A 102,723-nucleotide genomic window follows, 5' to 3' on the forward strand; every position below is an offset into this window, starting at 1 on the left:
ATTGGCATAATACCCGAAGATTTTTCGTCACGAATGCTTCTCTGCGACAAAATCTACCGCTTGCGGATGGATCACACTCGAATGACTCCTCATTTCGTTGCCCTGATGCTCAGGACGCATCAAGCTCGCGAAAAGATTAAGCTTGGAATCTCAGGAGCGGACGGCATGGCGAACAACCTGCCAACTGCCACGGTTGTCAAATTGCCACTACCTGATGTGCCACTGTCCCAACAGTCTCATATCGTCGACGATCTCAGTGTTGTCCAGAATGCTGTGCGAAATTCCAAGAACACACTTGCACTGCAGCTTGAGCTCCTTGCCGAACGTCGCCAAGCCCTGATTACTGCTGCTGTTACTGGACAAATTGATGTCACTGCCGCGCGGAGCCTGTCTACGTCAGAAGGTGTCGCTGTATGAGCCCTGGAGCACACTCCGAGTATGCCTTCGAGGCTCATGTTGAGTCCGAGCTGCTCGCATACGGCTGGGAGCGCTCGGAAGGCACGTTCCGCCCCGAGCTCGGCTTTGACACCGGCGCGATGTATCAGTTCATCGGTGCGACGCAGATAAAGAGCTGGGATCGGCTCACCGATCTTTACGGTGGCGACCAGTCGACCGCGCAACGCCAGTTCGCCCAACGAGTGGCCGCCGAGATCGACGCGCGTGGAGTGTTAGACGTGCTGCGCCAAGGTGTTCGAGACCGGGGCGTGCACATCGACCTGGCCTACTTCCGCCCAGGCCACACCCTTGCCATTGACGCGCTCGACGGATATCGGGCCAATGTGCTGACGGTTTCCCGGCAGTTGCATTACAGCGCGCGTGATCCGTTGCTATCGGTCGACATGGCAATGTTCGTCAACGGCCTTCCCGTGGCGACCGTTGAACTGAAGAACCCGAACACCGGCCAGAACGTCGACAATGCCATCGCTCAATACCGTCGTCGCGATCCGAACGAACTCTTCTTCGCCAAGCGCACGCTTGTCCACTTCGCTGTCGACCCGGACCGCGCGTTCATCGCCACGCGCCTGCGGGGCAGCGACACACAGTTCCTGCCTTTCAACACCGGCTCGAACGGTCCAGGAGTGTCCGGAGGCGCCGGCAATCAGCCTGCGCGCCCCGGCTCCTACAGTGCGGCGTATCTGTGGGAGCAGATCTGGCGGCGGGACAACTGGCTGGAGCTCCTTCAGCGGTTCATCCACGTGACCGCGCCGGACAAGAAGGGCGTGAAGCTCAACCAGCACACCGCGCCGCGCATCTTCCCGCGCTACCACCAGTGGGACGCGGTGCAGAAGATGATCGCTCACGCGCGGGCCAACGGCGCCGGGCACAACTACCTGATCCAGCACTCCGCTGGCTCGGGCAAGTCGAATACGATCTCGTGGTTGTCACATCGACTGTCGAACCTGTTCGATGCGAACAATCAGCCAGTGTTCCACAAGACCATTGTGATCACCGACCGGGTGGTGCTCGACCGGCAGCTGCAGAAGACGATCTTCCAGTTCGACCACACGCCCGGCGTGGTGAAGAAGATCGACGAGGACTCCGCGCAGCTGGCCAAGGCGCTCGACGACGAGACGTCGAAGATCGTAATCAGCACGTTACAGATGTATCCGTTCGTGCTGAAGAAGATCGCTGAAATGGGGCTGGCGGGCAAGCGCTATGCGGTGATCATCGACGAGGCGCACTCGTCACAGGGCGGTGACTCGGCGATTCGGCTCAAGCAGGCTCTTGGTTCGAATGCGACGCGGCTGGAGGATGAAGACGATGTCGAGTACATGACGCGGGTGCGAGGCAAACAGCCGAACCTGTCGTACTTCGCGTTCACCGCGACCCCAAAGTCCGCGACGTTGAAGCTCTTCGGCACCTTCGACCCCGAGCGGGTGAACCCGCGCACCGGGGAGCAGGGCATGCACGTGCCCTTCCACATCTACTCGATGCGGCAGGCGATCGAGGAGGGCTACATCCTCGACGTGCTGGCCAACTACATCACCTACGACACCAAGTGGCGACTGCGGGAAGCCGCGGTCGAGCAAGCTGAATCCCGTATCTCGAACCCCGAGGTCGACGCAGGCAAGGCGCGGGCCAAACTGGTCCGCTTCGCCGAGCAGCACCCGAAGTCGTTGGAGCAAAAGGCGCGGTTGATCGTCGACGACTTCCGCGAGAATATCTCCGGCCGTCTCGGTGGCCGAGCCAAGGCAATGGTCGTGACCGGTGGACGACAGCACGCTCTCGACTTATATCAGGCGATCCGGAACTACGTCGATCTTCGCGGGTTCACCGACTGCGGCACGCTCGTCGCGTTCTCCGGACAGTTGAAGGACGACAAGACGCAGTTGGACTTCACGGAGGCTCAGCTCAACGGGTTCCCGGAGGGGCAACTGCCCGACCGATTCGGCTACACCAAGGCCGACGATCCTCAAGCAGTTGCGCGTAACCAGGACGAGTACAGGCTGCTGGTCGTTGCCGAGAAGTACCAGACCGGGTTCGATCAGCCGTTGCTGTGCGCGATGTACGTCGACAAGCCGTTGACCGGTGTCGCGGCGGTGCAGACTCTGTCCCGGCTCAACCGGACCCACCCTCTGAAGTCGCAGGAGGATGTACACATCCTCGACTTCGTCAACACAGCTGCCGACATTCAGGAGGCGTTCGAGGACTGGTTCGAGACCACGATCACCGAGCCCACTGATCCGAACCTGCTCTACTCCAAGCAGCGGGAAGTGATGGACTTTGCGTTGCTCGTGGCGTCGGAGATGGAGGCGTTCGTCCGTGTCCTTGCCGCGGCAGGACCGGGCCGGATGCCGGATGCCGCGGAGCGCAAGCTACACGCCGAGCTGCACGAGTACTTGAAGCCCGCGTTGGATCGTTTCGAGGCGATGGAGTCGGACGACGAACGGGAAGGCTTTCGTAGCGCGCTGCAGGACTACGTGCGCGCCTACAGCCTCATCGCGCAGATCGTCGACTGGGGCGACCGCGACCTGGAGCGCCTTTACCAGTATGGCCGGGTGCTGCTGATCCGCCTGCCGGGTAGACCGTCGACATCGGTCGACATCGGCGATGCGGACCTCAGCCACTTCCGTCTGGAGTTCACCGGACGGCATAACGTGTCGCTGTCGGCCATCGGCGACCGTGACGTGCGCGGTCATGCCGCCGACGGCGGTGGCTACCGCGAGCCTGACGTCAAGCCGTTGTCTGAGGTCATCGAAGAGCTGAACGAGCGGTTCGGGCTGGATCTCGGCACGTCCGACGAGATCCTCGTCTATCAACAGGTCGTCAACCTTGTCGAGGACACGGGGATGCAGCAGATCGCCCTGATGAACGACGAGGCCCGGTTCGGGCAGGTCGCTGACGACCGGCTGGATGACATCGTCGCCGAGAACGCCGAGCGCAACACGGACTTCATGAAGCTCTACTTCGACAACAACGAGTTCCGCAAGGCGATCAAGGAGGCAGCGCGCAAGCGTGCCTATCGGATCATCACCGAGCCAGCCAGGGATGAGGCGCTGGAGCGGTTGCGCGCCGAGATGCGCAAGGAGACTGGTGGGCACACGATCGTGTAACGAGAACGGCCGACGACGAGACTGATCTTTGGAGGGAGGGGGTGGGTGTGGTCGAAGGCACGGAGCAACCGGCGGAAAGGCGGCTCCTAGCCGGACGGTATCGAGTGGACGCCTCACTCGGCCGTGGCGGCATGAGCGAGGTCTTTCTCGGCTATGACGAGCGCCTGGATCGGCGAGTCGCGATCAAGCGCTTGCGCCCGCCCTCCTCGGTTCCGGCTGCTCCAGACAGCCCGGAGGCGGTCGAGATCCTCGATGCGCTGGAGCGCGACCGGAAGCGGTTCCTGCGTGAGATCCGCACCACCGCCCAACTCGAACACCCCGGTACCCCGGCCGTGTACGACACAGGCGTTGAGGCCGGGCCTGACGGCAGTACTCAGTTGTGGCTGGTCATGCAGCTGCTGCGAGGTTCGACATTGGAAGCGATCCTCGATCACACCGACTACTCCACCGAACCGCCGAACGTCGCATGGGCGGCAGCCATCACCACGCAGATCGCAGCAGTGCTGGCCGACGTGCACCGAGTGGACATCGTCCACCGTGACATCAAGCCCGCCAATGTCATGCTGGTCGACGAAGGCCTCGTCAAGGTGCTCGACTTCGGCATCGCGATCCTGCGCGGCGCGGGCGCGCTGCCCCGCCTGACGCAGGTCGACCGAACTGTCGGCACACCGGCGTACATGTCGCCGGAGCAGGGGCTCGGGCAGGCGGTGACCTCCGCGTCCGACATCTACTCGCTCGGCTGCCTGTTCTTCGAGTTGCTCACCGGCGACGTACCGTTCCAAGCGACCACGGATACGCCTCTGCGAGCTCACCACTTGCATTCACCTGCGCCATCCGTGCGTTCATGGCGCCCTGACATCCCGGCCGAGATCGACGCCCTGGTGGCGTCGATGCTGGCGAAGGAACCTCAGGACCGTCCGTCAGCAACGGCTGTGTACAGCGCCCTCGTTGCGCTGGCGTCTGCGCAACACGGGGCCGCCGAGGTTGACGAGCCGCGAGATCCGACGCGCCCGTTCCGCAGACCGCTGCTCGCCCCCGCGAGCCGTCCACGGCAAACCGGCACCCGCGATCCGCTCACCGATGAGGAATTCGCCGTTCTCAAGGCCAACGTCCAGGCTTTGCTGGACAACGACCAGCCATCCAGAGCGATCAGCCTCATCGAGGACGGCATCGAGCGCTCTGACCACGACCCCGCGTTGAAGCTTCGGCTACGTCACCTTCAGGCGGCAGCCTGCTTCTACGCCGGCGAATACACGCGCGCCGCGACGATCTTCGAGGCTGTCGGCCGGGACTATCGCCGGCACCTGCCGCCGACCGATCCAGTCGTCCTCGACACCGCGTACCACGCGGGTCACGCGTATGCGGAAATTGGCAAGCCGCATAAAGCGTTACCTCAACTGCGCTTCTACGTACAAAACGCTGCTGCTTCGTCTCAGGGCGACACCGCAGAGAGGGTCCTCGAATCTCGGTACGTCGTCGCCCAGATGCTTGCAACCGATGGGCAGGAGGATGATGCGGTGACGGAACTGGAGAGCATTCGCCCGCTCCTATGCGACGCGTTCGGTGTTGACTCGACACAAGTCCGCAATCTGGACAAGCAAATTTCCCGGTTCCGCTCAGCGATGCAGTAAACCCTAAAACCGACGTCTGTAGCACGTCGGGAGCAGAGCAAAGGTACTGTTCTCGCTTGCCGATGGTGCGGTCGGGCAGTCCATTCTTTGTGACTGTTGGCTGCTCGCAGGAAGCCCTGCTTCGTGCTCAGCAAGCGCCTGGGCCACCTCTATCCAGAGTCCGATCGGCGGCTGACCGGCAACATCACGTCCCGTTCACCCAATGAAGCGACTTCAGCCGTTCATCGAACGACTGGAGTCGCAGTCACAGCGCAACTTTGTTCGACTCGCCGCCATGAACAACGCAGCCGCATCCCTGCCCACCCCTATCGGCAGTCCACTCTTCGACGGATCGCGTCCAGACAGCAAGGCAGTGCTCTATCTCCGGGTGTCATCGACGCGGCAGGTAGGGCGGGACTACGACCCCGAAGGCATCTCAATCCCGGCCCAGCGCGCGGCGTGTCACCGCAGGGCTGAGCAGCTCGGTCTGACGGTCGTCGACGAATACGTGGAGCCGGGGCGCTCGGCCACCGAGATGATCAAACGCATCGAGTTCCAACGAATGCTGGCGCGGATCCGCCATGCTGGCGACATCGACCACGTGATCGTCTACAAGCTGTCCCGAATGGCCCGCAACCGGGTCGATGACGCGCTCGTCGTGGCCGACCTACGACAGCGCGGCGTTAGCCTGGTCTCGGCCACCGAGTCCGTCGACGACACACCGGTCGGCCAACTCATGCACGGCATCCTCGCCACCTTCAACGAGTACCAGTCCCGTGAGTCCGGCGCTGACATCGCCTACAAGATGGGCCAGAAGGCCCGCAACGGCGGCACCATCGGCCGCGCCCGGCTCGGCTACCTCAATCACATCGATCGCACTGATGGCCGCGACATCCGCACCATCATCGTCGACGCAGAGCGCGCAGCGTTGGTTCAACTCGGTTTTGAACTCTTCGCCATCGGCAACCTCACCCTCGACCAGCTGTCCCAGCGGCTCTACCAGCGGGGGCTACGCACCCGCCCCACCGCCCGGTACCCCGCACAGCGGGTGTCGATCAGCAAGCTCGCCCGGATGCTCTGCGACCGCTACTACCTCGGATACGTCACCTACCGCGGCGAAGAACTCCCTGGGCGCCACGAACCACTCATCGGTCAGCCTCTGTTCGACCGCGTCCAAGCCGTCCTCGACGCCCGCACCACCTCCGGAGAGCGCCGGCGGACGCATCATCACTACCTCAAAGGCACCCTGTACTGCGGACGCTGCCGCCAGGCCGGCACCAGCGGGCGGATGATCATCCAGCACACCGTCACCCGCCGCGGCGACGAATACACCTACTTCTTCTGCCGCAACCGCCAGCAGGGCAACTGCCCAGCCCCATACGTCAACGTCGCTATCGCTGAACACGCCGTCGAGCGCTATTACTCCACCATCAGCCAACAGCAGATCGCCGACGCCGTTGCCCGGCTCGCTACGGGCAACATCGCGGACGACGAGCTCGGCCAGGCCCTCGCCCCGGTCCAGATCTATCGAATCTGCGACGACGATCAGCGCCGGCAACTCAACCATGCGATCTTCCACCGGCTATACCTCACCGACGGCCGCATCACCAACCATGAGCCACGGTCAGCGGCACCCTGACCTAAACAACACCAGCCACAACAAGCCCGACACCTTACGGGGATAGAACACAAAAACAGGGCCCTGGCCAGCAAAAACCCTCTCGCTCACACTTCGAGCGAGAGGGTTACTCTACGAACAGATCCGCAGGTCAGAACATAAAATCGAACTTCTGGTGGAGCTGAGGGGAATCGAACCCCTGACCTTCTCGATGCGAACGAGACGCGCTACCAACTGCGCTACAGCCCCTGGTGAAGCTTGCCCCTCGTTTGGAGCTCCATGAGCCTATCAGTGGCTCATGGAGCCCCGAAAACGGGGGGTCACTCTCCGGCGGCCCGGCGGAACGGCCTGGTCCCGGGCTCGTCGAGCTCGTGGAAGGCCGGGTCCTCGTCGTCGAGGTCGACGACGACGGCTTGGCGCCGGATGCGGGACATCGGGGACGGTTTGCGTTCCACGACGTCCGGGCGTTCGGCGGCGACGACCTCGACGTCCTCGTGGGACTCGTGGGTTTCGTCGTCGGTGATCGCCGGGCGGCGCGGGGCGCGGGTGTTGTTGTAGCGGGCGAGCCGGCGTTGCCGGATCTCGTTCTCGATGCGCACCTGGCGGCGCAGGTAGGCGAGGTAGCCGATGAGGACGGCGTCGACGACACCGTTGGCCCACCAGACCATCGGCGTCAGGAAGCCGGCGACGACCGCGGTGGTGACCACGAGTACCAGCAGGGCGATGACGACCCGTTGCCGGAACGCGTACTTGGCGCGTGCGGCGATGTCGGCCGCCTCGGGGTCGAACCCGCCCCTGCCGGGCCGGTAGCCCGCGCTTTGGCGTTCTCTTTCGGCGCGGGGGCCGCGCGAGGGCTGGGGAAGCGGTTCGGCTTCCGGCTCCTCGTCTTCGAGGTCGGCATCGAGTTCCGCCTCGAGTTCGGCCAGGTCGTCTTCTACCGATGGTTCCGTGTTCTCCGCCATGGCGAACTCCTCCGGTCCCTCGTGGCGTGTGCTCCCGCTCCGCACGACTCGCGCCGCGAGGGCCGAGTCCGCCGTCCGCGCGACCTGCTGGCGCTTGCGGGCGACCATGGGCACGAGAACGACGAGCCATGCCGCTGCGAGCGCGACGATGATCACCGAACTGGGCATCTCCCGTCACCTCCCCCGATCCACTGCTGTAGTCACGCTAGCCACAACAGTCACACACGCCGCGCAGACTCGCCGGTTTCGATCACGGAAAATGCATCACCAAATTAGGTGAATCTCACAGTTTGTGGTAACGCGGTCACCGGAACGACCCGGTGATGGGGTCAAATCCGCTCCGCGAGGCCCTTCGCGACGAGCCGGGAAACCAGTCCGTCACCGGTTTCTTCCTTGGTGACGGCGTAGCAGAAGTGGTCCCGCCAGCCGCCCGCGACGTCGAGATAGCGCTCGAAAAGGCCCTCTTGCCGGTACCCGGCTTTGGTGAGAACCCGCAGGCTGGGGGTGTTTTCGGGACGGACGGTCGCCTCGAGCCGGTGCAGTCCGCCGAAGTCGAAGGCGTGGTCGGTGACGAGGGCGACGGCGCCGGTCGCGACGCCGCCGCGGACGAAGTCCGATGACACCCAGTAACCGATCCAGGCGGACCGGAGCGAGGCCCGGATGACGTTACCCACAGTGATCTGTCCGGCGAAGCGTCCATCTATCGTGATGGTGAACGGGAGGCACTGCCCGCGCCGGGCGAGGCCGCGCAGGGCCAGCCACTGCGACGGCCATGACCAGAACGCGTTGCGCTCCGGCCACGGCCCGACGCCGGTCGGTTCCCATCTCTCGAGATGCTCGCGGTCCCGCAGCCGGACACGGCTCCACTCGCCGGCGTCCCGCAGCCGGACCGGCCGGACGGCGAGGATCCCGGCCGGTACCCGGAGCGGCCCGAGTTTCGCCGGCCAGCCGGGATGCCTGCTCTCGATCGGATAGGCGACGCCGGAAATCGGTGCGCCCATTACGCTCTCTGGGCCAGGAAGGTCACCTTGACCTGCTCGCCCGCCGCGACCTCGGTGAGATCCTCGTCGATGTTGATCAGGCAGTTCGCCTCGGCAAGCGACGCGAGCAGGTGTGCGCCGGAAGTGCCGAGCGGCTGCACCAGGTATTCGCCGTTGCCCTCGTCCCTCAGCAGTTGCCCGCGCAGGAAACCCTTGCGCCCCTTGGTCGAGGTGATCGGGGAGAGCAGCCGCGCGCCGACGATCCGGCGATGCGGGTTGCGGGTGCCGCGTGCGGCGCGGATCAGTGGACGGACCAGGACCTCGAACACGACCAGCGCGCTCATCGGGTTGCCGGGGATCAGGAATGTCGGCACCGAGTCGGGGCCGAGCCTGCCGAAACCCTGTACCGAGCCGGGGTGCATGGCGACGCGGGTCATGTCGATGTTGCCGAGGTCGGACAGCGCCGCGTGCACTTCGTCGCCCGCGCTCCCGCCGGCACCGCCCGCGACGACGACGATCTCCGACATCAGCAGGCGGCCTTCGACGATCTCGCGCAGCCGCTTCGGATCACCGGGGACGATGCCGACGCGGCTCACCTCGGCGCCCGCGTCCCGCGCGGCCGCGGACAGCGCGTAGGAGTTGACGTCGTAGACCTGCCCGACCGACGGGGTGCGGTCGATGTCGACCAGTTCGTCGCCGACGGACACGATGGAAACCCGCGGTCGCGGATAGACCAGCACCTTCGCGCGGCCGACAGCGGCGAGGAGGCCGACCTGGGCCGAGCCGATGGTGTCGCCCTTGCGCACGGCGACGTCCCCGATCTGCACGTCCTCGCCGGTCCGGCGCACGTAACCGGCGGACGGCACCGACTTGTGCACGGTGACCTTGGCCTGGTGACCGTCGGTGTAGGCGGTCGGGACGACGGCGTCGGCGAGCGTGGGCAACGGCGCGCCGGTGTCGACGCGTACGGCCTGGCCGGGTTGCAGCCGCCGCGGCTGGCGTGAACCGGCCGCGATCTCGCCGACCACCGGAAGCTGCACCGGCTCCTGGCCGGCGGTCCGGACGTCGACGCTTCGCACGGCGTAACCGTCGACGGCGGCCTGGTCGAAACCGGGCAGCGCGTGTTCGGCGACGACCTCTTCGGCACACAGGAGGCCTTGGGCCTCGGAGATGGCGACCCGGACCGGTCGCGGGCGTACCGCGGAGTCCAGGGTCAGCGCGATCTGATCCTCGACGGAACGGAACTGTCCCGCGTCTTCGGTCTCCGCCACTTCGGCGATGGGCTCCGTCATGACTGGGGGATCTCGATCCGTTCGTTCGACCAGGCACGCGATGTGGGCCCGTCGGTGAACTGAAGTTCACCACCGTTACCAGGAGTGATGCGGTCCGAAGCCGTGGAAATCGCCCGATCGGGCAAGCTCCTCGTGGTCCGTGCCGCCGGGGTGGTCGCTGCGCCTGTCATAGGCGTGAAGCCTAACCTGACCACGTGGGCAAGCCCGGCAATGAACACCTGAGCAAGGCGGAGTGGCGTTCCCGGATAACCGCCGAACGGCGTTCGTTGGTGCCGGAAGACCGGGCAAGGGAGGCGGTTTCGCTGGCCGCCGCGGCTGTCCTGCTGCCGGGGGCGGTCGTGTGCGCGTACGTCCCGTTCGGGACCGAACCGGGTTCGGCGTCGCTCCTTGATCAACTTCGCGACCAGGGCAAACGTGTACTGCTGCCGATCGTCCCCGGCGAACCGGGGCCGCTCGGATGGGCCGACTACGAAGGCCCGTCGAGTCTCGGGCCGGGCAGGCTACGGGGGCTGCTCGAACCGACCGGCCGCCGGCTCGGTCCCGACACGCTGGGCACGGCCGATGTGGTCCTGATCCCCGCGCTCGCCGTCGACGACGAAGGCGTCCGGCTCGGCCGGGGCGCCGGGTACTACGACCGGTCGCTCTCCTTCGCCGCGCCGGACGCCGAGCTGATCGCCGTCGTCCGGGACGCCGAACTCGTACGCGCACTGCCCGCGGAACCGCACGACGTCCGGATGACCGGAGTGCTGACCCCGGGCCAAGGGGTGGCCCCGCGGCCGGTGCGTTAGCCCGGAAGCACCCCGGCCATCGAGACCTTCGTCAAGGTCGCCGCGAACCCCTCGGTGAGCAGTGCGCCCATGGCGCTCGCGGCGGTGTCCTCGGGGAAGACTCCGAAGACACAGCCACCTTTCCCGGTTCCAGTGATCTTCGCGCCCAGCGCGCCGTGTCTCCTCAATGCTTCTATGCAGCCGTCGGTCACGTCGTCACTGACACCCATGTCGTCCCGAAGCGTGCTCTGCGCCGCGTCGAGCGCTTCGCCTATCGAGACCGGATCCGGCGTGTCGTCTCCGAGGAGCGCGCACAGCGCCTCGACGGCTTCCTTGGTCCGGCGGACATAGGCCGCGATCGCCGGGTCCCCGGCCTGGCTTCGCGCCCGCTTCCACCGGATGACCTCGCTGGTGTCCCTGGTGCGCCGGGTGTCCACCACGACGATCGCCAGGTCGCTCGGCCACGCCAGATGTTCCACCGATTCGATCCGCCCTTCGTGGCAGAAGACCTGTACGACACCACCCGCCGCGCAGGGCACGTAGTCCATCGGGCCGACGTCCCGGCCCGCCAGTTCTCGTTCCACGACCAGGCCGGCCTCGATCGACCCGCCGGCGACGGCCCGGCCCGCGGAGATCGCCAGCGTCGCCACGCACAGGGCCGCGCTGCTCGCCAGCCCCGCCCCTGGCGGAATCGCCGAGACGATCGCCAGCCCGCTCGGCCACCGGTCGTCGTCGCGGTCATGGTGGAAGCTCACGGCGAGCCGGGCCAGTTCGGCCCAGGCCGCGTCGGCCGGTGTCCAGACGTCGGCGGACACCGCCCGGCCGGTGAGCGTGCCCGAGGCGAGGATCTCGAAGGAGGTGGGACGAGGGGCCAGGGTGAGCGCGCACCGGATCCGGAGATCGATCGCGGCCTGGAGAGACGATCCGCCGAGCCAGTCCAGATCTTCGCCGGCGAGACAGATCCGGGCAGGCGCCGATCTCGGTGATTCGGGCTCAGTCGAGCTGTTTGTCATTTCTGAAGATCTCCCGCTTGTCCACGCCGTCCAGTACCAGCTTGAAGACGATGAACCGCACCGGATCGCCGGAGTTGTTCTCCCAGGTGTGCGGCGCGGTACCCAGTCGCGCGACATCGCCGGCGCCGAGTTCTTCCGTGTACTCGCGGCCGTCCTCCCGCCAGCGCAACAGCATGCGGCCGGCGACGACGTAGACCGTCTCCTCGATCGTGTCGTGGTGGTGCCATTGCTGGGTGACGCCGTCGGGGAGTTCGTTCCAATGGATCTCGTATTCGGGGAACAGGTGGTAGCGGACCGCGGTGCCGTCCGGTTTGACGGTCTCCTTCCCGTCGGCCGCGCGGGAGATCAGCGGGGTCGTCGTACGCACAATCGCAACTCCGTCACAGGAAGGGGTCGTAATCGGGGACCGGTTCGACGGTCTCGTCGCGCAACCGGAACAGGGCGAGGTTCGAGCGATGGCGGATGCAGTGGAAGCGGCAGTGCTCGTCGGGCCGGACACCCTCGCGCACCCGGCGGCGGCGTTCACCGTTCCACATCCCGGCGAACGACTCGGTCGCGGGATCCCCGTACCGCGCCGCGGGATTGCCGCGGTGATAGGGGCAGAAGTAGGCGCCGGAGGTGGTGATCAGCGTGCGAAGATCGGCGACCGGGCAGGCGGTGTAGTCCTTCACCTCGACGGCGGTCCCGCCCCCGACCGCGCCGAGCGTGGACGTGCTCAGCACCTTGAAGCCGTCGTGGTCCAGTTCCCGGACGCGGGTGAGCTGTTCGGAAAGGACTTCCAGCAGGCTCCGGTCCTGGCCGAGAATGAAATGCTCCAGATCGTATTCGGGTTTCACCTCGAAGTAGTCGCAGCCGATCCGTTCGGCGAGTTCGGCGGCTTCGGCTATCTCGTGCGCGTTGGTTTCCCGCAAAGATCCGTCTTCGGCTTTCCGTCCCATGACGAGGAACGAATATCCGAGTTTCCCGCTTTTCCGGGAAGCGAGCATTTCCATATTCCGCACGACTTCGGCGAACCGGTTCCGGCCGCCGCGCCCAGGTCGGAACCGGCCGTAGGTTTCCGGGGTCGCCGCGTCGACCGAAACCCTCGTCCAGTTCGCTCGCTCGGCCAGTACGTCGATATGCCGGTGAATGGTGGTGCCGTTGGTGGTGATGCCGACACTTATCCCGCCGTCGTGCAGGATGGTGAGTACCTTCCCGATCGCCGAATGCAGCAGCGGTTCGCCGCCGCCGATGAGGATCACCGCCCGGACGCCCGCTTCGACGAGTTCGGCGGCGAGCCCGGTCAGCCGCTCGCTGGAGAATCTGCCGTTGTTCAGAAGCTGTCCGCTGATGCATTCGGGGCAGGCGAGATCGCAGAACGAGGTGGGGTCCAGCTCCACCACCAGCGGTGCGGCGGGTTGCACGCCGTTCGCCGCTTGGGAAACTTGCCGGTGCGCGAATTCCTGGTAAAGCTTCGAGGTGAGATCGAGTGGTCCGCCAAGAGGATCTGCCGACATCCTTGCCGCCTCTGCCTCAGTCGCGGTCCTCACCGCGGTGGGCCGGGCGTGCGCCGCGACCCTATCGGATACACTAACGTCTTGAGCAGTGTTGCAGAAAGGTCGCGTGAGCATGCCTGATCGTTTCACCAAAACGCTGTCGAAAATGCGTTCCTCGGGAGCGCACGCCATGGAGCTGGCGGCACTGCGACGGCGCCTGGAACAACTGGCCGAAGACGGCGCCGGTGAAATGCCGGGTTCGGAACTCCAGCCGCTCGAGGACATCAGCAGGCTGGTGGATCTGCCTGAGCCGGATGCCGATGCCGCGCGATACGCACTGGACCGGACAGCGGTACTCAAGCTGAACGGCGGCCTCGGCACCAGTATGGGGCTCACCGGCCCGAAATCGCTGCTCGAAATCAAACCGGGGAAAACGTTCCTCGACGTCATCGCGATGCAGGTGCTTTCGACGCGTAAGACCTACAACGCCCGGCTACCGCTGGTCCTGATGAACTCGGCAGGCACCCGCGAGCCCTCGCTCGAGCTGTTGAAAAAATACCCCGACCTGGCCGACGACGTCATCCCGGCCGACTTCCTGCAGGGTCGCGAGCCGAAGATCGCCGCGGCGGACCTGCAGCCGGTCGACTGGCCTGCCAACCCGGAACTCGAGTGGTGCCCGCCGGGCCACGGCGACATCTACATCGCGCTGGCCGTGAGCGGCATGCGCGACCTGCTGCTGGCCGAGGGCATCAAGTGGTGCTTCGTCTCCAACGCGGACAACCTCGGCGCGGTGCCGGACGCCAGGATCGCGGCTTGGCTCGCCGAGCAGGGCATCCCCTTCGCGATGGAGACCGTTCTCGGTACCCCGGCCGACCGCAAGGGCGGGCACCTGGCCCGGCGTGACGGACGGATCGTGCTGCGCGAATCCGCTCAGGTGCCCGAGGGTGACGATTCGTTCGGCGACGTGGCCAAATGGCGCTACTTCAACACGAACAACATCTGGTTCGACCTGGAACGGCTGAAGGAGTTGCAGGACGCGGACCCGGCCGCGCCGGAACTTCCGCTCATCGTGAACCGCAAGACCGTCGACCCGACCGATGCCGGCAGCACGCCGGTCATCCAGCTCGAAACGGCGATGGGCGCGGCGGTGGCCTCGGTCGAGGGCGCACGGGCCATCGAGATCCCGCGGACCCGGTTCGCGCCGGTCAAGACCACCGACGACCTGCTCGTCGTCCGCTCGGACGCCTACGTACTGGCCCCCAGCGGCGAGATGGTCCCGGAATTCACCGCGAGTCCGCCCGTGGTGTCGCTGGGCAAGGAGCATTTCAAGCTGCTGCGGGACTTCGACGCCCGGATCCCGCAAGCGCCGTCGCTGAAGGAGTGCACGAGCCTCGTCGTGGAAGGGGACGTCACGTTCGGGAAGGACGTGGTGCTCCGGGGCGAGGTCAAGATCGTCGGCCCCAAAACCATCCCGGACGGCGAAATCCTCTGAATCAGGGGAGCCCGCCGGGCTCCCTGGCGTGGGATTGGACGGCGGCGAGGATCGTCTCGGTCTCGGTCTTCGTCCAGGTCGAGATGTGTACTTCCCACGCGTCGTCTTCACGCAGTTCCTGCCGCAGGGCGCGCCACATCCACTCGAAGCAGATAGCGGGATCCAGGCCGCCCAGCCCGGCGCCGAACAGCGGGAGCAGCACCGACCGCAGCCGCAGGCCTTCGTCGTCGCGCTCGTGCCGGGCGAGTTCGAAGACATTGTGCACGGCCTGCGCGACGGAGAGAGGGTTCACCTCGAAGCGGTCGGTGCCGAGGACGGGGATCCCGATCGCGGCGTGGTAGATCCGCTGGACGCCACGGCGGATCAGGGCGCCCGACGACGTGGCGGCCACCGTCCCCGGTTCGACGGGCAGGCCGAATCGGCCGTTCTTCCGCATCCAGTCGTCGAGTTCGGCCGCGGCGGTGTCTTCGAGAATCTCACCGGCTGGCCCCCGTTTCGCGGCCGCGCGGCGCAATCTGCCCGAAACCGACGGTTTGAAGGTCATCGCCATCTGCATGTAGATGTTCTCGGAGGTGCACACGATGTCCACACCTGCGATCTGGTCCACCGGACCGGACCGGACGGCGATGGGGACGGGCTTCCCCGAGCCGCCTTCGATGTCGACCATGACCGGCCCGTGCAGCGTCATTTCGGAGTGGTAGTCGTCGCTTTCCGACGAGGCCATGCCGCTGTGCTGTTTCCGGGGCGACGGCATCGGCTCCGTGAGCGCGGTGATCAGTGCGTCGCGCAGTACCAGGAACGACGGGTGGGACGGGCCGTCCGGTTGGATGATCGTGGAGTGATCTCCTTGCAGCACACCGACTTCCGGGAACACGCTTTTCGCGGACGATGCCCAGACGATGTTGTCCGTGTCGCCGGCGTAGCAGACGACCGGGATCGGGCATCGGCGGTCGTCGAGATACGGCGCGTAGACGACGTCGGCGAGCACCCTCCGTTGTGTCTCGACCACGGATTCGGCGAGCGGGCGCAGTTCCCGCTCCTGGGTGTGCCAACCGAGCAGTGAGCGCCGCAGCGTCAGCATGAACTCGGATCCGTTGTTGGGACAGGCGAACAGCACGATCCGCCGGATCCGGGCGAGCCGACGGCCCTTGCCTTCGGCCAGCTGCCGCATCAGGAACCGGAGCACGATCAGCCCGCCCTGGCTGTGCGCGACCAGGACGACGCGTTCGTACTTCCCGTGCTTGCTCTCGAGAACACCGGCGAGGCGATCCGCGAGAACCGTGAAGTCCGGAATCCGGCGAGCCGGGTTCACCCGCAGTTTCGGTGAGGAATAGCCGAAGGTGTCGAAGTCGTAGTCCTTCACCAACTCGGTGTCGGCGGAGACAAGCCCCCGCATCGCGTTCCAAGCCGCCTCGGTGGAAAAGAGTCCGTGAACGAACAGCGCAAGGGACTTCGCCACGATCAACTCCTCAGGCCGTGGGCTCACACGATACCCGGGAGACGGGCGAATCAGGCCGTTCGCTGAGCGATGAACACGTATTCGCGTCCTGGACGATCCGGGGCGTCCCGGACGTCCAGGACGCGGAAGCCGTGTTCGCTCAGCAACGCCTCCAGGTCTTCGCGCTCGCGGAACCACAGTGTCGAATCCGAGGTGACGACCTCGCCGTCGGAGAACCGGTAGCTGTACCGGAACGAGACGAACGGGAGGTTTACTTCGGTGACCTCGCGCCACTGCTCGACTTCACCGACGCCGGGGACGTCGATGATTTCGTGCGCGGTGTCGGCGCTCCAGTCCTCCCACGCCCGGCGGTCAGGGCGCCGGATCTCGAACACCAGGTAGCCGCCCGGCGTCAGCGCGGTGTGGATACCTTCGAGAGCCCGGTCCCATTCGGCGTCGGTCAGGAAGACCTGAGCCACGTTCCCGGTCATCACGGCGAGATCGGCGCCCGCCTCACCAGCGGCTTTCGCGTCTCCGTGGATCCAGGTGATCCTCCCTTCCGGGTCTTTGGCCTTCGCGATCTCGAGTGACGCTTCGGCCGGATCGACCCCTACGACCTCGATCCCGCGTCCGGCCAGGAGAACGGCAAGGCAGCCGGTGCCGCAGCCGACGTCGAGCACTCTCTTCGCCCCGAGTTCGCCGATGATGGCGAGGTAGTGGTCGAGGTCGTCGCGAGCGCCGTCGAAGGCGTCGTAGATCGGTGCGAGCCGGGCGTGGGCGAAGAGCGCGTCAGGCATTCGGCGACGATAGTTCCGGTACGCGTTCGGGAGCCACGGATTTACGGCCGGGCCGCCAAACCCGGTCTCCCAGCAGCGCGAGGAACGCGGGCAGCAGCACCCCGCGGACCAGGGTGGCGTCGATCAGAATGGCGACCGCCATCCCGACGCCCATCATCTTGTACTCGATCGCGCTCAGCGTGATGAAGACGCTGAACACCCCGACCATGATCACCGCCGCTCCGCTGACCACCCCCGCGCTGCTGCCGGTACCGCGGACGATCGCGGCGACGGCGCCGCCCGCCCGGTGTTCACGGATCCGGCTGAGGATGAAGATGTGGTAGTCCATGCTCAACCCGAGCAGCAAGACGAACATGAACATCGGTAACCACCCGACGACCCCGCCGTACGGGGTGAAACCCAGCAGGGACGCGAAATGCCCGTCCTGGAAGATCCAGGTGAGCACGCCGTAGGCCGCGCCGATCGACAGCAGGTTGAGCACGAGCGACACGAGTGACACCGCTACGGAACGGAAAGCCAGCAGCAGCAACACGAACGCCGCCGGCAACACGAATCCGAAGACCATCGGCATCCGCTCGATGACCCGGTCGGCGAAGTCACGGGCGTTCGCCGTCCGGCCGGATACGGCGAACTCGACACCGTCCACCTTGCCGATCGTCGCGGGAAGCAACTCGGTGCGCAGCTTCGCCAGCGCGGCATCGGACGTCGCGTCCCGTCCCGCTCCGGACAGTGGCACCCGGACGACCACCGCGTCGCCCGCGCCGCCGACCGCGAGCGGTTTGTTCAGCACCCCACCGGTTTCGCCGATCCGCCGGTCGAGTTCCGTGATCGCCGACCGCAGCGCCGGACTGTCCACCGGACCGCCGTTCTCGGCCGTCAGCACCACCGTCGCGGGATAGACCACCCCCGGAAAGGCTTCCTGGGTACGGATGGCGGCGTCGATGGTCGCCGTCGATCGCGGAAGGCTCTCCGCCGGTGTCGGGTCCTGCAGACGCATGCCGAGCGCGGGCAGCGTGAGCAGGATCAGCAACGCGGCCGCGAGCCCGCCCCACAACGCCGGCCGCCGGGTGACCGCGCGTGCCGTCGCGGACCAGAACCGCGAGCTTTCCGCGGCCGTGCGCCGCTTGCCCAGCCACGGAATCCGGCCGCGATCGACCTTGTCGCCCAGCAGGGAAAGCAGCGCGGGCAGGACGGTGACCGCGCCGAGTACGGCCAAACCGACCACGAACGCCGTACTGATCGCGAGGCCGGTGAAGTTGTCGAGGCCGGTGAACACCAGCCCGCTCACGCACAGGACGACCGTGACGCCGGAGACGACCACGACGTGGCCGGACGTTCTCGCCGAGATCCGGATCGCGTCGTCGACGGAGTGGCCCCGCACGCGTTCTTCTCGTTGCCGCCTGAGGAAGAACAGCGAGTAGTCGACACCGACCGCCATCCCGATGAGGAGGGTGATCACCGTCGTCGCGCTGTTGATCGGGGTGAAATCGTCGACGACGGAAAGGAACCCGAACGTCGCCGCGACACTCGTCCCCGCCAGCAGCAACGGGACCGACGCGGCGACCAGCGCGCCGAACACGATCAGCAGGATCACCAGCGTCATCGGCAGGGAAAGGAATTCCGACCGCTTGACGTCTTCCCGGATACCCTTGTCGACCACGGACGAGAGACTGAGATCGCCGGAAAGGCTCAGGCGGACCGAGGGATGCCGGGCCGCGACCTGGTCGACCCGCGCCGTCGCGGTCTCGAAGTTCGGGCGGATGTCGTTCTCCTCACCCGCGATCGAAAAGCCGACGAGACCGGACCTGCCATCACCCGAGATCCGTTCCGCGCCATCGGTGGCCAGCGGGGACCGGACGCCGGTGACGGCGCCGGACCGGGTGAGGGTGGTGACCAGGTCTTCGGTCGCCTTCCGGAGGTCCTCGTTCTCGGCGAAGGGTGGAGAACCGGGGCCCTTCGACTCGACGAGAACGTTCTCGCGTAAGGGATCGAAGGTGCTTTGGGCGTTCAATGCGGTCTGTGCGCGGCCGGATTCGCCGGGATCGGTGCTGCGACGGCTTTCACCGTCCAGCAGTGTTCCCGACAGCAGGGCGATCAGCACCAGCGCGACCCAGCCGACGAGGGTGAGCGCGCGGTGCCGGAGGGACCAGGCGGCGACCCGTTCGGTCATCGGTGCGCGCGAGGGGCTTTCGGGCAGCATGAACTACAGTCCTTTGCGTGAAGGAGTGAGATGCCTCGGGCGAGGTTTTTGCTTCTTCTTTCCTGGGTCGTCGAGTTGCCGCTCGGCGGCCCAGGCTCTTTCAAGCCGGGATACGGGTGGTCAGTCGACCTCCTTGAGGATCCGCTCGACCGAGCCCACGCTCTTCTGGAGATCGGCGAGGCGTCCGTCGAGTTCGGTGAGTTTGCGTTCGGTCTCTTCCTGCGCCTGGACGGCTTTTTCGGCGAGCCTGCGGTATTCATGTTCACGCGCGAGCGCGCCCCTGGCCCGGATGGTCGCGCCGAACTGCCAGACGACCACCGTGATCACCACGGTGAGGAACACGAAGATGCCGACAAGTCCGGCGACCTCCTGCCACTGATGCCACTTCACGGTCGTTCCCCCTGGTCGCCCTCGTCCGTTGTCGATGTGTCCGGTGCCGATGTCCCCGATGTCGATGTGCTCAGCGTCGGCGCCGCGGCGGCGATGGTGTCCGGGCTCAGCTCGACCAGGAACGGTTTCACCTCGTAGAACTTCATCGCCTTCCCGTCCTCCGACAGCTCGAGAGTGGCCGACACGAGCCCGGCCGCCTCCAGTTTGCGCAGGTGGAGCTGCATGAGCGCCCGGCTGATGCCGAGCTCTCGCGCCAGCTGACTCACGTATGCGCGCTCCGCGCGGAGCGCCGCGACGATCCGCAGCCGATGCGGATTCGCCAGGGTGCCCAGCAGTCGCAGCAGCTCGTCGCCGGTCGGTCCGGTGGCGTTCATACCGCGCTCCTGCACATGCCAAAGAAATCTAGCAGGTGCTTGATTCGACTACCAGGTGCTCCAGCCAGACGTTCGGCTCCACGTAGACGCCGAGGTCCAGCGCCGAGGAGGCGAGTACCGGCGCGATCCCGCCCGGCACCGTCGTGAGACCGTCCCGGAGCTCGACGCCGGTCCACGCCTTCCACTGCGCGAAGGTGCCTGTCACCGTCATCGCGAACGGCGCCACCTTCACGAACCGGGCGCCGAGCCGCTCGTGCGTGCGAAGCCATGGATCCTCGGGCAGCCCGTCGGGGCGACGGCGGGCGACATAGTCCTCAAAGGACAGTCCTGGTTCGTTCTCCTTCCCGGCCGGACGGACCGGCACGACGAGCTTGCGCATCCCCGTCGCCGAGGCGCGTTCTTTCAACGCTTCCAACGCTTTCGTGGCCAGGCCGCCACCGCGGCGGCCTGGCTCGACCATCACTTCGAGTGCGATCAGCGTATTCGTCTCACGGGCGCTCATCAGGTCTTCCGCGGCCCAGATCAGGGCGGCGTCCCAGCCGTGGTCCGGCAGTTCCGGGCGTTCGGCCGTCGGGAATCCGACCGGGACGGCGGCCGCTCTCGCCACCGGGACGTCGTCTTCCAGCAGGACGAGGAAATACTCCGGCCAGCGCGCGGCCAGATGGGACGACTTCGCCAGCAAGCCTGTCTGGTCGTGCTGGAGGAATTCACCGCCGACACCGCCGAGACGGAGCGCGGGCTCGCGCAACTCGGGCCGGGTGGCCAGGTCTTCGATCACGATCATGTCCTCAGTAGACCCGAGGACATGTACTTCTCACGAGGTGGTTTTCAGGTACGGCTTTCGTTCGTGCCGTGGCTGTTTCACGAGTGGGGAGCTTGAGTGCGGTGCGGGCTAGCGTACCGGCAGCGCGCGGCGGCGTCCGGTGATGCCGGTGGTGTTGAGGTTGGCGCGCTCGCCGGCGGAATGCCCGTCGAGGTAGCCGCTGCCGGACAGCCGCCTCGGCGGTGCCGAGCGCAGATCGCCGTATCGCTCGTCGTATGCCTGTTTGACCATCGTCGTCCGATCCTGGATCACCAGTTCGGCGGAGCGATGGCCCGCGGTGGTGGTGTGGGTGCGCGCCGCGGTGTCCTCGCTGTTGCGGAGCCGTTCGTAGACCGCGCCGGAGAACCCGTGCAGCCAGGTGCGCCGGTACGCGGCCAGCGATTCGCCCGCGAACACGCGGTTCTCCGGGCGGACCCTGGTCAGCTGGGTGGTCGCCTGCAGCAACAGGCTCGTGTACAGCAGTTCGACCCGCTCCAGATCCGAGCGGAAACCGAAGACGGTCACGCCGGTGACGGATTGGCCGAGCCGGTGCAGCAGGGCCCGGCAGCGCAGCGGATGGGCGATGTTCGTGAGCAGTCCCGCCTTGTCCCGGCTGTACGGGTTGTCGATCGGGATCAAGACCTGGGTGATCTCGTCGGCCGTCGCTCCGGAAGCGGCCAGCAGCGCCTGATCGATGCCGTAGCGGGCGATCAGTTCGGCGGCCTTGGTGTTGTACGACTCTGCTTCGGCTTCGGTGACCGCTGGGTCCTCCGCCTTGGCGAGAAGTTTCCGGACGCGTGCGAGCAGCGTGTCATGGTCGGGCATGGCCCCCCTTCCTGATTGGGTTGGAGTGGATCAATCTAGGAGAGGGGTCCGACAATATTCGACCAGATGTTCGGATCCCGGCAAGGGGGTGGCATGTCGGTGGCGGTTTCAGCCGAGGTAGGCATCGAGGGTGACTGCCAGCGCGATCTCCGGTGACGGCGCGAAACTGGCGCCCGCAAGGCCGCCCCAGAGCCACAACTGGGCGAGACCGTGCAGTGACGCCCACAGCGAGGACGCGAGCAATCGCGGATCGGTTGCCGGATGCCAGTCGTCATGCTGGACCTCGGCGACCAACGCGGCGAAGAAGTCGAACACCGCGCTGCTCACTCGCGTGAGTTCGGGATCGGCGGGGTCGATGAGGTCGCGGCGGAACATCAGCTCGAACATCGCCGGATTGGCCAGCGCGAAGTCGAGATAACCGTGGCAGGCCGCGATGAGCCGTTCTCGCGGCGTCGTGTCCGGCAGTCCGGTGCCGCGGTCGAGCAGCTCGGTGTAGCCGCGGGTGGCGACGGCCGAGAGCAGGGCGGCGCGGCCGGTGAAATGACGCAACGGCGCCCCGTGCGAGACGCCGGCCGCCTTCGCGATCCCGCGCAGCGTCACGGCTCCGACACCTTCTTCGGCCAGCAGGTTCGCCGCGGTGTCGATCAGGCGGGTTCGGGCGCCCACGGCACGCTCTCCTCGAGGACGGGAAGGAGATCGGGGCGTTTCGGCAGGAAACCGTCGCCCGGCTGGCGGCCGATGAGCCGGTTGCGGAACCGGCTGAACGCGACCGGGAGCACCTCCCTGGTCACCCAGCGCAGGTCCGCCCGCAAGCCGGGGCGCCCGGCCGGACCGGGGAGCGGGTCGAGCCATGACGGGTCGTGCGCGACGCCGAGTTTGCCGAGCACATGGCCCGCCAGACGCCGGTGGCCCTGTTCGGACAGGTGCAGCCGATCCGGACCGAAGTAGCGGGAATCGTGCGCGGCGCGATCCGGCCAGAGGTCGACGAGCGTCGCGCCGTAGCTGACGGACGCCTCGCGGACGGCGTCGTTCAACGCGGTGAGACGCGGGCGCATGCGATGGCCCATCGGCATGCGGTGGGAGATGTCGCTGAGGGTGAAGGTGACGACAGTGGGCGCGATCTCGGTGCAGGCACGAATGGCCGTGTCGACGCGGCGGGCGACCGTCCGCGCGTCCCAGCCGCGGCTCATCACGTCGTTCCCGCCGCCGAACAGCGCGATCAGATCCGGCTGAAGCCTGCTCGCCGCCGGGGTCTGTTCGGCATGGATCTGGTCGAGCCTGCGGCCGCGGACCGCGAGGTTGGCGTAGCGGAATCCGGGCTCGTCCTCGGCGAGGCGTCCCGCGACGAAGTCGGCCCAGCCGCGGTAGTACCCGCCTGCCGGATGGGGATCGGCCAGCCCTTCGGCGCAGCTGTCGCCGAGCGCGACGAAACGTTGGTAGCCCATCCAGATCTCCGTAACCGCGAGTTCACCTTGTAGACACTGTCTATCAAACTCGTGTAGACGCTGTCTACTTGGTGTGCGGCAGACTTGTCCTGTTCGGTCGAACTTCGCGGTGTTCAGGTGGTCCGCGGCTGGCTCAGGGGGAGTGGATCATGGAAATGAGGCTGACCACTGCGGAGGTCGGGTTCTTCGAGGACTATGAGGACGATGAGACCTTGGAGGTGGGGATCGCCGGGGTCGACGGCGACGGCGTGCGGAGGTCGTTCTCGATCCAGCGGTCCACTTACGAGCCTGACGAGCAGGAAGTCCGGTCGGGGATGGACTCCTACTGCGTCTCGACCGAACGAGGTTTCACGGTGTACGGCTGCCTGCGCGGCGTCCGGTTGACCGGTGCGCTGCTCACCCTGGAGTTCACGGCCGAGGACGCGGAGATCCTGGACTGGGGTGCTCCCGGGAAGCGACCGAGGTTGATCGGGCTGAGCCTCCCCTCCGGTGAGTGAGGTTCCCGGGTTTGTCCATGATCGGCGTCCCGATTCCTTCATGGACGCGGGCATCGGCCACTGGGCACTTCGCCTTACCTCTCAATAGTGGTGCCGCGGAAGGCCCAAGGGTCAAATCAACGAGGAGACTGGCGTCATGCTCGATGAAGCCGCGAAAGAGTACTTGCACAGCGATCTGCGAGAGGTCCGCGAGGTAATGCTGTGGAAGCTCGAGGGGCTGGGGGAGTACGAGATCCGCCGCCCCCTGACCCGGACCGGGACCAACCTTCTCGGGTTGGTCAAGCACCTGTCGCTCTGGGAGTCCCGGTACTTCGGGGAGGTCTTCGACCGGCCGTTTCCCGAACCCCTGCCCCGATGGGACGACGTCGGGCAACGAGGTGCCGACATGTGGGCCACCGAGCACGAGACGCGCGAGGAGATCGTCGGCCGCTACCGACGGGTCTGGGAGCACTCCGACGCGACGATCGCGGCCCTGGCCCTTGACTCGCCTGGTCACGTGCCTTGGTGGCCGCGTCCTCAGGTGACGCTGTTCGCCATCCTGGTCCACAACCTCACCGAGACGAGTCGGCACGCCGGGCACGCCGACATCCTGCGCGAATACTTGGACGGCTCGACCGGGACGGGTACCGACTACTCCACCCAGCGGCACGACGACGCCTTCTGGGAAACCCGGCATGACCAGATCGAAAAAGCCGCCAAAGCCGCCGACCAGCCTGATCGCCGCCGCCGGTCCTAGCGGTCAGAGGACGCCCGGTGAAGTCCCCTTGTCCGAGGGCGTCGACGGAAGCGAACGGCCGAGCAACGCGATGAGCCGGTCGCCGGTGCTTGCGCCCGGCGGTGCCTCGACAGCGTGGTCGAAGGCGGCGCCGGGCCCGCGCACCGGCGTACCGTCGGGGAAGCGGCTCGCGACGGCCAGCGCCGCCGTCGCGAGTTCGTCGTCCCAGCGGTGTTCGCGGCCGAGCGCGGTGTTGAGGTCCCAGTCGTGGACGAGCGTGTCGGCGAAGAGCACGGCGAGGACGTTCTTGCCGGGCAGTGGGCCGAATTTGCCGAAGTCGAAGGTCTTCTTCAGGGCCTGGTCGTCGAAGGCGGCGAGGAACTCGGCGGAGCTTTCTTCGTAGGCCGTGGCGAGGTCGCCGACTGTCGTCGAGCGGGTCGTGCGGGGACGATCCGCCGCCCGCGCGGCGGCCCGCTCGTTGTTGTCGATCAGGTGTTCCACGATGTCGCGGACGGTCCATTCGGCGCAGGGGGTCGAGCGGTCCCAGTCGTCGGCGCCGATTCCGGCGATCGTGGTTCGGGTGGCGTGATGTGCCCGGGTCGTCAGTGCCAGAAAGTCCATGGACCCAAACTATACGAACGATCGTGCTATCTTCTAGAGGGTGAGCACTCTCGAAGTGAACGAGGTCTTCGTAGGACGGCCGTCCGTGCTGGGGATGAAGCGCGACATCCCGGTGTACAGCGCCATCGCGAAATCGCGCGTGGAGACGCCCTCGTTGAAACTCGGCGAGATCAATTTGGCCGGCGACGATCAGGCGGATCGCACCGTGCACGGCGGCGTCGACAAGGCGGTTTACGTCTATCCGGCCACGCACTACGAGGCGTGGTCCGAGCAGGGCTTCCCGGTGGTGGCGGGTGACTTCGGGGAGAACGCGTCGGTGACGGGCGCCGACGAGTACGACGTCCGCGTCGGTGATGTCTGGGCCTGGGGAGACGCGCTGGTCCAGGTCTCGCAGCCGCGGACACCGTGTTTCAAACTCGCGATGAAGACCGGGCGCAAGGACGTCATCCCGGCGATGATCGATTCCGGCCGCAGCGGCTGGTACCTGCGCGTTCTCCGGACGGGCGAAGTCCCGACTTCGGGGCGCATGACGCTCGAAGAACGCGATCCGGTGAACCCGACGATCGCCGAGGTCTACGTCGCGTCGTTCACCAACGTCGCCCAGCTGGACGACGATCGCCGGGCCGCGTACTGGACGCTGCTGGATCGAGTCCTCGCGGCACCGGCGCTCTCCCGGCAGTACCGTGACGGCCTGGAATCGGCGAAACGACGGCGGGAGGATCGGGATGCCGGTTGACGGCCGGGTGGCCCGTGGCGACGCGACGAGGCGGATCGTCCTGCGGCGCGCCGTCGACATCGCGTCGGTCGAAGGACTCGAGGGGTTGTCGCTCGGCAGGCTCGCCACCGAGCTGGAACTGAGCAAATCCGGGGTGTTCGCGTTGTTCGGTTCCAAGGAGGAACTGCAGCTCGCGGCGATCGAGACGGCGAGCGCGATCTTCGCGGAGAACGTCGTCGACCCGACACTGGAGGTCGAGCAGGGGATCGCGCGGCTGCGCGCGCTGTGCGCGAACTGGCTGGACTACTCGGAACGCCGGGTGTTCCCCGGCGGCTGCTTCTTCTTCAACACCGGCGCCGAGTTCGACGCGCGGACCGGGCGGGTCCACGACGCGGTCGCGAACGCGAGCCGCGCCTTCGCCAAGTTCATCCGGTCCACCGTCGTCGAAGCACGGAAGGCCGGGGATCTTCGCGAATCCGTCGACGTGGACAGGCTGGCCTTCGAGCTGAACGCCCTCGGCCGGGCCGCGAACGCGGACTCGGTCATGTTCGGCGGCAAGGAGCCGTACGCGCTGGCGCGGGCCGCCATCACCGCCCGCCTCGACGCCGCGGTCGCGCCATGAAAGGTCCTTTCCTGGCAAATTTTGCAAGGAAAGGACCTTTCATGGCATCCGCGAGGCGCTACTTCCAGTCGACCTGAGTGGACCGGTAGAAGTCGATCCCCTGCTGAACCCACCGCGGGCTCTGCTTCGCCAGCCGGAGCCGGTACGCGTCCCAGGTCCGGGAAGCCTTCGGCGACCAGCCGATCTCGGCGTAACCCGGCAGCCTCGGGAACGCCATGAACTCGATGTCGTCACTGGTGACGAGCGTTTCCGACCACAGCGGCGCCTCGACCCCGGCGACGTTCTGCTCCGTCACGCCCTTCAGGTACGTGGCCGGATCCCAGTCGTAGCCCGTCTTGACCTCGATCAACCCGGCCCAGTCCAGGCCGAGCCGCGTCTGCGGGTTGTACTTCATGTCCAGGTACGCCTTGTTGGCCGGCGACATCAGGATCTTGTTGCCCCGCTGCACGGCCGCCGCGACATTGGCGTCCGTGTCGGTCGTGCCCCAGTACTGCGGGATGGCCGAAACCGGCGGGGTCGTCTTGGCGATGTCGTGCCAGCCGGTGATCTGCTTGCCGTACTTCGCGACGATCGGCTGAACCTTCTTGGCGAAGGTCTGGTAATCCGCCGGAGTGGTCGCGTGCGCCTCGTCGCCCCCGATGTTGAGGTACTTCCCCGGGGTGATCGCGGACAGTTCGCGAAGGACGTCGTCGACGAACTTGTAGGTGATGTCCTTGTTGATGCACAGCGAGCTGTAGCCGACCTCGGTGTCCGTGCGCGGCGGCACCGCGACGCCGTCGCAGTTCAGCTCGGCGTAGGAGTGCTGAGCCGCGTTGGTGTGCCCCGGCATGTCGATCTCGGGAACGATCGTGATGTGCCGCGAAGCCGCGTAGCGCACCAGGTCCTTGTACTGCTCCTGGGTGTAGTACCCGCCGGGAGCGCCGCCGACGGCGGTCTGCCCGCCAACGGTCGCCAGCTTCGGCCAGCTCTTGATCTCGATCCGCCAGCCCTGGTCGTCGCTCAGGTGCAGGTGAAGGGTGTTGATCTTGTACTGCGCGATCTGGTCGATGTAGAGCTTGACCTGCGCCGGGGTGAAGAAGTGCCGGGCGACGTCGAGCATCGCGCCGCGGTAACCGAAACGCGGGTAGTCGAGCACGGTGCCGCCCGAAATCACCCAGGATCGGTGCTGGACGGTCTTCGCGTCGATCGCCGACGGAAGCAGCTGGCGCAACGTCTGCACACCGAGGAAGAGGCCCTTGTCGGTGTTCGCCTTCAGCGTCACACCACCAGGGGAGACCTTGAGCTGATAGCCCTCGGTGCCGACCCTGCCGCCCGCGTGGCCGGTTTCGAGCGAGATGGCGGGACCGTCGCCGCGGTGACCGCTGACGACGGGCAGCCGGTAGCCGGTGGCCGGCCGGAGCAGCCCGGCCAGATAGCCGGCGACCTGTTCGCCGTCGCGGTCGGTGCGGATGACGGTCGCGGGGCTGAGCCGGAAGTCGGCGCGGGGGTCGGCTTTCGCTTCGACCGGCGCGGGGACGACGTCGGCGACGGTCCGTTCGGCCTTCGCGCGCTGTGCCGTCGCGGGGTCCGCGCCCGCCGTCGCGGGCAGCCCGAAGGTCACGAGACTCAGGACGGCCACGCCGAGCACGGTTCTGGACAGGCGTTTACTCATGGAGCACCTCCGGTCGGGAACTGGAGACTCTCTTCTCCTGGAGGTATAGACCAATAGGGGAAACGCGACAACACCCGATCGGACTACGACGGCGTACCGGTCACCGGTTCACTCACCGCGTAGCACCGCTTTCAGCGCGTCGAGAACGCTCGCGTCTTCGATCGTCGAAGGCACCGGTTCGTCGCGGCCGTCGGCGATGCCCCGCATGGTCTTCCGCAGGATCTTGCCGGATCGCGTCTTCGGTAGCGCGTCCACAATGGACACGTCACGGAACGCGGCGACCGGGCCGATGTCGCGTCGCACCAGCGCGACCAATTCGGACTTGAGCGTTTCGGCGTCGGCGTCGACACCCGACTTCAGCACCACGAAGCCGCGTGGCAGCTGCCCCTTGAGCTGGTCACGGACGCCGATCACCGCGCATTCGGCCACGGCGGGATGCGAAGCGAGCACGGCCTCCATCGAACCGGTCGAAAGGCGGTGACCCGCGACGTTGATGACGTCGTCGGTGCGGCCCATGACGAACAGGTAGCCGTCTTCGTCGACGTACCCGGAGTCACCTGTCAGGTAGTAGCCGTCATACCGCGAAAGATACGCCTCTCGATACCGCTGGTCGTCCTCCCAGAGCGTCGGCAGCGAACCTGGCGGCAGGGGCAGCTTGATGGCGATCGCGCCTTCTTTCCCCGCCGGGAGCGGCTCGCCCGACTGGTCCAAGATCCGCACGTCCCAGCCCGGCACCGGTTTCGTCGCGGAACCGGGTTTGAGCGGCATCGGCTCCAGCCCGCGCGGATTCGCCGCGATCGGCCAGCCGGTCTCGGTCTGCCACCAGTGGTCGATCACCGGAACGCCGAGCTTCTCGTGCGCCCAGTGGTAGGTCTCCGGATCGAGTCGTTCACCAGCCATGAACAACGTCTCGAACCCGCCGAGCTGGTATTTCTTCATTTCGCTCGCGTCCGGGTCGACCTTCTTGATCGCGCGCAACACCGTCGGCGCGGTGAACAGCGCCTTCACGCCGTGATCGGCGATGACCCGCCAGAACGCGCCCGCGTCGGGGGTTCCGACCGGTTTGCCCTCGTACATCAGCGACGTGGCCCCGATGAGCAGTGGCGCGTACACGATGTAGGAATGGCCGACCACCCAGCCGACGTCGGACGCCGTCCACCACACGTCGCCGGGATGGACGTCGTAGATCGCGCCCATCGACCAGGCCAGCGCGACCGCGTGGCCGCCGTTGTCACGCACGACGCCCTTCGGCTTCCCGGTGGTGCCCGAGGTGTACAGGATGTACAGCGGATCGGTCGCGGCGACCGGCACCGGATCGGCGGGTACCGCCTTCGCGACCAGTTCGTGCCAATCGATGTCGCGTTCGCCGAGTTCGGCGCGTGCCCGTTCCCGCTGCAGCACGACGACCTTGTCCGGCTGGTGCGCGGTTCCCGCGAGCGCCTCGTCGATGATCGGCTTGTACTCGACGATCCGCGTCGGTTCGATCCCGCACGAAGCCGCCACGATGACCTTGGGTTTCGCGTCCTCGATCCGCGCCGCCAGTTCCTTGGGCGCGAAGCCGCCGAACACCACCGAGTGCACCGCGCCGAGCCTGGCGCAGGCGAGCATCGCGATCGCGGCTTCGGGCACCATCGGCAGGTAGATGATGACGCGATCACCCTTGCCGACGCCCAGCGAGGCGAGCGCGCCGGCGAACCGGGCGACGTCGGCGAGCAATTCCGCGTAGGTGAACCGGCGAACCGAATCGGTGACCGGGGAATCCCAGATCAGCGCGGTCCGCTCGCCGTGGCCGTCCCGCACGTGCCGGTCGAGCGCGTTGAACGCCGTGTTCAGCTCCCCGTCCGGGAACCAGCGGTAAAAAGGCGCTTTCGACGCGTCGAGGGCCCGTGTCGGCGGGCGGGTCCAGTCGATCGCCCGTGCGGCTTCGAGCCAGAAACCCTCCGGGTCTTCGAGGCTCCGCTGGTACGACTCGGCGTACATCGAATGCTCCTTCGCGCTCGGGTACCGAACCCATCATGGACTTTCGGCCGCGCCGATGCCTGGTGGTAACGGCGTGGAGACGCCCGCGACAACCCGGCAACCCTGTAAGTGCGTCGAGCGTCCTAAGCTGAACTAGGGAAAAACCGGCCGGAAACGGCCTTGACTGGCGAGGGGAGCAGGGTCCATGGGACTAGCGAGCGCGCTGCTCTCGTTCGCGCACGGCCTGTTCGGACCGGGCATCTGGCCTGGGGACTGGGTGTGGGCGACGAGCACCGCGGGAGCGCTGGTCGCGCTGCTGCCCGCACTGGGGGCGATGATCGTCGCGATCATCCGCAAAGGCACCGGCAACCGCTACGACGTGGTGACCCTGTCCATCTTCGGCGGGATCGGCGTGGTCGCCGTCTTCCTGCTGCCCTGGCTGCTGGCGACCGGTGTTTCGCAGACCTATCAGGAGGCGGCCTCGACGAAGTCGGGCGGTCAATCCGGTTTCTCCGCCAGTGATCTGTCGACGTTCAACACCGACTACAGCCCGCTGATCGGCAAGCAGAGCGAGTACCTCGGCCGCGGCCAGAACGTCTACGAGGTCCTGTTCTATCCGAACGGGATGCAGCTGGGTTACGTCTTCTACCTGATCCTGCTGGTCGGGTTGCCCGCGCTGGCTCTGCTGTTCGTGATGCTGCAGGCACGTACCGCGTTCCGTCGCGGCCCGAAGTGGCCTTCGCGGTTCTTCTGGATCCCGTTCGTGCTGATGGTGCTGGCGAGTGTCGGCATGGGCGCGAACACCGCCGTTCACTTCTGGCTCGGGTTCCTCCCGTTCAGCGTGCTGGGCCTGATCCCGGTCGCGCTGGTCGGCCCGCCGGCCTGGTCGGTGATCAACCGGCCGGAGCCGCAGCCCCGGCCCCAGGTCGAGCCGTACCGCCCGGAGCCGCCCGCCCCGAAACCGCAGCAGCAGTTACCGCCCCCGCCGCCTGCCAAGCAGTACCCGGCGACGGCACTGGCGCAGGCGCCCGAACCACCGGCGCTGGCCGCGATGCCGGGGCCGGTCCCGGCACCTCCTGGATCCCGTAACTCCGGCGGCAGCCGCTACAAGCGTGTCCGGCGACTCGGCCACGGTGGCTTCGGCACCGTCTGGGAAGCGATCGACACGCAGCTCAACCGCACTGTCGCGCTGAAGATCGCGCACGCGCCGGACCGTGACACCGAGGAGCGGATGCAGCGCGAGGCCCGTGCGCTGGCCGTGGTGAACCACCCCAACTGCGTCCGCGTGTACGACCTCGTCGAAGAGCCCGACGGGCTCGCGCTGGTGATGGAATACCTCGAAGGCAGGTCGCTGGCCGAGATCGTCGACTCGCAGGGCCCGCTCGACGACATCGCGGCCGGACGGCTCTGGTCGACCATGGCGGGCGCGCTCGCCGCGGCGCACGAGAAGGGTGTGCTGCACCGCGACCTCAAGCCGTCGAACATCATCCTCGACCGCAACGGCCTCGCCCATCTCATCGACTTCGGTATCGCCCGCAGCCAGGGCGACTCGAAGATGACCGCGACCGGGATGATGATCGGTACGCCCGACTTCGTCGCCCCCGAGCAGGCGATGGGTTCCCCGGCGAGCCCGGCGTCGGACGCCTGGCAGCTCGCGGCGACCGTCAGCTACGCGCTGTCCGGCCAGCCGCCACGCGGCACGCGCGAGACCCCGATGGCCGCGCTGATGGCCGCCGCTCGCGCCGAGCCGGTGTCGAAGCTGCCGAACCGCAGCGCGCACGCCCGGATCCTCATCGCGTCGCTGGACCAGGAGCCGCGCCGCCGCCCGACGCTCGCCGCCGTGCGGCGCGAAGTCGAAGGCTGGCTGGCCAGGGCAGGCAAGTCGCCGGACGGCCCGGTGACGCAGATCGTTCCCCGCCGCCCGCAACAGCCCCAGCCCCAGCGGCAGCCGCAGCCCCAGCGCCACCCGCGCTGACCTGCGAAAAGAGAGCAAGGGACCTTTGCTGTCGTCAGTTAGTGCACTAACGAACGACAGCAAAGGTCCCTTGCTCTCTCACTTGATGATGACCCAGGTCCCCCCGCGCCAGCCCATGGTGAAGATCTTGGGGTCACCGTCCATGATCGTCGCCTTCGGTGCGATCGCCTCGGGCGGGACGAGCACCTGGTCGGGCCCCTGGCTCTTCACCTTCGACCGGTCGACCCGGGTGACTTTCAGGTTCTTCAGATCCTCAGGCGTGAACATCTCGAACTGAATCGGCGTGAGGCTGCGGCATTCCTTCATCCCGCCGTCGAACGCCGGCGCGGTGATGCGGCAAACGGTGTCGAGGTCCTTGTCGCCCAACGCGTGGTGATACTCCTCCATCACGGTCGCGGCCCCTTCCGGGGTGTGCGCCACCGCGCCGCCGGTGGCGGGTTTGCTCGGCGCGGAGACGGTGGCCGCGCTCGCCGAAGGCCTCGAAGCGCTGGGCCGCGTCGCGCTGGTGGCCGGTGCTTCCGAGGTGCTCGGAATGGTCGAAGCCTGCGGTGCCGCGGTGCCCGGTGTCTGCTCTTCACAGCCCGCGATCAAGAACAGCGCCGCGGCCGCGCAGGTCACTCCGAGCGGTCGGATCGTCATGGTGCCCCCTGTCGAACTGCTACTGACCAGGGGAGAGTAACAACTATCGTCCAAGTGTCACACCCGAACCGGGAAATCAGCCGTCACCGTTGATCAGGGCGAGCATCGACACCGACAAGATGAGCTGGGCGGAGACGCAGGTCCGGCTCATCGCTTCCTTCTTCTTGCCGATGAAGTCGACCTGCACCACCTGACCGTTGGTGAGCTGAACGCTCACGGCACAGGTCTCCTCGGTCTGCTCGTACCTGGCCTTCAACGTGCCGAACTTCCCGTTCCGCACGTCCGCGCCCGGTTTCGGCGGCACGGCTTCGAGGCCGCCGGTGCCGGTGGTGTACATCCCCACGGCCTTCGCGTAGGCGACTTCGTGAGTGCAAGTCGGCCCAAGCGGGCTCTCGCCCTTCTGCGCGCCTTCGCGGCCGGCGTTGATCCCGGCATAGTTCGTATGAGTGAACTTGACGACCTCGCAGATGTCGGCGTCCTTCAGCGCCTCCGCCGACGGCTCCTGAACGGTGCTCGGCGCCGGTTTGCCGCCCGCGAGCGGAACGAACTTCTTCAAGACCACTTCGGCGACCTTCTTCGCCAGTTCACAGTGTTCGGCGCGGACCCCCGCTTCGTCGCTGTTGACGTCATAGGCGTCGACGGCGATCGAGGCGTAGGCGCGGACGTCCATGTTGACCGAGCAGAAGGTCGCCGGTTCCGGGTCGAAGGCATAGGTCCGGCCCTTGATCCCGGCGATCTCCACCGGTTCCATCACCGGGGCGTCCTGCGTGATCCAGCTGTACGGGCTGTAGGCGTGCACCTGCGCGCCCTTGTTGTCCGGGAACACGAACTGGCAGCCGCTGAGCACGCCCTTGGTGCTGATCAGGCCGAGCGGCTGCAGGTCGGGTTTGATCGAATCCAGCCAATCGCACCCTTCCTCACCCTGTTTGGAAGGCAGGGCGAGCGGCTGATCGAGCACCTGATCGCTGAAGCCCGATCCGTCGGCGGGCGGCTGGTACTTCGGATACTTCGATTCGCTCGCACCCGGTGCCGAACCTTCGCGGAAGGCCTTGCCGTCGACGGCGCTGGAGCATCCGGTGAGCAGAAGGGCGATGGCCACGAAATACGGCCAACGAGACATGATGACCCCCAGTAGTCCTCAATTCGGACGGGAGTCTAAGTCGCTTTCAGCGGGTTCGCTGGGTCTTGGGTCAACCGATGGTGGTCATTTCCAGGACGGAAGCCACAGCTCGGCGTTCCAGTGCTCGTTCGTGATCGCGTTGCCGTTGAGGATCGGCCAGAGCCAGGCGAAGTTGGCCACGACGAGACCCACGTAGAGCGCGACGACGAGCAGGCCGGTGCCCCGCCGTTCGAACCCGCGGTTCGCGCTGCCGAGGATCTGGCCGAGGATCAACGTCAACCCGAGCACCAGGAACGGCGCCAGCGGAGTCGCGTAGAAGTAGTACATCTGGCGGTCGAGGTTGGTGAACCAGGGCAGGAACCCGGCGAAGTAGCCGACGAGCACGGCGGCGTAGCGCCAATCCGCGCGGAAGACCGAACGCCACAGGCTCCAGCCCAGCATCGGCAGCGCGAGCCACCACATCGCCGGCGTCCCGATCAGCATCGTCGCCCGCACGCAGGTCGACTCGCCACAGCCGGTCGCCTCGGTGCCGCCCTCGTACGCGTAGAGCATCGGCCGCAGGCCCATCGGCCAGGTCCACGGCTTCGATTCCCACGGATGCGGTTTGTCCTTGGGCGTGACCAGGTTCGCGTGGAAGTCGAGGACGTTCATCGAGTAGTCGCCGAGCGACCGCAGGGCAGGCGGCATCCAGGCCCAGAAGCCGGGGTCGATGTCCTTGATCGCCACGTAGTTGCGGTCGGTCGCGGTCTCGCTCGCGAACCAGGCCCAGTAGCAGGCGAGGTACACCAGGATCGGGATGACGACGATCGCCCACAGCGCGGGCAGCACGTCGCGGCGCAGCGTGCCGACCCAAGGCCGCTGCACCCCCGCGGCGCGGCGCGCGGCGACGTCGAAGAAAACGGTGAGCAGCCCGAACGCGGCGATGTAGTACAGCGCCGACCACTTCACGCCGAAGGTCAGCCCGATCATCAGGCCGCCGGCGAACCGCCACCACCGGAAACCCAGCTTCGGGCCGAACCGTGATTCATCGATCCAGCCTTCGCGGACGGCCACGGCCAGCCGCTGCCGCACCTGGTCGCGGTCGCAGAGCACGCAGGCGAACGCGGCGAGCACGAACAGGGCGATGAAGATGTCGAGCATGCCCATCCGCGACTGCAGGTGCAGCACGCCGTCACTGATGATCAGGATCCCGGCGACCGCGCCGAGCAACGTCGAACGGGTGAGCCGCCGGGCGACCCGGATGGTGAGGAAGACGATCAGCGTGCCCGCCAGCGCGGGCATGATCCGCCAGCCCCAGGCGTTGTAGCCGAACAGCCACTCGCCGATCGCGATGAGGTGCTTGGCCAACGGCGGGTGCACGATGAGTTCGTAGCCGTAGTTGTCTTCGTAACCGCCGTTGCGCAGCATCTGCCACGCCTGCGGGACGTAGTGCTTCTCGTCGAAGACGGGGGTGCCCTTGTCCGTGGGCGTTCCCAGGTTCTGGATCCGGACGATGCCGCCGATGAGCGTCAGCACCAGCGTGACGAGCCAGCCGCGGAGGCGATCGGTCGGCATACCGCGGCCGAGGAGGGTGGCCTCCCGGTCGCTCGGTGGCCGGAGCGCGTCGACCGGATCAGGCCGCATGCTCTCGTCGTCACGGGTCAGCAGCGCGGTCACGGGGCATGATCCTACGGGCGGAAGAGTGAACTCGGTGTCCGGATCCGTGAACCGGTTAACCTTCGGGAATGACCGAAGGACGCCTCGTGCTGGCAGCCACCCCGCTCGGAGACGTCCGCGACGCTTCGCCACGCCTTTCCGAGGCCCTCGCGACGGCCGACGTGATCGCCGCGGAGGACACCCGGCGTCTGCGCACCCTCACCGCCGCTCTCGACGTTTCGCCGGTCGGACGCGTGGTCAGCTTCTACGAGGACGTCGAGACCGCCCGCCTGCCGAAACTGCTCGAATCGCTCCGGTCGGGCGAAACGGTGGTGCTGGTGACCGACGCCGGGATGCCGAGCGTCTCGGATCCCGGGTTCCGCCTGGTCGCCGCTTGTGTCGAGGCGGAAGTGCCGGTGACCTGTCTTCCCGGCCCGTCCGCGGTGACCACGGCGCTCGCGCTGTCCGGCCTGCCGTGCGACCGCTTCTGTTTCGAAGGATTCGCCCCGCGTAAACCCGGCGAACGCGCCAAATGGCTCGGTTCGCTGAAGGACGAGCCTCGCACGGCCGTGTTCTTCGAGTCTCCGCATCGACTGGCGAGCACGCTCTCCGACGCCGCCGGGGTCCTGGGCCCCGAGCGCCGCGCCGCTGTCTGCCGTGAACTGACCAAAACCTATGAAGAGGTCAAACGAGGCACCTTGCCGGAACTGGCCGCGTGGGCCGCCGACGGGGTCAAGGGCGAGATCACCGTCGTTCTCGCGGGTGCGCCGCCGCGTTCGGTGAGCGTCGCGGATCTGGTTTCGGAAGTCTCGTCGCGGGTCGCGGCGGGCGAGCGTCTCAAATCGGCCGCCGCCGAGGTCGCCGAAGCCACGGGAGTGTCGAAGAAGGAGCTTTACGACGCTGTCCTCGCGTCGCGGAAGTAAGGGGTCAGGTCAGCAAGGCCGCCGCGGCCGCATACGCCTTCGTGGCATCGGGCTCGGCGCCGGTGATGACGTCGGTGTAGATGAAGGACTCACTGATCCGCACGAGCAGGTAGGCGAGGTCCTCCACCGGCAGCGGCGGGGTGAGCCGCCCGGCCGCGACCTCTTCGTCGAGGAACTCGAGCATTTTCGCGATCGCCCGGCTCTGCACCACGCTGGCCTTCGTCGTCAGGATCCGCAGCGCCCGCTCGGGCTCGTTGCGCAGGAACTCCCGGAACGGCTTCGAGTCGTTCACGGTGCGGACGAACGTGCCGATGAGCTCCGCGATCCCCTCGGCACCGCGTCCGAGCTTGCCCGAAGCCCGCGCTTCGAAGACCTCCACGGTCATCGACCACAGGATCTCACCGAGCAGCTGATCCCGGCCGCCGACCCAGCGATGCAGGGTGGCCCGGCTGATGCCCAGCTCGCCCGCGAGGTCACCCATGTCGACGCGGCGGCCCTCCAGGAACCAGGCGCGCGCGATCGTGAACGCGCGCACGGCGTCCGGGCGCGGCGAAGTCAGCTGGCGTTCGAGTGTGGTTCCGATCAGTGAAACATATCACGCGACGTCTCAGGCATGAGACATATGCAAGAATGTCTCATCTCGACGAGGAGGATACGGATGCGTGCAGTACAGGTGACCGAATTCGGCGGACCCGAGGTGCTCAACCTCGTCGACCTGCCCGATCCCGTTCCCGGCCCAGGTCAGCTGGTCATCGAGGTCGACCGGATCGGCGTCAACTACGCCGATACGCACCAAGCCGAGAACTCCTATCTCGCGCCGAGCAAGCTCCCGCTCGTGCCCGGCGGCGAGGTCGTCGGCCGCACCGCCGACGGCAAGCGTGTCGTCGCGCTGCTCAACGGCGGTGGCGGCTACGCCGAGCGCGCGGTGGCGGACGAGGCCACCACCTTCGGCGTACCCGACGGCGTCGACGACCTGACCGCGCTGTCCTTCATCGTCCAGGGCACCACCGCCGCGATCCTGCTGCGCAAGAACACCCACCTCGAGCCCGGCGAATCCGTCGTCGTGCACGCGGCGGCGGGCGGCGTCGGCTCCATCGCCGTCCAGCTCGCGAAGGCGTGGGGAGCGAGCCGCGTCATCGCGACCGCGAGCAGTGACGAGAAGCGCGCCCTCGCGCTCGACCTCGGCGCTGATGTCGCCATCGACTCGCGCGCCGAAAACATGACCGATGCGCTTCGCGAGGCGAACGGCGGCAAACGCGTCGACGTCGTTCTCGACATGACCGGTGGCACTGTCACCGACCAGAGCATCGCGGCGCTCGCACCGTTCGGCCGCCTCGCGTTCTACGGAATGGCCAGCCGTCAGCAGCCGAAGCCGATCGAGGCCCGCAAACTCCTCGGGCACAGCACCACCGTGTCCGGGATGTGGCTTCCGCACGTCTTCAAACTTCCCGGAAACGTTTTCGGCAGCGCGCTCGACGACCTCTTCTCGCTGGCGCTCGCCGGTCAGATCCGCGCTGTCGCCGGCGGCGAGTACGCGCTGTCGGACGCGCGTGCCGCCCATGAGGCCCTGCGCTCGCGCGGCACCTCCGGCAAGCTCCTGCTGGACCCGAGCAAATAGGTCAGCCGAGCAACCGCTCCAGCGGAGCGGACTTGTGCAGGCATTCCTGCCATTCCGCTTCGCTGTCGGAGTCGGCGGTGATCCCGCCGCCGACTCCCAGCGCGATCGTGCCGTCGTGGATTTCGAAGGTTCTGATCGCGACGTTCAGCTCCAGGCCGGCGATCGGTGAAGCGAGCCCGATCGCGCCCGTGTAGACACCGCGCGCCGCGGGTTCCAGTTCGGCGATCAGATCCAGCGCCCGGATCTTCGGCGCGCCGGTCACCGAACCCGGCGGGAACGTGGCCGCGAGCAGATCCGCGTCGTCGACCCCGTCGGCGAGCAATCCCTCCACAGTGGACTCGAGATGCCAGACCCCCGGAGCGGGGCGGACCTTCAGCAGTTCCGGGACGCGGACGCTGCCGGTGGCGCACACGCGGCCGAGGTCGTTGCGGACGAGGTCGGTGATCATCACGTTCTCGGCGACGTCCTTGGTGGATTCCCGCAGCAGCCGGGCGAAGTGCTCGTCTGCCGCGTCCCGCCGCGGGAGGGTCCCCTTGATCGGCGTCGACCGGACGCGCTGCCCATGCCTGGCAAGGAAAAGCTCAGGGGAGAACGAGACGATCGAGCCCCAGCCGCCGACGAGGAACGCCGACCGCCGGGCTCGCAAACGGCGCACGCCTTCGGCGAACAACGCGATCGGATCGCCCGTGAATTCTCCGGTGAAACGAGCGCAGATGTTCGCCTGGAACAGCTCGCCCGCCTCGATCGCGTGCACACACGCCTTGACCGCGTCGTAGTGCTCCGAGGGAAGCGGACGCGACAGGGGACCGGACTTCCAGGTCGTCTCTTCGAACTGTCCTGCCAGCGACGATTCCATCGCGGATACCTCGTGGGCCGGGTCCGGTTCGCCGTCGGGAAGCAGCGCTTCGAACCACCACGAACCGTGCTCGTCCAGGCGCAGCACCCGGTCGACCCAGCCCCAGGCGGACGGCGGAAGGCTGCCTGAACGCCCGGAAGGATCAGTCAGGTCGTAACCCAGGTAACCGAACCAGCCACCGCCGACAGCGCCGGGCACCGCGTCACTGATCTGGGGCAGCCGGGTGGGAATCTCGAACGCCTCGGCCACATCCCGGACAGGAGACAGGGAAACGCTCGGCGCGATGACCGCGCGTGAAGAGAACCAGTCTCCGCAAAGCGCCGCCGGCGGCGCGATTCCGAACGCCTTGGCCCGTACGCCGAGAGCCGCCAGCGCCCGTTCGGGCGTGACGTCCGTCCGCAGCTTCCGGCACATCAACCGCACGCGACATTGTCGCTGTCCGAGCGGGCGAAAAGGCAACCCGCGTCCGTCGGAAAGTGACGTCCGCGACCACGAGTGCCGCCACCGGTCACTGTTCGCGCACCCACGGTCACCGGCGGATCGCTACAGGAGGATGTCCCCGAGCGTGAAGGGATAGACGACCGCGTCTTGGGCGATCGGCCCGGTCACCCCGGGCAAACCGGTGCCGAAGCCGTGCTGATGCAGGCCCAGCCGGGAGTGGAACCATCCCGGCCGCCCCGGGATCTCGTTGTGCCTGACCAGCCACAACACCACTTCGCTGTCCGCCCACTTGTCCGGATGCAGACGGTTCGTCCAGCAGTCGAGCCCGGCGTACACGAGGACTCGTTCGACGCGTGCCGCATGCCTGACGTGTTTGATCCACGCCTTGATGAAGCGGTCGTCGACGCTGGGTGCCTCGACTTCGAGCGCCGGCGCGAGCGAACCGGGTGCGAAGGCGCCGAGCGCGCTCGCCGTCCGCACGAAATGGTCGGCCTGATCGTGGACGGCACCGGGACGCGCGTAGTGCCGTGCGCCGGTGTGGATACCGGCGTGCTGCGCACCGGCCAGATTGCGTTCGGCGGCGACGTCCCGCCAGTTGGTGTTCTCGCTGACGGTGACCGAGGCGAACCGGATGTCGGCGCCACGCACCGCCGCCCAGTCCGTCACCGTCTCACGGTGGGACAGGGTGACGCCGTGCTCACCTTCCGGATCGATCAAAGTCACCTGCCTCGAATTTCGCCCCAGTACGCCGGAAAGGTCACCTTACGTCCGAGGAGCGGACATAAGGTGACCTTTCGCTACAGCGTGTCTCAGGCGTTTTCGCGTTGGAACGTTCGTGAGCCCCACCAGATGGCCAGCACCGCCATCACCAGCACCACGACACCGCCGGTGAACAGCGCGTCCATCGAGAAGTCACCGCGGAAACTGTTCCGCTCGACATCCACCACATGCCGGAACGGATTGATGCGGGAAATCGTGTACAGCCAATCCGGCGCCGATCCCGCGGTGATCGGGATCAGGATTCCGGAAAGCAGCAGCAACGGCATGAGAACCGCGTTGAGCAAGGCAGGGAAAGCGTCCTCGCTCTTGAGGGTCAGCGCCAGCGCGTAGGAGCACGACGCCAGCGTGACCGACAGGAGGAAGACGATCACCAGGCTGAGCACGACGCCGCCGAACGGCGCGTTCAGGTCGAAGACCAGATACGCCAGCGCGATGATGAGCAAAGCCTGGACGACGGTCTGCAGCGCGTTGGCGAGCACTTTGCCCAGCAACAGCGCCACCCGGCTCACCGGGGTGACCCGCATCCGCTCGACCACGCCCGAGCGGTATTCCGCGAGGAGGCCGAACCCGACGAAAGAACTGCCGAACAGTGCGAGCTGCGCGATGATCGCCGGGGTGAAGATCATCCAGCCGTCCACATCGGACAATCCTTGCGCGTTGAGCGCCTTCACCAGAAGCGGCCCGAAGAAGAACAAATAGAGCAGGGGCTGCATGATCCCGATCACGAGCCACGTCGGGTTACGCAACGCCGCGAGCATGTCCCGGCGGAAGATCAACCAAGTGTCATGCAACATTCGTGGCCTCCTCTGCCGGAGCGTCCTCGACCGGCGCGCCTTCCTCGGCGTCACGCAGGCTCCGGCCCGTGAGGGTCAGGAAGACGTCGTCGAGCGTCGGCCGGTGTACCTGCATGGACGTCATCGTGATGGCACGCGCGTCCAACGCACGCAGCAACTCGGGCATCGCGGTGTCCCCGCGTGGCACCCGGAACCGCACCGTGCCGTCGGTGACGGTCATTTCGTGGGCTCCTTCGAGCCTGCCCGCGATCTCCGCGGTCTCCGCCGCCGATTCCGGTGAAACCCCGATGACGACACTGTCGCCGGAGACCCTGGCCTTCAGCGAATCCGGCGAGCCTTCGGCGACGATCCTCCCGTCGTCGATCACGATCAGCCGGTCGGAGAGCGCGTCGGCCTCATCGAGGTAGTGGGTGGTCAGGAAGACCGTGACGCCCTGCTCGTCGCGCAGCCTGCGGATGTGGTCCCACAGGTTCGCGCGGCTCTGCGGGTCTAGGCCAGTCGACGGCTCGTCGAGGAAGACGAGACCGGGCGAGTGGATCAGTCCGAGCGCGATGTCGAGGCGACGCCGCTGCCCGCCCGACAGGGTCGCGGTCGTCCGCTGGTCGAGCCCGGCCAGGTCAAGCTGTTCGGCGAGGACGGCCCCGCGCGCGAGCGCGTCCGCCTTGCTCATCCGGTACAGCCTGCCCTGGAACTCGATCTCCTCGACGACCTTGCTCGCCGGCGCGGTGCCGCCGCCCTGCGCGACGTAACCGATTCGGCGGCGCACCCCCAGCGGGTCGGTGAGCAGGTCGCAACCGCCGACGGTCGCTTCGCCCGCCGTGGGCTTGAGCAGCGTGGTCAGCATGCGCAGGGTCGTGGTCTTGCCCGCGCCGTTCGGTCCGAGGAAGCCGACCAGCTCTCCGGCCGACACGTCGAGATCGACGCCCTTGACGGCGTGGACCTCGCCCCCATTGCGGCCCTTACGGCGGAACCGCCGCTCAAGGCCGCGTGCCTTGATCATGAGTACTCCTTTCCGGATCCAACTAGTCAAACTTGACTAGTTGGCAGACGCACTGTGCCCCATCAGTCGCTTCGTAGTCAAACTTGATTACTTGGGTGCTGTGCCGAACACGGCTTCGTCGTCGCCTTCGCCCAGCATCACGTACTCGCCCGCCTCAAGACGGCCGATCAGGTCTTTCATCCACGTCACGTTCGCCTCGGCATGGACGCTCCAGAGGCGGTACAGCTCGCTGACGTGGGGCGGTTTCCCCAGGTCGGTCGCGTGCTCACGGGCGTAATGGGTCGACTTGGCGTGCGCTTCCATATTCGCCAGCTGATGTTTCAACAGGGCCAGCACCTGCGCTCGCGGCAGACTCGGCATGAATACGACCGCCGCCGACAGCGAGTACCCCGTCGCGTCATCGCTCGACAACGCCCTGCCGAGTTGGACGAGAAACTCGGTCTCGCCGTCATCGGTCAGCCGGTACGCGGTCCGGTCGGGACCGCCACCCGCTTCGATGTCCTCGACCTGTTCCAGGAGGCCTTCGGCGGTCATCTTCTTCAGCGCGTGATAAATCGAACCCGGCTGGACATTGCCCCACTTGTCGGCCGCCCACGAGAGAAGCTCGCGCCGGACCTGGTAGCCGTGTGCCTTCCCGTACATGCGCACGACACCCAGCACCAGCAGACGCGTGGCGGACACCGAGGCCTCCGATCCTCTCCCGGACAACAATGCCTTGGACGACGTCCGTAGGCTAAACAAGCATGAGCACCCCAGTGTTGACTGCGGTGGCCTGGCCCTACGCCAACGGCCCCCGCCACATCGGCCACGTGTCCGGATTCGGCGTCCCGTCCGACGTCTTCTCCCGTTACCAGCGAATGGCCGGCAACCGGGTGCTCATGGTGTCCGGTACCGACGAACACGGCACCCCGATCACCGTCCAGGCAGACAAGGAAGGCCTGACCTCCCAGCAGACGGCGGACAAGTACACCCGTCAGATCGGCCAGGACCTGCAGGGGCTCGGCCTCACCTACGACCTGTTCACCCGCACCACCACCGGTAACCACGCCGAGGTCACGCAGCAGATCTTCCTCGCGCTGCACCGCAACGGCTACGTGGTCCCCAAGACCGCCCGCGGCGCGATCAGCCCCTCGACCGGCCGCACTCTGCCCGACCGGTACATCGAGGGCACGTGCCCGATCTGCGGTTACGACGGCGCGCGCGGTGACCAGTGCGACAACTGCGGCAATCAGCTCGACGCCGCCGAGCTGATCAACCCGAAGTCCCGCATCAACGGTGAAACGCCGAAGTTCGTCGAGACCGAGCACTACTTCCTCGACCTGACTGCGTTCGTCGACACCTTGGGCAAGTGGCTGTCCAGCAAGACCGATTGGCGCCCGAACGTCCTCAACTTCACCAAGAACCTGATCGACGACATGCGGCCGCGGCCGATCACCCGCGATCTCGACTGGGGCGTGAAGATCCCGCTGGAAGGCTGGCGCGACCAGCCGCTCAAGCGGTTCTACGTCTGGTTCGACGCGGTCATCGGCTACTTCTCGGCGAGCGTCGAGTGGGCGCGCCGATCCGGCAACCCAGATGCCTGGCAGGAGTGGTGGAGCAACCCGGAGGCCCGCTCCTACTACTTCATGGGCAAGGACAACATCACCTTCCACGCCCAGATCTGGCCGGCGCTGCTGTTCGGTCACAACGGCGAGGGCGACCGAGGCGGAGAGCCCGGTAAGTACGGCAAGCTGCACCTGCCGGACGAGATCGTGTCCAGCGAGTTCCTCACCATGAGCGGCTCGAAGTTCTCGACCTCGCGCGGCACGGTCATCTACGTCCACGACTTCCTGCGCGACTTCGGTCCGGACACCCTGCGCTACTTCATCTCGGTCGCGGGCCCCGAGACACAGGACACCGACTTCACCTGGGACGAATTCGTCCGCCGGACCAACTTCGAGCTGGCCAACGAATGGGGCAACCTCGTCAACCGGTCCATCTCGATGGCGCACAAGAACGTCGGCGCCATTCCGCGTCCGGACGCGCCGATGGCCGCGGACGAGGAACTCAAGGCGCTCTCCCGCAAGGCGTTCGACACCGCCGGTGCCCACCTCCAGCGGTCCAGGTTCAAAGCGGCGGCTAGTGAGGCCATGCGTGTCGTCACCGCCGCGAACCGTTACCTCTCGGACCAGGAGCCCTGGAAGCTCAAGGACGACCCGGCTCGCCGCGACAGCGTCCTGCACACCGCTCTGCAGGTCGTTTCGGACGCCAACACGCTGCTGACCCCGTTCCTGCCCCACTCGGCTCAGAAGGTGCACGAAGCACTCGGTGGTTCCGGTGTCTGGGCGGCTCAGCCCGAACTGCAGGACGTCGAGGACCTCGACATCCCCGGCCGGATCAACCCCATCCTGACCGGGGACTACAAGGCCGAGCAGGCGCGCTGGAAGTCCGTGCCGATCGAGGTCGGCAAGCCGCTCGAAAAGCCGACCCCGTTGTTCGCCAAGCTGGACCCGGAGCTGGGCGAGACCGGTCCCGAATGGGCTCCGATCTCGAAGTGATCAGCTGATGGGCGCAGAGAAGAAGGAACTGCCACCGATCCCGGACAGGCTGCCGGTTTCGGTGGTGGACGCGCACACCCATCTCGACGCGTGCGGCGCGGTCACCGCGGCGGATGTCACCGCCATGGTCGATCGCGCCGAACGCGCCGGTGTCTCGCGGGTGATCACCGTCGCGGACGATCTCGCGGCCGCTCGTTGGGCGGCGCGGGCGTCCACTTGGGACCCTCGGGTCTGGGCCGCCGTCGCGATCCATCCCACGCGCACCAAGGATTTCGGCGAAGCCGAGAAATCCGAAGTGGAGAGTCTCGCGAAGGAGTCCAGAGTGGTCGCGGTCGGCGAGACCGGCCTCGACTACTACTGGGACTACTCGCCCCACGATGCGCAGCAGGATGCCTTCCGATGGCACATCGACCTCGCGAAGCGGATCGGCAAGCCGCTGATGATCCACGATCGAGACGCTCACGACGACGTCCTCCGGATCCTCGAGGAAGAGGGGGCGCCCGAGCAGGTCGTCTTCCACTGCTTCTCAGGGGACGAACACGTCGCCCGCCGCTGCATCGACGCGGGATACGTGCTCTCGTTCGCCGGCACGGTCAGCTTTCGCAACGCCCGCGGGCTCCACGAAGCGGCACGGATCGTTCCGGCGGGCCAGTACCTCGTCGAGACGGACGCGCCGTTTCTGACCCCCCATCCGTTCCGTGGGCGACCGAACGAGCCCTACTGCGCCGCCTATACCGTTCGGCACCTCGCCTCGTTCAGGGGCGAAGCCGTGCACGAGGTGGCCGAATCGGTGCGAGTTACCGCTGAACGGGTCTTCCGTTTGCCGACAGTCACCCCCAGTTGAACGGATTGCGACATTAGTGATCACCGATGGGCCACTCTGATGAGTGACCAACGTCACGACACTCCGGGCGGTGTTTGCGCAACCCGGCGAGGTTCGTTACTGTCCCGTGATCGTGCCGGTCGGTGCCCGCTCATGCGGTCTCCGGCTGTTACGCCCACAGTCACGTCAGTGCACGTCGGGGAAGCGGAACCAGGAGAGGTACGGCCTGGAACCGTGACGATGGCGCTGGCTGCGGGTGTCGGACTTCTATGAGGTGTGCCGAAGCGCGCATCGAGACGAAGGACGTTGTGGAGCGGTTGTCGAGTTCCTTGACGTCTTGGGAAAGGGAACGACCCAGTGACTGGTAGCAGTAGGCAGGATGCCTCGCGCCTCGGCGCAGAGACGAACACCTTCGCTTCCGCCGGTTCGGTTGCCGTGCTCGACCGCGATACCCACTACGGCGAGCTGGACTACTCCGACGATCCGCGCATCACGCACCAGGACGTCCTGGCCGCGCTCGGCCCCGACGCCGATGCCCTGATGGCCGAGATCGACGTCGATGTCGACGAGCTGATTCGCCTTATCAGCGCCGAGACCACCATGCTCCCGCCGATCGTCATTCCGGACGAGCTGGCCGAGGACCGCACCGCGGGCGCGCCGATGAGGGCCGCGACCAAGGACGAGGTCATCTCGAACTCGACCCGCGTGTGGAAGAAGCGTTTCCTCAAGGGAACCGTCATGGCGGTGCTGCTCACCCTCGGCGGTGGTGGCGCGGCCGCGATGGCGATGAACAAGAGCGTCACGCTCGACATCGACGGCCAGCAGCGCACCGTCCACAGCTTTGGCGACACGGTCGGCGAGGTCCTCGAAGACGCCGGTCTTTCGGTCGGCGCGCACGACTCGCTCTCGCCCTCACCGCAGGCCGAGGTCGGCGACGGCGGCGTCATCAAGCTGGAGCGCGGCCGCAAGCTGAACCTGGTCGTCGACGGCGTAGCGCAGGAATCCTGGGTTCGCGCGACCAACCTCGGCGAGGCCCTGAACCAGCTCGGCCGTGCCGATCTCGCGAAGTCCGGCACCTGGACCTCGATGCCGCAGAACGGCGAGCTCCCGCTCGAGGGCGCCACTGTCGAGGTCAAGACCCTCAAGAACGTCACCCTCTACGACGGTGCGAACGAACCGCGCAAGGTCCAGACCAACTCGGTCACCACCAAGGAATTCCTTGGTGAGCTGCGGATGACCCTCGGCCCTGACGACGAGGCCGTCGGCGGTCTCGACGTCAAGCTGGTCGACGGCGCCGAGGTCCACGTCAGCCGGACCGGCGTCACCATGGTCAAGCAGAACGAGGAAATCGCACCGCCCGAGCAGAAGGTCGACGACCCGGAGCTCGAAAAGGGCAAGACCAAGGTCGAAGACCCGGGTACTCCTGGCCAGAAGACCGTGACCTACAAGGTCACCCAGCGCAACGGCAAAGAGGTCGGCCGCGAGAAGGTCTCCGAAGAGGTCATCACCGAGGCCAAGCCCAAGATCATCAAGGTCGGTTCGAAGAAGCCCGCGGACCCGGTCATCGGTGACGCCGGTGCCTGGGACCGCATCGCGCAGTGCGAGTCGACCGGGAACTGGGCCGCCAACACCGGTAACGGCTACTACGGTGGCCTGCAGTTCAACAAGAGCACTTGGGATGCCTACGGCGGCTCGCAGTACGCCGCGTACCCCCACCAGGCCAGCAAGGCCCAGCAGATCGCTGTCGCTGAGAAGGTCCGCGACGCCCGTGGCGGTTACAGCGCTTGGCCGCACTGCGGCAAGAAAGCCTGACGCCAGATCATTCTCCTTTCCTGAAGGCCATCGTGTGGGCTCCTCCCCGCAGGGTGGCCTTCAGGCCGTTTTTCGCCGCTGAGAGTGCGTAGCGTCTTCGTCGGAGATCTGTACGACGGATCGGTCGACCGCCGTCGATGGGGTTTCGGCGCCGGGTCGTGATCTCGACAGCCGGAACCACCAACGCGGCGGTCGGATGTGGGCCACCTCGCGAGTCTTTTCCGACCGCACGCTGCCGCTGTGCCGGCTTTGGTTGCCCTGTTCCGGTGGCTGGGCGGTACCGGAGTCGTTCGCCGGGTTCTCGACCGGCTCCGCGGGCTCAGGCTGTTCTGCGACCGGCTCTGATGCCTGCCGGGGCATAGGGACGTCCGGACTGCTCTCCGCAAGATCGACGATCTCCGCGAAAGCGTCGCCGCGTCTTTCGGCCGGCGTGCGGCTGTCGGCTTTCCCGTCCGGGGCCGGTTGTGCCAACGGCACGAGAAGCGCGTTCAGGCGGGCGCCTGTCTCAGGGTCGAGGTTGCCGCGCATATCCCAACGACCGGTGCGTTTCTGACGCAACCAGAACTCGCTTCGCGGAGTTCTCGGGCTTGGGTCGTCGGTGCCGTTGCCGTCCGGGTCGAGACGCGCGAGCAGATCCGTTCCGGCGATCGTGACGTCACGCGGCCTTGCGACGCTGGCAAGATCGACCAGCACTTTCTCGGCGTCGAGCCGTGCGCTTGCGGCGACATGCTCTGGCAGCCTCCTCATGACCTTGACGATTCGGTCGATGCCGGCCTCGGCCAGTACGCCGGTGGCGGCCGCGGCTCCGGTCATAGGCGCGACGGGTGGAGTCGTGGTCCCGTCGCGCGTGCGTCTCGAGTTGAGGGCCAGCGCTCGGCCGGTCACCTTTCTCGCCTCGGCTCGGGAGACCCGGGCCACGTGCTCGTAGAAGACGGCGATCGAGTTGTACCCGTAGAGGTCTCGGACACCGCGGGATTCGATCTCGGCCAGGATCTGGCCGACCTCGGCGAAAAGGCGTCGCCCTTCGCGCAGTCGTGTCTGCAACTCGTGGAGAAGCAGCTCGGGGTCACCTTCCGGCAGGTTCAGCGGGAAGGTCTTGGGGGTGTTTGTACTGGTCATCCCTCGATTGTCGAGCCAGAGTCGAACTAGTGCACGGTATCGATCGGGTGAATGATCATTACGCTCTGGCAGCCCGAACTTGCACGCATCACTCCGTCGTAGGACTAGGTCGCGTCGGAGACGTCCGAAGGATGATGCGGTCGAGTTCCGGGGGAACGGGGCCTGGTGCCATGCATGTGCTCCCACTCCTCGCGGAGGACGCCGTAGACAACGGCATCGTGCACACCGCCAGACCAGCGCCGAGCGCGCCGGAACCGGCCTTCCTCGACGAACCCCAGCCGTCGTCCGACGGCGATCATTCCCGGGTTGCCCGAGAACGTGGCGAAGTCCAGGCGGAGTGCGTCGGTGCGGGAGAACAGGTATGTCGTCCAAAGTCGCAAGGCCTCGGAACCGAACCCGCCGTTCCAATAGCGCTCGTCGTAGATGACCAGTCCCAGCCGTCGCCAGTCGGTTTCCCTGCTCTCCCAGTACCAGCTGACCTGACCGATCAACCGGCCGTCGCTCAGGTCGGTCACCGCGAGGCTGCTGCGAGGATCGGGTGGCTCCGACTGGGCCGTGGTGAGCTTGAGCGCCGTGGATTCGGTATCCGCGGCTGTCGGAAGGCCGAAGTACGGGCCGTTCGTCTTATGCCATGGCCGCGCGGGATCGAGTAGCTCGCGGAGCGATCGGATATCCGACGGCCGCCAGTCGCGCAGCCGGACTTTCTCACCTTCGAGTGCGACGTTGTCCACCGGCCAATCGTGGCCCATCGGGGCTGGCTACGATCGTCAGGTGACTGAACTGCTCGGGCCTGCGGAGATCAGGGCGTTGGCGGCCGAGCTGGACGTACGTCCGACCAAGAAGCTCGGCCAGAATTTCGTGCACGACCCGAACACCGTGCGCCGTATCGTCGATCTTTCAGGAGTCGGTGAAGACGACGTCGTACTGGAAGTCGGACCGGGGCTCGGCTCGTTGACCCTCGGTCTGCTCGCCACCGGTGCCAAGGTTGTCGCGGTCGAGATCGATCCCGTCCTGGCCGGACGGTTGCCGGACACGGTGGCCGAGCGAGGTGGGGCCGAAAGGCTGACGGTCGTCGGGGCGGACGCTCTGCGGATCAAGGCGGAGGACCTGCCTGAACGGCCGACGGCGCTTGTCGCGAACCTGCCGTACAACGTCGCCGTTCCCGTTGTGCTTCACCTGCTCGCCGAGCTGCCGTCGCTGACCAGCGGTCTCGTGATGGTCCAGACCGAGGTCGCGGACCGGATGGCCGCCGGGCCAGGGAGCCGGACTTACGGTGTGCCCAGCGTCAAGCTGGCGTGGTACGGGAAGGCACGCAAAGTCGCCGCGGTGCCGCGATCGGTGTTCTGGCCTGTTCCGAATGTGGATTCCGCATTGGTCGCCTTCGAACGTGGCGACTTGGTGTGGTCTGTGGACCGGCAGCGCCTGTTCGCGGTCGTCGACGCCGCTTTTTCGCAGCGGCGAAAGACTTTGCGCGCGGCGCTGGCGTCATGGGCCGGTTCCGCCGAACGGGCGGGAGAGTTGCTCGAGAAGGCGGGTGTCGACCCCAAGGCTCGCGGCGAGCAGTTGGACGTGCATCAATTCGCTCGTATCGCCGCCGCGGCCGAGTGATCAGGGGCGGGCGTGAGGGTGTGTCGCCCGCCAAATGCCGGCTGAGGTCAGCACGACGGCATAAACCCTCTCCTCGATCTGCGCTGGTCTAGCCTGTCTTAGCAGGCAGGCACCGTGACGTGTATCTGTGAGCACTGCTGTTGTCTCATAATATGGACAGCAGATCCTGTAGAATGGACGCGACCAGACGTGTGATCTGCGCCTACGCGCTTGCTTTCATCCAGTGGGATCGGTTTTACTCAATGAGCCATCCCGAGCGACTGAGAGACCTGGCTCGCCGAAGTCGCAGCAACCACCCCCCACGGGGCAGGTGCTACCGCCAGGACCGATGGAGGCTGTGCCTAATGAACAGGGTCACCCACCCGCTCCTGCTGACCAGGCGACGTGTCGTCGATGAAGGTCGCCGCACGGTAAGTGCGTGTCGACGCTCCACCGTTACTGCCTGAGTCTTTTCCCTTACCTCTGAAATCCGTCCGCTCTGGACGGTTAATCGGTGACGGTTGGCGCGCTCGAAAGAAGCGGCGCCCCATTCGCATGGAGCCTTTCGTGATCACTGTCGAAAACTTGTCGAAGTCCTTCCCCCTCAACGGAAATCCCGTCGTTGCCCTGCGCGACGTCAGCGTGGACATCCAAGCAGGCTCGCTGTTCGGAGTCGTCGGTCCGGCGGGCTCCGGCAAGTCGACCCTCGCGCGTTGCATCGGGCTTCAGGAGCGTCCTGACCGGGGCGTCGTCCGGCTCGACGGCCTCAACACCGGGACACTGGACGGACGCCGCCTGCGCGAGATCCGCCGCCAGGTCGGTGTCGTGAGCACCAAGCCGGAGCTGCTCGGGGAGCGCACCATCGCCGGCAACATCGCTTCACCGCTCGAACAGCTCGGCCTCGACGGACCGCAGCGCCGGAACCGGGTGGGCAACCTGCTCGACCTGGTCGGACTCACGCCGCGGGCAAATCAGCGGCCGGGTGAACTGTCCGAGGGGCAGCTGCGCCGAGTGGCGATCGCCAAGGCCTTGGCCGCCGGGCCGTCCGTGCTCCTGGCCGACGACCCGACCGCGGGTGTACGGCCAGAGGAGTCCGGCGCGGTTTTGACCGTGCTCGACCGTGCGCGCGCCGAGCTGGGCGTGACCGTGCTGCTCACCACACCTGACGCCGGCGTGGTTCGCCGTGTCTGCGATGACGTGGCGGTTCTCGAAGCCGGTGCGATCATCGAACGTGGGACCGTGCTCGACCTGGTCTCCGACCCGAACAGCCGGACGGCGCAGGCGCTGCTTCCCGCGATCGAGACCAGCCGGGCTCAGGCCTCGAAATACGACCGCGCGGTAGACGTCGTGCTTGTCGGCTTCGCTTCGGTCGGCGCCCTGCTGCCCGAGGCCGCCGGCCGCTTCGACGTCGAACTCGCCACCATCGGGGGCGGTCTGACCCGCATCGGCGACACGCCGGTCGGCAGGTTCCGCCTCGGCGTGCGCGGTGAGCACGCGGACGCCGCGCTCGCCTGGATCGCCGAACGCGGCGGCCACGTGACGCACCCGGTTCGCGGACCGCAGGGCGTCGCCGCCTGATTTCTCCATGAACGGGCCGCCCTGGACGAAATCCGTCCAGGGCGGCCCGTTCATGTCTGACTCGTCCTGTTCTCTTTCTCCTGGAGGCAGCACAAGTGGGGCGGCCACGTAGGCTTGAGTCGTGCTCGCCGTCGTACCGCCTCCAGTCACCGTCAGGGTTCCCGCCAAGGTCAACCTGCACCTGTCGGTCGGTGACGTACGTCCGGACGGCTACCACGAGCTGGTGACCGTGTTCCAGGCGCTTTCCCTGACCGACGAGGTGACCGTGGCGGTCACCGAAGACCCGGGTGTCGAGGTCTACGGCGAGGGGGAAGGTTCCGTACCGACCGGGGCCAACAACCTGGCATGGAAGGCCGCGCAGGCGCTGGCGGCTCATGTGGGCAAGGCGGACGGCGAATCCAAGATTCGCGTGGTGCTCCGCAAAGGCATCCCGGTCGCCGGAGGGATGGCCGGGGGCAGCGCTGACGCGGCCGCGACCTTGGTCGGGCTCGCGTCACTCTGGAAGCTCGACATCTCCCGCGACGAACTGGCCGGTATCGCCGCCAAGCTCGGCAGCGACGTTCCCTTCGCGCTTTACGGTGGGACCGCACTGGGGACAGGGCGAGGTGAGCAACTGGTGCCGGTTCTGTCGCGGCATACCTTCCACTGGGTACTGGCGTTCGACCAGCGTGGTCTTTCGACCCCGCGTGTGTTCGGCGAACTGGACAGGTTGCGCGAAGAGGGCAACCCGCCGCGGATCGGTTCCCATACTCCGGTGGTCGAAGCGCTGGCGTCGGGTGACCCTCGGCAGCTGGCCCTGCTTCTTGGGAACGACCTGCAGGCGGCCGCCGTCTCGTTGCGTCCTGGACTGCGGCGCACCTTGAGGGCGGGGGTCAACGCGGGGGCACTCGCGGGCACCGTCTCCGGGTCCGGACCGACCTGCGCGTTCCTCTGCGCGGACGCCCAGTCGGCGGTCGAGGTCGCCGCGGAGTTGTCCGGTGCGGGAGTGTGCCGGACGGTTCGCGTCGCGCACGGGCCGGTTCCCGGCGCCCGGCTGGTCGGCGGGGACGACGCGCCGCGACCGGCGCCGCCTCGAGTACACGCGTGACGATGTCCGCACGAACATGTCTTAATTTTCCTTGTGGTGCAAGCTTTTTGGAAAGGATCGGCTGAGGAATGGCCAACTTGGTCAACCTGGAGTCGGTGAGCAAGTCCTACGGGGTGCGCCCGCTGCTCGACGGTGTTTCGCTTGGTGTCGCGGAGGGACAGCGCGTCGGCGTCGTCGGTCTCAACGGAGGCGGGAAGACGACATTGCTGGAAGTCCTCGCGGGGCTCAGTGAACCGGACGCGGGGCGGGTGAGTCATGTCCGTGGCCTGCGGATGGCCGTCGTCACTCAGCGGACCGACCTTCCCGGCGGCAGCACCATCGGCGACGTCGTGCTTGAGCGCTACGGGGCGGAGCACGAATGGGCCGCCGACGCGCGAGTCAGGTCCATTATGGACGGTCTGGGGATCACCGCTCTCGGTGTCGAGACCCCGACGGCGAACCTGTCCGGCGGTGAACGGCGCCGAGTCGCGCTGGCCGCGGCCCTCACCGGCGAGCTTGACCTCGTGGTCCTCGACGAGCCGACGAACCACTTGGACGTCGAAGGTGTGCGCTGGCTGGCGGATCACCTGCTCAACCGCAAGATCGCGGTCGTGGTCGTCACCCACGACCGGTGGTTCCTCGACACGGTCGCGAGTGTGACCTGGGAGGTCGCCAATGGTCGCGTCGAACAGTACGAAGGTGGTTACGCCGACTGGATCTTCGCGCGGGCGGAACGGGCGAGGTTGGCGGCGACTGCCGAGGAGAAGCGGCAGAACCTGGCGCGTAAGGAACTCGCGTGGCTGCGGCGCGGCCCGCAGGCCAGGACTTCGAAGCCGCGTTACCGGGTCGAGGCGGCAGAGGCGCTGATCTCCGACGTCCCGGAGCCGCGTGACTCGGTCGAACTGCAGGCGTTCGCGCGGCGACGGCTGGGAAAGACCGTGCTGGAAATCGAGGACGCCACCCTGACCGCCGGCGACCGCACCCTGCTCGACCATGTCACGTGGCGGATCGGGCCCGGCGACCGGATCGGGCTGGTCGGCGTCAACGGCTCGGGCAAGACGACGTTGCTCAAGCTGCTCGGTGGTGACAAGGAGCCCGAGACGGGGCGTCGCATCGAGGGGAAGACAGTCAGCCTCGCTCACCTTCGGCAGGAACTCGACGACCTGCCGGGTGACCTGCGTGTCCTGCAGGCGATCGAAGAGGTCTCCGGACGCGTCGTGTTCGGCAAGCAGGAGCTTTCCGCTTCGCAGCTGGCCGAAAAGCTCGGCTTCCCCGCGGCGAGGCAGTGGACCCCGGTCGAAGACCTCTCCGGTGGTGAACGCCGCCGTCTGCAGCTGTGCCGGCTCCTGATGGCCGAACCCAACGTGCTGCTGCTCGACGAACCGACGAACGACCTGGACATCGACACTTTGCAGCAGTTGGAAGATCTGCTCGATTCGTGGCCGGGCAGCCTCGTCGTCGTTTCGCACGACCGGTACCTGGTGGAACGTGTTTGCGACACCATCGTCGCCCTGTTCGGCGACGGGCATGTGACCCATCTGCCGGGCGGTATCGAGGAGTACCTCGAGCGGCGGGTCAAGAGCCTGGCGAAGGCCAGTGCCGACAGGAAGTCGGGCAGCGGACAGGCGTCGGAGCCCAAGAAGAGCGCCGCGGAACAGCGGGCGGCGCAGAAGGAACTGTCCCGCCTCGAGCGCAAGCTCGACCAGTTGCACGCCAAGGAAGAGAAGCTGCACGCTGCGCTGCTCGCCGCGGCGACCGACCCGGCGAAGCTCATCGAGCTCAACACTGAGCTGAAAGCCGTCGAAACGGAGAAGGAGGAGGTCGAGGCCCAATGGCTCGAGACCTCCGAAGCGATCGAGTGAGTTCACTCGACGGCGAGCGGGTGTTCCAGGGCGGACAGTAATGTGACGCGCATGAGTCGGTTCGTGGACACGCTCGTCGCCACCGCGGCGGGGCGAGGTCAGCAGCGGGGAATGGTCACGGGTGAGCCCAAGGAGCCGGTTCGGCGTACCTGGGCCGAGATTCACGAGCAGGCCAAGCGGGTGGCCGGTGGCCTGGTCGCCGGCGGGCTGGAGCCAGGCAAGGCGGTCGCGGTCCTGGCGGCGGCGCCATCGTTGATCGCACCGACGGTGCAGGCCGTATGGCTCGCCGGTGGCAGCGTGACGATGCTGCACCAGCCCACCCAGCGGACCGACCTCGCCGAATGGGCCGAGGACACCGTTCGCGTGCTGCGGATGATCGGATCCGGTCTGGTTCTGCTCGGTGAGCCCTTCGATCAGCTGGCGCCGGTGCTCACCGAGCATGGCATCGCCTACCAGGTGATCACCGAACTACTCGAGGCCGAACCGCTGGCGGAGGCCGTTCCGACGGCCGAATCCGACACCGCGCTCCTGCAGCTGACCAGTGGGTCGACGGCCGATCCGAAAGCCGTGCGGATCACCTACGGGAACCTGTACTCGAACGTCAAGGCGATGGTCGACCGCGCCGAGTTCGATTTCGACGTCGATGTGATGGTTTCCTGGCTGCCCACCTTCCACGACATGGGGATGGTCGGCTTCCTGACCGTTCCGATGACCTTCGGCGTCGAACTGGTCAAGATCACGCCGCTCGAGTTCCTGTCGGGGCCGCTGATCTGGCCGCAGCTGATCAGCAAGTACAACGGGACGACCACGGCCGCGCCGAACTTCGCTTACGCGATCGTGGGAAGGCGGATGGCGCGTGTCGAGGACGACGACGCCTACGACCTCTCGAAGCTTCGGATCGCACTGAACGGTGCCGAGCCGATCGATGAAACGGCTGTGCAGACGTTCGTGGACGCCGGGGCACGGTTCAAGATGCCCGCCGAATGCGTTTTTCCCGCTTACGGCATGGCGGAAGCGACTCTCGCGGTTTCGTTCGCGCCCTTGTTCACCGGGCTGACCCTGGACGTCGTCGAAGCCGATGCTCTTGAAACGGACAACCGCGCGGTGCCGGTGCCCGAGGGCGACCCGCGGCGCGGGACCGACGCCGTCCGCTCGTTCGCGATCCTCGGGCCGCCGCTCGACGGGCTCGAGGCCGAGATCGTCGACGACAAGGGCACCGTTCTCGGGGAGCGCCAGGTCGGGGAGATCCGCTTGCGCGGCGAGGCCGTGACGCCGGGGTACCTGACGATGGAAGGTCCGCTCGCGACACAGGACGAAAACGGCTGGCTGCTCACCGGCGACCTCGGCTACCTGGTCGACGGCATGATCGTGATCTGCGGTCGCCGCAAGGACGTCATCATCATGGGCGGCCGGAACCTGTATCCGACCGATATCGAACGCGCGGCCACGTCGGTCGAAGGGGTTCGAGCGGGGAACGCGGTGGCCGTGCGGATCGACGCGGGCAGCCGCCGGGAGCGGTTCGCCGTCGTCGTCGAGTCGAAGCTCGCCGGGGATCCCGACACCGAGAAGGCGCTGGCGAAGGAGGTCGCGGCCAAGGTGCGCGACGCGGTCGACATGCGGCCGTTCGCGGTCGTCGTGCTTCCGGCCGGGAGCCTGCCCAAGACGCCGTCGGGCAAGGTGAAGCGGGCCGCGACGGCCACCCAGTTCGCGGACAAGATCGCCAAGAACGCGGCGACCACCTGACACGAAAGGGCCGGGCCGGTGAGTGTCACCGGCCCGGCCCTTTCGCGGCACCTCCCGTGGGTCAGCGGCGTCGCCAGAGTGGCTTGCGGGTGTGGGTGTGTTCCAAAGCGGGCGCTATGTAGTAGTCGGCGGACTGGGAGAGTCCGGCAAGCGTGCCTTCGACATCACGGAGGAACGCGTCGACGGCCGCCGGGTCATAGCCTCGTTTCGAAAGCGGCGCTCTGGCGAACGCCACGTTGTGAACGTCCGAAACCGACAGGTCGTCGTCGCCGTCGAGGGTGGCCGCGACGCGTTCAAGGAAAGCGTCGACCGCGGGTTCGTGATATCCCCGTGCGCCGATGGGAGCCCGGTCGAACTGCCGGGTTCTCGCCTCGAACGCGGTGACGGGCACTAGCGCTCCTGGACGAACTCGACGGGACCGCGGTCCGGAACGGCTCGTTCGGCGGTCGCCTGGTCCTCTTCACGTGCGCCGGGCACGCCGAGCGCCTGCTGACCGGTCCGGTGAGCGAGTTGCTCTTCGACCTTGTCGAGGAAGTCGTCGACTTCGCGTTCGTCGTAGCCGCGCTTCCCGATCAGGGGCCGCGAGAACATGACGTGGTGGACTTCGGCGGCCGTCAGGTCGTCCCGGTCCGAGATCGTGTCCGCGATCCGCTCCAGGAACGCGTCGACCTCGTGTTTGGCGTATCCGCGCCGCCCGATCGGGGCGTTCGGAAAAGTGGCGCCGGTGATGTCTTCGGCCGTAAACGACATGAAACTCTCTCCGGTTTCGGTGGGGAATGCGATCTCCGCATTCCGTCCTAACGGGTTTGAGAGTTCCCCGGAAGAGCTCGCGCTATTCCACGACTCGATCAGGGGCGTGGTGAAACGCCTTCGAGTGATGAGATGTAACGCACCGCCATGTGAGCGGATTCACCCAGCGTGGAAGGTGTTCTGGGCCGCCGCGAGCCCGGTGCTGATAAGCGCTTCAACTGCGTCGGCGCAACGATCTATCTCGAAAGCGAGCTCTTTGCGTTCGACCGTCGAGAAGTCTTTCAGCACGAAATCCGCCGGATCCTGCCGTCCCGGAGGACGTCCGACACCGAAACGGACACGGTAGTAGTCCTTCGTGCCGAGAGATTTCGTGATCGAGCGGAGACCGTTGTGGCCGTTGTCGCCGCCCCCCAGCTTCATCTTGAGCGCGCCGAAATCGACGTCGAGCTCGTCGTGGACGACCACGACACCCGCCGGAGGGATCTTGTAGAACCGGGCAACGCCGACCACAGGGCCGCCCGAGAGGTTCATGTACGAGCGCGGCTTGGCCAGGACCACTCGCTGTCCGGCGAGTCTGCCCTCGAGGACTTCAGCGCCGCTCTTGTGGGCCTTGAACTTGCCGCCGACGCGGGTGGCGAGCTCGTCGAGCACCATGAAGCCGACGTTGTGCCGGTTGCCTGCGTACTGGGGCCCGGGATTGCCGAGGCCGGCGAGCAGAATCTGCTCGCCGGCCCCGGGAAGTACTGCTTCGGTCACACGAGTGACTTTATTCGGCGGCCTCGGCGGGGGTCTCCTCAGCCTCGGCCTCTTCGCCCTCGAGCGCGGACTCGGACGGCGACTCGTTCACGGCGACGACCAGCGCGTCGGGGTCGGTGACCAGGGTCGCGCCCTTCGGCAGGGGGACGTCCGAAGCGTTGATCTGGGTGCCGGCGACGACGCCCTCGACCGAGACCTCGACCTGCTCGGGGATGTGCAGCGCCTCGACCTCGATCTGGATGGCGTCGAGGTCGGTGGTGACCAGGGTGCCGGGGCCGGGGGTGCCGGTGACGACCACCGGGATGTCGACGGTGACCTTCTCGCCGCGGATGACGACCAGCAGGTCGACGTGCTCGATGTAGTTCTTCAGCGGGTGGACGACGATGGTCTTCGTCAGCGCCAGCTCGCTCTTGCCCTCGAGGTCGAGGGTGATGACGGCGTTGCTGCCGTTCTCACGCACGACGCGGGCGAACTCGATGGCGGGCAGGGCGTAGTGACGGGGCTCCGAGCCGTGCCCGTACAGCACCGCGGGGATCTTGCCGGCGCGACGCGTGCGGCGCGCGGCACCCTTGCCGAATTCGGTGCGGGGCTCGACGGACAGGCGTACCTCGGACACGGTGTAGCACTCCTTCAATTCACCAACATGTTCAGCGAAATCATGCTGAGGTGGGGATGGTTCGGGGCGGTTCTGGTGTTCGGCGGCGAATTCCACAGGCGTGCTCGACCGCGTGTGGCCACTCAAGCCGCCGCGTCGATCACGTCGGGCACCAGGTGCTCACGGAACCCGCCTCGCCGAGACCGGGAAAGTGTAGACCAACCGGTCGCATAGGGGTCCCGCCGGGTGGCTCGTTCAGGTGACAAGTCGGTGACAGCTGCTCCCAGGACCCGCGGATGTGGTGGTGCGCGACCCCTTTTCTAAGGTGTGATCTCTTCGCACGCGAGACACAGGGGGCGGTATGCCGGCACGACGGTTGAGGATCGGCGCTGTCGCCGTCTTGTGCTGCCTCGTGGCCGGCTGCGACGTCGCGATCGACGGGGCGGCGGGAATCTCACCGGCCGAGCAGCAGCGGGCGGATCGGCGTGCGGAGCAGCGCGGCGCTGTCGAGAGCGCGTTGAAGGTGCTCGAGCAGGCGCCAGCTGTTGTCTACAAGTCGACAATCAAGGATGCTGCGGGTAACCCCGCCGAATTGCTGTTCCGGATCACCCGCGGTGGAAGCGCGCTCGGCGCGCTGCCGGTCGACGGCCAGGCCATCCAGGTGATCTCGGCCGACAAACAGCTGTACCTCTCGGCGACGCCGGAGTACTGGAAAGCGCACGGGCTCGGCAACAGCGACCAGTACGGCACCAGCTGGGTCCGCACCGACAGCACCGACCTGCCGGTGAACGCCGTCGAGGTGCTCAACCCGCGCAAGGCCGCGTCGACGCTCCGGACAGCGGTGTCCGCGATGAACCGGCTGACCGATCCGGTCCGTTCGAAGTTGCCCGACGGGACCGAGGTCTACGACGTCGGGAGCGGGATCGGGATGCTGCGGGTGACCACCGCGGCGCCGCACCGCGTGATCAGTTTCGCGCCTTCCCTCATCGACGCGGCGGGCGGCAAGACGCTCGGCGCCGAGATGCGGGTCGAGCCGCTCGCCGGGGACGCGCTCAAAAAACTCCAGACGGATCTGGACGGCGCGATCGGCGGGATCGGACAGCCGTTCGACGCGCTCACCCAGGTGAGCGTCAGCGTCGTCAACGACAAACTGGACTGCACGGACTTCGTCGGGACCTGCCGCGCGACCATCGATGTCGCCAACACCGTCATCGGCGACGCGGGCGGGACACCTGTGCATCTGACGCTGAGCGTCGAGTTCACGGCCCAAACGCTCGGTGCCCAGACCTGTACGACGGACGCCAACGCGGCGCCGGACACCACGACGCCCATGAGCTGCGAGGTCAAGTTCAGGCTGCCGAATCGGAACGCCAGCTATCAGGTGCAGGCCAAGCCCTCGGCCCGTGGCGAGGTCCGTGCGCCGGTCGACGTCAACGGCGTACGCGAGAAGCTCAAGGCCGAGTTCGCCACGCTGGGCGGCTGACCTGCACACTCACCCCGGGGTGCGTTGCATACGTTGAAGTAGCCGATCTTGCGTTCTTAGCATCGGTGTCATCACCGACGTAGAAGGAGAACGTGATGGCGAAGCTGGTCGTGTTCGGAGGAACCGGGTACGCGGGCGGGAAGATCACCGCCGAAGCGCGCGGCCGTGGGCATGAGGTCCTGGCGGTGTCGAGGACCGCCGAAGGTGAGGGAACCCGGGCGGGGTCGCTGTACGACGAGGCCTTCCTGGCCGAGGTCGCCAAGGGTGCGGACGTCCTGGTCATCGCGGTGCACGGGCAGGGCGGCCTGCTGGACGCGGTGCCCTCGATCGCTCAGGTCGCGAAGGACAACGGCGCTCGGATCGGCGTGGTCGGCGGTGCCGGGAGCCTGCACGTGGCCGAGGGCGGGCCGCGGCTCATCGACACCCCCGAGTTCCCGGACGAGTACAAGGGCGAAGCCGGGACGCACGCGAAGGTGCTGGAAGCGTTCCGGGCGCTTCCCGAGGACATCGACTGGTTCTACCTCAGCCCGGCCGCCGAGTTCGGCGCGTGGGCCGAGGGCGAGCGGACCGGTGACTTCCGGCTCGGGAGCGACGTGCTCCTGACCGACGAGAACGGCGGGTCGAAGATCAGCGGCGCCGACTACGCGATCGCGTTCGTCGACGAGATCGAAAAGCCGCAGCACCGCCGTCAGCGGTTCTGTGTCGCCTACTGACCGGACAGCTCCTTCACGACCGGCGCGAACGTTTCCAGCATCGGTTCGAACACCGTGATGTAGGAGAAGCCGTACCGTTCGCGACGCTCCTGGAGCTGCCGGACGATCTCGTCGACGGTCCCGAACAGCAATTGTGGCGTTTCGAGCAGCCTGTCCACGTCGAGGCCGTCCTCGTCGTCTTCATGCCAGGTCCCGGCGGCCGCGCGCCGGTCGTCCGTGACGACGACGCGCTGGACGAGCATGTTCAGTTCGGGATCCCGGCCGTTCGCGTGGGAGCGGAAGAAGGCGACGCGTTCGTCCATGCGCTCGGCGTCGTCGAGACGGAAGGTGCCCGGCGGCTTTCCTGGTGCTTGGCGAAGACCCGCGAAGCCGGCTATGTCGGCTTCGCGGGCGGCGAGGGACAGGACGCCGTCGCTGTTGCCCGCGAGGAGCAGCGGCGGGGGCGTGATCCCCTCGTCCGCGAAGTGTTCGCGCAGGTGGCCGAGGCTCTCGGCGAGATACTCGATGCGTTCTTTGGCGGGAATCCACGGCAGACCGGCTTGGTCGAATTCCGATTTCATGTGGCCGGAACCGAGGCCGAGGTCCAGCCGGTCGCCGGTCATCTTCACCGTCGTCGTGACTTCGCGGGCGAAGAGCGCGAAGTTGTAGAAGGGGACGTTGCAGACGAGGGTGCCAACGCGCGGGCGCTGGGTCACCGCGGCGGCCATGGTCAAGGCCGGGAAAGGCGCGTTCCGCCCTGGGCCGAGATGATCGGGCACGGAAATGACGTCGTAGCCGAGGGCCTCGACGCGGCGGCACTTCTTGACCCAGTCTTCGTGGTTCTCGGCGCCCCACAGGTTCACGCCGAACTTGAATTTCCCCATGAACGGCAACCTAGCCACGCGGGGACCGTGGGCGCGCCCCGTTTCGCGAGGGGCCGAAAACGAAGCAAGGGACCTTTGCTGTCACTCTCCGGAAGAGAGCGATAGCAAAGGTCCCTTGCTTCGCTGAGATCAGGCGTTGCCGTCGAAGAGGGACGTGACCGACCCGTCCTCGAAGACCTGCTGGATCGCCTGCGCCAGCAGCGGCGCGATGGACAGCACGGTCAGGCCCGGGAACCGCTTCTCCTCGGGGATCGGCAGCGTGTTGGTGACGATCACCTCGCGGGCCTTGCAGTTCGACAGCCGCTCGGTGGCGGGGTCGGACAGGATGCCGTGGGTAGAGGCGATGACGACGTCGGCCGCGCCTTCGTCGAGCAGGGCCTCGGTGGCCTTCACGATTGTGCCACCGGTGTCGATCATGTCGTCGATCAGCACGCACAGCTGACCGCGGACCTTGCCGACGACGCGGTTCGCGACGGCCTGGTTCGGCTTGTCCGGGTCGCGGGTCTTGTGGATGAACGCGATCGGCCGGTCACCCAGCTGCGCGGCCCACTTCTCGGCGAGCCGCACGCGGCCCGAGTCCGGGGAGACGACGGTGATGTTCTCGCCGTGGTAGGTCTTGTTGATGTGCGCGGCCAGCACGTTCTGCGCGAGCAGGTGGTCGACAGGGCCGTCGAAGAAGCCCTGGATCTGCGCGGTGTGCAGATCGACCGTCATGATCCGGTCGGCGCCCGCGGTCTTGAACAGGTCCGCGATCAGGCGCGCGGAGATCGGCTCGCGGCCCTTGTGCTTCTTGTCCTGCCGCGCGTACGGGTAGAACGGCATGATCACGGTGATCCGCTTGGCGCTCGCCCGCTTGAGGGCGTCCACCATGATCAGCTGCTCCATCACCCATTCGTTGATGGGCGCGGGGTGGCTCTGGATCACGAACGCGTCGGTCCCGCGCACCGATTCGTTGAACCGGACGAAGATCTCCCCGTTGGCGAAGTTGTGCGCGGTCTGCGGGACCACCGCCACGTTGAGGTGCTTGGCCACCTCCTCCGCGAGTTCCGGGTGCGCGCGCCCGGAAAAGAGCATCAGGTTCTTCTTCGGTGTGCCGGACTTCGAACTCATGCTGGCGACTCCCCGTCGTTTCCCTTATTTGAATCGGACACGGCGGTGGTGTCCTGCTTCGCGGCGGAAGCTGCTTCCGCCGCGGGTGTACCCGGCCTGCGCCGGGACACCCAGTCTTCGATGTTGCGCTGCGGCCCGGTCGACACGGCGAGCGCGCCCGGGGGCACGTCCTGCCTGATCACGGTGCCTGCCCCACTGTAAGCGCCATCGCCGATGGTCACCGGGGCGACGAACGTGTTGTCCGCGCCGAGCCGCACATGGGAGCCGATCGTGGTGTGGTGCTTGTTCACACCGTCGTAGTTGACGAAGACGCTGGAACAGCCGATGTTGCTGTTCTCGCCGATGGTCGCGTCGCCGACGTAGGTCAGGTGCGGAACCTTCGTCCCGGCCCCGATGTCCGCGTTCTTCGTCTCGACGAAAGCGCCGAGCTTGCCCTTGGTCCCCAGTTTCGTGCCGGGCCGAAGGTAGGTGAACGGGCCGACCTTCACGCCGTCGCCCAGTTCCGAGTCGGAACCGTGCGTCCGCACCACCGACGCGCCCGCGCCGACGGAGACGTTCTCCAGGGTGCTGTCCGGGCCGATCTGAGCGCCTTTGCCGACCGAGGTCGAACCCTTCAGCTGCACGCCGGGTTCGATGACGACGTCGCGCGAGAGGGTCACGCCGGCGTCGATCCAGGTGCTCGACGGGTCGACGACGGTGACGCCCCCCCGCTGCCAGCCGCGGACGATCCGGCGGTTCAGTTCGGCGCCGAGGACAGAGAGCTGTACGCGGTCGTTGACGCCTTCGGTCACCCACGGGTCGTCGATGACCAGCGCCCCGACACCCTTGCCGTCGCCGCGGGCGATGCCGAGGACGTCGGTGAGGTAGAGCTCGCCTTGCGCGTTGTCGGTCGACAGCTTCGAGAGGCCGTCGACCAGTACCGAAGCGTCGAAGGCGTAGACGCCGGAGTTGATTTCGGCGATTTCGTGCTGTTCGGGGGTGGCGTCCTTCTGCTCGACGATCGAGGTGACGACGCCGTTCGCGTCACGGACGATCCGGCCGTAACCGGTCGGGTCCGCGACGACCGCGGTCAGCACGGTGACCGCGTTACCCGTCGAGGTGTGCTCGGCGACCAGGGAACCGAGCGTTTCGGTGTCGAGCAGCGGCACGTCGCCGTAGCTGACGACGACGGTGCCGGTCAGCCCGCCCGGCAGCGCCGAGAGCGCGCACGAGACGGCGTGCCCGGTGCCCTTCTGCTCCTCCTGGACGGCGGTGACGACCTCGCGGCCGAGTGCTTCGCCGACCTTCGCCAGCTTCGCGCCGACCGAGTCGCGACCGTGGCCGATGACCACGACCAGGTGTTCCGGGTTCAGCCCCGCGGCGGCCCGCACCGCGTGCTCGACCAGAGGACGGCCGGCGATGGGGTGCAGCACCTTCGGGGTGGACGAACGCATGCGGGTGCCCTCACCCGCGGCGAGGATCAACGTGCTCAGCGGGCCGGTCACGGCGCTCCCAACATTTCACCAACGGTGGTTGTCGGGCATTGATCCTACGTGGGGTGCTCGGAGTCCCACGCGGGGTCGGTCGGAGCATCCTCGCCGGGCCATCCGGTCACCGGATCGACGGCCATCGAGTTCACCGACGAAACCTGGTTCCCGCCGCCGCGTTTCGCCTGGTACATGGCCGCATCGGCGCGCGCCAAGACCTGTTCGGCCCGTTCTTGCGGGCGGAGTGAAACAAGGCCGACGGAGAGGGTGACGCCGTGCGAAAGGTGGTGCGGCAGAGATGCGACGGCATTCACAGAACGCCCCAGCGCCTGTTTCGCCGCCGAGGCCGGAGCCCCAGGTAGAAGCACGATGAACTCGTCGCCGCCGTATCGGGCGACGACGTCGTCGCCGCGCAGGGCGTCGCGCAGCGTGCTCGCGATGACACGGAGCACGTTGTCGCCCTCGGCGTGCGACTGCTTGTCGTTGACGTCCTTGAAACCGTCGAGGTCGACCAGCGCGACCGCGAGCGGCTGGGCGTCCGCGGACGAGGCCAGCGAGCGCAGCTTTTCGTCGAGTGCGCGCCGGTTCGGCAGCCCGGTGAGCGGATCCTGCAAAGCCTGCTGGGTGATCGCGCCGTGCTCGGCGGACAGGCGTTCGTGTTCGCGGCGCGCGTTGAGCGTGGCGATCTGCGATTCCCGCAGCGACCACATCTCCGATTCCAGGATGGTCGCGTAGTCGATCAGCGACTGGCTCGCGCCGGACGCGTAGTCGGGGGTGGTGTCGAGCCTGGCCAGCTCGCGGGCGAGGTTCAGCCGCATCGAAGGCAGTGAGCCGTCCTCGTTGTCCTCGCGGACCTCTTTGAGCACCTGCAGCGCGTCCTCGCGGCGGCCGGTGTTGTCCAGGCAGCGGGCCAGCGCGATGGCGATGATCTCGCGTTCGTGCGGGAACATCAGCTCCGGATGCAGGAGCGAGTTCAATCGTTCGATATGCGACGAATCGGGCGACGCCAGCGCGGCGGCCGCGGCGAGGACACCGACCTGGTCGATCGCGGGCACCCCGGCCTTGCGCGGGAACAGCGACTCGGTGAACGGGCCTTCCGCGGCCTGCGCCATCGAGGCCGCGGTGCGGAACTTGTCCGCTCCCTCGTCGTACCGCTCGATGCGTTCGAGCCGCAGCCCCCAGCCCAGCAGCATCTTGACCCGGTTGATCAGCTGGAGCGCGATCTCGTGCGGGCTCGCGCTGTCGCGGATCGCCTGCGCGGCGCGGGCGATGGCCTCCTCGGCCGCCTCGTAGACGCCGAGCTGGTTCAGCACGAGCCAGCAGTCCACCAGGGTCGAGGACAGCATCCGGTCCCAGTTGCGCCTGCCGACCTGGCGGTCCGGGACCGCGGAGTCGTCGAGGATGGCCAGCGCCCTGGCGATCTCGGTGAGGGCGGCGTCCTCCTGTTTGGCGATCACCAGCCGGCGTCCGCGCAGGGCGTGCGCGTCGGCCCGCATCAGCGCGAGACCGTGCCGCCTGGTGTGCGCGAGCATCTCGTCGAGCCTGGGTTCGGCTTCGGCGGCGAGGCCGCGGGTGACCAGCCTCGCCACCGCGGAGTAGCGCAGCAGCTGCGCGACCAGCAGCGGTTCGCCACGGCGCTGTGTTTCGTCGAGGAGTTCGTCGAGGCTGGTCACGATGTCGAGCTGCTCGGCGAAGGCGACGCGCTGGATGGCCGCACCGAGTTCGCGCGCGCGACCGTAGAGCCAGGCGTCGGACATCTCCGCAAGCGCCGGCCGCCTGCTACTGGTCGTCGGGTCGATCGCGTCCTCGGTCAGCCGCACACACCCCCACCGTTGAAAACGCCGCTGGTCATCTGTTCGTCTGCTCCGCCGCCAGGATTCGAACCTGAACTGTCAGAACCAAAATCTGAAGTGCTGCCGATTACACTACGGCGGATCGATCCTGGTCAGGATAGCCATGCCGGAGACGCCCGCGCGCGCCCGGGGGTTACCTCACGGCCGCGGCCTCTCCCCAGCGGGCGAAACCTCCTGTACCGTAACTTACGGCATCGTAGGTAAGGACACCCTTAGGGTCACCCTCAAGGGCTGCACGGAGAAAAGAAGTGACTGCATGACGGCTACCCTCGACCGTTCCCAGACGCCCGCGAAGGGCCCCAAGCCGGTTCTGGAAGGACACCGATCGAGCGGCGTGCAGCTCTCGGTCTACCTCGGGGTCATCTTCCCGCTCGCCGCGTTACTCGCGGCTGTCCCGTTCGCTTGGGGCTGGGGACTGACGTGGGTCGACGTCGGCCTGTTCGTGGTCTTCTACGCGATCAGCGGACTCGGTATCACCGTCTCGTACCACCGGTACTTCACGCACGGTTCGTTCAAGGCCAAGCCGTGGCTGCGCGTCGCGATGGCGATCGCCGGCAGCATGGCCGTACAGGGCCCCGTGATCACCTGGGTCGCCGACCACCGGCGTCACCACGCCTTCTCCGACCGTGACGGCGACCCGCATTCGCCGTGGCTGTTCGGGACGACACCGGTCGCCATCGCCAAGGGTTTCTGGCACGCGCACATGGGCTGGCTGTTCGACCGCGACCAGACCAACGCCGAGCGTTTCGCGCCGGACCTGGTGAAGGATCCGGCCATCAAGAAGGTCGACGACCTGTTCTGGCTGTGGAGCCTGCTCACCCTGGTGCTGCCCGGAATCCTCGGCGGCCTGATCACCTGGTCGTTCTGGGGCGCGTTGACCGCCTTCTTCTGGGCCGGGCTCGTCCGTGTCTGCGTGCTGCACCACGTGACCTGGTCGGTCAACTCGGTCTGCCACATGATCGGTGAGCGCCCGTTCGCCGCCCGTGACAAGTCGGCCAACTTCTGGCCGCTGGCGATCTTCTCCTTCGGCGAGTCGTGGCACAACCTGCACCACGCCGACCCGACCTCGGCCCGGCACGGCGTGCAGCGCGGCCAGATCGACATTTCGGCGCGGCTCATTTGGATCTTCGAGAAGTTCGGCTGGGCCCATGACGTGCGCTGGCCGACTCCGCAGCGCCTCGCGCGCATCGCCGCCGAAAGCAAATAGCGAGGTCGCGTTAGTCTTCTCGAATGGCGGGGAGACGGCGAAGCAAACGTGAAGCGGTCACCGGGGCGCGTCCAGTCGCCCCGGTGGCCCGGGTGCGCATGACGGGGACCGAGCGCAGGCAGCAACTGCTCAACGTCGCCAGAGCCCTTTTCGCGGAGAAGGGTTTCGAAGGCACTTCCATCGAGGAGATCGCGCATCGCGCGAACGTCTCCAAACCGGTGGTTTACGAGCACTTCGGTGGCAAGGAAGGCATTTACGCCGTCGTCGTCGACCGCGAAACGCAGCTGCTGCTCGACCGGATGGTCTCCACCCTCCACGGTGGGCATCCGAGGGTGATGCTGGAGCAGGCGGCGATCGCGTTGCTCTCCTACGTCGAGGATTCGCATGACGGTTTCCGCATTCTGGTGCGGGATTCACCGGTCGCGAGTTCGACGGGCACCTTCTCCACGGTGCTGAACGACATCGCCAGCCAGGTCGAGCACATCCTCGCGCAACAGTTCGCCGCGCGCGGCTACGACGAGAAGCTGGCCGCGTTGTACGCGCAGGCGCTCGTCGGGATGGTCGCGCTGACCGGGCAATGGTGGCTCGACGCGCGGAAACCGAAGCGGGACGAAGTCGCCGCGCATCTGGTGAACCTCGCCTGGAACGGGCTGTCCAATTTGGAGCACAAGCCCAAGCTGCGGGTGTACTGAGATCTGCGTCGCGTGGTCGTAACGTTTCCCGGTCCTTGAGCGCTAGGTCCCCCATAGAGATCATCTAGCTGGGGGAACCACCGTGGAAAACTTTCCCGCGCCCGCCGTGGAACAGATGTCGCCGAAGAAGAGAACTTGGCTCAAACCGGTCATCCGGCTGGGCATCTTCGGTGTCGTCGCCTTGATCGCGTTCTTCGTCGCGAATCCGTTCACGGCGTCGAGCACCGAGGTCGGTGCTTGCCTCAAGGGCGATATCAACGACGCGAGCAGCGTCAAGGGCGCCGATTGCGGGACGTCCGACGCGAACTTCAAGGTCGTGGGGAAACAGGACGGCAAGTCGGAAGTCGGACTTCGCATCTCAGGCGGCTTGGAATGCGACGAATACCCCAATGCGGACGCTTATCTCTTCCAAGGGAAGAAGGCGGCCACCGAAGGCGTGCTGCTTTGCCTGGAAGATCTCAAGAACCCTGGTCAGCGGCCGCCGGTCGTCGGTGACTGCCTTCCCGGCGACGCGGAAGAAGCGAAGAAGCTCGCGAAGGTCGACTGTGCCACGGCTGGTTACAAAGTGCTCGCCGTCGAGAAGAAGCCCGCGGTCGCTTTCGAGGACAACACCTGCGCGCAGGTTCCGTCCACCGACGCGAAGCTCTCCTGGCAACGATCCGGTGGCGCGTTGCCGCAGGAGCGGGTGCTTTGCCTGGACAAGCTCGAGCGCTAGCGGTCAGCGCAAAAGGCCGGTCTCCAGCAGGTGGTCGAAGATGATCTTGTCCACCGCGGAGACCCGGTCCCTGTCCGGGTAACCGAGCCACGCGACCTCGTCGATCTCGCTGCTGGCCGAGAGCGTTCCGGCGAAATCGGCGGTGTAGCAGGTCATCCGCACCACGACACCCGCCGTGTGCCCGTCGGCCTGCGCCTCGAAGACCCCGGCGGGTTCGATGCTCGCCGGGACGATCTCGACGGTCAGTTCCTCGCGGATCTCCCGGGTGAGCGTCTCGGCATCGCTTTCGCCGGCTTCGCGTTTGCCGCCGGGCAGGTAGAACACGGACTTACCGCGTGAGCGCGTGCTCAGGATCCGGCCGTCCCGCAGGTGCAGCCACGCGATCTTGTCGATCATGGTTCAGCCCAGCGCAGCGGCGGTCTCGGCGGTCGTGAGCACTTCGCCCAGCCGCGGGAACACCTTCGTGACCGCCGATTCGTGGGAGATCGCGGCGATACCCGCCATCGCGTCCGAAACGGCGATGGTCTCGTAGCCGTGGTCGATCGCGGTGCGCAAAGTCGATTCGACGCCGTACTCCGTGGCGATCCCGCCGAACACCAGGGTCTTCACGCCGAGTCCGCGCAGGAGTTCGTCGAGTCCGGTGCGGTAGAACGCGCCGATCGTGTGCTTCGTGATCAGGTGTTCGCCTTCGCGGGGTGCCAGTTCGGCGACCAGTTCACTGCCGGGCGGCTGTTCGTCGACGTCCGGCCGATGCGCCCGCACATGGACGATCGGTGCGCCTGCCGCGCTGAAGGCGTCGCGCAGCAGGACGGCGTTCGACACGACTTCGGTGCCTTCGATCGGGACGGTTTCGAGCGCGACGATCCGCGTCTGGAGGTCGATCAGGACGAGCGCGGTCGTCGCGGGGTCGATCTTCGTCATGCGGGAAAGCCTAGTGTCCCTATCCTGGAGATATGGGGAAGCACAGGGAAGTCGTGGTCACCGGCGGTGGAACGGGAATCGGGTACGCGGTCGCGGCGGCGTTCGCCGCGCAGGGTGACCGCGTCACGATCACCGGCCGCCGCGAACAGGTCCTCACCGAAGCCGCCACCTTGCTCGGCGCGAACCCGGTCCCGTTCGACGCGGCCGACCCGGACGCGGTGGAACGGGTGCTGGGGGAGCTGCCGGGACACGTCGACGTCCTCGTCAACAACGCCGGTGGCAACACCGATTTCCAGAACGGATCGGCCGAAGACCTGAAAGCGTTCGCCGCGAACTGGCAGGCCAATCTGGACGCGAACGTGTTCAGTGCCGTCCTGGTCACCCGCGCTCTGCGGGACAGGCTCGCTGACGGAGCGCGGATCGTCACCATCGGTTCCATCGCCGCCCGCACCGGAGCCGGTTCCTACGGTGCGGCCAAGGCCGCGCTGGAGGCCTGGAACGTCGACGTGGCAAGGGAATTCGGGCCGCGCGGGATCACCGCGAACATCGTCGCACCCGGTCTGGTCGGGGACACCGAGTTCTTCCACGGCAAGCTCTCCGACGAACGCCGCGCGATGCTGATCGGCAACACGCTGACCAAACGCGCCGGTGAACCCGCCGACGTCGCCGAAGTGGTGACGTTCCTGGCGAGCCCGGCCGCGCGGCATGTCACCGGCCAGATCGTCCACGTCAACGGCGGCGCGTACCTCGGCCGCTAGGCGTCGTGTACTTGTCCGGCCCTCGGTGGGGAGTTTTCTTGCCTGCCGCCAGCCACCGCGAGAGGGTCGCGAGCGCCACGCTTGAGACGCTGAGCGTCCCAGGCGAGGCGCATGAGGCATCCGCGCTCCTCATCTACGAGTCCCTCAAGGGTCCCTTCAGGACGACGCCCACGCTGCGACGATGATGGACTGGGGACTTTGAGTGACGAAACCTCGCGCATTATCCCAACGGGCGCTGGGGGCCTCGGCTCACCTGACCGGCGACTTTGCCGGGACCCTGGCAGGGAAGGAGACCTTCACGGACCAGGATGCACGACGGCAAAATGGCGGTTAAGCGGCCTGACATCGACCTTGACGGGCTAGACACCCGGGGTGACGCGCAGCAGTTTGTCGTCTTCGCCTTCCGAGGTCGTGATGTAGAGGGAGCCGTCCGGGGCGCTGCGGACGGCGCGCAGCCTGCCGAACTTGTCGTCGAACTCCGGCGGCAGCGTCACTTCGGTGACCTTGCCGGTGTCGTCGAGGCGGAACAGCAGCAGTTTCTGCCCCTTCAGCGCGGTCACGGCGAGGGAACCTTCGAGCGCGCCCCACTGCGATCCGGTGAGGAACTCGGCGCCGCAGATCGCCTCGGTGATCTCACCGGTCGTCCACAAAGGACGGACAGCGTCCGGGAACCGTTGCGTGTCGGTCATCGGCACGCTTTCGTCGTAGCTGGTCTCGGTGCCGCCTTTGGACGGATCCCAGCCGTAGTTCGCGCCCGCCCGTTCCAGGTTGACCTCGTCGTCGATGGTCGGACCGTGCTCGGCGGTGAACACCTGACCGGAGCCCGGCCGGACCGTCACGCCCTGGACGTTGCGGTGTCCGTAGGTGAACACGCGTTGTTCGTTCGGGTTCGCCGAGGTGATGAACGGGTTGTCCGGCAACGGGTTCCCGGTCTTCGCGTCGACACGCAGCACCTTGCCGCCGAGACTCGTGCGGTCTTGCGGATGCCGCGGGCGGGCGGTGTCGCCGGTGCCGACCAGCAGTGCTCCGTCCGCGCCGAACGTAGGACGGCAACCCGAATGCCTGCCGCTGGGGTTCACCGGCAACCCGGTCAGCAGGTCCTTGACCTTCGTGGCGTTCGCGCCGTCCTCGGAAAGGCGCCAGGTGACCAGCCGGATGTCGACGGCGTTGTCGCCTTCCTTGTGGGTCTGGCAGGTGATGAACTCGCGCGACGTCGCGAAGTCCTTGCTGATCACCATCCCCATCAGGCCGCCCTCGCCGCGCACGTGGACGTCGGAGAAGTCCGCGGTGACGTCGCGTTTCGTGCCGCCGTCGACCAGGGCCAGCTTTCCGGGGCGCTGGGTGACGAGGATCTTGCCGTCCGGCAGGAAGCCGACGTCCCAGCCGTGTTCGAGGCCGGCCGTCACCTGCTCGACCTTAAGTTTCGACACGGCGGGTTTCGAGGTGACCGGCGGCGCGCTCTGCACCGTCTCGCTCGACGCCCCCGAACACGCCGTGACCAGCAAGGACAGGGAAGCGAACGCGACGACAGCGGTAGTGCGCATGACATCAGCATGCCATCGCGCTCAACCCCCGGCGCGGACCAAACCGCTTTCGTAGGCGAACACCACGGCGTGGACCCGATCGCGCAGCGACAGTTTCGCGAGGATCCGGCCGACGTGGGTCTTCACGGTCGTCTCGCCGATGTAGAGCTTTGCGGCGATCTCGGCGTTCGCCAGGCCGCGCGCGATGAGTGAGAGAACGTCCCTCTCGCGTTCGGTCAGCGTCTCGAGCCGCGTGCTCGCGGTGGAATCCCGTACTTCTCCCAGGTAGCGGTCGAGCAGCCGTTTCGTCACCGAGGGGGAGACCATCGAGTCACCGCGAAGGACACCTCGGATCGCCACGAGGATCTCTTCGGCGGGCGCGTCCTTGACGAGGAAGCCGCTGGCGCCGGCACGCAACGCGGCATACGCGTATTCGTCGAGGTCGAACGTGGTGATCATCAGGACCCGGGTGCCGGGAAGCGACTTGCAGATCCGTTCGGTCGCCGCGACGCCGTCGAGTACGGGCATCCGGACGTCCATCAGGACCAGATCGGGGCGTAGTTCCTCAGCGGCTTCGACAGCCTCGGCGCCGTTGGTCGCCTCGCCGGCGACGGTCAGGTCGTCCTGGCTCGTGACGATCATCCCCATCCCGACCCGGACCAGCTCCTGGTCGTCGCAGATCAATACCTTCGTGGTCATCCCGCCTCCACCACCAGGCTCGCGGCGACCCGGTAGCCGCCGTCGCGGGTCGGTCCGGTGTCGAGGGTGCCGTGGAACATCTCGACGCGCTGGGTCATCCCGGCGATTCCCCGGCCGGACGACGGGAGCCGCGGCGCGACGGGTTCGGTCCCGCCCGTGTTCGTCACCTCGATCCGGACGTTCCGGCGGTGACCTTCGTGGCCGAAATCGATCTCGACCTGGCCGCTCGCGTCGCCCGGCGCGTGTTTGAGCATGTTGGTCAGCGACTCCTGGACGATGCGGTACGTCTGCAGCGCGGCGCTCGGCGGCAGCCCCTCGGCGTCGCCGGTGACCTGGAGATCCACGTCCCGTCCGCTCGCGCTGACCTGCGCGACCAGGTCGCGAAGCTCCGCGACGGTCGGCTGCGGGCTTCGGGCGGCCTCACCGGCATGGAGGACTTCCAGCAGGCGGCGCAGCTCGGCGAGGGCGTCGCGGCCCGCCTTGCCGATCGTGTCGAGTGTCCGGTCGACGACGTCGGGATCCTTGTCGCGCATGAGTTTCGCGCCCTCGGCGTTGACCACGATGACGCTCACGCTGTGCGCGAGGACGTCGTGCAGTTCGCGGGCGATGCGGGTGCGTTCCTCGGCGACGGCGGCACGGGCGCGGGCTTCCTGTTCGGATGCGGCCAGTTCCGCCTTCGTCTCCTCTTCCGCCGAAAGCCGTTGCCGCGCACAGAAGAACTCACCGAGCGCCCACGCCGCGACATGCAGCGGGAGCGTCACGACGATGGCGAGACCGGCTCCCTGGTCGGTGGTCACTCCCCAGCCGAGACCCCACGCGATGTCCAGCGCGACGATCCAGACGGCGATCAGCGCGGCGAACCGGCGGTTTCCCGCCCGGACCAGCGTGTAAAGCGCGACGGCCATCGCCAGCTCGCCCCGGCCGCGGTCGTAGGCCCAGATCTCCGTGGCGTACTGCGCGGTCACCCCGGCGACGATCAGCACGGCGACGATCTCGGGGTGACGCCGCCGCCAGAGCAACGGGACGAGGAAGAGATACGGCACCAGCAGGACGGCCTTGGGCACCGGTGACGACCCGGTCGGCGCGAGGAAGACGAACCACGCGTACAGGGGAAGGTCGGTCACCCACGGGTGGGCGCGGAACCGGTCGAGAAGCCATCGCACCGTTCGAACGTAACTTCGGCCGGTACGAACGCGCGTCGTCCTGGAGTACCGCCGGGGTCCTCCCACGGGAGTACGGACCCGGCCGACGTGGCCGACGCGGGGCCACGAGCACCGTTCCTAGCGTCGGGACCATGTCGATCACCAGGGAATTCTTCCGCCACCCCATCCTGACCGGAGCCGTCGCGGCCAGTTCACCGAAACTCGCCGAGGCCATGACCGCGGGCCTCGGACTGGAAAGCGCCGGGCTCGTCGTCGAGCTGGGCCCCGGAACGGGCGTGTTCACCGACGCCGTCGTCCGCCGCCTGCCACCGGGCGCGCGGCTGATCGCGGTCGAGATCAATCCGCGGCTGGCGCGGGAACTCCGGTCCCGGCATCGAGACGTCGAGGTCGTCGAGGGCTCCGCCGAAAACCTGTGTTCGTATGTGGACGAGGCCGCCGACGTCGTGGTGTCCGGGCTGCCGTGGACGGTCATGCCCGGCGAACGGCAGCTGCGGATCCTCGACCAGGTCACGGAAATCCTCGCCCCGCACGGACGGTTCACGACGTTCGCCTATGCGCACGCCGCCTGGACGTCGCCTGCCCGCCGGTTCGCCGCGGCGTTGCGGGACCGGTTCGCGGTGACCGGCCGGACCCCGTTGGTCTGGCCGAACCTGCCGCCCGCCTTCGTGCACCGCGCGGCCTTGCCGCAGAGGACGGGGAGGCGTAGTGGACAACCTGTTACGGCCGCTTCTTGAGGCGCCGCCGTGACGGTCGCCATCGACGCCGCGGTCGCCGGGGACCAGATCGCGTTCCAAGACCGGTGGGACCGCGTGGAGCGGGCCGTCGCCCGTTACGGCGTCCCTGTCGGCGCCGCCTTGGGTTAGCGGGTCAGGATCTCGGCGGTTTCGGCGTCGGCGGGCAGGAACGTCTCCAGTTTCAGTTCCGACACCGTGACGTCGGCGGCGGTCGCGAACGTCGTGATGGCCGTGATCAGCCGCAGTTCACCGGCCGAAGTGGACAGGCGCATCGGGACGGCGAACCCGAGATGATCCGGCCCTGGCGGACCGGGCTCCGGAACGTAACCTTCGAGTTCGGCCAGCAGCGCCGTGAGCCGTTCGTCGGGGGCGTGCGCGATCTCCTGCGTCAACCGCTCCAGGATGTGCCGGGCCCAGTCCGCGAGGTTCAGCACCCGCGGCGCCATCCCCTTCGGATGCAGCGCGAGCCGCAGGGTGTTGACCGGTTCTTCGAGCAATTCCGGCGCCACGTCCTCGAAGAGCAGGTCGAGCGCGTCGTTGCGGGCGACGAGGACGCCGTAGCGGTCGACCACGATGGCCGGGTACGGCCGGTGCCCGTCGAGCAGCCGACGCATGCCGTCGAGGACCGGCTTCACCGCGGGATCGTCCAGTTTCGTTTCGGGGAAGCCCGGCGCGAATCCGGCGGCGAGCAGCAGGCCGTTGCGTTCCCGCAGCGGGAGTTCGAGCGATTCGGCGACGCGCAGCACCAGGCCGCGGCCGGGGATCGACCGGCCGCCCTCCAGGAAACTCACGTGCCGCTGGGTGGTCCCGGCCCGCAGCGCCAGTTCCAGCTGGGACAGCCGCCGCCGCTCGCGCCAACCCCGGAGCGCGGGGCCGAATCCGGAAACCATGGTCGTCATCTTGGCCGAGTCGCGCGTGCCGCCGCCATTCCCTCGAAGGAATTGAGACGATTCCCTGCCGTGGAGATGCTTCCGGTATGAAATTCGGTCTGGTCATCCCCACCTATCGGTCCATCCTCGACGCCGGGCGCACCGCGCCGGAAATGGTCGCCATCGCGGTCGAAGCCGAACGCCTCGGTTTCGATTCGGTCTGGGTCGGCGACACCCTCGCGAAGGCGCCCATCGATCCACTGACGTTGCTCGGCGCGTTCGCAGCCAGAACCGAACGGGTCACACTCGGTACCGCCGCGCTGCTTCCGGCGCTGCGGGATCCGCTCCTGTCCGCGAACGCGATCCTTTCCCTCGATCTGCTCAGCCAGGGCCGGATCACGCTGGGGGTCGGCGCGGGGTTCGCGGGCCGCAGCGAACCCGAGTTCGCCTTCACCCGCGTGCCGTGGGAACGCCGCCGCGCCCGGCTCGACGACATCGTCGCCTTGTGGCGGCACGTCTGGAGTGGGAAGAGCGGTCCGTTCCACGGCGAAGTCCTGCGTTACGACACCCTTCCGGAGTACCCGGCGCCGTACCGTCCCGGTGGTCCGCCGGTGTGGCTGGCCGCGTTCACCCCGGGGGCGCTGGAGCGCGCGGGCCGGCTCTACGACGGCTGGCTGCCGTACCCGCCCGACGTCGCGGACTACACCGACGGGCTCGCGAAGATCCGCGAAGCAGCCGTACGGCCGGTGACGCCGGCGTTGTTCGCGACGGTGCTCATCGAGGATGACCCGATCAGGGCACGCGAGCGGCTGGAGGACTACGCGCAGCGGAACTACGGCGTCCCGCTGGACTTCGTGGAGAAGATCCAGGTGCAGATCGCGGGCAGCCGGGAACAGGTCGCCGCGAGGCTTCGCGAATACACCGACGCGGGTGCCGAACACGTGCTGATCCGCATCGCGACGCAGGAACCGGCCGAATTCGACGAGCAGCTTCCGAAGGTGGCCGAGACACTGGCCAGGTAATCGCGCGGCGGACTGTCGGTGGCCCCACGTAGGCTGGGACGGTGACAAACGCTCCATTGTCCGGACTCCTTCACTCCATCCTTCCCGATCCGGCCCTTCGCGGGGTCGTCGAGCGGGCCGGCGCCCCCTTGCTCGAACTACAGGGCGCGATCGCGACCCGGCAGCTGGTCGCGGCCGCCCTCGCCGCGGACGAGGGCGCCGGCCGCCCCGTGCTCGCGGTGACGGCCACCGGCCGCGAGGCCGACGAACTGACCGCTTCGCTGACGTCGTTCCTCGGCGAAGGCGCCGTCGCCGACTTCCCGTCCTGGGAGACGCTGCCGCACGAGCGGCTGTCCCCGCGGGCGGACACCGTCGGACGACGGCTGGAGGTGCTGCACCGGCTCAAGACCGGTGACGACGACCTGCGCGTCGTCGTCGCGACCGTGCGCAGCCTGATCCAGCCGATGGCGCCCGGACTGGGGTCACTCGCGCCGATCGACCTGGTCGTCGGCGAGGAGCAGAGTTTCGAAGGTCTGCTGGACAGGCTGGTCGAGCTGGCCTACACGCGGGTGGACATGGTCGAGAAGCGCGGCGAGTTCGCCGTGCGCGGCGGCATCCTCGACCTGTTCGGGCCGACGGCGCAGCATCCGGTGCGCGTCGAGTTCTGGGGCGACGAGGTCAGCGAGATCCGCGCGTTCGCGGTCTCCGACCAGCGGTCGCTGCCGGGGGAGATCCGGCACGTCAGCGCGCCGCCGTGCCGTGAGCTGCTGCTCACCGAGCCGGTACGCGCGAAGGCGGCCGAGCTGGCGACGGCCTACGAAGCGGACGCCCAGCTCACCGAGATGCTCACCAAACTGTCCGGCGGGATCCCCGTCGAGGGGATGGAAGCGCTCATCCCCGTGCTGTGCGAAGACGATCTGGAGCTGCTCACCGACGCGATGCCCCAGGGCACGCACGTGCTGCTGGCCGATCCGGAGAAGATCCGCGCCCGCGCGGCCGACCTGGTCCGCACCGGGCAGGAGTTCCTCGAAGCGTCCTGGACCACGGCCGCCGCGGGCGGTCAGGCGCCGATCGACCTCGGCGCCTCCGCGTACCGGGGCCTCGCGGAGGTCGCGAAGCACGCTCAGGAGACGAAGCGCCCTTGGTGGACGCTGACGCAGCTGGCCAGCGACGATCCCGACGTCTACCGCGTCTCGATCGAGGCCGCGCCGAACTACCGCGGTGAGGTCGAGCGCGCGACGACCGACCTGCGCGCGTATACGGCCGCGGGCGGGACGGCGGTGCTCGTCGTCGCCGGGCACGGCACCGCGGCACGCGCGGTCGAGCAGCTGTCGGCCGGTGACGTGCCGGCGACGCTGGCGGAGGGGCTCACCGGCCCGCCGTCCGCCGGTGTGGTGACGGTGACCTGCGGCGGTCTGTCGGACGGCTTCGTGTCGCCGGAGCGCGCGCTGGTCGTGCTGTCCGAGTCGGATCTGACCGGACGCGGCTCCGGCGCCGGAACGTCCACAAAGGACTTCAGCACCAAGATGCCGTCGCGGCGCCGCAACGCCGTCGACCCGCTCGCCCTCAAGGCGGGCGATTACGTCGTGCACGATCAGCACGGCATCGGGCGGTTCGTCGAGATGGTGCAGCGCACCGTCGCCGGCGCCACCCGCGAATACCTGTTGCTGGAGTACGCCTCTTCCAAACGCGGACACCCTGGCGACAGGCTGTTCGTGCCGACCGACCAGCTCGACGAGGTCTCCCGCTACGTCGGCGGTGAGCTGCCGACGCTGAACAAGCTCGGCGGCTCCGACTGGAAGAACACCAAGGCCAGGGCGAAGAAGGCGGTCAAGGAGATCGCCGCCGAACTGGTGCAGCTCTACGCCGCGCGGCAGGCCGCGCCCGGGCACGCGTTCGGACCGGACACCCCGTGGCAGAACGAACTCGAGGACGCGTTTCCGTTCACCGAGACCAACGATCAGCTCGCCGCGATCGACGAGGTCAAGGCGGATATGGAACGCGGCGTCCCGATGGACCGGGTCATCTGCGGCGACGTCGGCTACGGCAAGACCGAGATCGCGGTGCGCGCGGCGTTCAAGGCGGTGCAGGACGGCAAGCAGGTCGCGGTCCTGGTGCCCACGACGCTGCTCGCGCAGCAGCACCTCAACACCTTCACCGAACGGATGAGCTCGTTCCCGGTGAAGATCAGGGGCCTTTCGCGGTTCACCAACAAGACCGAGTCCGACGCGATCCTGGAGCAGCTGGCGTCCGGCGACGTCGACATCGTGATCGGCACGCATCGCCTGCTGCAGACCGGGATCCGGTACAAGGACCTCGGCCTGGTGATCGTCGACGAGGAGCAGCGGTTCGGTGTCGAGCACAAGGAGCACATCAAGGCGCTGCGGACGCACGTCGACGTCCTGACGATGTCGGCGACCCCGATCCCGCGGACGCTGGAGATGTCGCTCGCCGGGATCCGTGAGATGTCCACGATCCTGACCCCGCCCGAGGACAGGCACCCGATCCTGACCTACGTCGGCGCGTACGACGACAAGCAGGTCGGTGCGGCGATCCGGCGTGAACTGCTGCGCGACGGCCAGGTCTTCTACGTCCACAACAGGGTTTCCTCGATCGAGAAGGCCGCGAAACGCCTTCGCGAGCTGGTGCCGGAGGCGCGCGTCGTCACCGCGCACGGGCAGATGAACGAGGACAAACTCGAGAAGATCATCGAGGGTTTCTGGGAGAACGAGTACGACGTGCTCGTCTGCACCACGATCGTCGAGACCGGGCTGGACATCTCGAACGCCAACACGCTGCTGGTGGAACGTGGTGACCTGCTGGGCCTCGCGCAGCTGCACCAGCTGCGCGGCCGGGTCGGGCGAGGCCGCGAGCGGGGGTACGCGTACTTCCTGTACCCGCCGGAGGCGCCGCTCACCGAGACGGCGCACGACCGGCTGGCGACCATCGCGCAGAACACCGAACTCGGCGCGGGTATGGCCGTCGCGATGAAGGACCTCGAAATCCGCGGCGCGGGCAACATCCTCGGCGCGGAGCAGTCCGGGCATATCGCGGGTGTCGGTTTCGATCTGTACGTGCGGCTCGTCGGCGAGGCCGTCGACGCGTTCCGGCGGCACGCGGGCGCGGACACGCCGGAGGAGGAAGAACTCGCCGACGTCCGGGTCGACCTCCCGGTGGACGCGCATATCCCGCACGACTACGTCCCGGGGGAGCGGCTGCGGCTGGAGGCGTACCGCAAGATCGCGGCCGCGCCCGACCAGGCCGGGCTCGACGCGGTGCGCGAGGAACTGATCGACCGCTACGGCCAGCCGCCCGCGCCGGTGCGGCGGCTGCTCGCCGTCGCCGCGTTCCGGCACCACTGCCGGGCGGCTGGCGTCACCGAGGTCGCCGTACAGGGCACGTCGATCCGGTTCGCGCCGCTGCCGCTGGCCGATTCACAGCTGGTGCGGCTGAAGCGCTTGTATCCCAAGGCTCTCTTCAAGGCCGTGACGAACACGGTTTCCGTGCCGAAGCCGACCGAGGGCGCGGCCGGTGGCCGCATCGGCGCGCCGGCGCTGCGGGACGAGGAGCTACTGGACTGGTGCGCGAAACTGCTGACGAATCTGATGAAGTCACCGGCGCCCGTCGCGTGACCGACCGAAATCCCGAGCTACAACCTGGTTCTCTCACCGAGGCCGGTATGAGAGGGTATGCGCTGTGATGCGGATCATGGGGCGCCGTCGCGCGCTGGTCGGGGTTCTTGCCGGTTCTCTCCTCCTCGCCGGATGCAATGCCGGACCGGGGCAGGTCGGCGCGGCGGTGATCATCGACGGCGCGTCCGTCTCGGTGGATCGCGTGCAGCAGATGATCGACAAGGCCGTCCGTGAACATCCGTACGGGGCGCAGCTCGCCAAGGAGCACAAGCTCGATCTCGTCGGCCGGGAGATCGTGCGGCAGGAGATCCTCCACGAGCTCACCGAGCGCGCCGCCCAGCGCGAGGGGATCCGGGTCGACGAGTCCCTCGTCGTGGCCGCGCTGCAGAAGGATCCGCTGGCGGTGCCGATGGAGGCCAAGCAGCAGGACGCCCCGGAGACCAGCGTCGAGCAGCTCGTCGCCCGCGTGCGGGATCATCGCGAAGCCCTGATCGACGCCGCGCTGCAGAGCCAGCTCGGGCTGAAGTACCTGGACAAGCTTTCCGTCACGTTCGATTTCAGCTCGGTCTCGTCGACCGACGCCACCGGTGGTGACGCGGACAAGCTGCGTGACCAGGCGATCGAGAAGGCGCGGCGCTTCGCCGCCTCGCCGAACGCCGCCGCCGAGCTGATCGCGCAGGACCAGCAGACGGCCGACACGCAGGCCGGCGCCGGCCAGAAGCTGCCGGCGATGCAGTCGCCCGCGACCGCGGCCACCGTCCTGTTCGGTATCCAGCCCAACACCGTCGCGGCGTTCCAGCCGTCACCGCAGCAGCCGCTGTGGGTCGTCGTCGTGATGCGTGAGCGGTCCGCCGACAAACCCGTCGCGTCGGATCAGGCCACCCAGCCCAGTGCTCAGCAGCTGGCCAAGGTCGGTGTCCGGCTCCTCCAGCCGTACCTCGACCAGGTCGACCTCAAGGTGAACCCGCGTTACGGCGTATGGGATGTTGTGGAGATGAACCTCGCGGCCAACGAAGCTTCGAAGAAGGGCATCGTGCTGCCTGTGCACGGTGTCACCCCGCAACAGCGGTGAGCACTGCCGTAGTCGTGGTCGCCCGCGGGGCGACTCTGCCCGCCGCGGCACTCCCGATCTTGCGAAGCAGCGATGCCGTGTACGCGGCGTCCGACGTCGATCCCGCCGTTTTCGGCGTGCCCCCGCTCGGTGACGCACAGGTGCGCGACCTCGTGCTCATCGCCGGTTCGCGAAGGGAACCGAAAGCGGCGGCGCTGATCAGGTCCGGCGCGCGGGTGCTCGAAGCGCCCATTGCCCCGCTCGTCGAGGCCGCCGAGGTGATGGACCGCCTTCGTTCGCCGGGTGGCTGTCCGTGGGACGCCGTGCAGACGCACGAGTCGCTGCGCCAGTACCTGGTGGAGGAGACCTACGAGCTGCTCGACGCCATCGAAGAAGGCGATCGGGCCGCGCTGCGCGAGGAACTCGGCGACGTCCTGCTGCAGGTGCTGTTCCACGCGCGGGTGGCCGCCGAGGACGCGGGAGATCCGTTCGGGATCGACGAGGTCGCGGCCGACCTGGTCGCGAAACTCGTCGGACGTCACCCGCACATATTCACCGACGCCCCGCCGGTCGAGAGCGTCGATCACCAGAACCTCAAATGGGAAGAACTGAAACAGGCCGAAAAGGGCAGGCAATCCATTGTGGATGGCGTCGCGCTCGGTCAGCCCGCCGTGGCACTGGCCGGGAAGCTCGGACAACGCAGTGGCCGCGCCGGGATCCCGCTCGACCTGTTCCCCGAAGGTTCCGACGCGGCGGCCCAGTTGTTCCGGGTGGCCGCGACCGCTCGCCGAGCGGGCGTCGATCCCGAAGGTGAGCTTCGCGCCGTCGCGAAACGGTTCGCGCGCGACATCCGCGATGCGGAACAGGCCGCCCGCGACGCCGGTCTGGAACCGACGACGCTCGAAGCCGACGGCTGGCGCAAGTTCTGGCCGAGCTGACTGGTCAATATCGCGTGACCAGTTCGATGCCGCGAAGGTCCCCTTAATTGCCGTGAAGGTAGCGAAGGGGAACCCGCATTTGGGTACCTACGCCTGACCTGTACGAGCACGACCGGTGGACCGGAGACCGAGCGGGGAAGATTCCGGACGCTCAACGTCCGGAATCTTCCCCACCCGGACCGCGTCGGCGACCCGCACAAGCTCCACACCAGTAGGTAGACAAATACGAGTTCCCCAAAGGGGCTTTCGCGACATGGCGAGAAAACCGCTGCTCCAGCGTCGAGGCGTGATGTCCTGAAGGACCCCGTTGAGACCGTCAACGTCCCAAAGGGGTCCTTCAGGACCCGCCACATTTGAGCTACCTCTCAATAACACTCACGCCCTGGGCTCGGAACCAGGCATGCAGGCATAAAGCGAACTCTGCGTCGCCGCAAAAGCGGCCTACGTGGACGTTCCGCGCGGCCGGCTCTGTGGTCCACACCAGCACCACCCATTCGGCTTACCTCTCAAGAAATGGCCAAGACGAGTTTTCCGCGGACGCGGCCGGACTCGCTGAGTTCGTGAGCCTTCGCCGCTTCTTCGAGCGGTAGGACGTCCGCGACCGAGACCCGCAGTGAACCGGCGTCGGCCAAAGTGGCGATTTCGGCCAGATCGGCTCCGGACGGGGAGACGAAGAACTCGTCGAATCGGAGACCGAGTTCCTCGGCCTTCCGCCGGACCTCCGTCCGGTCCGGACCGTGCCCGACGATGTCGATCAGCGAACCGCCCGGTTCGAGGATGTCCAGGGAACGAGGACCGTAATCGCCGGAGATCGGGTCCAGTACGACGTCGACGACCTGCGATTTCGCAAAATCGCTGGTCGTGTAGTCGATGAGTTCGTCCGCGCCGAGGTCCCGCAGGAACGCGTGCTTCGCCGCCCTCGCGGTCCCGATGACGTACGCACCGCGTGCCTTCGCGATCTGGACGGCGAGATGGCCGACGCCACCCGCCGCGGCGTGGACGAGGACCCGGTGTCCTGGGCCGACCGGGAAGATCCGGGTCAACGGCTGCCAAGCGGTCAGCGCCGCGATCGGGAGGGCGGCCGCGTGGACGTGATCCAGACTTTCCGGTTTCAGCGCGACGAGGTCCTCGCTGACCGCGACGTACTCGGCGTACGAGCCGTTCGGCGGGAAAGTGACGCCGTAGACCTCGTCCCCTGGCCTGAATCGAGTCCCCGCGGAGACGACCACACCTGAGAAATCGAGTCCCACGGTCAGCGGCAGTTCGCCGATGACCAGCCCGTTCCTGATCTTCCAATCGGCCGGATTCACCCCAGCGGCGTGGACACGCACCAGGATCTGACCGTCACCTGGAACGGGTGTTCCGGTTTCGGCGACGTGAAGGACGTCGGGCCCGCCGAAGGAGACCTGCTGGATCTTTCGCATGGAAACGAGCATGTCGGCTTTGGGTACCCGTTGAGAAGTAGGCACCCTAATGGTATCTAGGTACCTCATGGGTACCTTCGCTGAGCGGCGGATGTTCGAAGAATGGGTGGCTGTGCACGGGCGCAACTGCCCCTCTCGCACGGTCATCGAAGTCCTTGCGAACAAATGGGCGCTGTATGTCCTCGGCGCGATCCGGCGTTATGAGCGGCCGATGCGGTTCAGCGAACTTCGCCGTTTGCTCGACGGGATCACGCAGAAGATGCTGACCCAGACGTTGCGCTCGCTGGAACGGGACGGGCTGATCCGGCGCGAGGTTTTCCCGACCGTCCCGCCGAGGGTCGAGTACGGCCTCACCCCGCTGGGCGTCGACGTCGGACGGCTGACGAACGCCGTCGCCGAATGGGCGGTCGAAAACGTCGACCAGATCTTCGCCGCGCGCGCCGCCTACGACCGGAAAGCGAACGAAGCCATCAAGCCGTTGTGACGTGGCACACAATCGAGTGAGAACCGTTTCCGCGATCCCGACGTCTTGCCGGTTGTGAAGGGAACGGAACCGGACGAAGCGCAACTCGTCCGCCGCACGGCGAAGGGTGACCGAGCGGCGTTCGAGGAGCTTTACCGCCGCACGTCGCCGTGGCTGGCCGTGCGCCTGCGCCGTCGTTGCGCCGACGAGCAGATCGTCGCCGAGGTGATGCAGGAAACCTATCTCGCGGTTTGGCGCGCGGCGGGCGCGTTCGCCGGTTCGGCCGTCGGCGGGAGCGCTGTCGGCTGGTTGTGGACTATCGCCGCGCGCCGGCTCGTCGACGCTTTCCGCCGCCGGGCGCGGCACGCGCAGCCGCTGCCGGTCGCGGAAACCACCGTCGCGCCCGCCGCCGAGGACGAGGCGCTGGCCGGGTCGGTCGGCGACCACGTCGGCGACGCGTTGCGCCGGCTCGCTCCCGAACTACGTCAGGTCCTGCAGGCCATGGTGCTCGACGGGCTGACCGTCCGCGAGACCGCAGTCCTGCTCGGCCTGCCGGAGGGAACCGTCAAAACCCGCGCCAGGCGGGCTCGGATCGCGATGCGGGAGGCGCTGTCGTGAACAAGGAACACGTGTCCCACCAGCTCCTGACCGGTTACGTTCGCGGAGACGACGGCCTGGCCGGCGACGAAGTCTGGGCGGTCGAAGCCCATCTGGAGTCGTGCGCGGAATGCCGGGGGCGGCTCGCCGCGCTCAGCATGCCAACGGTGACGGCTCTGGTGGACGACGTCTGGACCGGACTCGGCCCGAAGCTGGCCGAAGCGGGACCACAGCCGATACGAAGCCGGTGGGCAGGGCGGCTGCACACCTGGGTGACGCCGGTGATGCTGCCGTGGCTGCTGATGATCCTGCTGATCCCGGGAATCGGCTTCGCGCTGGACTGGATCGGGTTCAGCAAGAGCGAGGACTTCTCGTTCGCCCAGCTCTTTTCGCCGGTGCTGCCGGTGCTCGGTGTCGCGGTGTCGTGGTCCAAGGGCCTCGACCCCGCCTACGAACTCGTCACTTCCTCGCCGAGGGGCGGCCTCTACCTGGTGCTGCGCCGGACGACGGCCGTCCTCGCCGTCGTGCTGCCGACCCAGGCCCTCACGGGCTGGCTGAGTGGCGCCGGATTCGGGCTCGGTCTCCTGCCGAGCCTGGCCTTCACCACCGGGACGCTCGCGCTCGGCGGGCTGATCGGGGTGACGCGGGCGGCGTACGTCCTCGCCGGGATCTGGGTGGCGGTGATCCTGGCGCCCGCGGTGGCTTCCGAAGGGCGGGCCGCCGCACTCGAACCAAGGCTTCTTCCGGTGTGGGGCGCGATCTTCGCGCTGACCGCGGCCGTGGTGGCGTTCCGGCGGAACGCCTTCGGCGTGCTCACCGGAACCGAACGATGAACGAAGGGGAGAACATGATGCGTGCTGTCGGGGCCGCGGAGGTCGCGCCGACGACCTACGCGTGGCAGATCAAGGCGGAGGGGCTGAAGATCCGGGTCGGCAAGCGCAAGTTCGCCGTGAACGGGCTCGACCTGGAACTGGGTACGGGGGTGCACGGTCTGCTCGGCCCGAACGGGGCCGGGAAGACCACGTTGATCCGGGCGCTGGCGACGGTGCTCCGGCCGGCGGAGGGAGGGCTGGCGCTGCTCGGTGATTCTGTCGGGGGACTCACCGATCAGCGCCGCCTGCGCCGCCGGATCGGCTACCTGCCGCAGAATTTCGGTTTCTACAAGCGCTTCACCGTCCGCGAGTTCGTCGAGTACATCGCCTGGCTCAAGGAGATGGCGCGGGAGGACATCCCGGGAGCGGTGCAGCGGTCGATCGAACGGGTCGGCCTCGCCGATCGCGCCGACGACAAGATGAAGACGCTGTCGGGCGGGATGGTGCGACGGGTCGGGATCGCACAGGCGATCGTGAACGATCCGGACATCCTCCTGCTGGACGAGCCGACCGCCGGGCTCGACCCGGCGCAACGCGTGCGGTTCCGGGATCTCATGCAGGAGCTGGGGCGCGACGCCTGCGTCGTCGTCTCGACGCATCTCGTCGAGGACGTCGCGACAGCCTGCACCGACGTCGTTTTGTTCGAAGACGGAAAGCTCGTTTTCCAGGGGACTCCTGACGAACTGGCCGCGGCGGGGAGCGAGGAGTACGTCGGCGACAGTCCGATCGAGCGCGGCTACTCGGCGCTGCTGGGGCACGAGCCGGGCAGGGGGAACTGGTGAACACGCGCGTCCTGCGGACCGAACTCCGCCGGTCCATCGCCCCCTGGGCGACGCTCGCGATCCTCGTGGTCGCGTTCGGATTCCTGTACTCGTTCAGCGGCCCGTGGTCGAAGGCGCCGCTCGCCTGGGACGAAAACTGGGTTCCCGCCGCGAGGTGGAGCCGCTTCCTGCTGGTGTTCCTGTGGCCGATCGCGATCGGCGCCGGTGTCCTCCAGGGTATGCGCGACAGCCGGTCCGGCATGGTCGAACTCCTGGCCACGATGCCCCGCCCAGGCTGGCATCGTGCGGCGAAACTCGCCGGTGCGCTGGGTGGTCTGCTGGTGCTGGGCTATCTGCTGATCTTCGCCGTCGGTGCCGTACAAGTGGGCTTCAGCGGCGCGTTCTTCACCTTCGGCTGGTTGCCGATCACCGGGGTCGGAGCGCTGGCGATGCTCGCGGGCGCCTGGATCGGGCTGGGGGTCGGCCGGTTGCTGCCCCATCCGCTGACCGCTCCCGCGGTCGCCGTCGCCGCTTTCGTGGTGGTGATCGTGTTCCAGATCGCCGGGTCGGAGGGAAGCGTGCTCGTGGGCCCTGTTCCGGCCCGGATGTCGTTGCTCTCTCCCGCGATGGAGGTCACCACCGACCCGTTCATCACCACCGCGAGCCGGATGGATCTCGGACAGGGAATCTGGTTCGCAGGGCTGGCCGTGGCCGGCTTCCTCCTCTTGGCGGCCGGTTCCCGGCGGGCGAGGGCGCTCGCCGTCGTCCCCGCTCTGGTGGCCGCCGCGATCGCGGTACCGGTCCTGCCCGCGACCTTCGCCGAGGCCAAGACTGTCGACCCGCGCGCGACGGTGAGGGTCTGCGACGGCCCGGTCTGCGTCACTCGCATACAGGAATCCGACCTCGCCCGCATCGCCGGTCCGGCCAAAGAAGCGTTGCGGCTACTGGGAACGCTGCCGGACGCGCCGGTCAAGGTCGCGGCACTGGACCGGCAGCTGGACTCCGGCGAGGTGCCGCCGCGTACGGCGGGCACCGTCTTCGTCGACCTGTTGGATTGGCAGGTCCGCTCGGCCATCGACACGAACGACGTGACGCGGATTCTGGTCGCCGGGGCCGGGACGCCGACCTGTTATTCCTTGTATGGCGCCGACAGGAACTTTTTCGACGAGATCACCGCGAGGTCGATTTCGGCGAGCTGGTTCCTCGGTGAGTGGAAGATGCTGAAGGGGGTCTCGCCGAGCAAGGAGCTGGAGGGAGAGGTCGTCCAGAAGTGGGAGACCTTCCGTGCCCTGCCACCCGACGTCCAGCGCACCCGGATCATCGCGCAGCGTCAGGCGGGCCTGACCTGCCAGGGCAACCAGCTCGACATCCTCCTCGGCGGCGCTCGATGAGGTGGGCGGTGCTGTACGCGCGCTCGCGCAGCATGCCCGCGTCGCTCGCGGCGCTGGTGGTGAGCATGGTGGTGCTGTGGTTACTGGCGAGGGATTCCTGGTCCCTGATCCCGGTTTCGCTGGCGCTGACGGTGGCGGTCGCGGTGCCCGCCACCGGGCTGAGCGGGCAGGACGCCGACCTCGACCGGACCGCCGCGATCCGCTGGCGGCCCCGTCGCGGTCTGCATCTGCTGCTGATCGGCGGCCTCGCCTTCGGCGCCGTGCTGCTGCCGCGGCTGTGGGAGGCGGAGCGGGTCCCGGTGGAGATCATCGCGCGGAACGCGGGCGGGTTGCTCGGTCTCGCCGGGATCGCCGCGGTCCTGTTCGGCGGGGCCTACGGGTGGACATTGCCGCTTTTCGCTTTCCTGGTCGCGTTCTTCACCCCGCCGGGGAAGGACACGGGGACGCTGGTGGCGACCTGGCTCCTGCAACCCGCGGACGTGGCCGCGGCCACGTGGACCGGTGTGGCGCTCGCCGTCGCCGGACTCGGGACCTACGCGGTCTTCGGTGGCCGTCGCTGACCGCGCCGGGGTCGTCGATCACGCCGGATAGGGACTCCTCATCGTGCCGAAGTAGGCCTCGGGCGCTCCTTCGATGTGCTCAGGCAGTTCGTCCATGAAGGCGCGCAGGAGTGGAGTCGCGTTGTGCCGGTCGAGGTCCTCCTGCGAACGCCAAACCTCGTAGAGGAAGAACCGGCCGTCTTCCTGCTCGTGGAGGTGGTACTGAAGGTTGCCCTCGTGTCCTCGAGACGGCTCGACGAGGTCCATCAGGAGCTTCCTGAACTCGTCGGCGTGTCCTGGCTTGGGGGTCAGGAAACCGTAGAGCGAAAGGGGTGCGGTCGAAATAGTCGTCATGCGATCAACGTTAGAAGCTGACATCAATGTCAGCTTCAAGCCGCTGTCCTGTGAGGTGGGTCATATGAAGATCGGGGAGCTGTCCCGCGAAACAGGCGTGGCCGTACGTCTTCTCCGCTACTACGAGGCCCAGGGGCTGCTCAGCTCCCGCCGCAGCGAAGGCGGCCACCGTCATTACGACGCCGGGGCTCCCGCCACCGTCGCCCGTATCCGCACCCTGCTCGCCGCCGGACTCCCTACCAAGGTCATCCACGAACTCATGCCCTGTTTCGCCGGTGACGGCACCGAACTCCAGGCCTGCGTTCTCGACCACCTCAGGACCCAGTACGCCGAGCTGGACTCCCGGATAGCCGGCCTCACCCAAGCCCGCGCCGCTTTGGGCGACATCCTGGAAGCCTCCAGCCGTGCACTCGCCCACGCCTAGGTGGAACAGAAGTACATGATGGCCCCCTTCCTTGCGCCTCACGCAAAGAAGGGGAACCCGTATTTGTGTACCTGCGCCTGACCTGCCGATCCTCCGTTGATCAAGCTCGCGCTCGCTCACGGCCGGTGGACCGGCGACCCGCACAAGCTCCACACCAGGTGGGTAAACAAAGACGAGTCCCTCAAGGAGCCATCATGAACTTGAAAGGGGGCCGCCGTCACACGTTCCGGTTGTGCGGAACGAGATCGAGCGGATCGTGGTCCGGGTCGTCGATGCCGAGGCTGATGATCCGCGAGGGATGGATCCGGATCACGGCTCCGTCGAAATGACCGTCGGCCGTGCGGGCGCCGGTCAGCGCCTCGGCCCGGCCGCGGATTTCGAGGCAACGGATCCTCGGCGGGTCCTGCGAAGGCATGTCGTCCACCACGAACGCGGCCTGCCCGTTGGCGGCCACGTTCCGGAACTTCTTGCTCTTCGCCAGTTCGTAGCCGGTGATGTCGATCGTCCGGGTTTCGGGGTTGTAGGCGTAGCCGACCGGGCTGACCTGCAGGGTCCCGTTCGGCTGCGCCGTCGCGAGCCGCCCGAGAACCTGGGTGGCGAGGTAGTCGAGTTCCGCTTCACTGAACATGGAACCCAGTCTGCGATCTCTACCTAACTGGAGGTCAAGAGAACAGGCCCTCGCCCCAGAAACCGCCCTCGCGCACGCCCGGAGGCACCGCGAAATGGGCGGATCCGGTGTGCTGCAGATACTCCATCATCGCGTCCTTCGACGACAACGCCTGCTGCATCGGCACGAACTGCTTGCGCGTGTCCCGGTTGAACGCGAGGAAGAACAATCCCGCTTCAAGGTGCCCGACACCATCGGAGCCGTCGACGAAGTTGTAACCGCGGCGCAGGATCCGCGCCCCGTTCAGATTCTCGTGCGAGGCCAGCCGGACGTGCGAATCCTCCGGGATCAGCTTCTCGCCGCCGGCGCCACCCACGTGGAAATCGGGCTCGTCGAACTCGGCCGCCTGGCCGAGCGGGGCACCGGCACCCTTCGACCGGCCGACGATGCCTTCCTGTCCCTGCAACGATTCCCGGTCCCAGGTCTCGATGTGCATCCGGATCCGCCTGGCCACCAGGTACGACCCGCCCGCCATCCACGGCTGGCCGTCTTCGGCCGCCGCCCACACCTGATCGCGCAGGACGTCGGTCTCCTCGGCCTTGATGTTGCGCGTCCCGTCCTTGAACCCGAACAGGTTCCGCGGCGTGGACTGCGCCCGCGACGTCGACGAACTGCGGCCGAACCCGAGCTGTGACCAGCGCACCGCGGTGACGCCGAAGCCCAGCCGCACCAGGTTCCGGATCGCGTGCACCGCGACCTGCGGATCGTCCGCGCACGCCTGGACGCAGATGTCGCCGCCACTACGGGCGGGATCGAGTTTGTCCTGCGGGAACAGGGGAAGGTCGATCAGCGCGGCCGGGCGTTTGGCCGCCAGGCCGAACCGGTCGTCGAACAGCGAGGGACCGAACCCGATGGTCAGCGTCAGCGAAGACGCCGCCAGATCGAGTGCCTCACCGGTGTCGCTCGGCGGGGCGGCGGGGGCGCCACCGACGGCACCGCCCGTGCCGACCTCCTGGCCCGCGGTCATCCGCCGGGCCGCGTCCGTCCACGTCCGCAGCAGTTTGACCAGCTTTTCGCGGTCCTTCGTCGTGACGTCCAGCGCGACGAAATGCAGGTTCTCCTGCACCGGCGTCACGATCCCGGCCTGATGCTCGCCGTGGAACTCGACGACGTTCTGTGCCGCCTGTGCCGGGTTGTCGCCGCCGAGGAGCCTGTCTGCGCCGTACGCGGCCGCCGCGCCGGTCCCGACGAGAGCGGCACCCGCTCCCGCCATGCCGAACAGCTTCCGGCGGGAGACCCGAGTGTGCTCCGCCTCGCTCATTGCGCCGCGACCTCCGCCACCTTGCTCAGCGGTTCGCCCAGTGCGTCGACAGCCGCCGCGAATTCCTTGACCTGGTCCTGGCTCAGCGCGGTGTACGGCTTGAAGCCGTCACCTTCGCGCTGCTTGTCCAGCAGCGCCTGCACGTTGCCGAATTCCTTGTCCAAAGTGGACACCAGCGCCGGGTCTTTCGCCGCCAGCAGCGGGCGCAGTGAGTTGATCGCGGCCTTCGATCCGTCGAGGTTGCCCTGGAAGTCCGAGAGGTCGGTGTGCGAGAACGCCTCTTCCTCGCCGGTGATCTTGCCGGTGGCGATCTCGTCGAGCAGCTCCTTGGCGCCGTTGGCCAGATCGAGCGCGTTCAGTTCGAGCGCCGCCGACTTGGTGACCAGTTCCTTGACGTCGGCGAGCAACTGGTCGGCGATCTGGGCGGCGTCCGGCTGGAGCCCGGTCACCCACAGATCCTTCTCCAGCCGGTGGAAGCCGGTGAACTTCTGGCCCGGTTCGAGGTCGGCCTCGCGTGCGTCGATCTTCGGGTCCAGGTCGCCGAACTTCTCGGCCACCGGCTCGACCCGTTCGAAGTAGACGCGGGTGCGGGCGTACGCGGCCTTCGCCTCGTCGGCCTTCCCCGCCTTCACGAGGGCGACGAACTTGGTCGTCTCCTCGTCGAGCGCCTTGGTGTTGTTCGCGACGTACTCCGCGTAGCTCTTGACCGCCTGCGCCTTCTGCGAGTTCGGGTCCGCCTGCTTCGCCGCTCCGCCGGTGACAGTGAAATCGCCCCGGATGCCGTTGCCGGTCATCCCCGGCTTGCACGCTGTCTGGTACTTGCCCGCGTCGGCGACCTCGACGATCAGCCGCCGGTTCAGCCCCGGCGCGATGTTCTCGACCTCGCCCATGATCCGGTCGCCCTCGGCGTAGAGGTAGAACTCGGTGACCTTGCTGCCCTTGTTGGTGATCTCGAAGGTCACCGGGCCCGCGTTCGCGGTGGTGGCCGAGACGGCACACGCGGTGTCCGAGGCTTCGACCTTGATCGGCCCGCCCGCGGCGGCGGGCTTCTCCTCGCCGCCACCACAGGCGGTGAGCACCAAGGCGCCGACGCCGGCGAGGGCGGCGAGCGGGAATCGACGAGACACGGTCACTCCTTAACTGCGGCCGCGGCGGGAGCCGCCACGGCCTTCTTCTTGGGCCTGAGGAACAAAGGCAGCACGATGGCCACGTACGCGACCCATGCGACGGCCTGGAGCACCGTCGTCTGCTGCGAATAGTTGAAGATCCCCTTGAGCAGCGCGCCGTACCAGCTCGTCTCCGGCAGTACGGCCGACGCGTCGAACGCGAGCACGGTCAAACCGGGAAGGAAGGCGGCTTCCTGCAGGTCGTGCAGGCCGTAGCCGAGCACGCCCGCCGCGACGAAAACCAGCAGGACCCCGGTGATGGTGAAGAACTTGCCGAGGTCGAAGCGGACGGCGCCGCGGTAGATCAGGTACGCCAGCACGATCGCGACGAGGATCCCGCCGGTGAAGCCGATCAGCGGCTCGGTCGTCCCGCCCTGCGCGGTCTGCACCGTGGAGTAGAAGAATACGGCCGTCTCCAGGCCTTCCCTGCCGACGGCGAAGAACGACAGGACGAGGACGGCGAGCGGGCCGACGTCGAGCGCTTCGTCCATTTTCCCGCGCAGTTCGGCGGCGATCGTCCTCGACGCCTTGCGCATCCAGAAGATCATCGCCGTCACGAAGCCGACCGCGACGACCGACAGGGTGCCGCCGAGCAGTTCCTGCTGTTCGAAGGACAGCTGCGCGGTGGAGTAGGTGAGGATCGCGCCGACCCCGACCGACAGCAGGACCGCCACGCCGACACCGAGCCACACCCAGCGAAGCGCGTGCCGCCGTTCGGTCTTGACCAGGAACGCGACGAGGATGCTGACGACGAGGGCGGCTTCCAGGCCTTCTCGGAGGCCGATGAGCGCACTCGCGAACCACACGTCGTTCTCCCTGGTCGTCCTGACTGAACCTCCTGGTTTTAGGTAAGGCTTCCCTGAAAGTCCAGGGGGAGTGACGCGACCCGTAAGCGGACGAAACGCTTGAAGAGACCTTGATCGGACAGGGCTGTCGTAAGCATCCGCAGGTCAGGGTGGCCTAAGCTCGGCACATAACGAATCGGCCGCCGAGGACCGATCGTCGATCCTTTTTACCGACAGTTGGCTTGACCGCCCGAACGGGGCATCGCTCGGTGGTGCGGCGAAGTAACCTGACCGGGTGGCCGAAACCACCCAGTCGAGCGTCGACACCCCCGAGCCCGCTTCGCGTCCTCTGCCGCCGTATGTCCCCAGGCTCGCTTTCGCCGGTGGGCTCGTGCTCACCGGCGTGGTGCTGATCATGACCGTCGGGGTGCACCGGCCGGGCGGTGAGGAGCCGCCTCCGCCGCAACCCCAGCCCGCGCTGGCGGTTCCCGACCAGAAGCCGCAGCCGGGGGTGGCGACGCCGCGAGCCGGGCTCGCCGCGCCGCCCGACCGGCCCACGGTTTCCGACGCCGCCGAACTCGAGACCTGGGCGAAACGGGTGGCCTCGAAGACCCGGCTTCCCGTCGCGGATCTGTCCGCTTACGGCCGGGCCGAGATGTGGCTCCGGCGCCAGAAGCCGGGCTGTCACCTCTCGTGGGCGACCCTCGCCGGGATCTCCCACGTCGAGGCGGCGCAGGGCAGGCCGGGCCCGATCACCCTCGCGCCCGACATCTGGGCCAAGCACTCCATGCGCGCCACCGGCGACGGGAAGCGGCCGGATACGAAGAACCTCGACGACGCCGCCTTCGCCACGGCTCGTTACCTGTGCGCAGACGGCGACGACATCGCCACTCCGGCGGGCTGGTGGAAGGCGATGCGGGTCTTCAACCCGGCCGTTCCCTACGCCCAGGAGGTCTTCAGCGCGGCCGACGCCTACGCGGATGCCAGCGTCGCGCCCTGATCTTCGAGCACGAGATCGAAGTTGAGCGCCGACGCCATCTTGTAGGCCTCCCCGGCCGCCACGACCAGCTGCGCCATCGGATCGACGACGTTCCCCGCCGCCCAGACACCGTCCACGTTCGTACGGCCCTGCGCGTCCACCACGACGAAACCGTCTTCGGAGCGCTCGCAGCCGATCTGAGCGAGAAGCTTGTCGTGCGGGACGAACTTCGGGCCGACGAACACCACATCGCGTTCGACGAGTTCGCCGTCGACGAGCCGGACCCCGGTCAACCGGTCGTTTTCGACGGCGAGTTCGGACACCTTCCCGTCGACGACCCGGATGCCCAGCCCGGTCAGTTTCGCCCGGTCCTCGGCCGAGATCTGCTGGGTATGGGTGAAGAACGTCAGATCCTTGCTCCACTGCCAGACGATCAGCGCCTGGTGGACCGATTTCTCGGAGGTGGCCAGCACGCCGAAGCGTTGATCGCGCACTTCCCATCCGTGGCAGTACGGGCAGTGCAGCACGTCGGTGCCGAAACGCTCCGCGACGCCGGGGACGTCCGGCAGTTCGTCCGCCAGTCCGGTCGTCACCACGATCCGGCGTCCGCTGATGACCCGCCCGCTCGCCAGTTCCACCGCCTTGTCGCGCCGTAGCCGGTGGACGACGTCCTCGACGATCTCGACGCCGTATCCGCGGACTTCGTCGCGGCCTATCGCCAGCAGTTCTTTGGGTGGAATGCCGTCCCTGGTCAGGAAACCGTGCGCGTGCGCGGCGGGCGTGTTGCGCGGGGTGCCGGCGTCGATCACGACGACCTCGCGCCGCGCCCGGCCAAGGACCAGTGCCGCGCTGAGACCCGCGACGCCGCCACCGATGATCACTACGTCGAATTCATTGTTGTTCATGGTCCCGAGCATCCGGATCCGGCGGAAGTCTGGCAAAGTTCTTTGCCGATTTGGCAAACTGGGGGCATGCAGGACATCGAACGGCGGCTCGCCGAGGTCGGCCCGAGGCTCAAGCAGCTTCGCAAGGAACGCGGCACCACCCTCTCCGCGCTCTCGGAGGCGACAGGGATCTCCGCCAGCACGCTCTCCCGGCTCGAATCGGGTGCGCGGAAGGCCACCCTGGAGCTGCTGCTGACGTTGTCGGAGGCGCATCAGGTCCCGCTCGACGAACTGGTCGGCGAACCCGAGCCGTCCGATCCGCGGGTCCGGATGAAACCGCAGAAGTTCGGCAGGTTCACCGCCTGGTCGCTGAGCGCGCAGCCGGGGCAGCCGCAGGCGTTCAAACTGCTGATCCCGGTCGAGGACATCGAACCGGTGCAACGGACGCACGAGGGCTACGAATGGATGTACGTCCTCAGCGGACGGTTGCGGGCGGTGCTCGGCGACCGCGATTTCACGATGGGGCCGGGCGAGGCCGCCGAGTTCGACACGCGGGTGCCGCACTGGTTCGGCAGCGCGGGGCCGGGGCCGGTGGAGCTGCTGGTGCTGTTCGGCAAGCAGGGGGAGCGCGCCCACCTGCGGGCCAAGTCGAAATGAGAGCAAAGGTCCCTTGCTCCCCCGGCGGCGGTGGCGGGGCCGCGCGCGCCGGTCGGAGCAAGGACGAGTCGCCCACAACCCGGCACACTCAGTTCTCTTGAGAGGTAAGGCAAAAGTGGCGTGATCGGCCGGCTGCCGCGAGGGTTCCCTTGCCTACCCTCACGCCTGACCTGGACGAGGGTGGTTCCGCGGGCATCGTCGCCCGGTCTCGCCCCTTGATCACGACCGGTGGACCGGCGACCGAGCGGGGAAGATTCCGGACGCTCAACGGCCGGAATCTTCCCCACCCGAACCGCGTCGGCAACCCGCGCAAGCTCCACACCGGTAGGTAGACGAATACGAGCCCCTCAAGGAAGCCTTCATTACCTGGTGACTGTCCACAAGGGATGGCTGCCGACAACTCGGTGTCCGATTGATACCTATATGTACGGTCCTCAAAGGCGCCTCCGTCAGTCAGCCCGGACCCGCGCCGTAACGAATCGCCACTCACGACCCCCTGGGGGACGGTGGCGGGGTCAGTCCCGCAGCGCGATCCGCGCGCTGACCTCGCTGATCGCTTCCAGATACTCCGGGATCGGGTGCATCGCCGACGCGATCCGCATCTGCGCGAGCGCCTCGGTCAACCTGCCGAGGCGCTGGAGGGTCCGCCCGAGCACGAACCGCGCGTAATGATCGGTGGGGTCCAGTTCCAGCACCCGGGTGAAGGCGCGCTCGGCCCGCCGCAACTGTGCGGAGTGGAAATACGCGCGACCGGCCAGCAGCTGAACGCTCGGTTTGTCGGTTTCGTCCTCCAGTAGCGGCTCGAGGGCCTTGAGGGCGTCGAGCGGCCTGCGGCTTTCGACCAGCGCCTCCGCCTGTCGGAAGGCGCGGAACCGGGATTCGCCGGACGAGTCCGGACCGGTTTCTGGGGCGGGTTCGGCATCCATCATGGTCCGCTCCACGATACGCCGGGGCAGGGCCGTTCACGAGGCGCTGAAACGGTCATGGTGGACTGTCTCGCCATGAGCAGTGCCGAAGCGGATAGGCCCGAGAACGAGCCCGGCTACCTCGGACTCGCGCCGTACCTCTACTACACCGACGCCACCGAAGCGGTCGAGTGGCTGGTCAGAGTGTTCGGGTTCACCGAGGAGGTGCGCTTCGCCGATGCCTCCGGCGAAGTGTTCCAGGCCACGCTGTGCGCCGGTCCGGCGAAGATCCAGCTGGCCGGGGTCGGTCCCGAATACTGGGAGGCCAAAGGGGTCGACGGTCCGGTCGGGCAGCTGAACATCGTCTACGTCCCCGACGCCGACGCGCAGTACGAGCGGGTCCGCGCCGCGCTGGGCGACGACGCCGACCTCGACGCTCCGCAGGATCAGCCCTACGGCGCCCGCGTGTTCACCGTCTCCGACATCGGCGGCAACAGCTGGACGTTCTGGCAGCAGTTCTCCGACACCGTCGAGCTTCCGTCGGGCTGGCGGGAGATCCGGTCGGACGAACCACCCGCGGAGTGAGCGATGTGGCGCGTGCCTCCAACGGGTGAACGGCGCCGACGGCTAGGCTGGGGCCCGTCACCGCAGGCACAACCCACATGAGGAGCATGGCGTGGCGCTCATCGAGCAGGTAGGCGCTCGCGAGATTCTGGACTCGCGAGGCAACCCGACGGTCGAAGTGGAGGTGGCTCTCGACGACGGCACGCTGGCGCGGGCCGCGGTCCCCTCGGGTGCCTCCACCGGCGAACACGAAGCCGTCGAGCTGCGTGACGGCGACACCGGCCGGTACAACGGCAAGGGTGTCGAGCGCGCGGTCGCGGCCGTCCTGGACGAGATCGGCCCGGACCTCGTCGGCACCGACGCCGTGGACCAGCGCATCGTCGACCAGAAGCTGGTTGACCTCGACGGCACCCCGGCGAAGTCCCGCCTCGGCGCGAACGCCATCCTCGGTGTCTCGCTCGCCGTCGCGAAGGCCGCCGCCGAATCGGCCGAGCTGGAGCTGTTCCGCTACCTCGGCGGGCCGAACGCGCACGTGCTGCCGGTGCCGATGCTCAACATCCTCAACGGTGGCGCGCACGCCGACACCGATGTGGACATCCAGGAGTTCATGATCGCGCCGATCGGCGCCGAGTCGTTCCGCGAGGCCCTGCGCTGGGGCACCGAGGTCTACCACTCGCTGAAGTCGGTGCTGAAGGGCCGCGGCCTGGCCACCGGTCTCGGCGACGAAGGCGGCTTCGCACCCAGCCTGAAGAACAACCGCGAGGCGCTCGACCTGATCCTTCAGGCGATCGAGAAGGCCGGATACGCCCCGGGCCGTGATGTCGCGCTCGCGCTCGACGTCGCCGCGACGGAGTTCTTCTCCGACGGCGCGTACACCTTCGAAGGCGCGAAGAAGAGCGCCGAGCAGATGTCGGCCTACTACGCCGAACTGCTGCGCGACTACCCGCTCGTGTCCATCGAGGACCCGCTGAGTGAGGACGACTGGGACGGCTGGGTCCAGCTGACCGCCGAGGTCGGCGAGAAGGTCCAGATCGTCGGCGACGACCTGTTCGTCACCAACCCGGACCGCCTCGAAGAGGGCATCACCCGCCGCGCCGCCAACGCGCTGCTGGTGAAGGTCAACCAGATCGGCACGCTGTCGGAGACCCTCGACGCGATTTCGCTGGCCACCTCCTACGGCTACAAGTCGATGATGAGCCACCGGTCCGGCGAGACCGAGGACACCTTCATCGCCGACCTCGCCGTCGCCACCGGTGTCGGCCAGATCAAGACCGGCGCCCCGGCCCGCGGCGAGCGCATCGCCAAGTACAACCAGCTGCTGCGGATCGAGGAGACCCTCGCCGACGCGGCGCGTTACGCCGGCGACCTGGCGTTCCCGCGGTTCACCCCGGAGGGGTAATCGGTTATGGCGGACCGGGGGAGGGCGCGGACCCGTCGTAGCGGGCGCGCGGACGGCGGTGGCTCCAGCAGGGGCCGCCGACCGGAGCGCGCCCGGCGGACCACGACGACGGAGGTCCGCGCCCGAACCCGGCTGCGCCGCAGCCTCGCGGCGAAACGGGCATCGGGCGCCGCGAAGGTGCTCGGCATGTCCACCACCCGCCGGGCCGCGGTGGTGGCGATCGTGGTGTGCGCGCTCGCGTTCACCATCGCCGTCCCGCTGCGCACGTACCTCAGCCAGAAGTCCGAGGTCACCGAGCAGCAGCAGTTGCAGTCCGAACTGCAGCGAAGCGTCGCCCAGCTGGAGGCCCGCAAGTCCGAGCTGAGCGATCCGGCGCAGATCGAGGCCGAGGCCCGCAAGCGGTTCGGTTTCGTGAAACCCGGTGAGACGCCGTACATCGTGCAGCTGCCCGAGGACAAGGCGCCCGAGCAGGGTGAGCAAGGCCAGCAGCCGGTGCCTGCCGGCTCCTGGTACGAGAAGCTGTGGGATCAGGTCGCGGGCGGCTGAGCTCCGGGCCCCGGTTAGCCTTGGTGGCGTGAACAGCACGGAAAAGTCTTCTTATGAGCCTGTGACCGACGCCGACCGCGAGATCATCGCGGAACAGCTCGGCCGGGCACCCCGTGCGCTGCGCGCCGTCGCCGCGCGCTGCCCGAGCGGCCACCCGTCGGTCGTGCAGACCAGTCCCCGCCTCGACGACGGCACTCCCTTCCCGACGCTCTACTACTTGACCTGCCCGAAGCTGACTTCGATGGTCGGCACTCTCGAGGCGTCCGGGCTGATGAAGGAAATGACCGACCGGCTCGCGGAGGACCCCGAGCTGGCGGCCGCCTACCAGCGGACCCACGAGAGCTACCTCGCCGAACGCGACGCCATCGATTCGCTCGGCCACGAGGTCAGCGCGGGCGGGATGCCCGGTCGCGTCAAGTGCCTGCACGTCCACCTGGCGCATACGCTCGCCGTCGGCCCCGGCGTGAACCCGTTCGGGGACGAGACCCTCGCGCTGCTCAAAGCGAACGGGTGGCCGTCGGGCGACTGCCAGGGGTAACACCTACCCCCGATGTACAGATAGTTCCTCCAGGTGGGTTAATTCACCCGATGAAGGCCAACTGGTCCGCCCCGATGGGGTGAAACCGGTCACCGCATGCGGCAGGCTGGGCGCCAGGTGTGGGTTTTCGGGTGGGCAAGGAACGGATTCGCCGAGTCGCGATCCGCCGGGAGGGTTCTGAGGTATGCGCGTGAGGCACGTCCCAGGCGCGGTGAACGGTCATGTCCGGAGACTCTGTCTCCGGCACCGGACGATCGCCGCGGTGGCCGGAGGTGTCCTCGCCATCGTCCCGGCCGGTGCCGCGGTCGTCGGTGCCGGCAGCTGGGCCGCGACGGCGAGCACGATCCATTCCGAAGACGTCGCCCTCGTCGGCGGCTACGACCCGAAGAACCCGCTCGTCCAGCAGATCGGCGTCGACGGCAGTCTGCCGGACGCGCCGACCCCGCTCCCGCTTCCCGCGGACGAACTCCCCAACGGTCCGCTCGCCATCCCGGTCACCGCGCTCGCCGCCTACCGCAACGCCGCCGACATCCTCATCGCCGAACAGCCCGGTTGTCATATCGACTGGGCGCTGATCGCCAGCATCGGCCGGATCGAGTCCAATCACGCGCGCGGCGGGTTCGTCGACGCGAAGGGCAACACCCTCGAACCCATTCTGGGGCCGCAGCTCAACGGTGCCGGCCCGTTCGCGGCCATCCCGGACACCGACGGCGGCAAGTACGACGGTGACACGGTCTGGGATCGCGCTGTCGGCCCGACTCAGTTCATCCCGTCGACTTGGGCCCGCTACGCCTCCGACGGCAACGGCGACAACGAGTCCAATCCGAACAACATCTTCGACGCGGCGCTGGGCACCGGCCGGTATCTGTGCTCGGGCGGACTCGATCTGTCCAAACCGGACCAGTTGCGCGCGGCCGTCTTCCGCTACAACAACTCCGAAACCTACGTGAACACCGTGCTGATCTGGGCCGAGGCCTACCGCACGGGGGTGCTGCCGACGCCGGACAGCAAGGTGCCGATCGGCGCGCCGAACGCCGCGGCCGCTCCGCCGCCCGCTTCGGTCCCGCCGCCTCCGGTGCCGCCGACGCCGCCCGGTTCGGTGACGCCGCCGCCTTCGACCACGTTGCCGGGGACGAGTTCGAGTTCGTCGCCGTCGAAATCGTCGACGAGTCAGAAGCCGCCGCAATGTCCGACAGTCACCGTGACGGAGACGCAACCGACTTCGAGTACGAGCCCGACGTCCACGAGTCAGACCCCACCGCCGCCGACCACGTGTAGCTCGCCGACGACGACCACAACGACGACGACGGTGTCGTCGACGAGCAGCAAAGCCGCCGCGGATCCCACTTGATCGGCATTGTCTAAGCTCAGGGCATGCCTCGTGTTGCCGCGATCGACTGTGGGACCAACTCCATCCGTCTGCTCGTCGCCGAGCTGACCCCGCGTCACGACGGGACGGTCGACCTGCGCGACCTGCACCGCGAGATGCGGATCGTCCGCCTCGGCCAGGGTGTGGACGCCACCGGCAGGCTGGCCCCCGAGGCGCTCGAACGCACCCGCAAGGCGCTGGCCGACTACACGATCGCCGCGCGCCGCAAGGGCGTCGAGAAGGTCCGCATGGTCGCGACGTCGGCGACCCGCGACGCGAGCAACCGCGACGAGTTCTTCGCGATGACGCGTGAGGTGCTCGGCACCGAGGCCGAGGTCATCAGCGGCGACGAAGAGGCCCGGCTGTCCTTCACCGGCGCCGTCGGCGAGCAGGACCCCGACGACGGCCCGTTCGTGGTGGTCGACGTCGGCGGCGGCTCCACCGAACTCGTCGTCGGCACCTGGGACGGCCGCCAGGCCGAGGTCATCGCCGCGAAGTCGGTCGACATCGGCTGCGTGCGGATCACCGAACGCGCGCTGAAGTCCGACCCGCCCACCGCCGACGAGATCGCCGAAGCCCGTGAGCTGGCCGCCAAGGTGCTCTCCGAAGCCTTCGACGTCGTCGACGTGTCCACCGCGAAGACGTGGATCGGTGTCGCCGGTACGGTCACCACGCTGACCGCCGTGGCACAGGGCCTGTCTGAGTACGACTCCGAGCGCACGCACCTTTCGAAGCTCTCCCACGCCGACATCGACCGTGTCGCGCAGTCGCTTCTCACGGCCGATCACGCGACCCGTGCCGCGAACCCGGTGATCCACCCCGGCCGGGTCGACGTGATCGGCGGCGGGTCGGTGATCGTGCAGGTGCTGGCCGAACAGTTCGCCACGCGCGGTGGTCCCGGCGAGCTGGTGATCTCCGAGCACGACATCCTCGACGGGATCGCGCTTTCGCTGGCCTGACAAAGCCGATTTCTCTTATGTGTGGCCATTTCTTTCGGTGATCACTTGGTGACCTCCTGTCCGGGTTGGGCCGTTCGGCGCAACGTGGTTCCTACCAACGTTGTGCTCTGACCGGGTGGTCGGGGAGACCGTCACACATTTGCAACACCAACGCACTGTGATCGGCTTCACGTGTCCCATAGCGTCGTCTCACCTTCTGGACGGCAGGGCGCGACCAGCGCCCGCCGGACGATCCGACGACGAGAGTTGGAGTGGACATGCGGGCTTCACGCGGGTTCTGGGGAGCGACGGCGGTGGTGGTCACGGCGGCCATGCTGCTGACGGCCTGTGGAGGTGGTGGATCCAGCCAAGACAAGGGATCCGGCGCCACTGACGCCAACGCGGCGGTCTCGGTCTACGGCACCGAGCCGGAGAACTCGCTGATCCCCGCCAACACCAACGAACTCGGCGGGTCCAAAGCCCTCAAGCCGGTCTTTTCGGCGCTGGTCGGCTACAAGTCCGACACGGCCGAGCCGTACAACCTGATGGCCGAATCGATCACCACGACCGATTCGAAGGTCTTCGACATCAAGATCAAAAAGGGCTGGAAGTTCCACGACGGGACCGAAGTCAAGGCGAAGAACTTCGTCGACGCCTGGAATTACAGCGCGAACGGCAAGAACGGCATGCAGAACGCGTCGTTCTTCGAGCAGATCCAGGGCTACGACGAAATCAGCGCCAAAGAGCCGACCGTCAAAGAGATGTCCGGGCTCAAGATCGTGAACGACTACGAATTCCAGGTCACCCTCAAGGGTCCGTTCTCGGTGTTCGCCACCAAGATCGGCTACCTCGCTTTCGCGCCGCTCCCGGACAAGTTCTTCGCCGACCCGGAGGGGTTCGCCAAGGCCCCCATCGGGAACGGCCCCCTGAAGTTCGTTTCGCGCACGCCCAACCAGAACATGAAGCTCACCCGGTTCGACGAATACCAGGGCGAGGACAAGGTCAAGTTCAAGGACCTGGAAGTCCGCATCTACACCAGCCAGGAAACCGCGTACCAGGACCTGCTGAGCAACCGCCTCGACTTCATGGAGGCGCTCCCGCCGGCGGCGAAGGCCGGTGGGAAGTACAAGACCGACCTCGGTGAGCGTCTGGTCGAAGGAAACCTGCTCGGCATCAGCGCGCTCGCCATCCCGTACTACGTCCCCGGTTACAACAACCTGGACCTGCGTAAGGCGATCTCGCTGGCCATCGACCGCGAGCAGATCGTCAAGACCGTCATGAACGACACCTACTCGCCCGCCGACGGCTACGTTTCGCGCGGTATCGAGGGCTACCGGCCCGGCGTTTGCGAGTTCTGCAAGTTCGACCCGGCGAAGGCCAAGGAGTTCTGGGCGAAGTCCGGGTACACCGGCAAGCTGACCATCGCCTCGAACGCGGACGGCGGCCGTAAGGAACCGCTGGTCGCGGCGTGCAACAGCATCAAGAACGCGCTCGGCGTCGAATGCGACTTCGTCCCGGCGACCGACTTCGGCCAGTGGCGCAGCATCGTCAACGGCAGGAAGCTCACCGGCATGGGCCGCTCCGACTGGTCGGCCGACTACCCGTCGATCGAGAACTACCTGAACCCGCGCTACAAGAGCACGGGTTCCTCCAACGACTCGACGTACAACAACCCGGCCGTCGACGCGCTGCTGAACCAGGCGGACCAGACCGCCGACAAGGCGGCCGCGATCAAGCTGTACCAGCAGGCCGAGGACCTGATCGCGAAGGACCTGCCGCAGATCCCGGTGTGGGAGGAGAAGGGCGTCGGTGGCAAGTCGAACCGGCTGAAGGTCGCGAAGCTCGACTTCGGCCGCCTCGCGGACTACTCGTCCATTGAGGTCGCCGCGAAGTAGAGCACCGCGCGGGACTGGAGTGCGTCGTGAGTGGCGATTAGGGGTTTAAAACGTATAGCCAAGCACGACCCCCCGGGGCCACAGCTCCCCCCACGCGCTCTACAGGTCGGCCCGCCCCAGTGCCAGTACAT

99 protein-coding genes, 2 tRNA genes and 1 riboswitch (1 of these 102 running past the window's edge) are annotated in these 102,723 nt (G+C 67.3%); of the genes, 48 read left to right on the forward strand and 53 right to left on the reverse strand.

The window, feature by feature from the left end; all coding sequences use genetic code 11:
- From ACZ5ZX_RS15470 to ACZ5ZX_RS15485, 4 genes are all read left to right on the forward strand, one after another.
- A protein-coding gene (locus tag ACZ5ZX_RS15470) for a restriction endonuclease subunit S (protein ID WP_465502631.1) crosses the window boundary here: on the forward strand, positions 1-417 show its end. 849 nt of this gene lie to the left of the window's left edge; the window shows 417 of its 1,266 coding nt (coding positions 850-1,266); the start codon falls outside the window, past its left edge; the stop codon is at positions 415-417.
- Entirely contained in the window at positions 414-3,554 is a 3,141-nt protein-coding gene (locus ACZ5ZX_RS15475) for a type I restriction endonuclease subunit R (protein ID WP_465502632.1), read from the forward strand. Before ACZ5ZX_RS15470 ends, ACZ5ZX_RS15475 begins: the two co-directional genes overlap by 4 nt.
- Before the next feature lie 104 nt (positions 3,555-3,658).
- Positions 3,659-5,185 carry a protein kinase domain-containing protein gene (locus ACZ5ZX_RS15480; RefSeq protein WP_465502737.1) on the forward strand — a complete coding sequence of 509 codons (1,527 nt, stop codon included), beginning with the start codon at positions 3,659-3,661 and terminating at the stop codon, positions 5,183-5,185.
- A 202-nt stretch (positions 5,186-5,387) separates the two neighbouring features.
- Positions 5,388-6,803 (forward strand): recombinase family protein, encoded by a 1,416-nt coding sequence (locus ACZ5ZX_RS15485; protein ID WP_465502633.1) that lies wholly within the window; start codon positions 5,388-5,390, stop codon positions 6,801-6,803.
- Positions 6,804-6,955: 152 nt separating this feature from the next.
- Here ACZ5ZX_RS15485 and ACZ5ZX_RS15490 read toward each other — a convergent pair.
- The 4 genes from ACZ5ZX_RS15490 to glp all read right to left on the reverse strand — a co-directional run bounded on the left by ACZ5ZX_RS15490 (position 6,956) and on the right by glp (position 10,016).
- A tRNA-Ala gene (locus ACZ5ZX_RS15490) sits at positions 6,956-7,031 on the reverse strand.
- Positions 7,032-7,102: 71 nt separating this feature from the next.
- Positions 7,103-7,912 carry a divisome protein SepX/GlpR gene (sepX, locus tag ACZ5ZX_RS15495; protein ID WP_465502634.1) on the reverse strand — a complete coding sequence of 270 codons (810 nt, stop codon included), beginning with the start codon at positions 7,910-7,912 and terminating at the stop codon, positions 7,103-7,105.
- Positions 7,913-8,073: 161 nt separating this feature from the next.
- A complete protein-coding gene (locus ACZ5ZX_RS15500) occupies positions 8,074-8,745 on the reverse strand; it encodes a GNAT family N-acetyltransferase (protein ID WP_465502635.1) in 672 nt (223 codons plus the stop codon).
- Positions 8,745-10,016, reverse strand: a complete 1,272-nt coding sequence (glp, locus tag ACZ5ZX_RS15505) for a molybdotransferase-like divisome protein Glp (RefSeq protein WP_465502636.1) — start codon at positions 10,014-10,016, stop codon at positions 8,745-8,747. The genes ACZ5ZX_RS15500 and glp overlap by 1 nt, the downstream gene beginning before the upstream one ends.
- A 218-nt stretch (positions 10,017-10,234) precedes the next feature.
- Here glp and ACZ5ZX_RS15510 point away from each other — a divergent pair, with 218 nt between their 5' ends.
- A complete protein-coding gene (locus ACZ5ZX_RS15510) occupies positions 10,235-10,804 on the forward strand; it encodes a 5-formyltetrahydrofolate cyclo-ligase (protein ID WP_465502738.1) in 570 nt (189 codons plus the stop codon).
- Here ACZ5ZX_RS15510 and ACZ5ZX_RS15515 read toward each other — a convergent pair.
- The 3 genes from ACZ5ZX_RS15515 to ACZ5ZX_RS15525 are packed head-to-tail and all read right to left on the reverse strand — an operon-like array spanning position 10,801 to position 13,292.
- Positions 10,801-11,796: a mevalonate kinase family protein gene (locus ACZ5ZX_RS15515; RefSeq protein WP_465502637.1), complete on the reverse strand. Its 996-nt coding sequence runs from the start codon at positions 11,794-11,796 to the stop codon at positions 10,801-10,803. The genes ACZ5ZX_RS15510 and ACZ5ZX_RS15515 overlap by 4 nt on opposite strands.
- On the reverse strand, positions 11,777-12,163 hold the full coding sequence (locus ACZ5ZX_RS15520; protein WP_465502638.1) for a cupin domain-containing protein: 387 nt from the start codon (positions 12,161-12,163) through the stop codon (positions 11,777-11,779). The genes ACZ5ZX_RS15515 and ACZ5ZX_RS15520 overlap by 20 nt, the downstream gene beginning before the upstream one ends.
- Positions 12,164-12,176: 13 nt before the next feature.
- Positions 12,177-13,292 (reverse strand): radical SAM protein, encoded by a 1,116-nt coding sequence (locus ACZ5ZX_RS15525; RefSeq protein WP_465502639.1) that lies wholly within the window; start codon positions 13,290-13,292, stop codon positions 12,177-12,179.
- 112 nt (positions 13,293-13,404) lie between these two features.
- Here ACZ5ZX_RS15525 and ACZ5ZX_RS15530 point away from each other — a divergent pair, with 112 nt between their 5' ends.
- Entirely contained in the window at positions 13,405-14,763 is a 1,359-nt protein-coding gene (locus tag ACZ5ZX_RS15530; protein ID WP_465502640.1) for a UTP--glucose-1-phosphate uridylyltransferase, read from the forward strand.
- Position 14,764: 1 nt separating this feature from the next.
- Here the strand turns inward: ACZ5ZX_RS15530 and ACZ5ZX_RS15535 are convergent, their stop codons facing one another.
- The 9 genes from ACZ5ZX_RS15535 to ACZ5ZX_RS15575 form a co-directional block, all read right to left on the reverse strand.
- Positions 14,765-16,222, reverse strand: a complete 1,458-nt coding sequence (locus ACZ5ZX_RS15535; protein ID WP_465502641.1) for an alpha/beta fold hydrolase — start codon at positions 16,220-16,222, stop codon at positions 14,765-14,767.
- Positions 16,223-16,272: 50 nt separating this feature from the next.
- Complete coding sequence (locus tag ACZ5ZX_RS15540) at positions 16,273-16,998, reverse strand: class I SAM-dependent methyltransferase (RefSeq protein WP_465502642.1); 726 nt, start codon at positions 16,996-16,998, stop codon at positions 16,273-16,275.
- Positions 16,991-19,198 (reverse strand): MMPL family transporter, encoded by a 2,208-nt coding sequence (locus ACZ5ZX_RS15545; RefSeq protein WP_465502643.1) that lies wholly within the window; start codon positions 19,196-19,198, stop codon positions 16,991-16,993. Before ACZ5ZX_RS15545 ends, ACZ5ZX_RS15540 begins: the two co-directional genes overlap by 8 nt.
- A gap of 120 nt (positions 19,199-19,318) precedes the next feature.
- A complete protein-coding gene (locus tag ACZ5ZX_RS15550; protein WP_465502644.1) occupies positions 19,319-19,588 on the reverse strand; it encodes a hypothetical protein in 270 nt (89 codons plus the stop codon).
- Positions 19,585-19,962 carry an ArsR/SmtB family transcription factor gene (locus ACZ5ZX_RS15555; RefSeq protein ID WP_465502645.1) on the reverse strand — a complete coding sequence of 126 codons (378 nt, stop codon included), beginning with the start codon at positions 19,960-19,962 and terminating at the stop codon, positions 19,585-19,587. The genes ACZ5ZX_RS15550 and ACZ5ZX_RS15555 overlap by 4 nt, the downstream gene beginning before the upstream one ends.
- A 28-nt stretch (positions 19,963-19,990) precedes the next feature.
- Positions 19,991-20,746, reverse strand: a complete 756-nt coding sequence (locus ACZ5ZX_RS15560; RefSeq protein ID WP_465502646.1) for a GNAT family N-acetyltransferase — start codon at positions 20,744-20,746, stop codon at positions 19,991-19,993.
- A gap of 108 nt (positions 20,747-20,854) precedes the next feature.
- Positions 20,855-21,589 (reverse strand): DUF2786 domain-containing protein, encoded by a 735-nt coding sequence (locus tag ACZ5ZX_RS15565; RefSeq protein WP_465502647.1) that lies wholly within the window; start codon positions 21,587-21,589, stop codon positions 20,855-20,857.
- Between the two features lie 108 nt (positions 21,590-21,697).
- Positions 21,698-22,255, reverse strand: a complete 558-nt coding sequence (locus ACZ5ZX_RS15570; RefSeq protein ID WP_465502648.1) for a TetR/AcrR family transcriptional regulator — start codon at positions 22,253-22,255, stop codon at positions 21,698-21,700.
- Positions 22,234-23,034 carry an SGNH/GDSL hydrolase family protein gene (locus ACZ5ZX_RS15575; protein ID WP_465502649.1) on the reverse strand — a complete coding sequence of 267 codons (801 nt, stop codon included), beginning with the start codon at positions 23,032-23,034 and terminating at the stop codon, positions 22,234-22,236. Before ACZ5ZX_RS15575 ends, ACZ5ZX_RS15570 begins: the two co-directional genes overlap by 22 nt.
- Before the next feature lie 149 nt (positions 23,035-23,183).
- Between ACZ5ZX_RS15575 and ACZ5ZX_RS15580 the strand changes: the two genes are divergently transcribed.
- Together ACZ5ZX_RS15580 and ACZ5ZX_RS15585 are read left to right on the forward strand one after the other, a co-directional pair.
- A complete protein-coding gene (locus ACZ5ZX_RS15580) occupies positions 23,184-23,531 on the forward strand; it encodes an Imm10 family immunity protein (RefSeq protein WP_465502650.1) in 348 nt (115 codons plus the stop codon).
- A 136-nt stretch (positions 23,532-23,667) separates the two neighbouring features.
- Positions 23,668-24,267 carry a DinB family protein gene (locus ACZ5ZX_RS15585; RefSeq protein ID WP_465502651.1) on the forward strand — a complete coding sequence of 200 codons (600 nt, stop codon included), beginning with the start codon at positions 23,668-23,670 and terminating at the stop codon, positions 24,265-24,267.
- A 3-nt stretch (positions 24,268-24,270) separates the two neighbouring features.
- Here ACZ5ZX_RS15585 and ACZ5ZX_RS15590 read toward each other — a convergent pair whose 3' ends face one another.
- On the reverse strand, positions 24,271-24,867 hold the full coding sequence (locus tag ACZ5ZX_RS15590; RefSeq protein WP_465502652.1) for a TIGR03086 family metal-binding protein: 597 nt from the start codon (positions 24,865-24,867) through the stop codon (positions 24,271-24,273).
- A 40-nt stretch (positions 24,868-24,907) separates the two neighbouring features.
- On the opposite strand from ACZ5ZX_RS15590, the gene ACZ5ZX_RS15595 reads away from it, so the two are divergent.
- Together ACZ5ZX_RS15595 and ACZ5ZX_RS15600 are read left to right on the forward strand one after the other, a co-directional pair.
- The gene (locus ACZ5ZX_RS15595; protein WP_465502653.1) at positions 24,908-25,603 is read left to right on the forward strand and encodes an MOSC domain-containing protein; all 696 of its coding nucleotides are present in this window, start codon (positions 24,908-24,910) and stop codon (positions 25,601-25,603) included.
- Complete coding sequence (locus tag ACZ5ZX_RS15600) at positions 25,593-26,204, forward strand: TetR/AcrR family transcriptional regulator (protein WP_465502654.1); 612 nt, start codon at positions 25,593-25,595, stop codon at positions 26,202-26,204. Before ACZ5ZX_RS15595 ends, ACZ5ZX_RS15600 begins: the two co-directional genes overlap by 11 nt.
- A gap of 58 nt (positions 26,205-26,262) precedes the next feature.
- On the opposite strand, the gene ACZ5ZX_RS15605 is transcribed toward ACZ5ZX_RS15600, so the two are convergent.
- Positions 26,263-27,855: a family 20 glycosylhydrolase gene (locus tag ACZ5ZX_RS15605; protein ID WP_465502655.1), complete on the reverse strand. Its 1,593-nt coding sequence runs from the start codon at positions 27,853-27,855 to the stop codon at positions 26,263-26,265.
- A 108-nt stretch (positions 27,856-27,963) separates the two neighbouring features.
- On the reverse strand, positions 27,964-29,835 hold the full coding sequence (locus ACZ5ZX_RS15610) for a propionyl-CoA synthetase (protein ID WP_465502656.1): 1,872 nt from the start codon (positions 29,833-29,835) through the stop codon (positions 27,964-27,966).
- Positions 29,836-30,019: 184 nt separating this feature from the next.
- On the opposite strand from ACZ5ZX_RS15610, the gene ACZ5ZX_RS15615 reads away from it, so the two are divergent.
- Positions 30,020-31,789, forward strand: a complete 1,770-nt coding sequence (locus ACZ5ZX_RS15615) for a protein kinase domain-containing protein (protein ID WP_465502657.1) — start codon at positions 30,020-30,022, stop codon at positions 31,787-31,789.
- 78 nt (positions 31,790-31,867) lie between these two features.
- On the opposite strand, the gene ACZ5ZX_RS15620 is transcribed toward ACZ5ZX_RS15615, so the two are convergent.
- The 3 genes from ACZ5ZX_RS15620 to ACZ5ZX_RS15630 all read right to left on the reverse strand — a co-directional run bounded on the left by ACZ5ZX_RS15620 (position 31,868) and on the right by ACZ5ZX_RS15630 (position 35,204).
- Complete coding sequence (locus ACZ5ZX_RS15620) at positions 31,868-32,428, reverse strand: hypothetical protein (protein WP_465502658.1); 561 nt, start codon at positions 32,426-32,428, stop codon at positions 31,868-31,870.
- A gap of 76 nt (positions 32,429-32,504) precedes the next feature.
- Positions 32,505-33,548, reverse strand: a complete 1,044-nt coding sequence (locus ACZ5ZX_RS15625) for a DUF3558 domain-containing protein (protein WP_465502659.1) — start codon at positions 33,546-33,548, stop codon at positions 32,505-32,507.
- 84 nt (positions 33,549-33,632) lie between these two features.
- Positions 33,633-35,204 carry a dolichyl-phosphate-mannose--protein mannosyltransferase gene (locus ACZ5ZX_RS15630; protein ID WP_465502660.1) on the reverse strand — a complete coding sequence of 524 codons (1,572 nt, stop codon included), beginning with the start codon at positions 35,202-35,204 and terminating at the stop codon, positions 33,633-33,635.
- A gap of 68 nt (positions 35,205-35,272) precedes the next feature.
- On the opposite strand from ACZ5ZX_RS15630, the gene rsmI reads away from it, so the two are divergent.
- Entirely contained in the window at positions 35,273-36,106 is an 834-nt protein-coding gene (rsmI, locus tag ACZ5ZX_RS15635) for a 16S rRNA (cytidine(1402)-2'-O)-methyltransferase (protein WP_465502661.1), read from the forward strand.
- A gap of 4 nt (positions 36,107-36,110) precedes the next feature.
- Here the strand turns inward: rsmI and ACZ5ZX_RS15640 are convergent, their stop codons facing one another.
- Positions 36,111-36,641 (reverse strand): QsdR family transcriptional regulator, encoded by a 531-nt coding sequence (locus ACZ5ZX_RS15640; protein ID WP_465502662.1) that lies wholly within the window; start codon positions 36,639-36,641, stop codon positions 36,111-36,113.
- 123 nt (positions 36,642-36,764) lie between these two features.
- Between ACZ5ZX_RS15640 and ACZ5ZX_RS15645 the strand changes: the two genes are divergently transcribed.
- Complete coding sequence (locus ACZ5ZX_RS15645) at positions 36,765-37,724, forward strand: quinone oxidoreductase family protein (RefSeq protein WP_465502663.1); 960 nt, start codon at positions 36,765-36,767, stop codon at positions 37,722-37,724.
- A gap of 1 nt (position 37,725) precedes the next feature.
- Here ACZ5ZX_RS15645 and ACZ5ZX_RS15650 read toward each other — a convergent pair whose 3' ends face one another.
- From ACZ5ZX_RS15650 to ACZ5ZX_RS15670, 5 genes are all read right to left on the reverse strand, one after another.
- Entirely contained in the window at positions 37,726-39,003 is a 1,278-nt protein-coding gene (locus tag ACZ5ZX_RS15650) for an aminodeoxychorismate synthase component I (protein WP_465502664.1), read from the reverse strand.
- 120 nt (positions 39,004-39,123) lie between these two features.
- Positions 39,124-39,738 (reverse strand): glycoside hydrolase family 25 protein, encoded by a 615-nt coding sequence (locus ACZ5ZX_RS15655; RefSeq protein ID WP_465502739.1) that lies wholly within the window; start codon positions 39,736-39,738, stop codon positions 39,124-39,126.
- Between the two features lie 92 nt (positions 39,739-39,830).
- The gene (locus ACZ5ZX_RS15660; RefSeq protein ID WP_465502665.1) at positions 39,831-40,595 is read right to left on the reverse strand and encodes an ABC transporter permease; all 765 of its coding nucleotides are present in this window, start codon (positions 40,593-40,595) and stop codon (positions 39,831-39,833) included.
- Positions 40,585-41,595 carry an ATP-binding cassette domain-containing protein gene (locus ACZ5ZX_RS15665; RefSeq protein WP_465502666.1) on the reverse strand — a complete coding sequence of 337 codons (1,011 nt, stop codon included), beginning with the start codon at positions 41,593-41,595 and terminating at the stop codon, positions 40,585-40,587. Before ACZ5ZX_RS15665 ends, ACZ5ZX_RS15660 begins: the two co-directional genes overlap by 11 nt.
- Positions 41,596-41,682: 87 nt before the next feature.
- Positions 41,683-42,276: a PadR family transcriptional regulator gene (locus ACZ5ZX_RS15670; protein ID WP_465502667.1), complete on the reverse strand. Its 594-nt coding sequence runs from the start codon at positions 42,274-42,276 to the stop codon at positions 41,683-41,685.
- A gap of 62 nt (positions 42,277-42,338) precedes the next feature.
- On the opposite strand from ACZ5ZX_RS15670, the gene metG reads away from it, so the two are divergent.
- The 3 genes from metG to ACZ5ZX_RS15685 all read left to right on the forward strand — a co-directional run bounded on the left by metG (position 42,339) and on the right by ACZ5ZX_RS15685 (position 46,767).
- Positions 42,339-44,132: a methionine--tRNA ligase gene (metG, locus tag ACZ5ZX_RS15675; protein WP_465502668.1), complete on the forward strand. Its 1,794-nt coding sequence runs from the start codon at positions 42,339-42,341 to the stop codon at positions 44,130-44,132.
- A 7-nt stretch (positions 44,133-44,139) separates the two neighbouring features.
- Positions 44,140-44,976 carry a TatD family hydrolase gene (locus ACZ5ZX_RS15680; protein ID WP_465502669.1) on the forward strand — a complete coding sequence of 279 codons (837 nt, stop codon included), beginning with the start codon at positions 44,140-44,142 and terminating at the stop codon, positions 44,974-44,976.
- 414 nt (positions 44,977-45,390) lie between these two features.
- Positions 45,391-46,767: a transglycosylase family protein gene (locus ACZ5ZX_RS15685; RefSeq protein ID WP_465502740.1), complete on the forward strand. Its 1,377-nt coding sequence runs from the start codon at positions 45,391-45,393 to the stop codon at positions 46,765-46,767.
- A gap of 60 nt (positions 46,768-46,827) precedes the next feature.
- On the opposite strand, the gene ACZ5ZX_RS15690 is transcribed toward ACZ5ZX_RS15685, so the two are convergent.
- Both ACZ5ZX_RS15690 and ACZ5ZX_RS15695 read right to left on the reverse strand, forming a co-directional pair.
- Entirely contained in the window at positions 46,828-47,886 is a 1,059-nt protein-coding gene (locus tag ACZ5ZX_RS15690; RefSeq protein ID WP_465502670.1) for a DUF222 domain-containing protein, read from the reverse strand.
- 104 nt (positions 47,887-47,990) lie between these two features.
- Positions 47,991-48,635, reverse strand: a complete 645-nt coding sequence (locus ACZ5ZX_RS15695) for a GNAT family N-acetyltransferase (RefSeq protein ID WP_465502671.1) — start codon at positions 48,633-48,635, stop codon at positions 47,991-47,993.
- A gap of 22 nt (positions 48,636-48,657) precedes the next feature.
- On the opposite strand from ACZ5ZX_RS15695, the gene rsmA reads away from it, so the two are divergent.
- The 5 genes from rsmA to ACZ5ZX_RS15720 all read left to right on the forward strand — a co-directional run bounded on the left by rsmA (position 48,658) and on the right by ACZ5ZX_RS15720 (position 55,722).
- A complete protein-coding gene (rsmA, locus tag ACZ5ZX_RS15700) occupies positions 48,658-49,494 on the forward strand; it encodes a 16S rRNA (adenine(1518)-N(6)/adenine(1519)-N(6))-dimethyltransferase RsmA (RefSeq protein WP_465502672.1) in 837 nt (278 codons plus the stop codon).
- Positions 49,495-49,738: 244 nt separating this feature from the next.
- Positions 49,739-49,829, forward strand: a riboswitch (SAM riboswitch).
- Between the two features lie 211 nt (positions 49,830-50,040).
- Positions 50,041-51,051 carry a methionine ABC transporter ATP-binding protein gene (locus tag ACZ5ZX_RS15705; RefSeq protein ID WP_465502673.1) on the forward strand — a complete coding sequence of 337 codons (1,011 nt, stop codon included), beginning with the start codon at positions 50,041-50,043 and terminating at the stop codon, positions 51,049-51,051.
- Between the two features lie 121 nt (positions 51,052-51,172).
- Complete coding sequence (locus ACZ5ZX_RS15710; RefSeq protein ID WP_465502674.1) at positions 51,173-52,138, forward strand: 4-(cytidine 5'-diphospho)-2-C-methyl-D-erythritol kinase; 966 nt, start codon at positions 51,173-51,175, stop codon at positions 52,136-52,138.
- Positions 52,139-52,206: 68 nt separating this feature from the next.
- Positions 52,207-53,979: an ABC-F family ATP-binding cassette domain-containing protein gene (locus tag ACZ5ZX_RS15715; protein ID WP_465502675.1), complete on the forward strand. Its 1,773-nt coding sequence runs from the start codon at positions 52,207-52,209 to the stop codon at positions 53,977-53,979.
- Between the two features lie 51 nt (positions 53,980-54,030).
- Positions 54,031-55,722 (forward strand): fatty acyl-AMP ligase, encoded by a 1,692-nt coding sequence (locus ACZ5ZX_RS15720; RefSeq protein WP_465502676.1) that lies wholly within the window; start codon positions 54,031-54,033, stop codon positions 55,720-55,722.
- A gap of 61 nt (positions 55,723-55,783) precedes the next feature.
- Here the strand turns inward: ACZ5ZX_RS15720 and ACZ5ZX_RS15725 are convergent, their stop codons facing one another.
- From ACZ5ZX_RS15725 to ACZ5ZX_RS15740, 4 genes are all read right to left on the reverse strand, one after another.
- Positions 55,784-56,113, reverse strand: a complete 330-nt coding sequence (locus ACZ5ZX_RS15725; protein ID WP_465502677.1) for a DivIVA domain-containing protein — start codon at positions 56,111-56,113, stop codon at positions 55,784-55,786.
- On the reverse strand, positions 56,113-56,472 hold the full coding sequence (locus ACZ5ZX_RS15730) for a DivIVA domain-containing protein (protein ID WP_465502678.1): 360 nt from the start codon (positions 56,470-56,472) through the stop codon (positions 56,113-56,115). The genes ACZ5ZX_RS15725 and ACZ5ZX_RS15730 overlap by 1 nt, the downstream gene beginning before the upstream one ends.
- A 159-nt stretch (positions 56,473-56,631) precedes the next feature.
- Positions 56,632-57,228 (reverse strand): aminoacyl-tRNA hydrolase, encoded by a 597-nt coding sequence (pth, locus tag ACZ5ZX_RS15735; RefSeq protein ID WP_465502679.1) that lies wholly within the window; start codon positions 57,226-57,228, stop codon positions 56,632-56,634.
- Between the two features lie 10 nt (positions 57,229-57,238).
- Positions 57,239-57,844 carry a 50S ribosomal protein L25/general stress protein Ctc gene (locus ACZ5ZX_RS15740; protein WP_465502680.1) on the reverse strand — a complete coding sequence of 202 codons (606 nt, stop codon included), beginning with the start codon at positions 57,842-57,844 and terminating at the stop codon, positions 57,239-57,241.
- Between the two features lie 340 nt (positions 57,845-58,184).
- On the opposite strand from ACZ5ZX_RS15740, the gene ACZ5ZX_RS15745 reads away from it, so the two are divergent.
- Entirely contained in the window at positions 58,185-59,306 is a 1,122-nt protein-coding gene (locus ACZ5ZX_RS15745) for a hypothetical protein (protein ID WP_465502681.1), read from the forward strand.
- A gap of 95 nt (positions 59,307-59,401) precedes the next feature.
- Complete coding sequence (locus ACZ5ZX_RS15750; protein WP_465502682.1) at positions 59,402-60,019, forward strand: NAD(P)-dependent oxidoreductase; 618 nt, start codon at positions 59,402-59,404, stop codon at positions 60,017-60,019.
- Here ACZ5ZX_RS15750 and ACZ5ZX_RS15755 read toward each other — a convergent pair.
- From ACZ5ZX_RS15755 to ACZ5ZX_RS15775, 5 genes are all read right to left on the reverse strand, one after another.
- A complete protein-coding gene (locus ACZ5ZX_RS15755; RefSeq protein WP_465502683.1) occupies positions 60,013-60,882 on the reverse strand; it encodes a TIGR03621 family F420-dependent LLM class oxidoreductase in 870 nt (289 codons plus the stop codon). The genes ACZ5ZX_RS15750 and ACZ5ZX_RS15755 overlap by 7 nt on opposite strands.
- A gap of 129 nt (positions 60,883-61,011) precedes the next feature.
- The gene (locus ACZ5ZX_RS15760) at positions 61,012-61,992 is read right to left on the reverse strand and encodes a ribose-phosphate diphosphokinase (RefSeq protein WP_037317339.1); all 981 of its coding nucleotides are present in this window, start codon (positions 61,990-61,992) and stop codon (positions 61,012-61,014) included.
- On the reverse strand, positions 61,989-63,476 hold the full coding sequence (glmU, locus tag ACZ5ZX_RS15765) for a bifunctional UDP-N-acetylglucosamine diphosphorylase/glucosamine-1-phosphate N-acetyltransferase GlmU (RefSeq protein WP_465502684.1): 1,488 nt from the start codon (positions 63,474-63,476) through the stop codon (positions 61,989-61,991). The genes ACZ5ZX_RS15760 and glmU overlap by 4 nt, the downstream gene beginning before the upstream one ends.
- Before the next feature lie 44 nt (positions 63,477-63,520).
- On the reverse strand, positions 63,521-65,278 hold the full coding sequence (locus tag ACZ5ZX_RS15770) for a GGDEF domain-containing protein (protein WP_465502685.1): 1,758 nt from the start codon (positions 65,276-65,278) through the stop codon (positions 63,521-63,523).
- Between the two features lie 43 nt (positions 65,279-65,321).
- Positions 65,322-65,393 (reverse strand) — tRNA-Gln (locus ACZ5ZX_RS15775).
- A gap of 174 nt (positions 65,394-65,567) precedes the next feature.
- On the opposite strand from ACZ5ZX_RS15775, the gene ACZ5ZX_RS15780 reads away from it, so the two are divergent.
- The 3 genes from ACZ5ZX_RS15780 (at position 65,568) to ACZ5ZX_RS15790 (ending at position 67,925) form a co-directional block, all read left to right on the forward strand.
- Positions 65,568-66,518 (forward strand): acyl-CoA desaturase, encoded by a 951-nt coding sequence (locus ACZ5ZX_RS15780; RefSeq protein ID WP_465502686.1) that lies wholly within the window; start codon positions 65,568-65,570, stop codon positions 66,516-66,518.
- 98 nt (positions 66,519-66,616) lie between these two features.
- Positions 66,617-67,210 carry a TetR/AcrR family transcriptional regulator gene (locus ACZ5ZX_RS15785; protein WP_061986295.1) on the forward strand — a complete coding sequence of 198 codons (594 nt, stop codon included), beginning with the start codon at positions 66,617-66,619 and terminating at the stop codon, positions 67,208-67,210.
- Between the two features lie 82 nt (positions 67,211-67,292).
- On the forward strand, positions 67,293-67,925 hold the full coding sequence (locus tag ACZ5ZX_RS15790; protein ID WP_465502687.1) for an LppU/SCO3897 family protein: 633 nt from the start codon (positions 67,293-67,295) through the stop codon (positions 67,923-67,925).
- A gap of 3 nt (positions 67,926-67,928) precedes the next feature.
- Here ACZ5ZX_RS15790 and ACZ5ZX_RS15795 read toward each other — a convergent pair whose 3' ends face one another.
- Positions 67,929-68,321 carry an NUDIX hydrolase gene (locus ACZ5ZX_RS15795; RefSeq protein ID WP_465502688.1) on the reverse strand — a complete coding sequence of 131 codons (393 nt, stop codon included), beginning with the start codon at positions 68,319-68,321 and terminating at the stop codon, positions 67,929-67,931.
- 3 nt (positions 68,322-68,324) lie between these two features.
- Positions 68,325-68,846 carry an isochorismatase family protein gene (locus ACZ5ZX_RS15800; RefSeq protein WP_465502689.1) on the reverse strand — a complete coding sequence of 174 codons (522 nt, stop codon included), beginning with the start codon at positions 68,844-68,846 and terminating at the stop codon, positions 68,325-68,327.
- A gap of 32 nt (positions 68,847-68,878) precedes the next feature.
- Here ACZ5ZX_RS15800 and ACZ5ZX_RS15805 point away from each other — a divergent pair, with 32 nt between their 5' ends.
- Entirely contained in the window at positions 68,879-69,604 is a 726-nt protein-coding gene (locus ACZ5ZX_RS15805; protein WP_465502690.1) for an SDR family NAD(P)-dependent oxidoreductase, read from the forward strand.
- Between the two features lie 359 nt (positions 69,605-69,963).
- On the opposite strand, the gene ACZ5ZX_RS15810 is transcribed toward ACZ5ZX_RS15805, so the two are convergent.
- From ACZ5ZX_RS15810 to ACZ5ZX_RS15820, 3 genes are read right to left on the reverse strand one after another with little or no spacing between them, the layout of a single operon-like run.
- Positions 69,964-71,148: a PQQ-dependent sugar dehydrogenase gene (locus ACZ5ZX_RS15810; protein ID WP_465502691.1), complete on the reverse strand. Its 1,185-nt coding sequence runs from the start codon at positions 71,146-71,148 to the stop codon at positions 69,964-69,966.
- Between the two features lie 21 nt (positions 71,149-71,169).
- On the reverse strand, positions 71,170-71,826 hold the full coding sequence (locus ACZ5ZX_RS15815) for a response regulator (protein ID WP_465502692.1): 657 nt from the start codon (positions 71,824-71,826) through the stop codon (positions 71,170-71,172).
- Positions 71,823-72,989 carry a sensor histidine kinase gene (locus tag ACZ5ZX_RS15820; RefSeq protein WP_465502693.1) on the reverse strand — a complete coding sequence of 389 codons (1,167 nt, stop codon included), beginning with the start codon at positions 72,987-72,989 and terminating at the stop codon, positions 71,823-71,825. Before ACZ5ZX_RS15820 ends, ACZ5ZX_RS15815 begins: the two co-directional genes overlap by 4 nt.
- 131 nt (positions 72,990-73,120) lie before the next feature.
- Here ACZ5ZX_RS15820 and ACZ5ZX_RS15825 point away from each other — a divergent pair, with 131 nt between their 5' ends.
- The gene (locus ACZ5ZX_RS15825; RefSeq protein ID WP_465502694.1) at positions 73,121-73,723 is read left to right on the forward strand and encodes a class I SAM-dependent methyltransferase; all 603 of its coding nucleotides are present in this window, start codon (positions 73,121-73,123) and stop codon (positions 73,721-73,723) included.
- Positions 73,724-73,848: 125 nt separating this feature from the next.
- Here the strand turns inward: ACZ5ZX_RS15825 and ACZ5ZX_RS15830 are convergent, their stop codons facing one another.
- Positions 73,849-74,613, reverse strand: coding sequence for an MmyB family transcriptional regulator (locus tag ACZ5ZX_RS15830; protein ID WP_465502695.1), 765 nt, complete (start codon positions 74,611-74,613; stop codon positions 73,849-73,851).
- 86 nt (positions 74,614-74,699) lie between these two features.
- Here ACZ5ZX_RS15830 and ACZ5ZX_RS15835 point away from each other — a divergent pair, with 86 nt between their 5' ends.
- The 4 genes from ACZ5ZX_RS15835 (at position 74,700) to ACZ5ZX_RS15850 (ending at position 81,214) form a co-directional block, all read left to right on the forward strand.
- The gene (locus ACZ5ZX_RS15835; RefSeq protein ID WP_465502696.1) at positions 74,700-75,614 is read left to right on the forward strand and encodes an LLM class flavin-dependent oxidoreductase; all 915 of its coding nucleotides are present in this window, start codon (positions 74,700-74,702) and stop codon (positions 75,612-75,614) included.
- Between the two features lie 56 nt (positions 75,615-75,670).
- Positions 75,671-79,225 (forward strand): transcription-repair coupling factor, encoded by a 3,555-nt coding sequence (gene mfd, locus ACZ5ZX_RS15840; protein WP_465502741.1) that lies wholly within the window; start codon positions 75,671-75,673, stop codon positions 79,223-79,225.
- A 67-nt stretch (positions 79,226-79,292) separates the two neighbouring features.
- Positions 79,293-80,297, forward strand: a complete 1,005-nt coding sequence (locus ACZ5ZX_RS15845; protein WP_465502697.1) for a hypothetical protein — start codon at positions 79,293-79,295, stop codon at positions 80,295-80,297.
- Positions 80,294-81,214, forward strand: a complete 921-nt coding sequence (locus ACZ5ZX_RS15850; RefSeq protein WP_465502698.1) for a nucleoside triphosphate pyrophosphohydrolase — start codon at positions 80,294-80,296, stop codon at positions 81,212-81,214. The genes ACZ5ZX_RS15845 and ACZ5ZX_RS15850 overlap by 4 nt, the downstream gene beginning before the upstream one ends.
- Before the next feature lie 506 nt (positions 81,215-81,720).
- On the opposite strand, the gene ACZ5ZX_RS15855 is transcribed toward ACZ5ZX_RS15850, so the two are convergent.
- Positions 81,721-82,638 carry an NADP-dependent oxidoreductase gene (locus tag ACZ5ZX_RS15855; RefSeq protein WP_465502699.1) on the reverse strand — a complete coding sequence of 306 codons (918 nt, stop codon included), beginning with the start codon at positions 82,636-82,638 and terminating at the stop codon, positions 81,721-81,723.
- Between the two features lie 67 nt (positions 82,639-82,705).
- Here ACZ5ZX_RS15855 and ACZ5ZX_RS15860 point away from each other — a divergent pair, with 67 nt between their 5' ends.
- Genes ACZ5ZX_RS15860 through ACZ5ZX_RS15885 form a run of 6 tightly spaced genes read left to right on the forward strand, consistent with a single transcriptional unit; the run spans position 82,706 to position 87,282 of the window.
- Positions 82,706-83,122, forward strand: a complete 417-nt coding sequence (locus ACZ5ZX_RS15860) for a winged helix-turn-helix transcriptional regulator (RefSeq protein WP_465502700.1) — start codon at positions 82,706-82,708, stop codon at positions 83,120-83,122.
- Between the two features lie 54 nt (positions 83,123-83,176).
- Positions 83,177-83,719 carry an RNA polymerase sigma factor gene (locus ACZ5ZX_RS15865; protein WP_465502701.1) on the forward strand — a complete coding sequence of 181 codons (543 nt, stop codon included), beginning with the start codon at positions 83,177-83,179 and terminating at the stop codon, positions 83,717-83,719.
- Entirely contained in the window at positions 83,716-84,531 is an 816-nt protein-coding gene (locus ACZ5ZX_RS15870) for a zf-HC2 domain-containing protein (protein WP_465502702.1), read from the forward strand. The genes ACZ5ZX_RS15865 and ACZ5ZX_RS15870 overlap by 4 nt, the downstream gene beginning before the upstream one ends.
- Before the next feature lie 17 nt (positions 84,532-84,548).
- Complete coding sequence (locus ACZ5ZX_RS15875) at positions 84,549-85,352, forward strand: ABC transporter ATP-binding protein (protein WP_465502742.1); 804 nt, start codon at positions 84,549-84,551, stop codon at positions 85,350-85,352.
- Entirely contained in the window at positions 85,349-86,722 is a 1,374-nt protein-coding gene (locus tag ACZ5ZX_RS15880) for a hypothetical protein (protein ID WP_465502703.1), read from the forward strand. The genes ACZ5ZX_RS15875 and ACZ5ZX_RS15880 overlap by 4 nt, the downstream gene beginning before the upstream one ends.
- A gap of 8 nt (positions 86,723-86,730) precedes the next feature.
- Complete coding sequence (locus ACZ5ZX_RS15885; protein ID WP_465502704.1) at positions 86,731-87,282, forward strand: hypothetical protein; 552 nt, start codon at positions 86,731-86,733, stop codon at positions 87,280-87,282.
- Positions 87,283-87,300: 18 nt separating this feature from the next.
- Here the strand turns inward: ACZ5ZX_RS15885 and ACZ5ZX_RS15890 are convergent, their stop codons facing one another.
- Positions 87,301-87,615: a putative quinol monooxygenase gene (locus tag ACZ5ZX_RS15890; RefSeq protein WP_465502705.1), complete on the reverse strand. Its 315-nt coding sequence runs from the start codon at positions 87,613-87,615 to the stop codon at positions 87,301-87,303.
- 64 nt (positions 87,616-87,679) lie between these two features.
- On the opposite strand from ACZ5ZX_RS15890, the gene ACZ5ZX_RS15895 reads away from it, so the two are divergent.
- Positions 87,680-88,039 (forward strand): MerR family transcriptional regulator, encoded by a 360-nt coding sequence (locus tag ACZ5ZX_RS15895; RefSeq protein ID WP_465502706.1) that lies wholly within the window; start codon positions 87,680-87,682, stop codon positions 88,037-88,039.
- Positions 88,040-88,256: 217 nt separating this feature from the next.
- Here ACZ5ZX_RS15895 and ACZ5ZX_RS15900 read toward each other — a convergent pair whose 3' ends face one another.
- The 4 genes from ACZ5ZX_RS15900 to efeU are packed head-to-tail and all read right to left on the reverse strand — an operon-like array spanning position 88,257 to position 91,939.
- Positions 88,257-88,667 (reverse strand): PPOX class F420-dependent oxidoreductase, encoded by a 411-nt coding sequence (locus ACZ5ZX_RS15900; RefSeq protein WP_465502707.1) that lies wholly within the window; start codon positions 88,665-88,667, stop codon positions 88,257-88,259.
- A gap of 34 nt (positions 88,668-88,701) precedes the next feature.
- Complete coding sequence (gene efeB / locus ACZ5ZX_RS15905) at positions 88,702-89,967, reverse strand: iron uptake transporter deferrochelatase/peroxidase subunit (protein ID WP_465502708.1); 1,266 nt, start codon at positions 89,965-89,967, stop codon at positions 88,702-88,704.
- Entirely contained in the window at positions 89,964-91,094 is a 1,131-nt protein-coding gene (gene efeO / locus ACZ5ZX_RS15910) for an iron uptake system protein EfeO (RefSeq protein ID WP_465502709.1), read from the reverse strand. The genes efeB and efeO overlap by 4 nt, the downstream gene beginning before the upstream one ends.
- Positions 91,095-91,096: 2 nt before the next feature.
- Complete coding sequence (efeU, locus tag ACZ5ZX_RS15915) at positions 91,097-91,939, reverse strand: iron uptake transporter permease EfeU (RefSeq protein ID WP_465502710.1); 843 nt, start codon at positions 91,937-91,939, stop codon at positions 91,097-91,099.
- Positions 91,940-92,213: 274 nt separating this feature from the next.
- On the opposite strand from efeU, the gene ACZ5ZX_RS15920 reads away from it, so the two are divergent.
- Positions 92,214-92,918, forward strand: coding sequence for a lysozyme family protein (locus tag ACZ5ZX_RS15920; protein WP_465502711.1), 705 nt, complete (start codon positions 92,214-92,216; stop codon positions 92,916-92,918).
- On the opposite strand, the gene ACZ5ZX_RS15925 is transcribed toward ACZ5ZX_RS15920, so the two are convergent.
- Positions 92,891-93,814, reverse strand: coding sequence for an NAD(P)/FAD-dependent oxidoreductase (locus ACZ5ZX_RS15925; RefSeq protein WP_465502712.1), 924 nt, complete (start codon positions 93,812-93,814; stop codon positions 92,891-92,893). The two genes, ACZ5ZX_RS15920 and ACZ5ZX_RS15925, sit on opposite strands and share 28 nt — an antisense overlap.
- 54 nt (positions 93,815-93,868) lie before the next feature.
- On the opposite strand from ACZ5ZX_RS15925, the gene ACZ5ZX_RS15930 reads away from it, so the two are divergent.
- Positions 93,869-94,438 carry a helix-turn-helix domain-containing protein gene (locus ACZ5ZX_RS15930; protein ID WP_465502713.1) on the forward strand — a complete coding sequence of 190 codons (570 nt, stop codon included), beginning with the start codon at positions 93,869-93,871 and terminating at the stop codon, positions 94,436-94,438.
- A 515-nt stretch (positions 94,439-94,953) separates the two neighbouring features.
- Here ACZ5ZX_RS15930 and ACZ5ZX_RS15935 read toward each other — a convergent pair.
- Positions 94,954-95,367: a tetratricopeptide repeat protein gene (locus ACZ5ZX_RS15935; RefSeq protein WP_061986245.1), complete on the reverse strand. Its 414-nt coding sequence runs from the start codon at positions 95,365-95,367 to the stop codon at positions 94,954-94,956.
- A 72-nt stretch (positions 95,368-95,439) separates the two neighbouring features.
- Between ACZ5ZX_RS15935 and ACZ5ZX_RS15940 the strand changes: the two genes are divergently transcribed.
- The 7 genes from ACZ5ZX_RS15940 (at position 95,440) to ACZ5ZX_RS15970 (ending at position 102,592) form a co-directional block, all read left to right on the forward strand.
- Positions 95,440-95,928 carry a VOC family protein gene (locus ACZ5ZX_RS15940; protein WP_465502714.1) on the forward strand — a complete coding sequence of 163 codons (489 nt, stop codon included), beginning with the start codon at positions 95,440-95,442 and terminating at the stop codon, positions 95,926-95,928.
- A gap of 91 nt (positions 95,929-96,019) precedes the next feature.
- Entirely contained in the window at positions 96,020-97,306 is a 1,287-nt protein-coding gene (eno, locus tag ACZ5ZX_RS15945; protein ID WP_044852173.1) for a phosphopyruvate hydratase, read from the forward strand.
- A 177-nt stretch (positions 97,307-97,483) separates the two neighbouring features.
- Positions 97,484-97,852, forward strand: a complete 369-nt coding sequence (locus ACZ5ZX_RS15950; protein ID WP_465502743.1) for an FtsB family cell division protein — start codon at positions 97,484-97,486, stop codon at positions 97,850-97,852.
- Between the two features lie 61 nt (positions 97,853-97,913).
- Positions 97,914-98,390 (forward strand): DUF501 domain-containing protein, encoded by a 477-nt coding sequence (locus tag ACZ5ZX_RS15955; RefSeq protein WP_007028815.1) that lies wholly within the window; start codon positions 97,914-97,916, stop codon positions 98,388-98,390.
- Between the two features lie 184 nt (positions 98,391-98,574).
- Entirely contained in the window at positions 98,575-99,741 is a 1,167-nt protein-coding gene (locus ACZ5ZX_RS15960) for a lytic transglycosylase domain-containing protein (protein ID WP_465502715.1), read from the forward strand.
- A 23-nt stretch (positions 99,742-99,764) separates the two neighbouring features.
- Positions 99,765-100,718 (forward strand): Ppx/GppA phosphatase family protein, encoded by a 954-nt coding sequence (locus ACZ5ZX_RS15965; protein WP_465502716.1) that lies wholly within the window; start codon positions 99,765-99,767, stop codon positions 100,716-100,718.
- Between the two features lie 257 nt (positions 100,719-100,975).
- Positions 100,976-102,592: a peptide ABC transporter substrate-binding protein gene (locus ACZ5ZX_RS15970; RefSeq protein ID WP_465502717.1), complete on the forward strand. Its 1,617-nt coding sequence runs from the start codon at positions 100,976-100,978 to the stop codon at positions 102,590-102,592.
- The last annotated feature ends 131 nt before the right edge of the window (positions 102,593-102,723 follow it).

The sequence above is a fragment of the Amycolatopsis sp. NPDC033938 genome, from assembly GCF_055575975.1.

Excerpts from the sequence above, each read along its gene's own strand:
- ACZ5ZX_RS15475 (WP_465502632.1), top strand. The coding sequence starts at position 414 with ATGAGCCCTGGAGCACACTCCGAGTATGCCTTCGAGGCTCATGTTGAG.
- ACZ5ZX_RS15485 (WP_465502633.1), top strand. The coding sequence starts at position 5,388 with ATGAAGCGACTTCAGCCGTTCATCGAACGACTGGAGTCGCAGTCACAG.
- sepX (WP_465502634.1), bottom strand. The coding sequence starts at position 7,912 with ATGCCCAGTTCGGTGATCATCGTCGCGCTCGCAGCGGCATGGCTCGTC.
- ACZ5ZX_RS15500 (WP_465502635.1), bottom strand. The coding sequence starts at position 8,745 with ATGGGCGCACCGATTTCCGGCGTCGCCTATCCGATCGAGAGCAGGCAT.
- glp (WP_465502636.1), bottom strand. The coding sequence starts at position 10,016 with ATGACGGAGCCCATCGCCGAAGTGGCGGAGACCGAAGACGCGGGACAG.
- ACZ5ZX_RS15515 (WP_465502637.1), bottom strand. The coding sequence starts at position 11,796 with ATGACAAACAGCTCGACTGAGCCCGAATCACCGAGATCGGCGCCTGCC.
- ACZ5ZX_RS15525 (WP_465502639.1), bottom strand. The coding sequence starts at position 13,292 with ATGTCGGCAGATCCTCTTGGCGGACCACTCGATCTCACCTCGAAGCTT.
- ACZ5ZX_RS15530 (WP_465502640.1), top strand. The coding sequence starts at position 13,405 with ATGCCTGATCGTTTCACCAAAACGCTGTCGAAAATGCGTTCCTCGGGA.
- ACZ5ZX_RS15540 (WP_465502642.1), bottom strand. The coding sequence starts at position 16,998 with ATGCCTGACGCGCTCTTCGCCCACGCCCGGCTCGCACCGATCTACGAC.
- ACZ5ZX_RS15545 (WP_465502643.1), bottom strand. The coding sequence starts at position 19,198 with ATGCTGCCCGAAAGCCCCTCGCGCGCACCGATGACCGAACGGGTCGCC.
- ACZ5ZX_RS15555 (WP_465502645.1), bottom strand. The coding sequence starts at position 19,962 with ATGAACGCCACCGGACCGACCGGCGACGAGCTGCTGCGACTGCTGGGC.
- ACZ5ZX_RS15560 (WP_465502646.1), bottom strand. The coding sequence starts at position 20,746 with ATGATCGTGATCGAAGACCTGGCCACCCGGCCCGAGTTGCGCGAGCCC.
- ACZ5ZX_RS15565 (WP_465502647.1), bottom strand. The coding sequence starts at position 21,589 with ATGCCCGACCATGACACGCTGCTCGCACGCGTCCGGAAACTTCTCGCC.
- ACZ5ZX_RS15575 (WP_465502649.1), bottom strand. The coding sequence starts at position 23,034 with ATGGGCTACCAACGTTTCGTCGCGCTCGGCGACAGCTGCGCCGAAGGG.
- ACZ5ZX_RS15580 (WP_465502650.1), top strand. The coding sequence starts at position 23,184 with ATGGAAATGAGGCTGACCACTGCGGAGGTCGGGTTCTTCGAGGACTAT.
- ACZ5ZX_RS15585 (WP_465502651.1), top strand. The coding sequence starts at position 23,668 with ATGCTCGATGAAGCCGCGAAAGAGTACTTGCACAGCGATCTGCGAGAG.
- ACZ5ZX_RS15590 (WP_465502652.1), bottom strand. The coding sequence starts at position 24,867 with ATGGACTTTCTGGCACTGACGACCCGGGCACATCACGCCACCCGAACC.
- ACZ5ZX_RS15600 (WP_465502654.1), top strand. The coding sequence starts at position 25,593 with ATGCCGGTTGACGGCCGGGTGGCCCGTGGCGACGCGACGAGGCGGATC.
- ACZ5ZX_RS15605 (WP_465502655.1), bottom strand. The coding sequence starts at position 27,855 with ATGAGTAAACGCCTGTCCAGAACCGTGCTCGGCGTGGCCGTCCTGAGT.
- ACZ5ZX_RS15610 (WP_465502656.1), bottom strand. The coding sequence starts at position 29,835 with ATGTACGCCGAGTCGTACCAGCGGAGCCTCGAAGACCCGGAGGGTTTC.
- ACZ5ZX_RS15615 (WP_465502657.1), top strand. The coding sequence starts at position 30,020 with ATGGGACTAGCGAGCGCGCTGCTCTCGTTCGCGCACGGCCTGTTCGGA.
- ACZ5ZX_RS15620 (WP_465502658.1), bottom strand. The coding sequence starts at position 32,428 with ATGACGATCCGACCGCTCGGAGTGACCTGCGCGGCCGCGGCGCTGTTC.
- ACZ5ZX_RS15625 (WP_465502659.1), bottom strand. The coding sequence starts at position 33,548 with ATGTCTCGTTGGCCGTATTTCGTGGCCATCGCCCTTCTGCTCACCGGA.
- rsmI (WP_465502661.1), top strand. The coding sequence starts at position 35,273 with ATGACCGAAGGACGCCTCGTGCTGGCAGCCACCCCGCTCGGAGACGTC.
- ACZ5ZX_RS15645 (WP_465502663.1), top strand. The coding sequence starts at position 36,765 with ATGCGTGCAGTACAGGTGACCGAATTCGGCGGACCCGAGGTGCTCAAC.
- ACZ5ZX_RS15660 (WP_465502665.1), bottom strand. The coding sequence starts at position 40,595 with ATGTTGCATGACACTTGGTTGATCTTCCGCCGGGACATGCTCGCGGCG.
- ACZ5ZX_RS15665 (WP_465502666.1), bottom strand. The coding sequence starts at position 41,595 with ATGATCAAGGCACGCGGCCTTGAGCGGCGGTTCCGCCGTAAGGGCCGC.
- metG (WP_465502668.1), top strand. The coding sequence starts at position 42,339 with ATGAGCACCCCAGTGTTGACTGCGGTGGCCTGGCCCTACGCCAACGGC.
- ACZ5ZX_RS15680 (WP_465502669.1), top strand. The coding sequence starts at position 44,140 with ATGGGCGCAGAGAAGAAGGAACTGCCACCGATCCCGGACAGGCTGCCG.
- ACZ5ZX_RS15690 (WP_465502670.1), bottom strand. The coding sequence starts at position 47,886 with ATGACCAGTACAAACACCCCCAAGACCTTCCCGCTGAACCTGCCGGAA.
- ACZ5ZX_RS15695 (WP_465502671.1), bottom strand. The coding sequence starts at position 48,635 with ATGGGCCACGATTGGCCGGTGGACAACGTCGCACTCGAAGGTGAGAAA.
- ACZ5ZX_RS15715 (WP_465502675.1), top strand. The coding sequence starts at position 52,207 with ATGGCCAACTTGGTCAACCTGGAGTCGGTGAGCAAGTCCTACGGGGTG.
- ACZ5ZX_RS15720 (WP_465502676.1), top strand. The coding sequence starts at position 54,031 with ATGAGTCGGTTCGTGGACACGCTCGTCGCCACCGCGGCGGGGCGAGGT.
- ACZ5ZX_RS15730 (WP_465502678.1), bottom strand. The coding sequence starts at position 56,472 with ATGTCGTTTACGGCCGAAGACATCACCGGCGCCACTTTTCCGAACGCC.
- ACZ5ZX_RS15745 (WP_465502681.1), top strand. The coding sequence starts at position 58,185 with ATGCCGGCACGACGGTTGAGGATCGGCGCTGTCGCCGTCTTGTGCTGC.
- ACZ5ZX_RS15750 (WP_465502682.1), top strand. The coding sequence starts at position 59,402 with ATGGCGAAGCTGGTCGTGTTCGGAGGAACCGGGTACGCGGGCGGGAAG.
- ACZ5ZX_RS15755 (WP_465502683.1), bottom strand. The coding sequence starts at position 60,882 with ATGGGGAAATTCAAGTTCGGCGTGAACCTGTGGGGCGCCGAGAACCAC.
- ACZ5ZX_RS15760 (WP_037317339.1), bottom strand. The coding sequence starts at position 61,992 with ATGAGTTCGAAGTCCGGCACACCGAAGAAGAACCTGATGCTCTTTTCC.
- ACZ5ZX_RS15780 (WP_465502686.1), top strand. The coding sequence starts at position 65,568 with ATGACGGCTACCCTCGACCGTTCCCAGACGCCCGCGAAGGGCCCCAAG.
- ACZ5ZX_RS15785 (WP_061986295.1), top strand. The coding sequence starts at position 66,617 with ATGACGGGGACCGAGCGCAGGCAGCAACTGCTCAACGTCGCCAGAGCC.
- ACZ5ZX_RS15795 (WP_465502688.1), bottom strand. The coding sequence starts at position 68,321 with ATGATCGACAAGATCGCGTGGCTGCACCTGCGGGACGGCCGGATCCTG.
- ACZ5ZX_RS15800 (WP_465502689.1), bottom strand. The coding sequence starts at position 68,846 with ATGACGAAGATCGACCCCGCGACGACCGCGCTCGTCCTGATCGACCTC.
- ACZ5ZX_RS15805 (WP_465502690.1), top strand. The coding sequence starts at position 68,879 with ATGGGGAAGCACAGGGAAGTCGTGGTCACCGGCGGTGGAACGGGAATC.
- ACZ5ZX_RS15810 (WP_465502691.1), bottom strand. The coding sequence starts at position 71,148 with ATGCGCACTACCGCTGTCGTCGCGTTCGCTTCCCTGTCCTTGCTGGTC.
- ACZ5ZX_RS15815 (WP_465502692.1), bottom strand. The coding sequence starts at position 71,826 with ATGACCACGAAGGTATTGATCTGCGACGACCAGGAGCTGGTCCGGGTC.
- ACZ5ZX_RS15825 (WP_465502694.1), top strand. The coding sequence starts at position 73,121 with ATGTCGATCACCAGGGAATTCTTCCGCCACCCCATCCTGACCGGAGCC.
- ACZ5ZX_RS15830 (WP_465502695.1), bottom strand. The coding sequence starts at position 74,613 with ATGGTTTCCGGATTCGGCCCCGCGCTCCGGGGTTGGCGCGAGCGGCGG.
- ACZ5ZX_RS15835 (WP_465502696.1), top strand. The coding sequence starts at position 74,700 with ATGAAATTCGGTCTGGTCATCCCCACCTATCGGTCCATCCTCGACGCC.
- ACZ5ZX_RS15845 (WP_465502697.1), top strand. The coding sequence starts at position 79,293 with ATGCGGATCATGGGGCGCCGTCGCGCGCTGGTCGGGGTTCTTGCCGGT.
- ACZ5ZX_RS15855 (WP_465502699.1), bottom strand. The coding sequence starts at position 82,638 with ATGCGAAAGATCCAGCAGGTCTCCTTCGGCGGGCCCGACGTCCTTCAC.
- ACZ5ZX_RS15860 (WP_465502700.1), top strand. The coding sequence starts at position 82,706 with ATGGGTACCTTCGCTGAGCGGCGGATGTTCGAAGAATGGGTGGCTGTG.
- ACZ5ZX_RS15875 (WP_465502742.1), top strand. The coding sequence starts at position 84,549 with ATGCGTGCTGTCGGGGCCGCGGAGGTCGCGCCGACGACCTACGCGTGG.
- ACZ5ZX_RS15890 (WP_465502705.1), bottom strand. The coding sequence starts at position 87,615 with ATGACGACTATTTCGACCGCACCCCTTTCGCTCTACGGTTTCCTGACC.
- ACZ5ZX_RS15895 (WP_465502706.1), top strand. The coding sequence starts at position 87,680 with ATGAAGATCGGGGAGCTGTCCCGCGAAACAGGCGTGGCCGTACGTCTT.
- ACZ5ZX_RS15900 (WP_465502707.1), bottom strand. The coding sequence starts at position 88,667 with ATGTTCAGTGAAGCGGAACTCGACTACCTCGCCACCCAGGTTCTCGGG.
- efeB (WP_465502708.1), bottom strand. The coding sequence starts at position 89,967 with ATGAGCGAGGCGGAGCACACTCGGGTCTCCCGCCGGAAGCTGTTCGGC.
- ACZ5ZX_RS15925 (WP_465502712.1), bottom strand. The coding sequence starts at position 93,814 with ATGCTCGGGACCATGAACAACAATGAATTCGACGTAGTGATCATCGGT.
- ACZ5ZX_RS15930 (WP_465502713.1), top strand. The coding sequence starts at position 93,869 with ATGCAGGACATCGAACGGCGGCTCGCCGAGGTCGGCCCGAGGCTCAAG.
- ACZ5ZX_RS15935 (WP_061986245.1), bottom strand. The coding sequence starts at position 95,367 with ATGATGGATGCCGAACCCGCCCCAGAAACCGGTCCGGACTCGTCCGGC.
- ACZ5ZX_RS15940 (WP_465502714.1), top strand. The coding sequence starts at position 95,440 with ATGAGCAGTGCCGAAGCGGATAGGCCCGAGAACGAGCCCGGCTACCTC.
- ACZ5ZX_RS15960 (WP_465502715.1), top strand. The coding sequence starts at position 98,575 with ATGCGCGTGAGGCACGTCCCAGGCGCGGTGAACGGTCATGTCCGGAGA.
- ACZ5ZX_RS15965 (WP_465502716.1), top strand. The coding sequence starts at position 99,765 with ATGCCTCGTGTTGCCGCGATCGACTGTGGGACCAACTCCATCCGTCTG.
- ACZ5ZX_RS15970 (WP_465502717.1), top strand. The coding sequence starts at position 100,976 with ATGCGGGCTTCACGCGGGTTCTGGGGAGCGACGGCGGTGGTGGTCACG.